Consider the following 112,826-nt stretch of genomic DNA (forward strand, 5'->3'; position numbering starts at 1 on the left):
CGGGGTGTCAGGCCGACGGGTGGCGGCGGGTGCTTCGACCGCTCCGGGCCCGGTAGGGCAGGATGGCGGCGACAGCAGGGATTCCCCTTCCGGGATCCGCCACCGCGAACCGCCAGGAGCAGCGCCCATGGCCGCCCACCCCGACCGGCCGGTCCACCCGTACCGCATCGGCGAGGCCGCCGCGATGCTCGGCGTCAGCGCGGACACCATGCGCCGCTGGGTCGACGCCGGCCGGCTCGCCGCCGAGCGCGACGAGCACGGCCACCGGATCATCGCCGGCGCCGAACTGGCGGCGTTCGCCCGGGAACTGGCCCGTCCGGAGAACGCCGCGGCGGAGGGGCGCTCGTCGGCGCGCAACCGCTTCCCGGGGATCGTGACCGACGTGGTGCTCGGCGACGTGGCGGCCCAGGTGGAGATCCAGGCGGGGCCGTTCCGGGTGGTGTCGCTGATCAGCCGGGACTCGGCGGAGGAGCTGGGGCTGGTCCCGGGCGCGCCCGCCACGGCCGTGATCAAGTCGACCAATGTCGTCGTCGAACGACGCTGAACCGGGGGAGACCGACCGCACCATGACCACCGTCCTCGCCGTCGCCCACCGCGGCGACCCGTACCGCCACCGCGAGAACACCCTGCCCTCGATCGCCGCCGCGCTGGCGGCCGGGGCGGACGCGGTGGAGGTGGACGTCCGGCTCACCCGGGACGGGGTGCCGGTGCTGCTGCACGACCCCACCCTGAAGCGGCTGTGGGAGGACCCCCGGCCGGTCGACCGGCTCACCGCCGCGGAGCTCGCCGAGGTGGGCCGCCCCGGCCTGCGGGTGCCCACGCTGGCGGAGGCGCTGAAGAGCGTCGCCGAGGTGCCCGCGGCGCGGCTGCTGATCGACCTGGACGATCCCGCGCCGGTCGCCGCGACCTTGGCCGCCGTCACCGACCTGGGCGCCCGTGAGCAGGTGGCGTTCTGCGGGCCGGTCGCCGCGATGGCCGCCGTCCGGGAGCTGGCGCCGGACGCCGAGATCTTGCTGACCTGGAAGCAGCCGCGGCTGCCCGGCCGTCCCCTGCTGGACGAGGTGCGCCCGCGCTACCTCAACCCGCCGTTCGGGATGGTCGACGCGCGCCTGGTCGACGCCGCGCACGACGCCGGCCTGTCCGTCGCCACCTGGACCGTCGACCTGCGGCGCACCATGCGGCGGATGCTCGACGCCGGGGTCGACTCGCTGACCAGCAACCGGATCGCGCTGCTGCGCTCGACCATCGACCGGACCGCGGCGGGGCGGCCGGTGTGACCGAGGTCCTCGGTCCGCGGGCGCTCGGCCGGGCCCTGCTGGCACGTCAGCACCTGATCGAGCGGTCCGCGCTGTCGCCCGCGGCGATGGTCGAGCACCTGATCGGCCTGCAGGCGCAGGCGGTGCCCGATCCGCCGTACCTCGGGCTGCTGGCGCGGATCGAGGGCTTCCGGGCGCAGGCGCTGACCGGGCTGCTGGAGACGCGGGCCGTGGTCCGGGTCGCCCTGCAGCGCGGCACCATCCACCTGGTGACCGCCGAGGACTGCCGGGAGCTGCGGCCGCTGCTGCAACCGGTGCTGGACCGCGGCTACCGCGCCAACTGGGGCAAGCTGCTGCCCGGGATCGACCGCGCCGCGGTGGCGGCCCGGGCCCGGGAACTGGTCGAGGCCGAACCGCTCACCTTCCAGCGCCTCGGCGAGCTGCTGGCCGAGGACTTCCCGGGCCGGGACGCGGCCGCGCTGGCGCAGACCGCGCGGTGCGACCTCACCCTCGTCCAGGTGCCGCCGCGCGGGCTCTGGGGGCGCAGCGGGCCGGCCGCGCACACCACCGCCGAGCACTGGCTGGGCACCGCGGCCGACCGGGAGGGGGACGGGCCCGGGCCGGAGCGGCTGGTGCTGCGCTACCTGGCCGCGTTCGGGCCGGCCACCGCGGCGGACGCGCAGAAGTGGTCCGGGCTGACCGGACTCGGGCCGGTGCTGAAGCGCCTCGCGCCCGAGTTGGCGGTCTTCCGCGACGAGCAAGGCCGGGTGCTGTACGACCTGCCGCAGGCGCCGCGGCCCGACCCGGAGCTGCCGGTGCCCGTGCGACTGGTCGCGCCGTTCGACAACCTGGTCCTCGCGCACGCCGACCGCAGCCGGGTGCTGCCGGAGGAGTACCGGCCGCGGGTGATGACGCAGAACGGCCTGGTGGCCGGCACCCTGCTGCGGGACGGACTGGTGGCGGGCCTGTGGCGGCTGGAGGCGGACGCGGTCCGGATCGAGCCGTTCGCCCCGCTGAGCGCGGCGGAGACCGGGCAGGCGGAGGCGGAGGGCGCCCGGGTGCTGGAGTTCGCCGGGCGGCCCGCGCGGGTGGTGATCGCACCGGCCGGATGACCACGCCGAACGGCGGGTGGAACCGGATGATTCATCACCTCGTGTGCTGATATGGACGCGGGGTGGTGGCTCGACGGTGCGTCCGGAGGTGCGATGGCGGCAGAGCCGAGCGGCGACGAACGGCCCAGGCTGCCGCCCGGCGTCCACACCGCCGCGCTCTGGTCCGGCGCGGTCATCCTGTTCATCGCGGTCGCCGCGTTCGTCGTCTACGCGCTCGTCGCGCTGCGCGCCGCCACCGTCCCACTGATCATCGCGCTGCTCGGCACCTCACTGCTCTACCCGGTCATGCCCTGGCTGGTCCGCCGCGGCCTCGGCCGCGGGGCGGCCGCCGGACTCACCTGCGCCGTGCTCGTGCTCGGCGTCAGCGGGGTGCTCGCCCTGCTGGTCAACTCCCTGGTGCACAGCGCCCCGCAGATCGCCTCCGCGCTCACCGAGGCCGGCAACCGGATCGCCGACTGGCTCGGACCGGTCGGCAACCGGATCCAGTACGCCCTGCAGCAGAGCTCGGGATCGGGCAGCTCGCTGGTGAACGAACTGGCGGGCGGTGTGCTCTCCGGGCTGGGCTTCGCCACCCAGCTGATCACCGGGACGGTGCTCGCCCTCGCCCTGGTCTTCTTCTTCCTGCGCGACGGCCACCGCACCGGCGACGTGGTCCGCGAGGTGCTGCCCGAGCGCAGCGCCGGGACGGTGATCGCCTGCGGCCGGCAGGCCTTCGACGCGATGGCCGGGTTCATGCGCGGCACCACGCTGATCGCGCTGATCGACGCCACCTTCATCACCATCGGCCTGGTGGTGCTGGGCGTTCCGGGGGCGGCCGGGCTGGGCGCGCTGGTCTTCATGGGCGCCTACATCCCGTTCGTCGGCGCCTTCCTGTCCGGGACGGTGGCGGTGCTGGTCGCGCTGGCCGACGGCGGCCTGGGGACGGCGCTGTGGGCGCTCGGGGTGGTGCTGGCCGTCCAGGTGGTGGAGGGGAACGTCCTGCAGCCGCTGATCCAGAGCCGGACGGTCGAACTGCACCCCGCCACCATCATGATCGCCGTGGTGGCGGGCGCCGGGGTCGCCGGGATCATCGGGGCGCTGCTGGCCGTCCCGCTCAGCGCCGCCGGACTCGGCGTGGTCTCCGTACTGCGCGGCGCGCAGACCCCCCGGCGGCGCGGGCGCCGGAGCGGGCAGTGAGCCCGCGCAGACCAAGCTAGGCAGTCGCGCCGGTCTGGTCGCGCCAGTGCGCGAACTGCTCGATCGGATCGCCGTCCAGCAGCCACGGCCAGGCGGTCACCACCGGGCCCAGCAGCTCGAACACCGCGGCGGCCTCGGCCGACCGGGACGCCTGCACCAGGGCGTACGCGAGCAGGTTGAGGTCGGCCAGCGCCTCGGCGTGGCGGAGCGTGCCCGGGCGGATCCAGGTCAGGGCCCGCTCCAGCGCCGACTCGGCGTCCGCCCGGGCCCAGCGGCGGCGGGCGCCGAGCGCGCTCACCCCGCCGGCGTCGACGGTCGCCCGGTAGCGGTCCAGCAGCAGGGCCAGCTCCAGGCCGGTCACCGCGGAGCCGGCCGGGGCGTTGGCCCGGACCGCGTCCACGAAGTCCAGCGCCTGGGCGTGCGAGCCGCACTCGGCGGGCGAGAGGTAGCCGAGCATCTCCAGGTGCGCGGTCCGGTTCCACGGGTCGCGGGCGCCGATCTCCCGGCACACCGGGAACACCTCCGCCGCCGGACGCCGCAGCAGCCGCAGCGTGCCCAGCAGGGCGATCCACGGGGTCGGGTCCTCGGGGCGCAGGTCGGCCGCGCGGTGGCAGCGGTCCACCAGGCCGCGAGCGTCGGCGGTGCCGCCCTCGGCCCGGGCCTGGGACAGCTCCACCCAGACGCCCAGCACCAGCGGGTCGGCGTCCCGGGGCCGCTGGCGCCGCCACACCTGGGCCAGCGCCGGGGTGGCCGCGTCGGCGAGCACCGCGAGGCGGTGGGTGCGCCGGTCCCAGTCCGACCCGGCGCCGCGCAGCACCTGCTCCACCAGGCCGGCCGAGAGGTCGAGCTGACCCTGCAGCTGCGGGGCCGTCAGCTGCTTGCGGACGCGTCCCAGCTCGGCGTCGTCGAGCTCGGGCACGAGGCGAGGTGCGGTGCTGCGGCGACGTCCAAAGAGCGGCATGCCTGCGGAGCCTAGGGCCAGTCCACCGCCCTGACCAAGCGTCGGCCGCCAGCGGACGCGGAGTGACGGTTATCGAACAATCGAGGGCGCAATTCGATTGCTTTCCGGGCGGTCCGGACGGTACCAAGTCGACTGTGCTGCGAGGAGAGAAGGTCGGGCTGCGGGCCCGCCACGAAGAAGACGTACCGGTCCTGATCGAGGAGCTCCACGGCGACGTGGTGACCCGGAGCCGGGGCGACAGCCGCCCCTGGCGGCCGATCGCCCCCGGCGCCGCGAACCACCCCTTCCGGGTGGACGACCTGCCGGAGGACGTCGTGGTGTTCTCGGTGGTGGAGTCGGCCTCCGGCGAGCTCGCCGGGGAGGCCATGCTGTGGGGCATCGACCTGCACAACCGCACCGCCCACCTCGGACTGTCGCTGCGCCCCGCCTTCCGCGGACGCGGGCTCGGCTCGGACGTGGTGCGGGTGCTCTGCGCGTACGGCTTCGCGGTGCGCGGGCTGCAGCGGCTCCAGGTGGACACGCTGTCCGACAACACCGCGATGATCACCGCCGCCACCCGGGCCGGGTTCACCCTGGAGGGCACGCTGCGCCGGGCCGCCTGGGTCTACGGCGGCTTCGCCGACGAGGTGGTGCTCGGGCTGCTGGCCGAGGAGTGGAAGCCCTGATCGGGTCCGGGGCCGCTACGGTGCGGTGACGGCCGGGTCCGGGGCCGGCTCGTCGAGCGAGTCGAGGGAGCGGAGACCGGGGATCGGGGACGGCAGCAGCCACAGCACGGCGAGGCAGCCGCCGAGCGCCGCGGCGAGCAGCGTGGCGCGGGTGCCGATCGCCGCGGCGAGCAGGCCGCCGGCCAGTGCGCCGAGCGGGCGGGCGCCGTAGTTCACGGTGCCGAAGGCGCCGGAGACGCGGCTGCGCAGGGCGTCCGGGATGACGCGGGCCTGCAGCGAGTTGAGGTTGATGTCGAAGAGCATCACCCCGGCGCCGGCGAGGAACTCGGCGGCGGTCAGCGCCCCCGCGCGGGCCCACAGCGGGCCGCCGGCCACCGCGACCAGAGCGGTCGGGGCCGGGAAGAGCACCGCGCCGGCCGCGATGGCCCGGCCCACCCCGATCGCCCGGGAGATCCGCGGAGCGAGCACCGCGCCGAGCAGGCTGCCGGTCGCGCCGGCGCCGAGCGCGAGGCCGATGGCGGAGGCGGACAGGCCGAGGGTGCGGCTGGCGAAGAACAGGGTCAGACCGGCGGCCATGAAGGTGAAGAAGTTGACCGTGGTGCAGCAGCCGAGGCTCGCCCGCAGCACCGGGTGGCGCAGGGTGAACGCCAGGCCGGCACGGGCCCGGGCGAGCATCGGGGGCCCCGCGTCGCCGGCGGGCGCGGGCTCCTCCGTCACCGGGAGCCGGCCGAGCAGTGCGGCGGAGGCCAGGAAGGACACCGCGTCGGTGAGGACCGCGACGGGCGCGGTCAGGGCCTGGACGAGCGCGCCGCCGATCGCCGGCCCGACCAGGTAGGAGGCGGAGCGGCTGGTGCTCAGCCGGCTGTTGGCCTCGACGTACTGGGAGCGCGGCACCAGGCGGACGAAGAACGGCGAGTACGCGGAGTTGAACAGGACGCCCGCGGAGCCGGTCACCACGGCGACGGCGTACAGCTGACCGAGGCTCACCGCGTCGAGCAGGTGGGCCAGCGGGAGCGTGGCGAGGGCGGCGGCGCGGACCAGGTCGGCGGTGATCATCAGGCGGCGCTTGCCGGGCCGCTGGTCGACCCAGGCGCCGAAGAGGAGTCCGAGCAGGTTGGGGGCCCAGGCCAGGGCGGTCAGCAGGGACACCTGGACGGCGGTGGCGTGCAGCGCGGTGACCGCGATCAGGGGGAGGGCGAGCTCGGATATTCGGTCGCCCAGTTGGGAGACCGACTGGGCGGTCCATAACCGCAGGAAGCGCCGGTCGCGCAGGAGCGGGGGCGGCGCCGGGCGGTCGGCGCGGTCGGCCCGGTCGGTGGTGGCGGTGGTGGTCATGCGGTTGGTCCTTCCCGGTGGGCGGGGGTCTCAGGGTCGGGCGCGGCCGCCTCCGGCAGGACGTAGCGCATCAGGCGCACGCGCCGGCTGTCGGCGGGCCGGTCGGCGGCGTCGCGGGTGAGGTACGGGGCGAGCAGGCGCTCGATGCCGTCGAGGATCGCGGCGAGTTCGTCGGCGGAGACGGTGACCCCGGTGTTGGCGAGGCCGCCGAGCCGCCGCCACGCCGGGTCGAGGCCGGGCTCGACCTCGGTGATCCAGCGTGCGGGCAGGTCCGCGTAGCGCAGGAACATCTGCTGGGCCAGGGCGTGGGCGGCGTCGCCGCTCTCGGGGTCGGCGGACGGCTCGAAGCGCATGCCGGTGCCGACCGCCTCCCAGCGGCGCCGGCGCCGGTCGGGCCCCGGTTCGGCGTCGCGGACCAGGCCGAAGCCGGCGAGGTGGCGCAGGTGCCAGCTGGTCACGGTGGGCGTCGCGCCCACGTCCGGGGCGAGCTCGGTGGCGGTGGCGGGGCCGTGGCGCTGGAGGCGTTCGAGGATCGCGAGGCGGACGGGGTGGGCGAGTGCGCGCATCGTCCGCGGGTCGGTGATCTCGACGTCGCCGAGCTCGTTGATCGACGGTTCCATGATGTGAGAGTGTCCTCTCAGGAAATGTGAGAGTCAAGCTTTACAACGACCCGTCAGCTCTCGGCCCGGTGTCCGCCCCGGGCTACCGGGCGGTATGGTCGGCACAGGGCAGTGCTGATCACGGAAGACGGTGCGGAGAGCGGCATGGAGTTTCGGACGGACATCCTGGGCGAGCCGTATGAGGCCGTCGACCTGCCGCTGCGGCCGGACGAGGAGGGCGCCGTCTCGGCGACCCTGGTGCGCCGTCTGGTCCCCGGGGCCGAGCGGGCCGTGCTGTACGTCCACGGCTACGTCGACTACTTCTTCCAGACCCACCTGGCCGACCACTTCACCGCGGCCGGCTGGTCCTTCTACGCGCTCGACCTGCGCAAGTACGGCCGCTCCCTGAAGGCCCACCAGTCGCCCAACTTCGTCCGCGACCTGTCGGAGTACGACGAGGAGCTCGACGAGGCGGTCCGGATCATCCGCGAGCTGGACGGCCACCGGCACCTGCTGGTCAACGGCCACTCCACCGGCGGCCTGGTCACCGCCCTGTGGGCGGACCGGCGGACCGGCCGCGGCCTGGTCGACGGCCTGTTCCTGAACAGCCCGTTCCTGTCGATGCCGGCCGCCCCCGCCGTCCGCACCCTCGGCGCACCCGCCGTCGGCGCGCTCGGCCGCCTCGCCGCCACCCGCAAGCTGCCCGCCCCGATCAACCCGCACTACGTGCACAGCCTGCACCGCGACCACCGCGGCAGCTGGGACTTCGACCTCCAGCTCAAGCCCGCCGAGGGCTTCCCGCTGTACGCGGGCTGGCTGGCCGCCATCCAGCGCGGCCACCGGCAGGTCCGGCAGGGCCTGACGGTCGACTGCCCGATCCTGCTGATGGCCTCCACCGCCTCGATCTCCACCAGCAAGTGGCACCCGGCGCTGCACAAGTCGGACGCGGTGCTGCGCGCCGACGACATCGCCGCGCTCGGCCCCCGGCTGGGCGGCAACGTCACCGTGATCCGGATCGAGGGCGGCGTGCACGACCTGGTGCTCTCCGGCGACCAGGCCCGGACCCAGGTGTTCACCGAGCTCGACCGCTGGCTGACCGCCTACCTGCCCGGCGCATGACCGACCCCCGGCACCAGGACCCGGAGGACCGGCTGCCGGTCGAGCGGGCCGTCGCGCTGGGCACCGCCAAGCTGATGCCCGACATCGACCGCGACGCCGGCTGGCTGCTCACCCTCGACGGGACCCCGCAGTCGTACGTCGACCTGGCCGACCCCGGGCACCTGGAGTTCGAGTACGTCCAGCGGATCGCCCACCTCGTCGACCTGGCGGCGCCGGCCGGCCGGCCGCTGGAGGCGCTGCACCTGGGCGGCGGGGCACTCACCCTGCCGCGCTACCTGGCGGCGACCCGGCCGGGTTCGCGCCAGCGGGTGGTGGAGGTGGACGGGCCGCTGACCGAGCTGGTCCGCGAGGCGCTGCCCTGGCCGGACGGGATCGACGTGACGGTCGGTGACGCCCGCGAGGCGCTGGCCGCCGAACCGGACGCCTCCGCCGACCTGGTGGTCGCCGACGTCTTCCGCGGCTCGCGCACCCCCGCCCACCTGACCAGTGCGGAGTTCCTGCGCGAGGTGGCGCGGGTGCTGCGGCCGGGCGGCTGCTACGCCGCCAACCTGGCCGACGGGCCGCCGCTGGCCTTCGCCCGGGCGCAGGCTGCCACCCTGCGTTCGGTGTTCCCGCAGACCTGCCTGGCCGCCGAGCCGGGCGTGCTGCGCGGCCGGCGGTACGGCAACATCCTGCTGGCCGGCTCGACCGAGCCGCTGCCGGTCCGGGACCTCGGCCGGCGGCTGGCCGCCGACCCCTTCCCGGCCCGGCTGGTCGAGCACGAGGAGCTGGCCGGCTTCGTCCGCCGGGTCCGGCCGGTCACGGACGCGGACGCCGAGGACTCGCCGCCCCCGCCGGCCGGCGCCTTCAGCATCGGCTGAGCCGCCGCCACCCCGGGTGGTGCTCAGAGCCGGTGGCGGACCCAGACGTTCGGCTCCACGTACACCGCCTGGTCGTGCGCGACATCGACCCGGACGGGGGTGAGGGCGCCCGGCACCAGGACCTCGCCGGAGGCGTCGAAGGGCAGGCCGGTCCAGGCGCGCCACTCGGCGAGCGAGCCGGCGATGGCCATCGAGGCCGGGGCGACCCGCTCGACCACGGCGCCCGCGCGGACGTGCACCCGCAGCCAGGGGTCGACCGGCAGGCCGTCCTCGGGCCGGGTCCGGAAGGCGTACTCGGACATCGGGGTGGCCGGCTCGCGGTGCTTGCCGCTCGGCCGGACCGGGGCGACCAGCTCGGCGAAGCCGTGCGCCCGGGCGTTGTCGCGCATCGCGGCCACCAACCGGGCGGACAGGCCGTTGCCCTGCAGGTCCGGGCGGACCGCTATCTCCAGGGCGGTGACGGTGTCCGGCACGTCGCCGCGGCGGTGGTCGGCGAACGCCCAGAGCAGCACCTCGTCCCAGCCGCGGTCGGGCAGGCCGGCGGTGCGCTTGGGCTGGTCCATCCGGAACGGGATGCTGTGCCCGCGGCCGACCAGCGCCCCGGTGGCGTCCGTGGCCACCAGGACGAACTCGGGGAACGCCTCGGCGACCTCGCCCATGAAGCCGTTGGCCACCAGGTCGTGGTGCATGAAGACCGGCCAGCTGTCGGGCATCTCCCACAGGCCGTCGGCGAATTCCGGCCGCTCGGCGAGCGTGGTCAGGGTCACATCGTCCATGCGGGCACCCTAGGACACGGCAACGTCGCAGGTCATCCCGTTTATCGCGGTCCGGGCGGCAGTGGAACGGAACCTTCCGTGACCGGATGGTCACCCCACCGTCACTCCGCTAGTGAAATATCACATTGCATCCCACGAGGGGATGCCTGACAACGGAAGGAGTCCGTGATGGCACGGATCTTCGTGGCGGCGGCGGCCGCCGCCGGACTGGCCCTACTGGGTGCGGCACCGGCGACGGCGGCGGAGGCGCCGGCGCCGCAGGTGTTCTGCGGGGCGTCCGGTCTGCAGGCCGGACTGCTCACCCGGCTGTGCGCCGAGGTCGACGGCGACCAGGTGCAGCTGGTCGGCCGGATCTCGCTGGCCGGTCCGCCCAGCCCCGGCTCGCCCGGGCCCCGGCCGCAGGACCTCCAGACGGTGCTGACCGGCGAGAACCCGGCCGGGACGGCCTACCGGGACGTGCGCTTCACCGGTGCGACCGTCGAGGTGCGCGGCGTCGGCGGCCCGGTGCCGTGCGCCGTCGCCGTCCACGGCTCGTTCGCGGTGGCCTCCTACCCGTGGGCGCCCCGCCCGGTGACCGTGGACCTGCCCGCCTCCTGCTGACCCGCCCCCGCGGCCGGCCCGTCCGTCGTGGGGGCGGGGCGGGCCGGCCCGCGGGGATCCGGCGGTCGGGGCGGGGTGAGCCCCGGCCGCCGGTGACCGGGTGTCAGAATTGCGGACATGGTGGAGAACGAGCAGGCGAACGGCCGGGAACCCGGGCAGAAGGAGGCGGTGCGGCTCACGGCGGTGCCCGAGACGGCGCTGTGGACGCTGCACCAGCGGGCCACCGAGGCCCGTCGGCCCGGCGGGGTGCTGGACGACCCCGAGGCGGTCGACCTGGCCGACCGGATCGACTTCCCGTTCGCCGAGCGCTTCGGCACCAGCACCCTGCAGAGCCTGGTCCAGGGCATCCGGGTGCGCTGCTTCGACCGCGAGGTGGAGGACTTCCTCACCCGCCACCCCCGCGGCACCGTGGTCAACCTCGGCGACGGCCTGGAGACCCAGTACTGGCGGGTCGACAACGGCCGGGCCCGCTGGATCTCGGTCGACCTGCCCGAGGCGAGCGAGCTGCGCGCCCGGCTGCTCCCGGCCGGGCCGCGCCAGGAACTGGTCGCCTGTTCGGTCACCGACCCGGCCTGGACCGAGCGGGTGGACGACTCGCGCGGCCTGCTGATCACCGCCGAGGGCCTGCTGATGTACCTGCGCCCGCCCGAGGTGCGCGCCCTGCTCGCCCTCCTCGCCGAGCGCTTCCCCGGCGCCACCCTGGTCTTCGACGCCGTCCCGCGCTGGTTCAGCCGGCTCGCCGTCGAGGGCAGGCTGCGCACGCACGGCTACCAGGCGCCGCCGATGCCCTGGGGCATGGACGCCCGCGAGCGCGGCAAGCTCGCCACCGCCCACCCCGGCGTGGCCGAGATCCGCGACGTCCGACCCGAGCGCACCCCAGGGCCGCTCGGCGCCGCGCTCGCGCTCGCCGTACGGCTGCCGGTGCTCGGGGGGCTGCGGCCCACCGTCACCGCGGTGAGATTCGGCTCACCCGGGAACCACGGCCTTCGAACGGCCGTTTCGACCGGTTAGGCTGGCCTGAGCGGGGAGGCGCCGACCCACCCGACGTACGACCGCCGGCCGAGCCGTTGCACCCTGCCCCACGGAGGTACTCCGCCTTGCACATCGACCAGTGGATCGAGAGCGTCCCGCCGAGCTCGGTGTACGCGCTCATCGGACTGATCATCGGCCTGGAGAGCCTCGGCATCCCGCTGCCCGGAGAGATCGCCCTGATCACCTCCGCGCTGCTCGCCGCGCAGGGCGTCGTCAACCCGTGGGGGGTGGCGCTGTGCGCCATCGCCGGCGCGATCATCGGCGACTCCATCGGGTACGCGATCGGCCGCCGCGGCGGCCGCCCGCTCTTCGAGAAGCTCGGCCGCAAGTTCCCCAAGCACTTCGGGCCCGACCACCTGGAAACCGCCGAGCGGTCCTTCCAGAAGTGGGGCATGTGGGCGGTCTTCTTCGGCCGCTTCGTCGCCCTGCTGCGGATCTTCGCCGGACCGCTGGCCGGCACGCTGCGGATGCCGTACTGGAAGTTCCTGATCGCCAACGTGCTCGGCGGCGTGGTCTGGGCCGGCGGCACCACGCTGCTGGTCTACCAGGTCGGCAAGGTCGCCGAGCAGTACCTGAAGGGCGCCTCCTACATCGGCCTGGGCGCCGCCGTCCTGTTCGGCGCCGGATCCGCGCTGGTCCTCAAGCGCCGCGCCGGCAAGTCGCGGGCCCGCCACCCCGAGCAGTCCGGACTGCCGAGCGGCGAGCCGATCCGGCCGATGGAGCAGCCGGTCGACTGAGCAGGCGGTCGACCGAGCAGGCGGTCGACCGGGAGCCGCCGCTGCCACCGTCCCTGTCGGATAGGGTCATGATCGACACCCAGCAGCGGAGGCAGTGATGAGCCAGCAGCAGTGGACGGCGGTCGACGAGTACTTCAGCGAGGTGCTGATCGGGCCCGACGAGGCGCTCGAATCCGCCCTGGCCGCGGCCGACGCCGCCGGCCTGCCGCACATCAACGTCGCCCCCAACCAGGGCAAACTGCTCCAGCTGCTGGCCCGCACCCAGGGCGCCCGCCGGATCCTGGAGGTCGGCACCCTCGGCGGGTACAGCGCGATCTGGCTGGCCCGCGCCCTGCCGGCCGGCGGCCGCCTGATCACCCTGGAGATCGACCCCGCGCACGCCGCCGTCGCCACCGCCAACCTCGCGCACGCCGGACTCGCCGATTCCGTCGAGGTCCGGGTCGGCCCCGCCGCCGACAGCCTGCGACAGCTGGCCGAGGACGGCGCCGAACCCTTCGACCTGGTCTTCATCGACGCGGACAAGCCCAGCAACCCGCTCTACTTCGAGTGGGCCGTCAAGCTCACCCGCCCCGGCTCGCTGATCGTGGTCGACAACGTGGTCCGCGGCGGCGCGGTCGGTGACGCCGACAGCACCGACCCGTCGGTCGTCGCCGTCCGCCGGATGCACGACCTGATCGCCGCCGAGCCCCGGGTCACCGCCACCTCCGTGCAGACCGTCGGCACCAAGGGGTACGACGGCTTCACCCTGATCCGGGTGGAGGGCTGACCGGCATGCGGATAGGTCTGCTCGGCACCGGCCCCTGGGCCGGCTGGGTCCACGCACCCGCCCTCGCCGCCCACCCCGGCGTCGACTTCGCCGGCGTCTGGGGCCGCCGCCCCGAGGCCGCCGCCACCCTCGCCGAGGAGCACGGCGTCACCGCCTACGGCACCGTCGAGGAGCTGCTCGCCGACGTCGACGCCGTCTCCATCGCGCTGCCCCCGGAGGTCCAGGCCGGCTACGCCGTCCGGGCCGCCGAGGCCGGCCGCCACCTGCTGCTCGACAAGCCCGTCGCGGCCACCGTCGCCGACGCGGCCGCGGTCGCGGACGCCGCCCGCCGCGCGGAGGTGGCGTCGGTGGTCTTCTTCACCCTGCGCTTCGGCGACCCGCACGCCGACTGGCTCGCCGAGCAGGCCGCGACCGACGGCTGGTTCACCGCCCGCGCCGACTGGCTCGGCTCGGTGTTCACCACCGACAGCCCGTACGCCGCCTCCGTCTGGCGCCGCGACAAGGGCGCGCTGTGGGACGTCGGCCCGCACGCCCTGTCGATCCTGCTCCCGATCCTCGGCGACGTCGAGCAGCTCACCGCCGCCCGCGGCCCCGGGGACACCGTCCACCTGGTGCTGCGGCACGCCGCCGGCGCCTCCAGCACCGTCACCCTCAGCCTCACCGCGCCGCCGGAGGCCGCCGTCGACGGCGTCGCCGTCGAACTGCGCGGCAGCGCGGGCCCCGCCCGGATGCCGGGGCGCAGCGAGCACCCGACCGCCGCGTTCGGGCGGGCGATCGATGCGCTGCTCGGTGCGGCGGGCGGGGCGGGCGCGCATCCGTGCGACGTGGAGTTCGGGCTGCGGGTGGTGGAGGTGCTGGCCGCGGCCGAGGCCGCGCTCGACGGGCGGTAGGCCCACTCGTCGGCGGGGCGGTGGTCAGGCCTTGGGGCGGCGGTCGGCCGGGCGGCGCGGGGGCATCGGGACGGACGGGAAGTCGCGCGGGCCGGTCCACAGCGCCGGCACCGCGTCGCTGCGGCGCGCCAGCTCGTACGCGATGGCCTCGTAGTTGACCCGCCAGCCCTGGAAGTGCCGCCAGGCCTCCGACACCGGGCGCTCCCGGCGGAAGCCGGTGGCCGTCACCATCGCCACCGCCGCGTCGAACTCGGCATAGCTGAGCCGGATCGGGCTGTCCGGCTCCGGGTCGGCGTCGAACGGGATGCGCAGCGTCCCGGCGATGTCCCGCAGCGCGGTGAACCCGGCCCGCAGCACCAGCCGCGCCTCCGGCGGCGCCTGGCGCGGCGCGAGCGACAGCTGCATCGCGGCGGCGTCCATCACCGAGACCAGGCCCACCACCCAGCTGCGGTACGGCTGCGGCGAGCGGAAGGACAGCAGCACCGGGTAGTTGGAGTGGCTCTCGCCGATGTCCGCCGCCAGCCGCTCCCAGTCGCGGTACAGCTCCGGCAGCGCCTTCTCGGTGGACACCAGCGACTGCCGGGCCAGCAGCTCCGGTCCCCAGGCCGGCTCGCCCGCCCGGGCCTGCAGCAGCGTCACCTCCACCTCGCGGCGGTTGTACGCGGCGTACAGCGTCGGCAGGTAGGCGATCAGCAGCGCGGTGATCAGCGGGCCGGTGGCCGCCGCCATGAAGTCGATCACCGACAGGTGCAGCCGCTCGCCGCTGGCGAAGCCGAGCGTGAACAGGCTCGACCCGGCCTCGCGGAAGGCGACCGACCACGACAGGTCCGAGGTGCCGCGCAGCAGCAGCGTGTACGCCGTCAGCGTGCCGACCAGCCAGGTGGTGAGCATGCCGAGCAGGATCAGCGGGGCGAGCCAGGTCTGCAGCCGGTCGAGCGCGTGGTACGTGCTGCCGAACGGCACCGCCAGCATCCGCAGCGTCCGGCGCAGCAGCGCCCAGATCCGGCCGACCAGCGCCGAGTACAGGCCCCGCGGCACCACCAGGGTGCGCAGGATGCCGGCGACGGTGACGGCGAGCAGGGCCAGCCCGGCCATGGTGTAGATCACGCTCATGGCGCCATTCTGGCGTGCCTGGCGGGTGGTGCCGGTACGGCGGGGTCTCCTGGGCGCGGTGCGGTGCCCCGGAGCACGGGCCGTCAGTCGTGGGTGTAGCGGCAGGCTATGCCGAGGTCGGGGTCGCCGACTTGGTCGGACAGGATGAGGGAGCCGTGCGGGCCCTGGGCGAAGTCGACCTCGTTGCCCTTGGAGTCGAAGGTGAGGTCGAGCTTCTCCGGCGTGCCGTCCTTCTCGCGCGGGACGATCCGCCAGGTGCCGGCGCCGGAGACCCGGGTGGTGAACGTGCTGCTGTCGGCGGCGACCGGGAAGTCGGTGGCGCTCGCGGTCAGGTCCGCGTTGATGGTGAGGGTCGAGTTGCAGTCGCCCGTCCACGACCCGGTCAGCTGGTCCGCGGTGACGTCCTTGCCGTACGGCGAGAGGCCACCGGTGAGGTACGCGCAGCCGGTCAGGAGCAGGAGGGCGCAGCTGAGGGCGGCGGCGGACGCCGGGCGGGAACGCATGTGGGGGGCCTTTCTCGGGGAGCCGAGCCGATCTTGGTGGCTCGGACCCGTCCTGCGCAAGATCCACGAGGTGCCCGGTGTGCGCTCAGGCCGGCCAGCGGACCGTGCCGCCGCGCACCAGCAGGGGTTCGGCGAGGGTGCTGTCCGGTGAGCGGAGCTGGCCGATCACCACCGGGCCGGTGATGCCGGTGCGTTCGGCGAGGGCGACCAGGAGCCGGCCGAGCGGCTCGAACTCGGCCGGGTGGACGGTGCGGTGGGCGGTCAGCGTCCAGCCGTCGCCGGGCAGTGCGGCGAGGTCGCCGGTGGAGTCCAGCAGCGGGCGGGGGCGGTTCTCCGCGATCAGCCCGCCGTCGTCGTCCTCCTCCACCTCCGGGAACGCGGTCACCAGGACCAGGTGTTCGGGCTGCTCGCCCAGCCCCAGGTGCCAGCGCAGTTCGGCGAGTTCGCCGTCCGGCAGCCCCTCGGCCAGCCGGACGGACAGGGTCAGTTCGAGGGCGTCGCTCACGGGGCCAGGGTAGTGGCCGATCCGGTGTCGGGGCCCCGCGTTCCGCGAGGTGTGTGTCGAGGGTGGGCGGGCCCCGGCGGGTGGCGCCGGGGCCCGCGTGGGTTGGCGGACCAGCGCGGTCAGCGGACCATCGCGGCCAGCACGCTGCGCCAGTCCTCGCCGGGCTCCGGCCGCAGCACCGCGGCGAGCGCGTCGGCGCGGTAGTGCCAGGGGCGCAGCAGCTCCGGGTCGGCGTCCTCGCGCAGCTCGACGGTGGCGGCCGAGCCGAGCAGGCGGACCAGTTCGGCGGTGAACTCCGTCCAGGCGACATGGCCGGTGACGGCGTTGACGACCCGTCCGGCGGCGCGTCCGCTGCCGTCGGCGCAGGCGGTGACGGCGCGGGCCAGGGCGGCGGAGTGGACCCAGGAGGCGCCGTGCCAGGCGTGGCCGCCGGCGCCGGGGGCGGGCAGGACGATCGTCCGGTCCGCCCGGGCGGCCTGGAAGAGGTCGCCGGTGGCGCCCCAGCGGAGCTGGTCGCGCAGGCGCCGGTGCGGCCCCCACACGATGGGCGGGCGGACCACGGTCGCCGCGCCGCGCCCGTCGCCGCCGGCCCGCTCGAACAGCAGGCGCTCGCAGGCGAGCTTGGCCTGCCCGTACGCGCTGACCGGGTCGGTGGCCGGCGCGCCCTCGGGGACCTCCTCGACGGCCGGACGGCCGTACGCGTCGATGCTGCTGACGAAGACGAAGCTGTGCCCGTGCCAGCCGTCGACGAGGACGCGCATGGCGGCGATGTCGGTGTCGTGGTCGGTGAAGGTGCAGGCGGCGTGGATGACGGCGTCGACGCCCTCGACGGCGCGGCGCAGGCTGTCGGGGTCGCTGAGGTCGCCCTCGGCGATCTCGACGCCGTCCAGCGCGACCAGGTGGGCCGACTCGGGCCGGGTGAGGGCCCGGACCGGCAGCCCCTGCGCCATCAGCTCCTGGAGGACGGCTGCGCCGACGCCACCGGTGCCGCCGGTGAGCAGCACGGTGCCCTCGCGGGCGGTGCGGACGGTGCGGCCCGTACGGCGGGTGGTGGCGCGGCGTTCGCGGTCCCGGTCGGCGAGCAGCGCGGCGAGCGCGCGCGGGGTGCGCTGTTCGAGGACGTCGAGGCCGGTCAGCGGCAGGCCGGTGCGGGTGCGGAGCCGTTCGGCGAGCTGGACGGCGACCAGCGAGTGCCCGCCGAGAACGAAGAAGTCCCCGTCCGGCTCGGGCCGCGCGCCGAGGAGTTCGCCGAAGGCGGTGAGGACGACATTCAGGTGGCCGGCGTCCGGCTCGGGTGCGGCGGAGGCGACCGGCGCGCCCGGCAGGCGGGCCGGGTCCGGTGCGCCGTCCGCGGTACGCGGCATGGCGTCGAGCACGGTGACGGCGGCGGGCACCAGGTCGGCCGGCAGCCGGCGGCGCAGGGCCGCGCGCAGCTCGGCGCCGCCGGGCGCCCCCGGGCCGCGGACCACGGCGTACGCGAGGGCCGGGCGGCCGTCCGGGGTGAGGACGGCGGCGTCGGTGACCCGCGGGTCGGCGAGCAGGACCGCCACCGCCGGGTGTTCGGCTGCGGCCGCGGTGGGTGCGGCGTCGAGGTGCTCGCCGGGCAGGTCGCCAAGCCGGCGCGAGCCGTCCTCGGCCACCGCGGCCAGCACGGCGGCGAACGCGGTCAGCAGGCGCCCGGCGGTGGCCCGGTCGAGGAGGTCGGTGTCGTGCTGGACCAGGCAGCGCGGCGCGGGACCGTCCTCGACCAGCAGCCCGAGACCGAACTTGGCCAGGCCCAGGTCGACGTCGACGGCCTCGGCGTCCAGGCCGGGCAGGTCGAGCGGGGCGACCGGCTGGACCAGGTCGCAGGTGACGGCGAGCAGCGCACTGCCGTCCTCGCCGCGCGCCTCGGCGCCGAGCCGCTCGACCACCAGGTCGAACGGAACCTCGTGGTGCTGCTGGGCGTCGAGCAGGGCGTCGCGGACCCGGGTGACGGCCTCGGAGAACGCCGGGTCGCCGCCGAGATCGGCGCGGACGGCCAGGGTGTTGACCCCGAGACCGACCAGGCGGCGCAGCTCCGGGCGGGCCCGGTGGCCGCTGGCGCAGCCGACCGTGAGGTCGTCCGCGCCGGTGGCCCGGTGCAGGGTCGCCAGGGCGGCGGCCAGCACCACGGTGTAGAGGGTGGCGCCGTGGCCGGTGGCCAGCCGGCGCAGCCCGTCCACGGTCTCCGGCGTGAGCGGAGCGCTGTGCAGGGCGGCGGTGCGGGTGCGCGGGCCGGCGGGTGCCGGCCGCAGCAGCGGGACGGGCCGGGCACCGGTGAGGCGGGCGGCCCGGGCGTCCGCGGCGGCCGCGAGCTCGGGGTCGCGGGCGCGCTCCCAGCGGGCGAAGTCGGCGTACTGGAGCTCGGGTTCGGGCAGATCGGCGGCGGAGCCGGTACGGGCCGCCGCGTAGAGCGCGGCGAGGTCCGCAGTGAGGACCGGCAGGCTGCCGCCGTCGACCGCGATGTGGTGCACGGTCAGCAGGAGGGTGTGGTCGTCCGCGGCGTGCCGCAGGACGAGGGCGCGCAGCACCGGGCCGGTGGCGAGGTCGAACGGCCGCAGCGCCTCCTCGCGCAGTAGGGCGGCCGCCGCCTCGACGCCGGCCGGGCGGACCTCGACCGGCACCGGGGCGGCCGGCCCGACGTCCTGGTGGGGTCGGCCGTCCTGCTGCCCGTAGCGGGTGCGCAGGACGGTGTGGCGCTCGGTCAGCGCGGTCAGGGCCACGCCGAGGGCGTCGGTGTCGAGCGCGCCGCGCAGGCGGGCGGCGACCGGCACGTTGTAGAGCGCGCCGCCCTGGCCGAGCCGGTCCATCAGCCACATGCGGTGCTGGGCGTGGGAGAGCGGGGCGGGGCCGGTCGCGTCGGTGCGGCGGACGGGGCCGCTGCGGCCGGCGGTGGCCGGGTCGGTGGAGCGGTCGGTGCGTGTCCCGGTGCGGGTCGCGGTGCGGGTTCCGGCTCGGGTTCCGGCGCGGGCGAGGCGGAGCAGGTCGGCCTGGGAGGTCGGGTCGGTGCCGGTCATCGCTGCTCCTCGCGGGTGTCGGCGGTGCCAGCGGCGTCGGCGGTGTCGGTCGACAGGTCGGCGCCGTGGGCGGCCAGCAGGGCCCGCTCGACGAGCGCGGCCTGGCCGGCGACGGTCGGGTGGCCGAAGAAGTCGGCGAGCGGGAGGTCGACGCCCAGGTCCTCGCGCAGGTCGTCGACGATCCACATCGCGAGCAGGGAGTGCCCGCCCTCGGCGATGAAGTCGGCCGCCGGGTCGGTGACGGCGTGCTCCAGGGCCCGGGACCAGGCGTCGGCGACGGCCTGCTGGATGGGCGTCAGCGCGGCGGCGGGCCGCGGCTCGGCGGGTACGGCGTCCGTGGCGTCCGGCGCGGGGCCGTCGGCGAGCGCGCGGCGGTCGATCTTGCCGGTCGGGGTGAGCGGCAGACGGTCGAGGACGGTCCAGGCGGTGGGGACGAGGTGCGCCGGGAGGTGCTCGGCGAGGTGGCGGCGGAGCGTCTCGGCGACGGGCCGCCGGCCCTCGGCGGGGACCACGTACGCGGTGAGCGCGGCGTCCTCCTGACCGGCCCGGCGGACCACCACGGCTGTCTCGGCGACGTCGGGGTGCAGTTGGAGAGCGTGCTCGGTCTCGCCGGGCTCGATCCGGAAGCCGCGGACCTTGACCTGGTGGTCGGCGCGGCCGTGGAAGTCCAGGGCGCCGTCCGGCCGTTCGGTGACCAGGTCGCCGCTGCGGTACATCCGGCCGGTCTCAGGAAGGTCGCGGAAGCGGTCGGCGGTCAGCTCGGGCTGCCCGAGGTAGCCGAGGGCGAGCCGGGCGCCGCCGATCCACAGCTCGCCGCGGGTGCCGGCCGGGACGGGCTGCTGCCGCTCGTCCAGGACGGCGACCCGGGCGCCGCCGAAGGGCCGTCCGATCGGGATCGGCGCGGCGCAGTCGGCCGGGGCGACCCGGTGCAGGGTGGTGAAGGTGGTGGCCTCGGTCGGCCCGTACGCGTTGACCAGGTCGAGCCAGGGGAAGGCCCGCAGGACGGCGGCGGCGTGCTCGGGGGAGAGCGTCTCGCCGCCGACAACCAGGGTGCGCAGCAGGCCGAAGATCCGGGACCGGCGGGCGGCGAGGTGGTGGAAGAGCGCGGTGGTGAGGAAGGCGTGGGTGACGCCGAACCGCTCGATGTCGCGGGCGAGTTCCTCGCCGGAGGGCCGGTCGGCCGGGGAGAGTGCGACGGCGGCGCCGGCGACCAGCGGTGCCCACAGCTCGAAGGTGGAGGCGTCGAAGGTGAGCGGCGAGTGGAACAGCACCCGGTCGCCGGGGACGAGGCGGATCGCGTCGGGCGCGGTGACCAGGTCGGTGACGGCGCCATGCGGCACCTGGACGCCCTTGGGGCGGCCGGTGGAACCGGAGGTGTAGAGCAGCAGGGCGACCGCGTCCGGACCGGTGACGGCGGGCGGCAGCGGCGCGGACGCGTCGTCGTCCGGTCCGGCGGCGCCGTCCTCGGTGAGTTCCAGGACCTGCCCGGCGGTGAGCCCGGCGTCGGCGAGCAGTGCCTTGTCGCCGAGGACCAGGGCGACACCGGCGTCGGCGATCATCTCGGCGGTGCGCGGGCGCGGGTACGCCGGGTCGAGCGGCACGCTGTGGGCGCCGGCCCACCAGACGGCGAGCTGGGCGACCACCAGGCGGGCGGAGCGGGCGGCCAGCAGGCCGACGGCGCTGCCGGGGCCGATGCCGCGGCGGGTGAGCTCGCCGGCCAGACGGCGGGCGGCGGCGAGGAGTTCGCCGTAGGTGAGGGTGGTGGTCCCGTCGGTGACGGCCAGTGCGTGCGGCGCCTGCTCGGCCCGGCGGGCGACGAGGTCCGGGACGGCGACGATTTGCGGGACGGCGGTGGGCGCCGGGCCGGCGGTGACGGCAGGTGCGGCGGGTGCGGCGGACGGCTGCTCGGGTGCGACGCCGTCCGGGGTGGGTGCGGACATGGTGTTCCCTTCCGGGCGCCCCGGCCGGTGGGCCGGGGCGTCCTGGGTGCGGCGTGCGGTCAGGGGCGGGCGGCGACCGGGCGGCGGTCGTCGACGAGCCGGGCGATGTCGCGCAGGTCGGGGCTGCGCAGCAGCTGCGGGGCGCGCAGCCGTACGCCGCACTCGGCCTCCAGAGCGGCGAGCAGGCGGGCGGCGGCCAGCGAATTGCCGCCCACGTCCCGGAAGTTGTCCTGCGGGCCGAGGTCGCCGCGGCCGAGCAGCTCGCGGCAGAGCCGCACCACCAGCTGCTCGGTCGGGGTGGCGCCGTCGTCGACGGGGTCGGTGCCGGCGGGCCGGGCGGCCTCCTCGGCGGCGAGCAGCGCGGCCCGGTCGACCTTGCCGTTGGCGTCCAGCGGGAAGGCGTCGACGAGGCGGACGACCGACGGCACGGCCTGCTCGGGCAGCCAGGCGCGGGCCTCGGCGAGCAGGTCGGGTCCGGTCGGCGGCGCGGTCTCCGGGGAGGGCTGGACGAACGCCAGCAGCTGGACGCCGCCGGCCGGTCCCGGCCGGGCGGCGACCGCGGCCCGGCGGACGCGGGGGTCGCGTTCGAAGGCGGCCTCGACCTCGGCCGGTTCGATCCGCACGCCGCTGACCTTCACCTGGTCGTCGAGCCGGCCGTGGAACTCCAGCACCCCGTCGGCGCGCATCAGCACCCGGTCGCCGGTGCGGTAGACCCGGTCGGCGCCGTCGGCGCCGTCGACGCCGTCCACGCCGTCCGGAGCCGGGACGAAGCGGCGGGCGGTGAGGTCGGGGTCGAGGTAGCCGAGGGCCAGGCAGCGGCCGCCGATCCGCAGTTCGCCGGTGGTGCCGCGGGGCACGGGCCGGCCGTCCGGGTCGGTGACCAGGACGACGGCGCCGGGCACCGGCAGGCCGATCGGCGGGGCGTCGGGGCCGTGGTCGCCGCCGGGCGCCATGGTGTGCACGGTGGTCACCACGGTGGCCTCGGCGGGCCCGTACGCGTTGTGGACGGTCGCGGTGACGTCCGGCCCGGGGGTGCGGCGCAGCCGGTCGCCGCCGATGGTGAGGTGGCGCAGCGCCAGGTCGGCGGGCCAGGGGCGGTCGAGCAGCGGCTCGGCGAGCGGGGTGGGCAGCACGGCGACGGTGATGCCGGCCTCCCGCCACCAGTCGGTGAGGGCGTTGCCGTCCCAACGGACCGCCTCCGGGGCGACGGCGAGCGCGGCGCCGGAGGTGAGGGTGGCCCACAGCTCCATCAGGTGCGGGTCGAAGGCGACGCCGATCAGCAGGCTGTGCCGGTCGCCCGGGCCGAGGCCGGTGAGTTCGCGGTACCAGTGCAGCAGCGCGCCGAGCGAGGGCTCGCCGACGGCGACCGCCTTGGGGGTGCCGGTGGAGCCGGAGGTGAGCACCGCGTAGAGGGTGCCCTCGGGGGCGCCGACGGCGCCGTCCGGGGCGGGGGCGAAGGCGGCCACCACGGTTCCGGCGGCGCCCGCGCTGCCGGCGGGGACGGGCAGGGGCAGGTGCTCGCCGGCGCGGTGGGCGGGCGGCAGCAGCTCGGCGTCGCCGATCAGGCAGGCGAGCCGCAGGTTCTCGGCGACCGCCTGGAGCCGGCGCTCGCCGGGGCGGGGGCCGAGCGGCAGGGCCGCGGCGCCGAGTCTGGCGAGCGCGACGGCCGCGGCGGCGAGCGCCGCGGAGTGGTCGAGGCACAGGCCCACCAGGTCGCCGGGGCGGACCCGGTCGCGCAGGCGGTCGGCCAGGGCGTCGGCGAGCCGGTCGAGTTCGGCGTAGTCGAAGGTGTTGTCGCCGTCGATCAGGGCGGGCGCGTCGGGGGTGCGGCGGGCCCAGTCGTCGAACAGGCCGAGCACGGGGGCGTCCTGGTGGGGCCGGCCGTGCCCGACGCTGCGGACGGTCTGAGCGGTCGTCCGGGCGGTGGTCGAGGGGTGGTCGTCGATGGTGGTCATCGTTGGGTCTCCGGGTGGTCGGTGGCGGTCGGTCAGCCCAGGCCCATGGCCTTGGCGATGATCACCTTCTGGACCTCGGAGGTCCCCTCGATGATCGTCATCATCCGGACGTACCGGTACAGGAACTCCAGCGGGTGACCGCGCACCCAGCCGGTGGCGCCGTGCACCTGGAGCGAGCGGTCGACCGCGCGGACGGCCGTCTCGGAGGCGGTCAGCTTGGCGAGGGCGGCGTTCTCCGGCGCCTCGGTGCCCGCGTCCACCAGCCGGGCGCAGGCCAGGGTGAGCAGCTTGGCGGCCTCCACCTCGGCCCGGGTGGCGACCAGGTGCTCCTGGACGTGCTGGTAGGTGCCGATCCGGGCGCCGAACGCCTCCCGCTCGCGGGCGTACTCCACGCCCAGGCGCAGCGCGTACTCGGCGACGCCGTTGCACATCGCGGCGACCACCAGGCGGCCGCGGGAGAGGCTGTCGATGGCGAGCGCGGTGGCGGCGCCGACGCCCTCCTCGCCGCCGATGACGGCGTCGGCGGGCACGGTCACGCCGTCCAGCATCAGCTCGAACAGCGGCTCGCCGGACATCCCCTCGTAGCGCTGGCCGATCCGCAGGCCCGGCTGGTCCATCGGGATCACGAAGGCGGTCGCGCCGCCGGTCGGCCCGGCGCCCTCGCCGAGGTCGGTGGCGGCGACGACCAGCGCGATGTCGGCCCGGTCGGCGTTGCTGACGAAGGTCTTGCGGCCGGAGATCCGCCAGCCGTCGCCGGTGCGGACGGCGGTGGTGGTCAGCCGGAACGCGTCCGAGCCGGCGTGCGGCTCGGTGAGGGCCAGGCAGCGGGCCGACTCGCCGCGCACCAGGGGCACCAGGTAGCGCTCGATCTGCTCGGGGGTGCCGTGGCGCAGCAGCGGGCTCGGGCCGTCGGAACCGGCCAGCGCGTACGGGGCGAGCGCGCAGCCGCTGCGTCCGGCGGCGTGGTGGAGCAGCACCACGGCGGTGAACGGCATGCCGGAGCCGCCGAGTTCCTCCGGGTAGTCGCCCGCGTAGAAGCCGAGCGCGGCGGAGCGCTTGCGGACGTAGGCGCGCAGGTCGGCGGGCGGCTGGTCGGCGGTCTCGGGCAGTTCGGCGGCGAGCGGGACGAGCTCGCGGCGGACGAAGCTCTCGAAGGCGTCGACGAGTTCGCGGTGGCCGTCCTCGAGGACGGCGGAGGGAGCGGAGTTCACCGGGCGCCTCCGGTCAGGACACGGGCCTGGTCGGCCAGGACAGGGTGCTGGAACAGGGTGCGCAGGGCCGGCCGGCTGCCCAGGCGCGGCTCCAGCCAGGCGGCGAGCTGGGCGGCGAGCAGCGAGTGGCCGCCGACCTCGAAGAAGTGCGAGTCGGCGGTGAAGCCGTCGTGGCCGAGGACCTCGCGCCACGCCTCGGCGACCAGGGCCTGCCCGGGGTCGTCGAAGCCCCCGGCGCCGGACGGGACGGGCTGCGTGCCGGGGGCGGGCAGCTCGGCGGCGGTGCGGGCGAGCGCGGTGCGGTCCGGCTTGCCGCCGGGCAGCAGCGGCATGGCCGGCAGCGCCGTCCAGTGGGCGGGGACGAGCGCGGCGGGCAGCCGCTCCGCCAGCGCGGTGTGCAGGGCGGCCTGGTCGGGCTGGTCGGCGCCCTCCAGGAAGCCGACCAGGCGCGGGGCGCCGGCCTCGTCCCGGTGAAGGATCACCGCGCAGGAGCGGCCGCCGAGTTCGGCGGAGGCCGCGGCCTCGATCTCCTCCAGTTCGATGCGGAAACCGCGCAGCTTGACCTGGTTGTCCTGGCGGCCGAGGAACCAGAGCCGGCCGTCCAGGTCGCGGTAGCCGCGGTCACCGGTGCGGTAGACCCGCTCGCCGCCGAGGGCGGGTACGGTGACGAAGCGTCCGGAGGTGACCTCGGGCAGGCCGAGGTAGCCGTCGGCGAGCACCTCGCCGGCCACCGCGAGTTCGCCGACCGCGCCGGCCGGCAGCGGCTGCAGGCCCTCGTCCAGGACGTGCATCCGCACCCCAGGCAGCTCGGTGCCGAGCGGGATCTCGGCGGCGTCCAGATCGGCCGCGGTCACCTCGTGGACGGTGGAGGTGACGGTCGCCTCGGTCACGCCGTACGCGTTGACCACCGTCGCCGTGGTGTCGTCCGTCAGGCCGCGCAGCGCACCGGCGGGCAGCCGCTCGCCGCCGAGGACCAGCAGGCGCGGGGCCCAGCGGCCGTCCCGCAGCGCCTCGCGCAGCTCCTCGCGGACGGCGAGGAAGTAGCTGGTGGGCAGGTTGGCGACGGTCACGCCGCGGGCCGCCAGCACGGCGACCAGCTCGGGCCCGGTCGGCACCTCGCGCTGCGGCAGCACCAGGGCGGCGCCGGCCGCGAGCGAGGGCAGCACCTCCTCCAGGGCGACGTCGAAGGACGGCCGGGCGAACAGCAGCACCCGGTCGGCCGGGCTCAGCCGGTAGCGCTCCGCGAGACCGGTGACGTAGCGGGCCAGGGCCTTCCGGCCGACCAGCACCGGCTTCGGCACACCGGTGGAACCGGAGGTGTGGATCACGTACGCGGCGCCGTCCAGCACGGCGGCGGGCGCGGCCGCGGGGAACTGCGGGCCGTCCAGCAGCGCCGGGGTGACGCCGGTGGCGGGCAGCGCGAGCGCGCTCTGCCGGGTGGCCAGCACCAGCGCGGGCGCGAGCCGCTCCAGCAGCAGGCCGAGGCGGGCGGCCGGGTCCTCGGTGGACAGCGGCGCGTACACCGCGCCGAGGCGCAGGCAGGCCAGCAGGGCGACGACGCTGTCGGTTCCGCGCGGCAGCACGGCTGCCACCGGCTGACCGGACGTCACACCGGCGGCGCGCAGCCGGTCGACCAGCTCGCCGACCCGGCGGTCGAGGTCGCCGAAGGTGAACCGCTCGGCGCCGGCGATCAGCGCGAGCGCGCCCGGGTCCTGGGTGGCGGCGGGGTCGAGGACGGTGTCGTCGGTGGGGTCGCTGCTGTTCTCGTCCTCGGTGGTGGACGGCGCGGTGGCCAGGTCGGCGAGCGGTGCCCCGGGGTGGTCCAGGTAGGCGCGCAGCAGGTCGAGCAGGCGGCCGGCGAGCAGTTCGGCGATCTCCTCGCCGAACAGGTCGACGTCGTAGTCCCAGATCAGCGTCATGCCGGCGGCGCCGTGCTTCTCGCCGACCACCCGGCGGTCGTCCGGGAGCAGCACCACGTCCAGGTCGAAGCGGGTGGTGCCGGTGTTGAAGCCCTCGTAGAGCGAGACCTCCAGGTCGGGCGCCTGGATGTCGGGCAGCGCGGCGTCGTGCGCGCTGAACATCACGTCGAACAGCGGGTTGTCGGCGCCGGTGGTGTGCAGGCCGAGGGTGCGGGTCAGCTCCTGGACCGGGACGTCCTGGTGCGGCAGGGCGCGCAGCAGGACCTCGGTCACCTCGTCGACCGCGTCGGTCCCGGGCGCGGCCGGGTCCAGGCGCAGCCGCAGCGGCACGGTGTTGACGAACATGCCGACGGTGCTCTCGAAGCCGAGCGGCCGGTTGCCGACCGCGGTGCCGACCACGGTCTCGCGGTGCCCGCTGTGCCGGCGCAGCAGCTCGGCGAAGAGCGCGAGCAGGGTGCTGAACGGCGTGTGGCCGTCGGCCCGGCTGCGCTCGCGCAGGCGCTCGGCCAGGTCGGCGCCGACCGGCTGGCGCAGCTGGCCGCCGTGGTGGCGGCGGACCGCGCCGGGACGGGCCAGCCCGGGCAGGGTGAGGTCGAGCGGAGCGTCCCGCAGCTCCTGCTGCCAGAACTCCAGGCTGCGCGCACGGGCGTCGGCGCGCGAGCCGTCGGTGTCGATCCGGACGTGCTCCTCGTACGAGCGGGTCGCCGGCAGCTCGGCGCTCTCGCCGAGGACGTGCGCCCGGTAGGCGGTGAACAGGTCGCGCAGCAGGATCGCGAACGAGTGCCCGTCGTGGATCAGGTGGTGCTCGACGTGGATCAGCCGGTGGTGGGTGTCGCCGAGCCTGACCAGGTGCCAGCGCAGCAGCGGGGCCTGCTCGGTGTCGAGCGGCTCCTCCGCCTCGGCGGCCAGCAGCCGGCGGAAGGCGGCCTCCGGGTCGCTCTCGCCGGAGAGGTCGCTGGTACGCAGGCGGGGTTCGGTACGGGTGCCGACGCGCTGCCCCGGCACGCCCTCGGGGCGCGGGACGAGTTCCAGGCGCAGCCCCGGGTGGTGGGCGAGGACGGCGGTCAGACCGGCGTTCAGCGCGTCGGTGTCGAGGGTGCCCCAGAGATCGAGCGCCGCGGTGAAGTTGTAGGCGCGGCTGCCCGGCTGCATCTGCTCGTGCAGCCAGACGATCTCCTGCGAGGAGGAGAGATCGAACATGGACGTGTCCCTTGCTGTGGCGGGTTCGTGTTCGGTCGGTGGTGCGTGGGGCGGGCCCGGATGGGGCGCTCCCATGGGGCTGCCGGGCGCCTTCGGGTGGTGGCGCTCGGCGGCCGTCGATCGGATGTTCGGGGATCGGACGTCCGGAGGGTTGGGCTCAGGTGGTCGCGGGTGTCGGACCGAGGTGGTGGCGCAGGGTGGCCAGCAGGGCGTCGAACGCGGCTTCGGCGTCCTCGTCCCGGCAGCGGTCGCGGTCCCAGGCGAGGCGGACCAGCAGGTCGTCGCCGTGCGAGGCGGCGACCGCGAGCGGTGCGCCGATCGGACGGCCGGCCAGGTGCGTCTCCCGGCCGGCCGCACCGTCGAGCACCAGCGGCGGGCGGCGCTGGAGGTCCTCGAAGGTGAGCAGCCCGTCCAGGGCGCCCGACCAGCGGGCACCCGCCGACCGTGCGGCGTGCACGACCTCGTCGAACGGGGTGCCGGCGTGCTCCAGGTCGTCCCACCAGTCGCCGCAGAGCGCGTCGAGGTCGGCGGGCCCGGGCGCGCCGGGGTGGACGAGTGTGTTGAGGAAGCAGCCGAGCGCCTGCGGAGCCCCCGGCGGCCGGCCGCCCCACGGATAGCCGAGGGCGAGCGTCCGGTCGGTGCCCAGCAGCCGGTGGCCGGCGGCCGCGACCGCGTCCAGCAGGGCCGGGAAGACCGCGCCGCGGGCCGCGCCGGTGACGGCGGGCAGGCGCTCGGCGGCCATGCCGGTGGCGTTTTCGGTGGGCGGGACGATGTTGCTGGGGTCGGCGTCGCCCAGGGTGCCGAGGCGGGCGGCCCAGTGGGCGTGGGCGGCAGGGCCGGCGGCGGCCTCCTCGGCGGCCAGCTGGAGGCCGACCGCCTCCCGGTACGCGGCGAGACCGTCGTCCTCCGGGGCCGCGGCAGTCGCTCCGGACCCGGCGCGGGCGTACGCCTCGGTCAGGCCGGCCGTGACGATGCCCAGCGACTGCTCGTCGCAGGCCGCGTGGTCGAGCGCGACGGCCAGCAGTTCCTCGTCGGCGGCGGGCCCGGCCGCGCGCAGCAGGCGCAGCACCGGGCCGTCGGCCGGCCAGTCGAGCAGCGCCTGCCGCAGCGCGTCCTCGGCCGTACGGCCCGGCTCGACGGCGATGTCGGCAACCTCCACCGACGGCGCGCCGAGGCGCAGCACCGGCGTGCCGCGCACGGCGGCGAAGCCGGCGCGCAGGGCCGGGTGACGGGCGGCCAGGTCGAGCGCGGCACGGTGCAGTCGGGCCGGGTCGACGGTGCCGCGCGGGAAGGCGAAGAACAGCGGCACGGTGTCGGGACGTCCCTGCGGGCGCATCCGGCGGGAGAGCAGGAAGCGGCGCTGGGCGCCGGTCAGCGGTAGCAGCTCCGCCGGGCCGCCGGAGGCGGCGACGGACCGGTACCGGGCGAGGTACGCGGCGGTGATGCTGGCGGGCACGGTTGTCTGCTTTCGGGTTCGTGGCGTGTCGGTGGTCCGCCCGGCGCGGCGCCCGGGCGCATCGGACGTGTCGGGCGGGTCGGGGGTGTCGGGCGGGTCGGGGGTGGGCCGCCGGTGGGCGGCGCGGTGGTCAGTGGGTGGCTCTGGTCGCCTCGGCCGGTGCCGTGGCGGCGTCGTCGCCACCGACCGGGTCGGAATCGGCGCCGGGGCTCGGGGCGGTGTCGTCGTCGGTGCCGCTCGGCAGGTCCCGCAGGCGGCGCAGCGGCGACAGGAGCAGCGGGAGGGGTACCGCGAGGAACCCGACGGCGCAGACCCACAGGGCGGCCCGCGGCCCGGCCGTACTGGCGACGGTGCCGCCGAGCAGGGCGCCCAGCGGCAGCGTCCCCCAGACCAGGAAACGGATGGTGGCGTTCATCCGGCCGAGCAGTTCGGGCGGGCAGACCGTCTGGCGGAAGCTCACCTGGGCGACGTTGTAGACGACCGCGCCGAACAGCACCACGGCCGAGCCGACACCGAACAGGACGGCTCCCGCCGGGCCCGACGACAGCGGCCACAGCAGGGCGAACGGGGCACTCGCCAGCGCCGACAGCCAGATCAGCCGCGCCTGGCCGACGCGGGCGGCCAGTCGGCCGGCGCAGAGCGCGCCGGCGAGTCCGCCGACCGCCGACACCGACAGCAGCACGCCGATCGCGGCGGGGGAGAGCTCCAGCACGCGGACCCAGAAGACGGTCTGAACGGCCATCAGCACCGCCGCGAACAGGTTCGAGACCGCGGTCGCGGCGGCGATCATGCGCAGCAGCGGGTGGCCCAGGACGAACCGGACGCCCTCGGCGATGTCGGCCCGCAGCGATCCCGCGGCCGCCGGCTGCGGTTCGTCCTCGACGGCGTGGATGCGGCGCAGCAGGACCGCCGAGGTGAGGTAGCCGACCGCGTCGGCGACGATGGCCAGCGGCGCGCCGAGCAACTGGACCAGACCTCCGCCGAGCCCGGGGCCGACGATCTGCGCCGAGGACCGGACAGTCTCCAGGGCGCCGTTTCCGGCCACCAGGTGCTCGCGGGGGAGCAGGTTCGGCAGGTACGACTGGTGGGCGACGTCGAAGAAGACCGTCGCGATGCCGGTGACCAGGGCGACCACGTACAGCTGGGCCATGGTCAGCACGCCCGCGGCCGCGGCCGGCGGGATCGAGCCGACCGCGAGGAACCGCACCACGTCGGCCCGGACCAGGACCGGCAGCTTGCGCATCCGGTCCAGCCACGCCCCGGCGGGCAGGCCCACCAGCAGGAACGCCGCGGTCTCGGCGGCGGTCAGCAGGCCGACCTGGAATGCGCTGGCGTGCAGGACCAGGACCGCGACCAGCGGCAGCGCGACCAGGGTCACCTGACTGCCCGCCTGGCTCGCGGCGGCCCCCAGCAGCAGCTGCCGGAAGTCGCGGTGGCCGAGGAGGCGGTCACGGGTCGGACGAGGCATGTCGTTCATCTGCACGACTGTCCGTCACATGTTCGACGGCGAGCAACCGACAGGACCAATTCCGGCCTTCCCTCGTGACGGCTGGATCACGCCACCCCGCGCCACCTCGTCGGGCGTGTCCGCACCACCCCCCGGGACCTCGGAAACCCTGCCGGATCACGCGGGACCAGCGACGTTCCGGTCCGGCGTCCAGGTGGACCACCTGTCCATCCCACTGTCCGATATACGGATCGTCACTTCGTCGTCATCGGACGGCCCGTCACAACATGGCTGGATCGCGCAGACGTGTGTCGGTTCGTCACCTTCTCGTGGTGACGCCGTGATATGCGCGCACAGATCCGGAAAATACCCGCCTCGACGGGTGCGCACGCCGGACTGCGTGCCGCACAGCCGTAGGCCGTGTCCTGGGGTACAGCGTCGACGCGCCGCACTCCGGCGGCCACGTCAAGGTCGCTGCGCTCTCCTCGCACGGCGACTACTGCGGCGCGATCAGGCTGTACGGCCCGGGCGGCGGTTCCGGCGGCACGCCGCCGCCCGGGCTCGCGTATTCCAGGGGTGGACACCTTCGCCAACGCCCCCGCTGGTGGTTGAAGACGGACCCGGACGTGGGTCCGGGGCGTCACCATCCCCGACTGCCAGTCAGGGTCCTGACGGACAAGCCTGCGAGGCTTCGCGCCGGATGCGCCCGAGTTGGGCGGTGCGGGGTTCCGGCCCCGTCCCGCTCAGCGGGCCGGCGCCTCGCAGAACCGCTTCAGCCCGGCCGCCTCGATGTCGACGTACCGGCGGATCAGCTTGCCGTACGGCAGTGCGAGCAGCGGCGCCATGAACCCCTTCAGCCGCACACCGAGCACCACCCGGCAGCGGTCCGCACCGAGCGGCTCGATCCGGTGCGTGCTGATCGTGGTGAACGCCGGATTCAGGGACCGCCACGCGAAGCTGCGCCCGGCCTCCATCTCGGTGACCTGCCACACCTCGGCGGCCAGCTTGGGCTGCCGGACCTCCGCCTCGCTGCCCACCGCCACCGCGCCGTCGGACAGCAGCCGTACGCCCGCCTTCGACACCGCCCACCGGGGCCAGCCCTCGATGTCGGCCAGCACCGTCCAGACCCGCTCCGGCGCCGCCGCGACGTTCACCGTTACCTCGTACCGCACTCGTGTTCCTTTCTCTGTCGCCGGATCCCCCACCGTACGGCCGCGCCGTCCCCGGCCCCGGGTTGGGGTCCGCCGCGCCTGTCGGGCCGGGCCGCCGTGGCAGCGCGCGCGGATGCGGCGGCCGTCCGGGTGAGGCCCGGTGCAGGCTGGGCCTCGCCTGACAGTGCCTCGACTTGTCTGTGTGCGAGAGTTCGGCCACGACCCGTTTCGCCGGGGTGGACCGTACACGTGGATGCGGAGACGATCGTGGCCTGTGGACGCAGTGTTACCCGTGCGGGAAGGACGGCCGCGGTCGCCGCGCTGTTGGCCCTGACCACGGGCTGTGGTGGGGGGTCGTCCGGGTCCACGACCGCGCCGCAGTCGACGGTCGGAGCGACCCCCGAGTCGCTGACGACGCTCTTTCCGGGCAGTGGGGGCGGCGGATCGACGCCCACCTCCCGGAAGGTGCCCGCTACGCCGATCAACACGCAGAGCACCGATTCGTTGTACTTCGCAGCGGGCCAGGCGTCCGGGGTGACGATGGGAGACGTCCACCTGCCGCCGGGAAGCTTCAGCGTGGTCCGCAACGGTTGCACGGGCAAGACCCTTACCCCCGGGCAGTCCTGCGTCGTTGTGATCGAGTTCGCTCCGAAGTCTGTCGGCAGTTACACGGTGGAGCTGACCGTCGACACGTCAGCAGCCGACGCGGACTACCGCGTCCGGCTGACCGGTGTGGGAGTCGGATCGACGCCCTCCTCGCCGCCGACGACAAAGCCCTCGCCCTCCGTCAGGACGACGCACCCGACGGACGTGCCGTCGGTCGAGGTGACGACCTAGGGACGGGTCTCAGCTCCCCGGGGTCCAGCCGAGTGTCTCGATCCGGATGCTGCCGTCGTCCGGAAGCACCACGGTGAGGTCGTTGGGCCGGCGGCGGACGTGCGAGACGAGGTAGTAGCGGGACTCGGACCGGGCGAGCAGGACGAAGCCGCTGTACCGGTAGGGGTACGCCTCGCTGCCGTCGGACAGGTCCTTGAGCGTGATGCCGAGCGCATCCTGGGTGATGCGTGAACGCGAGTAGATGAGGACGCTGACGTGGCCGGCGAAGCCGGATTCGGAGTCGCGGGCCGCCTGGTCGTCGCCGGCCTCGTCCGCGTAGCGGGCCAGGGCGAAGAACAGCGCCATCGTCAGCAGTCCGATCAGCACCGCGCCAGTGAGGGTTCGGACTCGTTCGCCGGTCGCCGCCCCCTGCCCAAGGCGGCGTGCGTGCTGGTGCAGGTGCAGCGAGAACAGGGCCAGGGCCGCGCCAGCCACCACCAGCAGGGGCGGAACGAGGGTCCGCGGCCAGCCCGGCTCCAGGATCGAGAGGACCCGCCGGAACCACCGGGGAGCCTCGGTGAAGACGAGGAACCCCAGCAGGAGCAGCGCGCCGGCCGCGACCCCGCAGACGATGGAGGCCCGGTGCCACAGCGGATTCTCCCGCGGTCGTGCCAGCCACTGTTCGGTCAGCGCGAAGAGCCCGAGGGCGAGCAGCGCGCAGCACAGCAGCACCCAGAGCGGGAAGAACAGCGTATTGGGACTGACGGCCAGAATGCTCTCGCGTGACAGCTGAAGGTCGCTCGTCGGGATACCGAAGTGGACGTAGTAGGACGTCGTGTAGGTCCGACCCACGTAGTACAGCAGGCCCACGATGACCGAGCTGGGCGCCACGACGTAGGCGGCCTTTTCGAGGAACGCCCTGGTTCGGTCCGAACTCCGGTCCGCGCCGGACCCGGTGGCGGCCGTGCTGCCGTACCGTCGGCGGTCCGGCCTGGCTCGCGACGCCGGCCGGCGGAGGCGACGTGCGGCCGCCCTGGTACGTGGTGGTTGCTCGGTCACAGCTTGTCCAGTCTCGTGTTTTGACGATGAGATGCCGCGGAACGCATGCGCACGAGCGGCGTCTCCGACGAGGAGGGCAACGAGGAAGGCCGTCGAAGGTGGTGCGGACGCGCTCCCGGTCGTTCGTCCGGATGACTGCGGGGCCCGTCGGTGCACGCACCCGCCGGCCGGTTCGGGTGACGCAAGCGGAGGGCGGCGTGAGATCATCGGCGGTCCTCGGCGGGTGCGCGACAGGGTGGCCCGCGGGAGACACGTGAGGTGGGTGGCGGTGACGGTGTCGGCGGACGGTGGTGTGCGGGTGCTGGTGGTGCAGCACGAGGACAACACGGGGCCCGGCCTGGTCGGCGAACACGTGGAGCGGACCGGTGTACGGCTGGAGCTGGTCCACCCGTGGGCGGGTGACCCGATGCCGACCGCCCTCGACGGTTACGCCGGGCTGTTGGTCCTCGGTGGCTCGCCCAACTGCGAGGACGACGAGCGGGCGCCGTGGTTGCCGCGGACCCGTGAGCTGATCCGGCAGGCCGTCGCGGAACGGCTCCCGCTGCTCGGGATCTGTCTCGGCGGCCAGTTGATGACCGTCGCGCTCGGCGGCAGCGTCGCGCCGCGCGGACGGGTCCCCGAGGTCGGTGCGGTGCCGCTGCGCCGACTCGCCGGGGCGGTGGAGGACCCGGTCCTCGGCGCGGTCCCGGACGGCGCGCCCGCCGCGCAGTGGCACTGGGACGAGATCACCGCGCTGCCGCCCGGCGCCGTCCCGCTGCTCGGCGGGGACGACAGTGTGCACCAGGCGTTCCGGGTCGGCCCGGTCGCCTGGGGTGTGCAGTTCCACCCTGAGGTGCTGGGCGACGTGATGGCCGAGTGGGCCGAGTCCGACGGGCCGAACGTGAAGGCGGCCGGCGGTGACCCCGACGCGGGGGTGGCCGCCGTCCGGGCGGCGGAGCCGCAGCTGCGGGCGGTGTGGGGGGCGAGCGCCGAGGCGTGGGGACGGGTGGTGCTCGATCAGGCGGCGGCCCGGCAGCCGGGCCGGTAGGCGGCGGCGCCCGGGGTGGGTCACCCCAGGGCCGCCGCCTTGCGCAGCAGGACCGACCGTTCGCGCTCGTTGCGGCAGAGCCGGGCGGCCAGTTCCAGTTCGGACCGGGCCTCCGCCGGGCGGCCGAGGCGGACCAGCAGTTCGCCCCGCACGCTCGGCAGCAGGTGCGAGCCGGCCAGCCGACCGGCCACCAGCAACTCGTCCACCTGGGCCAGGGCCTGCTCCGGTTCGCCGGCCATGGCGACCGCGACCGCCCGGTTGAGCTCGACGACCGGCGACGGCGCCACCCGGCCGAGCGCCTCGTACAGCAGCACGATGCGCTCCCAGTCGGTCTCCGCCACCGACGGCGCCGAGGCGTGACACGCCGCGATCGACGCCTGCAGCCCGTACGGGCCGAGGCCCCGCCCGAGCGTGGCGGTGCGGCCGAGGGCGGCCAGGCCGCGGCGGATCGCGGATCGGTCCCAGCGGCGGCGGTCCTGGTCCTCCAGGAGGACCGGCTCGCCGTCGGGCCCGGTCCGGGCCGGGAAACGGGCCGCCGTCAGCTCGCACAGGGCGAGCAGGCCGAACACCTCCGGCTCGTCCGGCAGCAGCGCGGCGAGGGTCCGGGCCAGCCGGATCGCCTCGTACGCCAGGTCGGGCCGCAGCAGCGCATCGCCGGAGGTCGCGGTCGACCCCTCGGTGAAGACCACGTACAGCACGCTGAGCACCCCGCCGAGCCGCTCCCGCCGCTCGTCGGCGGGCGGCAGCTCGAACGGGACGCCCGCCGCGGCGATGGTCTTCTTCGCCCGGGTGATCCGCGCCTGCACGGTCGGCACCGGCACCAGGAAAGCCCGGGCGATCTCCTCGCTGGACAGGCCGCCCACCACGCGCAGGGTCAACGCCACCCGGGCCTCCGGCGAGAGCACCGGGTGGCAGGCGACGAACATCAGCGCGAGGACGTCGTCGTCCACCCGGTCGGGGTCCCACGGCAGCTCGTCGGGCCCGTCCGGCGGGGCCGAACCGCCGGTCACCGCCTCGCCCTCGCCGAGGCGGCCCGCCAGCAGCGCGTACCGCTCGTCCCGCGCCGCGCGGCGGCGGAACGCGTCGATGGCGCGCCGACGGGCGGTCGCCAGCAGCCAGCCCACCGGGCTGGCGGGCGCGCCGTCCCGCGACCAGGTGACCAGTGCCTCGGCGAGCGCCTCCTGAGCGACGTCCTCGGCGAGGGCGAAGTCACCGGTGAAACGGGCCAGCGCGCCGACGATCCGGGCAGACTCGATCCGCCACACCGCCTCGACGGCCCGCCGCGCCGACTCCGCGACCGGCGGGCCGTCGTCGGCCGGGGTGCTCAGAGCTGACCCGTCTGCTCGCGCCACGCGCGCTCCTTGATGACCCACTCGTTGTCCTGCGGGAACTCGTCGATCGCCGGCACCCGGCGGACCTCGCACTTCGAGCCGACCATCGCCGGGAGGCGCTTGGCCCACTCGACGGCCTCCTCCTTCGACGCCACGTCGATGATGTAGTAGCCGCCGAACAGCTCCTTGGTCTCACCGTACGGGCCGTCGGTGACCACCGGGGTGTCGCCGCTGAAGTCGACCACGACGCCCTGGGACGGGTCGTCCAGGCCCTCGGCGGCGACCAGCACGCCGGCCTTGATCAGCTCGTCGTTGAAGCGGCCCACGGTTTCGAGCATCTGCTCGAAGGGGGTCTCCATCATCTTGGCCATGGTCTCGTCGGTGCCGCGCATGATCAGCATGTACTTCGCCATCGTGGATCTCCTTGTTCGGTGGGGCCGTCCTCCGCCCCTCTCTATCGCAGGTCGAACGGGGGGACGGCGGATCGACACGGGGACGGAAACTTTTTTGGACAGCGGAGCGGGGGGCGGCGCGGGGCTACGAGGGGCGGCCGGGGCGGGTGTGGGTGGGCCAGGGCCAGCGGGTGGTGAGCCAGTGGTGGAGGGTGGTGGCGAGGTGGCGGTCGAGGGGGGTGTCGCGGCCGCCGCGGGTCCAGTGGGTGAGTTCGACGGGGTGGCCGGGGTCGGTCGCCGGGTCGAGGTAGACGCAGCCGAGGAGGCGGCCGTCCGCCGGGGTCTCGACGGCGTAGGCGAAGGAGGTGCGGCGGGTGAACTCCTGCTGGTGCCAGGCGAGCTGGATCAGGTCCTGTTCGAGGGTGAGGTCCTTCGGCGGCCAGGCCCAGCTGTCGCCGAACTGGGCCCAGAGCTCCTCGCGGGTGTCGGTGACCAGGGCGTGGTCCTGGGCCAGGTCGTGGATGGTGATCGGGCGCAGCGTGTAGCCGTCGCAGTCGAGGCGTTCGGGCACCTGGAAGTCGAGCGGGACGAAGGGCGCGCGGGGCGCCGGGAAGGTGATCCGGGCGGGTCGCGGCGGGTCGGGCCGCAGGACGGCGCGGTGGGCGGCGGCGAGGTCGGGGCCGGGCTCGACGCCGAGTTCCTCGACGAGGCGGGTGCGGGTGCGGCGGTAGAGGTCGAGGGCGTCGGCGCGCCGTCCGCTGCGGTCGAGGGCCAGCATCAGCAGGGCGTGCGGGCCTTCGCGCAGGGGGTGGTCGGCGGTGAGCGGGTGCAGCAGGTCGGCGGCGTCGGCGGGGCGCCCGGCGGCGAGGTCGGCGCGGGCGGCGGTCTCGACGGCGGTGAGGCGCAGGTCGTCGAGGCGTTCGGCTTCGGCGCCGAGGTGGGGGAGGTGGCGCAGGTCGCCGAGGGCGGGGCCGCGCCAGAGTGCGAGGGCGTCGCCGAGCAGGGTGCGGGCGGTGTCGGCGGCGCCGGCGGCGAGCAGGGCGCGGCCCTCGGCGAGGAGGTGTTCGAAGCGGTGGATGTCGAGGTGTCCGCAGTCGAGGTCCAGACGGTAGCCGGCCGGGTCGCCGACCAGTGCGGCCGCGCCGTCGGGGCCGCCGAGCAGGGCGCGCAGGCGGGAGACGTAGCTCTGCAGGGTGTTGCGGGCGCTGGCGGGCTCCCGGCCGTCCCAGACGCCTTCGATCAGCCGCTCGACGGGGACGGTCCGGCCGTCGGCGAGCAGCAGCAGGGCGAGGACGGCGCGCTGGCGGGGCCCGCCGAGCGGCAGCGACCGTCCTTCGGACCGGACCTCCAGCGGCCCGAGGGCGTTGAACTGCCATCCCGTACCGGTCATCCGGCGACCTCCCCGTCCGCGTGGGCGGCTCAGTGTGGCACGGGGTGCGCGGCGCTTGCACGCGAGTTGCACGCGTCGCCGGGCAGGCTGCTCCGGTACGGCGGCGCGCCCGGACGCAGCGGGTGCGCGCCGCGAGAGCGCAGTGCAAGAGCGCAGTGCATGAACGAGGAGAGACGAAGACCGTGAGCACCACCGTGACCCCGCCGCCCGGCCTGACCGTGCGGGCCGCGACGCCCGAGGACGCCGCCGAGGTGTGCGCCCTGCTGAACCGGGTCGACCTGCTGGAGATCGGGCGGGCGGAGACCGAGGTGGCGGAGGTGGCGGCCGAGCTGGGCCATCCGGAGGTGGACCTGGCCCGCGACTCCTGGCTGCTGTGGGAGGGCCGGCGGCTGGTCGGGTACGGCCTGCTGCGGGACGCGTCGGGCGGCGAGCGGATCGACATCGACCAGTACGTCCTGCCGGACCGCCAGGACGGCGCTCTGCACCTGTTCGACCTGATGGAGGCGCGCGCGGCGGAGCGGGCGGCGGCCAACGGCGCCCGGCGGGCCGTCGTCCACCTGCACCTGAACAGCGCTCCGACGGTGGACACGGCGGCGATGCGGGCGCGGGGCTGGCGGGCGGTGCGGCGGTACAACGTGCTGACCCGGCCGGTCTCGCCGGCGGCCGACCCGGTGCCGGCGCCGCCGGCCGGGGTCGTGCTGCGCGACTGCACGGCGGAGGCGGACCGGCGGATCGCCCACCGGCTGCTGCAGCAGAGCTTCGCCGGGCACTACGACTTCCGGCCCCGCAGTTACGAGGAGTGGCTGGAGGACATCGACGGGGCGAACGCCGACTGGTCGCTGGTGTGGGTCGCCGCGGTGGCGGGGGTCGGTGACGCGGCAGTGCTGCGCTGCCGCAACGACCGGGGCGGGACGGGCTGGGCGTCGAACATCGGGGTGCTGCCGCAGGCCCGGGGGCGCGGGGTGGGTGGCCACCTGCTGCGGCACTTCTTCGGGGCCTTCGCCGCGCTGGGCCGAGGCCGGGTGGGGCTGGGTGTGGACACCGAGAACGGGACCGGCGCGCCGGAGCTCTATCTGCGGCACGGGATGGCGCTGGACTTCGCGGTGGACACCTGGGAGCTGGTGGTGGCGCTCGGTTGAGCCGGCGTCGGGAGGGTGAACCCTCCGGGTCACGAGGGTGTCGGTGGACCCGCTAGGCTGGTAACCGATTGTCAGACCATAATACGGGGAGTGGTCGTGATGGCCGGAAACAGCTTCGGCATACGCTTCGACGAACTCGAGCGGATCCAGCAGGAGTGGAAGTCCCTCAACGAGCGGATGGCCGACATGAGTCGGCAGACCGCCGGGATCAAGGGCACCGTCGCCAAGGCTGCGGCGACCGACCTGATGGCCGGTGAACTGGCCGGCGTGGTCGGCTTCGTCGCCGTCACCGAGCAGGTCGCCGCCAGCGTCAAGGACATCCTGTCCAAGCTGGAGAAGCTGCAGGAGACCAAGGAGAAGCTCACCAAGGAGCTCGCCGAGGACGCCACCAAGATCAAGGCCGTGATCAAGGCGTACGAGGACGCCGAGCGCAAGACCCACGAGGAGATGCGCAAGCACGACAAGGACCACGGCAAGCCGAAGTCCCCGAAGAGCCCGCCCACCCGCACCGACGGTGGCGGCGGCAAGCACGAGGGCGGCGGCGGTGGCCACCACCCGATGCCCGAGCACCCCAAGCAGACCGGTGACCACGGCGACGGCGGCGGGCACGGCGGCAACGACCCGACGCCGCACCCCTCCTCCGAGGGCGTGATCAAGAAGGGCGACGTCACCTTCGGCGGCAAGGGCTCGTACAAGAGCGGCCCCGACGCCTGCCGCGACTACATCGCCAAGGCGCTGGACGCGATGGGCATCACCGACCCCAAGGCCCGCGAGGCGTGGACCCGCGGCATGCTCACCATCGCCGAGCGCGAGTCCTCGTACAACTCGCCCAACTGGCAGGTCAACAAGGGCCCCGGCGACGTCAACGTGAACGGTCCGATCCAGTCCGACGGCGCGCCGCTCAACTGCTCGCGCGGCGGCTGGCAGACCACGCCGGAGACCTTCGCGGCCAACCACGTCAAGGGCACGTCGACCGACATCTACGACCCGGTGGCCAACTGCGCGGCCTCCATGGAGTACGTGATGAAGCGGTACCACGTCTCGCCCGACGGGCACGACCTGGCCGCCAAGGTCCAGCAGGCCGACCCGGGCCGCAAGGCGCACTGGTACTGATCAGGCCCCCGCTCCCCGCTCCCGTCCGGACCCACCCACAAGGAATCCCGTGCTTCGCCTCCGTACCCTCGCCGCGGCGGCCGCCGCGCTGTGCTGCGCCGCTGCCCTGACCGCCTGCGACCCCGACGGCTCCGGCTCCGACGGTGCCACCGCCACCGCCGCGAGCTCGACCTCCCCGTCCGCCGCCTCGGCCCCGGCGTCCGCGCCCGCCTCCGCCGCCGCGTCGGCGTCCGCCTCGGCCGGCAAGCCCGGCGGCGCGCCCTCCACGCTGCCGGCCGGCATCTGGATCGCCACGACGGACGTCCCGCTCGACTCGGTCTACCACTGGCAGACCCCGTCGGCGGTGGCCAAGGCCGCCAAGGCGCCCGCCTTCCAGTTCGAGACGCTCTGCCACAGCAAGCGCTCGGCCGACCTCGACACCACCGCCAAGGGCGCGCAGAACGGCGCCGTGGCCCAGCTCGGCAAGGGCGGCGCCGCCGAGTGGCAGGCCCAGGAGACCATCCTCAGCTGGGGCCCGGCCAAGTCCAGCGGGCCCGCCCAGACCGCCTACGCCTTCACCGGGTCCCTCGCGGCCGAGGTCAAGGCCTGCGCGTCCACCGCCCCCGGCGCCACCGTGAAGGTGGACACCGAGGACGGCGGAAACCTGTTCGTCGCGACCCTGACCGTGCCGCAGTCCGGCGGCGGCAGCGTCACCCTGCACGAGTACCTGACCACCTCCGGCGCGACCGTCGCCGAACTCTCGGTCTGGGCCTCCGTGCCGGCCGGCGGCAAGCCGCGAACCGCCTGGTCGGCTCCGTCCGAGATCGAGGTGGGCAAGGCGCTCGGCGTCCCGATCTGCACCGCCCTCAAGGACTGCTGACCGGAGATCCGCTCCCTCCGCCCGGGTCCGGCGGCGCTCAGTACACGTTCACGCCGTACGCGGCGAGCGCCGCCGGGACGGGCTGGAAGAACGTCGTGCCGCCGGACTTGCAGTCGCCGCTGCCGCCGGAGGTCAGCCCCAACGCCTTGGCGCCGTCGAACAGCGGGCCGCCCGAGTCGCCCGGCTCGGCGCAGACGTTGGTCTGGATCATCCCGCGGACCGTCCCGCTGCCCGCGTAGCGCACCGTCACATTCAGTGCGGTGACGCTGCCGCCGTGCGTGCCCGTGGTCGAGCCGGTCCGCTGGACCGCCTCGCCGACGAACGCCGCCGGGGCCGAGGTGAACCCGCCCGGGTGGGGCAGAGCGCTGTTGTCGTAGCGGACCAGCGCGTAGTCGTGGCTCGGGAAGGTGGACGAGACCGTCGGGCCGATCAGGGTCGTGTGCGCCGAATCGGTGTACCAGGTGCTCGCCACGTTGCCGCAGTGCCCGGCGGTCAGGAAGTACGTGGTGCTGTCGCTGCCGACCACGTTGAAGCCCAGCGAGCAGCGGTAGCCGCCGCCGTAGATCGCATCGCCCGCCGCGGTCAGCGGACGGAACACGCCGGCGGTCCGCTCGACCTTCAGCGCCGCGGCGTCCACGCCCGCCGAACGGGCGATCCGGGCCAGCCCGCCCGCGGTCACCGTACTGTCCATCAGGACGTGCACCCGGCCGTCGGTGGTGTCCACGTACCAGGCCGTCCCGGCGACGTCGGCGCGCAGCACCGCTTCGTCGACCCGGGCCAGGGTGGCCGGGTCCCGCATCGGCGTGGGTGCGGCCGCTGCGGGCAGGGCGACGCCGGTCGCCACCGCTGTCGTGGCGACCGCGACCGCCAGAACGGTCATCAGCCGGGTCCGGCGGCGGCCGCGGGTGGTGTGCTCGGTTCTCACTGGTCTCCTCCTAGGAGTGGAGAGTCCCCCCGGTTCGGTGGCCGCCTGATCTGCACTGATCTGCTCTGATCTGCTCCTGACAGGCGGTCACCTGGAGTATTCGTCTGCTGACGGAGCGCCACAAGTCGACGCGCGGCCGCCTTGATCGGATCATCTGAAAAGCGCAGTGGCTTGCCCGGCGTGCCGCGATCAGGCGTCGGCGATGCCGTCGAGGGCGGACAGCACCGGGCCCACGCCGTCCTCGGCCCGCAGCCCGGCGGCCAGGGCGGCGGCCCGCCGCCGGTAGCCCGGATCGTCCACCACCCGGCGCAGCGCCGCGGCCAGCGACGGCGAGGCGAGGCGGCGCAGCGGGATCGCCGTCGGTGCCACCCCGAGCCCCACCAGCCGGTCGGCCCAGAACCCGGCGTCGAACTGCACCGGCAGCGGCACCGCCGGCACCCCCGCGCGCAACGCCGCCGCGGTGGTGCCCGCCCCGGCGTGGTGCACCACCGCCGCCATCCGCGGGAAGAGCAGGCCGTGCGGCAACTCGTCGACGGTGAGCATGTCCTCTCCGTCGGCCGCCAGGTCGCTCCAGCCGCGCTGCATCACCCCCCGAAGGCCCGCCGCCCGCAGCGCCGCCACCAGCTCACGGCTCAGCCGGTCCGGATCCGGCACGGTGGCGCTGCCCAGCCCCACGAACACCGGCGCCGGCCCGGCCGCGAGGAACTCCTCGACCCGGCACGGCAGTCGACCCGCCGGCGGGCAGTACGGCCACCAGTACCCGGCCACCCGCAGCCCCGGACGCCAGTCCCGGGGCCGCGGCACCACCAGTTCGCTGAAACCGTGGAGGACCGGCCAGTCCTGCCGCTCCCGGGCGCGCCGGGCCGCCCGCGTCCGACTCGGCGGCAGGCCGAGGCGGGTCCGCAGCCGGCGCACGGTGTCCGCGAAGATCGCGTCCACGGCGGCGCCCACCACCCGGCCCGCCAGCAGGTTCCCCGCCGCGCCGTAGCCGCGCGCGCCCAGCACCGGCGGGCCGAACTCCGCGGTCGCCGCCAGCGGCTGCAGATACACGCCGACGGTCGGCCGGCCCAGGCCCGCGCCGATGGTGTGCCCCAGCGGACCGAGCGAGCCCGACACCAGCAGCACGTCCTGGTCCTGCGCCGCGTCGAGCAGCCCGTCCGCCATCTCGCCGACCAGCCCGCGCGCCATCGCGACCACCCGGGCGAACTTGGCCGCCCCGCCCCGGCTGCGGTGCAGGCCCTGGCCGCGCGCCGACGCCAGCTCCGCCCGTGGATCGACCGGCAGCGGACGGAACCCGATCCCCGCGTCCGCGGCGAGCGGGGCGAACCGGGCATGGGTCACCAGGGTGACCCGGTGGCCCGCCGCCGCCAGCCCGTGGCCGAGACCCGTGTACGGCGCGACATCGCCGCGCGAACCCGCCGTCATCAACGCGACCCGCATGGCAGCAGTATGGCGGGCGCGGTCGCTCACGCCCGACGGAGCGTCACCTGACACTCCGGAGGTCGTACGGCCGGCGCACCGAGGGTGCGGGTCGTACGGTGCCCGGGGCGGGACGGGCTCCGGGTGAGGACGACCGCCGCGACCACCGCCGCCCCGCCGACCAGCGCGTTCCAGCCGACCGGCTCGCCGAGGAGCAGCGCACCGAGCGCCGTCGACCACAGCGGCGTCGCGTACGTCACCGCGGTGGCCACCACCGCCCCCGCCTCCCGCACCATCGCCAGATTGAGGACGTACGCGAAACCGGTGCCCACCGCCCCGAGCAGCACCAGCGCGGCCACCGCCCGCACGCCCGGCCAGTGCGGCGCACCCGACACCAGCGGCGCCACCACCGCGGTCTCCACCGCGGCGCAGCCGATCTGCACCGCCGACAGGGCCGCCGCCGACCCCGGACGGTCCGACAGGATCCGCCGCAGATAGGTGAACCCGGCCCCGTAGCAGCACGTCGCCGCCAGACACGCCAGCCCGCCCGTCCCCAGTCCGGCCCCCGCGCCCCGCCAGACGCCGAGCACCGTCAGGACCCCCGCGAAGCCCAGCACCAGCCCCGCCAGCCGGCGCGGCCCCGGGCGGCGCTCCGCCGCGACCGTCGCCACCGTGAACAGCAGCGTGAACAGCGGCGTCGTCGCGTTCACCACCCCCGCCAGCACCGAGCTGACCCTCGTCTCGCCGTACGAGAACAGCATGAACGGCACCGTGTTGAGCAGTACCGCGGCCACCGCCGAATGCCCCCACGTCGCCGCGTCGCGCGGCACCGGGACCCGGCGCAACCCCACCAGCGACCACAGCGCCACCGCACCGAACACGCACCGCCAGCACGCCACCCACGCCGGCGACACCCCCGCGTCCACCGCCGTCTTGATCAGGACGAAACTCGCGCCCCAGATCGCCGACAGCAGTACGAACCCCGGCCACCAGCGCCGCACCCCGACCACCTGCCCTCTTCCGGCCGCGGCCCGTCCGCGGCGATGGACAGAGCGTGCCGCGCGGCCCGATCATGAGTCCAACAAGTGGCCCGACCCGGGAGATGAGGAAGTCTCATGACGGCAGAGCTGAACCTGGCCCAGCTCCGGGCACTCGTCGCGGTCGCCGACCACGGCGGATTCGGCGCCGCCGCAGCCGAACTCGGCATCAGCCAGTCCGCCGTCTCGCACGCCGTCGCCGCCCTCGAACGGGCCCTCGGCGCGCCCGTCCTCCACCGCACCACCCCCGCCCGCACCACCCCGCTCGGGACCCGCATCCTCCCCCACGCCCGCACCGCCGTCACCGCCACGGCCGCCGTCCGCACCATCGCCACCAGCCACTCCGGCGGCCTCACCGGCACCGTCCGCCTCGCCGCCCCCGCCACCGTCTGCCAGGGCCTGCTCCCCGGACTGCTCCGCGAATGGCGCACCGCCCACCCGCGACTCACCGTCCAGATCTTCGAAGGCGAGGACGACGAACTCGGCGTCTGGCTCGAAGCCGGCACCGTCGACGCCGCCGTCCTCGTCGACGCCGACCCCGCCCCGGCCGGCGCCGTACCGCTCGGCAGCGACGCGATGCACGCCGTCCTGCGCCGCGACCACCCGCTCGCCGACCAGCCCGCCATCGACGTCGCCGACCTCGAGGACGACGACTTCCTGCTCTCCGAAGGCGGCTGCGAACGGCACATCCGCGACGTCTACCGGCGGGCCGGCGTCCGCTTCACCGCCCGCCACCGCATCCGCGACCTCAACACCCTGATCGGCATGGTCCACGCGGGCCTCGGCGTCTCCGTCATGCCGGCCCTCGCCCAGACCATGCTGCCGCCCGACTGCGTCCTCGTCCCGGTCCGCCCCGCCGTCCACCGCACCCTCACCCTGACCGGCCCCACCACCCGGCCCTGGGCACCCGCGGTCGGCGGACTGCTCGCCGCGACCCGCCCCGCGACTCAGCCGCCGCCCAGCAGCCCCACCACCTCGTAGCCCAGCCCGCCCAGCGTCGGCAGCGCCCCGAGATCGGTGATCGCCCCGACCGGAATGCTGTACCCCTGGTTCACCTGCGGCTGCGCCGGACCCTCCGCCACCGGCGCGATCGCCCCCGCACTCCCCGCCCCGCCCCCGACCACCCCGGCCAGCACCACCGCACCGACCGCCGCCACCCGCACCACACACCGCATCATTCGCATACCCGGACAACGACCGGCCCCGCTGAAGGCAACGCCGACCTGGAGACCGGTCTGCCCCGCCCGGCCGGAGCGTCGTCACCACCTCGCCGTACGACCGAGCCGTCGGCCACAGGCGCTCTCTCCGGTGACCTGCAGGGCTGCTGCGAGCCGGGACCGGGCGGACAACGCTGTCGCGGAAACCCCGGTGCGCCGGCCCTCGGAGGACTACCCTGATGGCCATTCTCCATCGAGGTCGTACGGGGGGCAGGCAGAGTGACGGCCACGCAGAGATCCGGTTCAGCGCGGTCCGGGGCCGCCGGGCCGAGGGGCGGCGTCCAGCTCCTCAGGGTCAAGAGTGCGCTCATGACAGTCGCACCGTTCACCGCTGCGCTCATCACCTTCAAGACCGTGCTCGACTATGCGCCCAAGTCCTGGTTCCCGGCCGAGTTCCTGCAGTACCTGTTCGCGGGCCTGTGCGCCCTCTGCGTGGGACTGTCCATCAGACTGCTCGGCGCTGCGCCGGGCGCCCCACGGGCACGCGCGGCCGGTGCCAGGGGCTCCCACGGAACCGCCGGCCCGTCAGCTCACACGATCCTGACGGACACGGCCCGCGGAGTGGCCGGACAGCACCGGACGGTCACCCACCAGGGGACTGTCCTGCACGGCTGGCCTCAGTACCTCAACGATCCCGTCCCGCCCACTGCGGTGGGAACCTCCTACGGCGTCCGCATCCTGGCACTGCTGGACCTGTACGACGCGAGCATCAACAGGCACGACCTGTCCGCCACCCTGCTTGCCCTGCAGCGACCCGGCGGCGGGTGGGCCGCAAGTACCCAGCGGCAGCGCGGACGACCCGAGGTGACCAGCTGGGTCATCGCCTCACTGTGTCGACTCGGAATGGAGAGGGGAGCGAAGCAGCAGCTCGTGGCGGCACTTGAAGACATGCTGGAGCCGCGACTCGATCCGGTGGGGATGGCGAGCATCACCGTGGTCTCCACCGCCGTCTCCGCGCTGTCCGAGGTGGCCCCGACATCCTCGAAGCTTCCCGAGCTCGCAAGGCGCTTGCTCGACGGCGGTCACCATGACCAGCAGGACTCGACACCCCTGTTGTACTGGGGCGAGACCCAGTACAGCTCCTCCAGGTCCGTTGCCCACACCGCACGGGCGGCGATCGCCCTCAACGATGCCGCCAGAGCGCTGCCCGGAAATGCCGGACTGGCGAGCGGGGCGCGCGCCGCCGTGGACTGGCTGTGCCGATCGGGGACGGACTTCCACCTGGTCGACGAGCAGTTGCGCCGCCCGGTGGCCGACGGCACGGTCGATGCCCTCTTCATCGGTCACTTCACAGCGGCATGGGTCGCCCAGGCGATCCTCGATGTCGGAGTGTCCGGGGGGATCTACGACGACTGCCTCGCCAAGGCCATGCGTGACGTGGTCGGCCGGCAGGAGAACGGGCTTTGGCGGTGGCACGACGGATCCATACCCATCTGGATGACGCAGCAGGGGGCTCAGGTAATAAAGGACCACGCATTGAGGAATCCGCAATGGCTGTTGTGAACCCGCCTCGCACCGCTCTCTCCGTCGCCAGCTGGAACCTGCACGAGGGACTGGACGCAGAGGCCGACCCACATCCCGGAGCTGCGGACAGCAACTCCATGCATTCCGTCGCCCACCTCGTCCGCGAGCACGGAATCGACGTCATCGGGCTGCAGGAAGTCGGATTCGACGCCGACGGGACGTCCGAACTCCTCGACTTCCTCCAGGCCGCGACACCGCTCCGTCACATCGCTCGGCATCCGCTTCACGAGTCCTCCTTCTTCCCGGGAAGGCTCAGCGGGGTAGCCATTGCCAGCCGGTTCCCGCTGTACGCCCTGAAGCGGCACTCCCTGCCGAATCCTCGGCTCTCCGTCCAGCTGGGGGACGCCGAGATCAGGAGCCACGACAAGGGCTTCATGTCCGCTCAGTTCGACATCGGGGAGATCAGGATCGGAGTGACCGTCGTGCACGCCCTCCCTTTTCATCTCTTCCGGCGCGAGGCAGCGGACGCGGAATTCAAGCCCATCTGGGAGTACCTCTCCACCCGAATCGGGGAGGAGGACGCGAAGCATGCGATCATCTGCGGAGACTTCAACACGCCGGACCGCGGCCTGCTGCTTCGTGACGGTTTCCTGAAGCTGTCGAGTGCCATGGGGAAGCAACCGACCTACAAGGATGTCGCGTTGGACGACATTCTCTACGGCTTCGGACTCAGGGTCGGGAGTGCGACGACGGTCGACAACTTCTCGGACCACAAGCTGTGTATCGCGGAAGTGCTGGTTCCGTCGGATTCCTGAGAGGCAGTGGATGTCCATGGAGTGGGATGGGCGGGGCCCGTTCGTTCTGCGTGAGCTGGTAGGGAGTCTGGAGACGATCCTGGCCGGACCCGGGACCGACTACGCGGCCGACCTCCTGGCCCGCACCGCTGAACTGGGTGGGTCCGGGCAGATCGCCGAGGTGATCGAGGCGGTCTCGGCCGACCGGGAGCTCTTGGGCCGCTGCGCCTCGAGATCCTTTGCCCATCCTCTGGGATTCCAGAAATTCGTCCTGCTCGCCGGGCGGAGGTTCGAGGTCCGTCTGCACCTGTGGGTGCCAGGAGCCCAGGTGGCCACCGAGCACGTCCACAACCACCGTTTCGCCTTTGCCTCGTACGTGCTCCTCGGGCGCCTCAGCTCCAACCTCTACGACCACGCGGCCGATGGGGTGCTGGCGGCCGGCTACCGGGAGAGCCGCTCGGCGGATGCGAGGACCTACCTGTTCAGTCCCACCGGCCTGGTCAGGGTGGTGAGACGGGAGACGACCGAGCTGTCGACCGGGATGTCCTACTTCATGAACCCCGAGACCCTTCACCAGGTCTCCCCGGTGGACACCCCCTCGGCAAGTCTCGTCATCAAGATTCCGACGCCGCGAACGACGACGACCGTCCTCATGCCTCCGCTGCAGAAACCCCCGAGGTTCGCGGCGCGTACCGCTCTCACCCTGGACACGGCCAGGAGCATGCTCCGCGACGCCCTGGAGCTCATCCGCAGATGAGCTCCGGCTCCTCCCGGGGCCGGAGGTGCTCGACTGCCTGGACCGGCTCCGCCGGGGCTGTCCATCCCGGCCTGCGGTCTGGGGGTGGCTGCGAAGATACGGGGATGTACTGGTACCTGACTGTTCGTTCGGACGGTCACTACAGCAAGAGCGTTCCGAATCACGTCCTGGTGGAGCACCTCGACGCGGTGCCCGGCCTCCGGAGGACCGACCTGGCCTTCTACCGGGCCGAGGACGGGCTCGAGTGGCTCGATGTGACCATCGCCGCTTGCGACAGTGCCGGCAACTACGCCGCCCACGCAGGCTGGGTGCCGCCGCAGGTCAACATGGTGGAGCTGATCTGCTCCGCGGCCGGTGGTCGGCCGGCCTACGAGGCCGCCCGGGTGGTGGCGGCGGGGATCGCCGACCTGCTCGGCTGGGAGGTCGTCGACTCCGAGAGCGGCGAGGTCCTGTAGTCCGGTGCCCGCGTTTGCGGTCAGAGGCCGAGACCGCCCGCGACGTGCGTCTCCTGGCGGGTGAACTCGCCCGTCAGCAGGGGCATGACCCTGCCGATGGAGGCCTTCACCTCGGGCAGTTGCAGCGATGCGTCGTGGTGCTCCCGGCTCTCCCACACCTCGCTGACCCACACGGTGTCCTCGTCGGTGGCCGATTCGGAGACGACGTAGAGGTCGCATCCCGCTCGGCGCAGACCGTCGGCTCCGGCCACCAGTGCGGCGACCACCTCCGCACGGTGACCGGGCTTGACCTTCATCGAACCGATGTAGCCGTAGCGCATGCCACTCCTCCTGACCGTGATGAGACGCACGCACAAGCCTAGCGGACATGTGTTCGATTGCGCGGGGGCCTCCGGCCGGAAGGGCGGACCGGGTGCCGACTCGCATCCTTCCCGCTCAGAGCGCGATCGGGCGGTAGGCGAGGGCCGCGTCGGCGAGGGCGTGCGGGGGTGCGTCGCGGAGGTGGGCCGGCGGGTGGAAGATCAGGTCGGCGAGGTGGGGGTGGGGGATGCTCGCGTGGAGCAGGCGGAGGTAGTGGTCGGTCTCGCGGTCGCCGGTGGCGATGCGGTGGATGATCTCGGCGAGTTCGTCGCGGGTGATGTCGGGGACGCGGGGGTGGGCCGGTCGGGCGGCTTCGGTGGCGAAGTCGGTGAGGCTGCGGGCGGCGCAGGGGTCGGCGAAGTCCCGGACGGTGTAGGCGTGTCCGGTGTCCGCGTTGAAGGCGGTGATGGCGGCCTCGGCGTCGGTGGAGCCGGTGGCGAGCAGGTCGGTGATGCGGCCGATCTCGGTGTGGAGGGCGTCCAGGCGGCGCGGGTCGACGGCGGGCGGGAGCAGTTCGGGGCGGAGGTCCACGGGGGGATTGTGGCAGCCGGGCGTACAGGCGCCGCCCGCGGCGGCCCGGTGAGGGGCGGCCGCGGGCGGCGGGGTCGGGGTGCGGGGGTGGGTCAGGCGAGGTCGAAGCGGTCGAGGTCCATGACCTTGGCCCAGGCGGCGACGAAGTCGGTGACGAACTTGTCCTTGGCGTCGTCGCTGGCGTAGACCTCGGCGAGGGCGCGGAGTTCGGAGTTGGAGCCGAAGACGAGGTCGGCGCGGGTTCCGGTCCACTTGAGGGCGCCGGTGGCGGCGTCGCGGGCCTCGAAGGAGGTGCCGTCCTGGGAGACGGCGCTCCAGGTGGTGCCGAGGTCGAGGAGGTTGACGAAGAAGTCGTTGGTCAGGGTGCCGGGGTTGGCGGTGAGTACGCCGGCCGACGACTGCTGGTGGTTGGCGCCGAGCACGCGCAGGCCGCCGACGAGGACGGTCATCTCGGGCGCGCTCAGGGTGAGCAGGTTGGCCCGGTCGAGCAGCAGGTACTCGGCGGGGAGGCGGTTGCTCTTGCCGTAGTAGTTGCGGAAGCCGTCCGCGGTGGGTTCGAGGGCGGCGAAGGACTCGACGTCGGTCTGGTCGGCGGTGGCGTCGGCGCGTCCGGGGTGGAAGGGCACGGTGACGTCGCGGCCGGCGTCCTTCGCGGCCTTCTCGACGGCGGCGCCGCCGGCGAGGACGATCAGGTCGGCGAGGGAGACCCGCTTGCCGCCGCTCTGGGCGGCGTTGAAGTCGTGCTGGATGCCGGTGAGGGTGCGCAGCACGCCGGCGAGCCGGTCGGGCTCGTTGGCCTCCCAGCCGACCTGGGGCTGCAGGCGGATGCGGCTGCCGTTGGCGCCGCCTCGCATGTCGCTGCCGCGGAAGGAGGAGGCGGAGGCCCAGGCGGTGGCGACGAGGTCGCCGACGGAGAGGCCGGAGGCGAGGATCTGCTGCTTGAGGGCGGCGGTGTCGGCGTCGTCGACGAGCGCGTGGGTGACCTCGGGGAGCGGGTCCTGCCAGAGCAGGGGCTCGCTGGGGACCTCGGGGCCGAGGTAGCGGACGACGGGGCCCATGTCGCGGTGGGTGAGCTTGTACCAGGCGCGGGCGAAGGCGTCGGCGAACTGGTCGGGGTGCTCCAGGAAGCGGCGCGAGATCGGCTCGTAGACCGGGTCGAACCGCAGCGACAGGTCGGTGGTGAGCATGGTCGGCGCATGCCGCTTCGAGGCGTCGTGGGCGTCGGGGACGGTGTCCGCACCGGCGCCGTCCTTGGGCCGCCACTGGTTCGCGCCGGCGGGGCTCTTGGTCAGCTCCCACTCGTACCCGAAGAGGATCTCGAAGAAGCTGTTGTTCCAGGTGGTGGGCGTGTCGGTCCAGATGCCCTCGAGGCCGCTGGTGATGGCGTCGCCGCCCTTGCCGCTGCCGAAGCTGCTCTTCCAGCCGAGGCCCTGCTGCTCGAGCGGGGCGTCCTCGGGGTCGGCGCCGACGCTGTCGGCGGGGCCGGCGCCGTGGGTCTTGCCGAAGGTGTGGCCGCCGGCGATGAGGGCGACGGTCTCCTCGTCGTTCATGGCCATCCGGCGGAACGTCTCGCGGATGTCGCGGGCGGCGGCGATCGGGTCCGGGTTGCCGTTGGGGCCTTCGGGGTTGACGTAGATGAGGCCCATCTGGACGGCGCCGAGGGGGTTCTCCAGCTGGCGGTCGCCGGTGTAGCGCTCGTCGCCGAGCCAGGTGGTCTCGGGGCCCCAGTACACGTCCTCCTCGGACTCCCAGACGTCCTCGCGGCCGCCGCCGAAGCCGAAGGTCTGGAAGCCCATCGACTCGAGGGCGACGTTGCCGGCGAGGATCATCAGGTCGGCCCAGGAGAGGCTCTTGCCGTACTTCTTCTTGATCGGCCAGAGCAGGCGGCGGGCCTTGTCGAGGTTGGCGTTGTCGGGCCAGCTGTTGAGCGGGGCGAAGCGCTGCTGGCCGGCGCCGGCGCCGCCGCGACCGTCGCTGATCCGGTAGGTGCCGGCGCTGTGCCAGGCCATCCGGATGATGAACGGGCCGTAGTGGCCGAAGTCGGCGGGCCACCAGTCCTGCGAGGTGGTGAGGACCTGCTCGATGTCCTGCTTCACGGTCGGCAGGTCGAGGGCCGAGAACGCGGCCGCGTAGTCGAAATTCTCGCCGAGGGGGTTTGCGACGGCGGGGTTCTTGGCAAGAATCCTCAGATTGAGCCGTTCGGGCCACCACTGGCGGTTTCCGCCGCCCTGGGTCGGATGCAGCGCCCGCCCGTGCGGAACCGGGCAGCCGCCCCCGTCCTCCGCCTTCGCGTCGGTGACGATTGCGTCGTGGTTGTCAGACATGGGAATCCTTCCGAACTGGGCGGATCACTGTGTCGAACTGCGAGCCGTGGAACGTGGTACTTGGGGGCACCGAGCCCCGGGGGCGGCGTCTCACCTGCCGTGACCGGAGTCTTCCTGTCCCTTGGACATCTCCAGAATCGATCCTACGATGGACATGGTCCAAGTCAAGAAGTGCATAAACCCATATCTCATCGGAACCCGGGATTCCGCTGGTGCAATTCCGGGCGCCGACCGAGCCTGAAAAGGTGGACCGATATGAGTGACCTGCTGGAGCGGCTGCGCGGACGCGGCTGGCGAATGACTTCCCAACGGCGTGTCGTGGCCGAGGTCCTCGACGGCGAGCACGTGCACCTCACGGCCGACGAGGTGCACGCCCGGGCGGCGCGGCGGCTCCCGGAGATCTCCCGGGCCACCGTCTACAACACCCTCGGCGAGCTGGTCTCGCTCGGCGAGGTGGTCGAGGTCTCCACGGACGGCCGGGCCAAGCGGTACGACCCGAACGCGCACCGTCCGCACCAGCATCTGGTCTGCTCCGGCTGCGGCACCATCCGGGACGTCCACGCGACCGGTGACCCGCTGGCCGACCTGCCGGCCGAGGAGCGGTTCGGCTTCACCGTCTCGGGGGTGGAGGTCACCTACCGCGGGCTCTGCCCGGCCTGCGCGTAGCTGCAACGGCAGTAGACAGCAATCAGAAGGAGTGCGCGAAGGCGCGGGGCGCACCGGGTGCGCCCCGCGGGGTTGCTCGCGGTGTGGTCGACTGTTCGGTCCTGGGCCCCGGGTCAGCCGTTGGCGAGGGCCTGGACGCGGTCGTACGCGCCGTTGAACCAGTTCTGGTCGCCGGGGAAGGTGCCGGAGTCGGCGTACTGCCAGATGGTCTGGTACGACCAGCCGGCCGGCAGGGTGCCGACGGTGGCGGCGTAGCGGGCGATCCACAGCGGGTTGGTGGCGCCGAACGAGGAGTTGTTGCCGGTGCACTGCGTCCACCAGTTGGTGGTGGTGTAGATGACCGGGTACCGGCCGGTGCGGGTGTGGACGGTGTCCGAGAAGGACCGGATCCAGCTGACCATGGCGCTCTGGCCGAGGCCGTAGCAGGTGGCGCCGTACGGGTTGTACTCGATGTCGAGCGCGGGCGGCATGGTCTTGCCGTCGGCGGACCAGCCGCCGCCGTGGTCGACCAACCAGTTGGCCTGGACGGTGCCGCTGGAGCGGTCGGGCAGCGCGAAGTGGTAGGCGCCGCGGATCATGCCGACGTTGTACGAGCCGTTGTACTGCTGGGCGAAGTACGGGTTGGTGTAGCTGGTGCCCTCGGTCGCCTTGATGTAGGCGAACTTCGCCCCATTGGCCCAGGCCGTGCTCCAGGTGACGTTGCCCTGCCAGCTGGAGACGTCCATGCCCGGGGTCTGGGCAACGGCCAGTGGAGCGAGGTGGCCGTAGGGCGATCTGCCCTCGTGGGCGACGACGGTGGAGCCGGCGAAGTCGCGCTCGGGGTGGAACGCGGGCCTCGGGGTGGTCCTCGCGGTGGCGGGCGCGGCGGCCGCCCCGAGCAGGAGCGCGGTCGCCGCGGCGGCCGTGGCTGCGCGGCGGAGCAGGTGCGAGGGGGTGGTGCCGGGTGCGGGCATGACGTCTCCTCGGTTCCCTTGCGCGGCGCGGGTTCGCCACGTGCGGTGAAGGATAGTCATGACCTCTTCATTCAACACGGTGTTGACGCCACATCATCTTGTTGGTGTCGATGTGGCGAACAGACACGCAGGAGTCGCCCGCCTACGATGGAACCACCGGTTCCGGTCCGCCGAGGAGAGGGTGAGCCCCATGGGAAGCGACGCCACGTCCCGCCCCGACCCCGACCCGGAGTCGATCGCCCGCCGGATCGCCGAACGCCGGACCCAGCTCGGCCTCACCCTCGAACAGCTCGCCCGGGACGCGGGGATGTCACCCCACTACCTGGAGGTCCTCACCGGGGCCGGTCCCGCCTTCGACCAGGGCGCCTTCCTGCGCCTCGCCGCGGTGCTCGGCCTGACCCACCGCGAACTGCTCGAGGGCCGCACCGACCGGCCGCCCGGGCAGAGCGGCCCGCCCTCGCGGCCCGCCCTCCTGCGCCTCACCGAAGCGGAGTGCTGGGACCGGGTCGGCGTCCGCGGCGTCGGCCGCCTCGCCATCCCCGCCGAGCCCACCCCGCTGGTGTTCCCGGTCAACTACGCGGTCGACGCCGGCACCCTGGTCTACCGGACCGACCCGAACGGCGCCGGCGCCCTGCCCACCGGCGCCCCGCTGTCCTTCCAGGTCGACCGGATCGACGACCACCTCAGCACCGGCTGGAGCGTCCTGATCACCGGCACCGCCGAGCCGATCACCGAGGAGGAGGAACAGCAGCGCCTGCGGCGCGAACTCGGCGTCGAGCCGTGGGCCGGCGGCCACCGGGTGCTGTGGATCCGCATCCGGCCCGACACGGTCAGCGGGCGGCGGATCACCAGCCTGCCGACGCTCGGCGACTGACCGCACCGGTACCCCGCCGGCGACGGGGAGCCCGGCGCGGCGGTGGCGGGAACCTTCCGGCCGGCCCGGGCGTCACTCGGGCACACGGGGACACCGCGGCTACGGGGGAGCACCACCATGTTCGTCACGCTGGGCGAAGAGATCATGCTGATGTCGCTCGACGACGGATCCGGCAAGGCGCGGGAGCGGATGACCGCCGGCTGGGTCGTCGCCGGAGCCTTCCTGCTCGACCTCGCCCTCGCCGGCCGGATCACCGCCGAGGACGGCCGCCTGCGCGTCGTCGACGCCGCACCGACCGGTGTCCGGCTGCTGGACGGACGCCTGGCGGCCGTCGCCGCCTGGACGGAGGGCCGGCGCACCGCCAAGGTGGCCGCCTGGGTGACCAAGGACCAGTCCACGGCCGTCCGGGCCGCGATCGACAGCCTCCGCGAGCGCGGACTGGTCACCGAGGAGCGCCACCGGCTGCTCGGCCTCTTCCCGGTCCGCCGCTACCCGGAGGCGGACGGCTCGGTCGAGCGCGAGCTGCGTGCCCGCCTCACCGCCGCCGTCCTGGACGGCGCCGAACCCGACGAGCGCACCACCGGCCTGATCGCCCTGCTGCACGGCGCCCGCCTGCACCGGTTGGCCTTCCCCGACCTCCCGCGCAGGCAGGTCGAGCCGCGGATGGCCGCCATCGCCGAGGGCCAGTGGGCGGGCGAGGCCGTCCGGCAGGCGATCCGCACCATGCAGGCCGCCATGGTGGCGGTCGCGACGACAACGGCCATCGCGGCCTCCTCGGGCTGACCGGGGCGGGGGGTCCGCGGCGGTCGGTCGAGTCGGTCAAGTCGGCTGGGCCGATTGGGTCGGTCGGCTGGGCCCGTCGCGCGGCGGGGCGGCTGTGGCACGATGGCGGTTCCCGCGCGGTCCCGCCGATCGCCGCGGCACCCGACCACCTCGACCTCCCCGCGACTGGAGCACCCGTGGCAGCCGAGCTGACCTTCCGCACCGCCGAGCCGGCCGACGTCCCGGCCCTGGTGGCCCTCGTCGAGTCCGCCTACCGGGGCGAGGCCAGCCGGGTCGGCTGGACCACCGAGGCCGACCTGCTGGACGGCCAGCGGACCGACGCGGACGGGGTCGCCGCCGTCATCGGCCGGGCGGACTCGGTCGTGCTCGTCGCGGAGGACGAGGGCGAGCTGCTGGCCTGCTGCCACCTGGAGCGGCGCGGCTCCAGCGCGTACTTCGGCATGTTCTCGGTGAGCCCCGGCCGGCAGGGCGGCGGGCTCGGCCGGGCGGTCCTGGAACGGGCCGAGCGCCTGGCCCGCGAGGAGTGGGGCGCGGCCGAGCTGGAGATGACGGTGATCGAGCAGCGAGCCGACCTGATCGCCTGGTACGAGCGCCGCGGCTTCAGCCGCACCGGCGAGTACTCGCCCTTCCCGTACGGCGACGAGCGCTTCGGCATCCCGCTCCGGGACGACCTGCGGTTCGAGCGGCTGGCGAAGAGCCTCGGGTAGCCTCCGGCTCAGTCGCGGGGCTTCTCCCAGACGGAGACGTGCTGCCGGCTGTCCTCGGTGAACGGTGCGCGGGTCCAGCCGTCCCAGCGGTGGCGCAGGCGCAGGCCGGCGAGCCGGGCCATCAGGTCGAGTTCGGACGGCCAGACGTAGCGGAACGGGATGCTGCGGGCCTCGCCGCGGCCGTCCGGGGTGATGCTGATGTAGTGGCAGGTGGCGTCCTGGGTGACGGTGTCGTAGACGGTGTACGCCCAGCCGTCGGGGCCGGTCTCGAACGGCACGACGTTCTGCCCGGCCGGGATCCGGCGCAGCTCCGGGACCAGCACCTCGACGACGAAGCACCCTCCGGGGGCGAGGTGCGCGGCGGCGTTGGCGAAGCAGGCGACCTGGGCGTCCTGGTCGGCCAGGTTCATGACGGTGTTGAACACCAGGTAGGCGAGCGAGAACGGCCCGTCGGCGGTCATGTCGACCGTGGTGGTGGCGAAGTCGCCGATCGAGACGCCGACGGCGTCGCCGCCGGGCTTGGACCGCATCCGGGCCACCATGGCGCGGGAGAGGTCGATCCCGTGCACCGGCACGCCCCGGGCGGCGAGCGGCAGCGCGATCCGGCCGGTGCCGATGCCGAACTCCAGCGCCCTTCCGCCGCCCGCGAGTTCGGCCAGCACGTCGACGGTCCGCTCGACCACGTCCGGGCGGAACTCGCCGTCCGGGGAGCGGTCGTACCGCTCCGCCACCTGTTCTCCGAAGTACCCGTCCGCATCGCTCACCGGCGGACCGTACCGCCGACCGGCCCGCCGGCGCAGCGAATTTCCGCGCCCGTGCCGCGCGTACGCCACCGCCGGGACGGCGGCCGAACGCGCGTCCCGGCGGTGGTGATGACGGTGGGTCAGGCGTTGCAGAGGCCCTGGGTGTAGTCGACGGTGGCGGTGGCGCGGGAGTACTGCCACTCGGGTGCGAGCAGGTGCTCGTCGAGCTGGGCGGCGGCGGTGCGGTCCTCGACCAGGTAGCCGAAGTCCTGGAGCCAGGCGGGGTAGAGGTTCTTGGAGCCGAGGTAGAAGGCGGAGCCGTCGACCGCGACCAGCTTGTGGTGCAGGGCGTACGGGTGGCCGTCGGCCCAGGTGGGTGTGGTGGCGGCGCGGAAGGAGGCGAGCTGGAGGTTGCCGCAGAGGGCTCCGCGGGCGGCGGCCGGGTCGCCGAGGCGGGCGGTGAGGCGCTCCTTCAGCAGGTCGCTGATCTCGGCGAGCGACTTGATCTGGGAGTAGCCGCCGCTGCCGACGGTGCCGCGGTTGGCCGGGTCGCTGACCACGATCCGCACCTTGACGCCGTCGGCGAGCTTGCCGGCCAGGATGTCGTACAGGCGGGCGTCGTAGCGGGGGAGCGGCGGGCAGGTGCCGTTGAGGTCCTGCTGGGAGATCTCGATGTGGGCGCCGGCGGAGGCGAGCAGGGCGCGCAGCGCGTTCTCCTCCGGGTTCACGGTCTCGTAGTCGCGGTCGGCGTTGGTGTGGTCGGGCAGCGGGACCGGTCCGCAGGCGGTGCCGGTGCCGGACGGGGCGGGGGCAGGGCCGGGCCGGTAGGTGGACGTCGGGTCGCTGGTGCGGATGCCGACGCCGAGGCCGCCGACGGCGATCACCGGGACGCCGCCGCCCGGGCGGGGGGTGTCGGCCGGGGCAGTGCGGTGCTCCAGGTCGGGCGTGCAGGCGGCGCCGTTGGAGGAGGCGAACCAGGCGGCCGAAAACAGGCCGACGTTGGCGCAGGTCCAGCCCCACAGGGTGTCCAGGTACGCGCCCGCCGAGGCGGCGGCCGGCCCGGCGAGGGCGAGGTCGGCGTCGGTGACCGGGTGGCCGGTGGCGAGGTAGTCCTTGCTCCAGTCGTTGATGCCGCCGGTGAGGACGCGGTCGCCGTCGACCACCAGGAGCTTGGAGTGGTTCCAGGAGAAGGCGGTTTTGGCGGTGGTCATCGAGGCGACCTGGAGGTCGATCGAGCGGGCGGCGTCGCCGAGCCGGCCGACCAGGTCGTCGCGGTACCTGGCCGGGACCGAGCCGATGTTGTAGAGCGGGGCAGCGCCGACCAGGATCCGCACCTGGAGGCGGTGGCCGGAGGCGACGGCGGACTTGAGTCCGGCGACCAGGGCGTCCTGGAAGCCGCCGTCGGGGAAGGGCGCGAGGGTGGATATGTCCACGGTGCGGGTGGCGGAGGCGATGGTGGCGGTGGTGCGGTCGAGCAGGGCCCGGGTGCCGGCGCGGTCGGTGCAGGCGGGGTCGCCCCAGCAGCCGGGTGTCTGCACCAGCCAGCCAGCCGGCCGGGTCGGTGGCCGGGGTGTCGATGCGGTTGCCGTCGGTGCGCTGCCAGACCGTCCCGTCGAGGCCGGGGGAGACCTGGCGGAGGGTCTGCTCGACGGCGTCCAGGTGCGGGGTGGCGGAGGTGGGGGCCGGGGTCGGGCCGGTGGGGGCGGCGGCGGCCGGGGCCGCGGGAAGGGCGCCGAGCGCGGTGAGGGCGGCCAGCAGGGTGAGGGCGGCGGAACGGGGGCGGGGGTGACGGCGCACAGGTTTCCTCGGGGGTTGCGCGGGCAAACGCTTTGATGGTTTGTCAGGTTCAGGTCGTCAAAGTATCGGAGCTTCCGGATGGCCTGGCCAAATCGCGTCATCCGCGCGGAGTGAGCCCGGACACAGGATTTCCGCGGCGCGGGAGGAATTGCGGTCCGAGGGCGGCCGGATGTGGAGATCATTCGGGCTGATGCCCTGATCAGGCGGGTTGTGCCGGACGATTTCAGATGGTTCAGCGCGCAACAATCCCGGCGGGTTGGCCGGATTTCCGGTCCGCCGATCGACCCCCGCCGATCGGCCGTTCCGGAGCGGTGATCCGGCTTGCGAGCATGAGGGCCGCGCGGCGATCGAGGATCGCCGAAATGCGCCCGCGGTCGGCCCCACCGTTCGCCGACCGACCATCAGAACCTTCGCGACCCGGGGGGATTCCGCCATGCCCGAAAACACCACCGAACTGACCCGACGCCGGATGCTCCAGGGCGCCGGCGTCGCCCTCAGCGCCGCCGCCGGCCTCACCGTCATCGGCCTCACCGGCCCCGCCGCCGCGGCCGACCCCGCCCACACCGAGGCGGACGCCGCCCACGACGGCCACGACGGGCACGACACGGGCGGGGGCTTCGACGAGGTCTACCGTGGCCGCCGCATCCAGGGCCGGCCCGCCGCCGAGCACCAGCACCACGGCGGCTGGACCGTCCTGATCGACGGCCAGGAACTCCACGCGATGCAGAACGCCGACGGCACCTGGATCAGCGTGGTCAACCACTACCAGCCGTACCGCACGCCGCGCGCGCTCGCCCGCGCCGCGGTCACCGACCTCCAGGGCGCCACCCTGCTGCCGATCGGCTGAACCGGGACCCCGCGACCCGCGGGCCCCTTCACCGGCGGGCCCACCACCGCCCGCCCGGACCCGCTCGCACCGCGCGCCACGCCACGTGCCGCGCCGCGAGCCGGTTCACCAGCCATTCCACTCCACGAGCCGCAGCGCGAGCCGCTCAGCGACCCTGACGCCGGCCCGCCGACAAGGAGCACCGAACCACCATGGCAGTCCGCAAGAACCAGGCGACCCTCACTCCCAAGGAGAAGCGCGACTTCGTCGCCGCCGTCCTCGAGCTCAAGCGCCTCGGCCGCTACGACGCGTACGTCTCCACCCACAACCGCTTCATCACCGGCGACACCGACAACGGCGAGCGGACCGGACACCGCTCGCCGTCCTTCCTGCCCTGGCACCGCAAGTTCCTGCTGCAGTTCGAGCAGGACCTGCAGAGCGTCAACCGCGACGTGACGCTCCCGTACTGGGACTGGACCGCCGACCGCACCACCGACGCCTCGCTGTGGGCGGCCGACCTGCTCGGCGGCAACGGCCGCTCCCGCGACGGCCAGGTGACCACCGGCCCGTTCGCCGGCCCCGGCGGCAAGTGGCCGCTGGCGGTGCGGCCCGACAGCCGCGACTTCCTGCGCCGCCAGCTCGGCGCCGGCGTCTCCGACCTGCCCACCCGGGCCGATGTCGAGTCGGTGCTCGCGGTGACCACGTACGACGCCGCGCCGTGGAACAGCGCCTCGGACGGCTTCCGCAACCTGATGGAGGGCTGGCGCGGGGTCAACCTGCACAACCGCGTCCATGTGTGGGTCGGCGGCCTGATGTCGACCGGCATGTCACCCAACGACCCGGTGTTCTGGCTGCACCACTGCTTCATCGACAAGCTGTGGGCCGAGTGGCAGCGCCGCCACCCCGAGCAGGGCTACCTGCCGACCGCCGCCACCCGCAACGTGGTCGCGCTGAACTACACCATGAAGCCGTGGAACGACACCACCCCGGCCGACATGCTCGACCACACCAAGTTCTACACCTACGACAACCCGTTCTAGCCCGTTCTAGGACGTGCGGGCGTCCTCGGCGGCTGCCCGGGCCCACTCCACGTACCGCCCGGACTCGCGGGTCAGCCCGGTGAGGAACCAGAGCAGGACGGCGGTGTCGTCGGTCCAGCCCAGCACCGGGATGAAGTCCGGGATCGCGTCGATCGGGCTCAGCAGGTACAGGGCCACTGCCGCGGCCAGCAGGCCGAGCTTCCCCGGTCCGATTCCGGGGTAGCGGCGGGCCAGCACGTCGCGCAGCAGGCGCGGCACCGCGAACAGCCGGGCGCCGAGACCGGGCGCACCCGGCTGCCGGATCTCCCGGTACAGGCGCCAGGCCGACCTGGTCACGGTCTCGCTGTCCAGCCCGCGTCCCGGGCGGGCGGCGGGGCCGGACGAGGCCGGCCCCGAGGGGCGGTGCGGCGGCTGCGACGGTACGGACTTGCCCACGGAAGCCTCCTGCTCGGGACGGGCCGGCCTCCACGGTACGCGACCGCGATCAGCCGCCGTAGAGGCTACGGCAGATCCGTGCCTGCTCCGAGCCGGGCGGCCACTGGCCCAGCCGCTCCGCCTCCGCGCACACCTTCAGACCAGCCAGCGGCGTCCCGATCCCGGTGCCCGGCGTCTGGTTCGTCGCCGGGCCGGCCGGCCGGTGCGCGGACGGTGAGGGGCGCGGGCGGTTGGTCCGGTGGGCGCTCGGCGCGGGGTCGGCGTCGGCCTGGTCGGCCTCGGCGCCCTCCGGTGATGCCGCGTCGGTCGGGGAGACAGCCGGTGAGCCGCTCGGCGGGCCCGTCGGGGACGCGGTCGGCAGCGGCGGCAGCGCGCCCGCCGAGGGCGAGCCGGCCGCGCCGGGCAGGCCGTCGGAGGGGGACGGGCTCGGGGAGCCGTCGACCGTGCTCAGCGAGGTCCGGTCCCGGTCCGGGGACGGGCCGCAGGTGGCGAGCAGCCCGCCGAGCAGCAGTGCGCCGCCGAGCGCACCCGACCAGATCGCCACCTGCCGCCGCCGGCGGCGCGGCGGGACCACCCGGGGCTCCCACGGGCTGGGCGGCGGGGGCAGCGGTGGTGGCGCGGGAGGCGTCGTCTGCTCCCAGCCGTACTGCCACGGCGGCTGCCACTGCTCGTCCACGTCCGGTCCTCCCGGGCCTCGCGCTCCCGTCCTCCACGCGGGACGGGCACGTTCGCCCTGCTCAACGAGCCGGTCCGCGATCCGGAACGCCCCGTCGGAGGGAACGGCCGGGCGCGTCGGCGACACGCCGGTGCGGCCACCTGGGGGACGCAGGCGGGCATCGGCCCCGCCGCGGTCGATGCTGTCGGCATGAACGACAACAGCACCGAGGAACCCCTGGTCAAGGTCGCGGAGTTCCGTACGGACAGCCGCTACCGCCTGGTCCACTTCAAGGGCGCGGGTTGGAAGCCCCTCGCGCCCGAGGAATTCGAGCCGGAGGTGAAACACCACTTCCCGGATCTCGACCCGCACGATCCGGTCCGGGTGCACTGGGACGACCGCCCCTGGGAGTGGCCCGCCTGGCACCCCGGCGAGGCCTGACGCCGCCGCCGTCCGACCGCCCGCCGTCGTACCGGCACCGAGGACAGCGCGGCCGCCGCAGGACCCGCCACCGGGCCCGCGGCGGCCGCGCCCGCATGATCGGATCGCCCTGCTCGCAAGGGTGTTGACCGGTCATCAACCGTTCGACACAGCAAATTCACGTGCCGGGTCTACCCGTGTAGCGCATGCGAGGAGTGTCATGGACCGCGGTCTCGGCGAAAGCCGCCGAGCCTCAAGTCCCGGGAGGCACCCATGCGTTCGCCCGCCCGAATACCGTCCGCCGCCGGCACCGCCCTGGCCCTGACCTTCAGCGGCCTCGTCCTCGGCCTCGGGGCCGGCACGGCCCACGCCGCCACCTGCTCGCAGTCCTACCTGCCGCTGCCCGACCCGACCTGCACGCCGGGCGTGTACAACCCCGACGTCACGCAGTCGACCATCCACTCCACGATCTGCGTGTCCGGTTGGACGGCGACCGTCCGCCCGCCCACCTCCTACACCAACCCGCTCAAGGTGAAGGGCATCGCGGACTACGGGTACGCGAACACCTCCACCTCGGCCTACGAGGAGGACCACTTCATCCCGCTGGAGCTCGGCGGCTCGCCCCGCGACCCCAGAAACCTGTGGCCGGAGCCGTACGCGGGCACGAAGACGGCCACCACCAAGGACGGCGTCGAGACCAAGCTCAAGAACGCGGTCTGCGACGGCAGAATCACCCTGTCCGCCGCCCGTACCGCGATCAAGAACAACTGGACCACGGCGCTGAGCGTCACCGGCATCGGCTAGCTTCCCCGGATCGCACCGCACCGCATCGCACCGAATCGCACCGCATCTGCGCGCGGCGCCGGCAGCCCCTGGCCGCCGACGCCGCCCCGCACACGTCCGCGTCAGGCCTGGAGCTGCGCCTCGATCGCCGCGATCAGCTCGTCCGCCTCCGGCTCGGTGCGCGGACGGAAACGGCCCGCCACGGTGCCGTCCGCCGCGATCAGGAACTTCTCGAAGTTCCACTGCACGTCGCCCGCCTCGCCCGCGGCGTCCGCCGTCTCGGTCAGCCGGGCGAACAGCGGGTGCCGCTCGTCGCCGTTCACGTCGAGCTTCTCGAACAGCGGGAAGGACACGCCGTACGTGGTCGAGCAGAAGGTCTGGATCTCCTCCGCCGTGCCCGGCTCCTGGCCCATGAACTGGTTGCAGGGGAAGCCCAGCACCGTGAAGCCGCGCTCGGCATAGCGCTGCTGCAGCCGCTCCAGGCCGGCGTACTGCGGGGTCAGACCGCACTTCGACGCCACGTTGACCAGCAGCAGGACCTTGCCCTTGTGGTCGGCCAGCGAGGCGGCCTCGCCGGTCAGGGTGCGCAGCGGGATGTCGTACAGGCTCATGAGGGTTCCCTTCGGAATCAAACCGGTCCGGAGCCTTGAACCTACCCCCGACCGCGGATGTTCCCGCCCCCCGACGTGCTGCGGACCACATCCGCCGACCGTGCGCGCGCAGCGGCCGCAGGGCCGCCAGCCAGGGCATCCTCCGCAGCGGGCGAGGCCCCCTCCCGCGCACGGCGCCGGGATGCCAGACTTGCCCGCCGTGAGTACTCGGGGGAACACGGAAACCGACCTGCGGCCCTTCGCGCTGCACCCGGTGATGACCATCGCGACCGTCGTCGCGACCGGCCTGGTGGTGCTGTCCGGACGGTACGGCTTCCACCGCGACGAGCTGTACTTCCTCCTCGCCGGCCGGCACGCCGCCTGGGGATACGTCGACCAGCCCCCGCTCACCCCGCTGATCGCCCGGCTCTCCGCCGACGCCCTCGGCGAGAACCCCACCGCCCTGCGGACCGTCCCCGCCCTGCTCACCGCCGCCACCGTCGCGCTCACCGCACTCATCGCCCGCGAATGCGGCGCCGGACGCGGCGGACAGATCCTCGCCGCCGCCTGTTGCGCCTGCTCCGGCTACGTCCTCGCGGTCGGCCACCTGCTCTCCACCAGCACCTTCGACCTGACCGTCGAGCTCGCCGTCGTCCTGGTCGTCCTGCGCCTGCTGCGCACCCGCGACAGCCGCTGGTGGCCCGCGCTCGGCGCCGCCGTCGGCATTGCCCTGCTCAACAAGCAGCTCGTCCTCGCCCTGCTGCTCGCCCTGCTCGTCGTCCTGCTCGCCGCCGGCCCCCGCGACCTCGCCCGCCGCCTCCCGCCCGACCCGCGGCTCCCGCTCGTCGCGGTCGCCCTCGCCCTGCTGATCGCCGCCCCCACCCTGTGGTGGCAGGCCGCCCACGGCTGGCCCGAACTCCGGGTCGCCCACCTCATCAGCGCCGGCAGCGGCCTCACCGGACGGCTCCTCTTCCTCCCCCAGCAGGCCCTCCAGTTCTCGCCCTTCCTGATCCCCGTCGCCGTCCTCGGCGCCCGCCGCATCCTGCGCGACGACACCCTCGGCTGGGCCCGCCCGGTCCTCTTCGCCCACCCCGTGCTGTGCCTGCTCGTCCTCGTCGGCGGCGGCAAGCCCTACTACCCGCTGCCGCTGCTCCTCGCCATCACCGCCGCCGGCTGCGAAGACCTCGCCCGCCGCGCCCGCCACCGGAGCGGCCGCACCCTCGTCCTCGCCGCCGCCCTCTCCACCCTCGCCGCCCTTCCCCTCCTCCCCGCCTCGGCCGCCTCCGTCACCCGCAACCTCGACCCCGACCAGGGCGAACAGGTCGGCTGGCCCGAACTCGCCCGGGCCACCGCCAGCGGCTGGGACGCCGTCCCCGCCGACCAGCGATCCCGCGCCGTCCTGCTCACCGCCAACTACGGCGAAGCCGGCGCCCTCGCCCACTACGGCCCCGCCCTCGGCCTGCCCACCCCCTACTCCGGCCACATGAGCCTCGCCGACTGGGGCCCGCCCCCACCCGGCACCGACGGCCCCGTCCTGCTGGTCCACCCCGCCGGCCGCTCCCACCTCGAGAAGTCCTTCACCGGCTGCCGCACCCTCGCCCGCGTCGACAATGGCCAAGGCGTCGACAACCACGAACAGGGCGCGGAAGTCGTCCTCTGCGACGGCCCGCACCAGCCCTGGCCCGAGCTCTGGCCCCAGCTGCGCCGCTACTGACCCCGCCCTGCGGATGTGAGCCGACGCGCCGGGCTCACCCGGCCGGCCGACGGTGCTCGACCGGCGCCGGCCGGCGTGCTGCCATGGCGGGCATGCAGACGCCCACGGACCCCGCCGGCACCACCAGCCACTCCGACCTCAGCGCCCTGGTGATCAACTGCACCCTCAAACGCTCACCCGAGCGCAGTCACACCCAGGGCCTGATCGACCTCAGCACCGGCATCATGGAACGCCAGGGCGTGCGGGTCGAGGTGGTGCGGGCGGTGGATCTCGACATCGCGACGGGCGTCTGGCCGGACATGACGGAGCACGGGTGGGAGACCGACGAGTGGCCGGTCATCTACTCGAAGGTGATGGCCGCGGACATCCTCACCCTGGCCGGACCCGTGTGGCTGGGAGACAACTCCTCCGTCATGAAGCAGGTGATCGAGCGCCTGTACGCCTGCTCGTCGATCCTCAACGAGCACGGCCAGTACGCCTACTACGGGCGCGTCGGTGGCTGCCTGATCACCGGCAACGAGGACGGCGCCAAGCACTGCGCGATGAACGTGCTCTACAGCCTCCAGCACCTGGGATACGTCATCCCGCCCCAGGCCGACGCCGGATGGGTGGGCGAGGCCGGACCCGGCCCGTCCTACCTCGACCCGGGCTCCGGCGGACCGGAGAACGACTTCACCAACCGCAACACCACCTTCATGACCTGGAACCAACTGCACCTGGCCCGCATGCTCAAGGACGCCGGCGGCATCCCGGCCCACGGCAACCAGCGCTCCGAGTGGGACGCGGGCTGCCGCTTCGACTTCGAGAACCCCGAGCACCGCTGAACGACCGGCCCGCTCACGGAGGATCGGTACGCGCTACGGGCTCTCGGAGGGCTTCCTCCGGTGGCGGGGGGCCTGCCACGTCACCACCAGGCCGGTCAGCGCGGCGGCTGCGGCGACCCCCTCCGCGACGGTTGCGGTCGTCTTCTGCGAGTACCAGAGCGGCTCGTACATGTTCGGCAGCGGACCGATCCTGCCGACATCGACGTAGAAGTACAGCAGGATCGCGCCCAGGGCACTGGCCGCGACGAGGAAGGCGATCGCCCAGGTGACCCGGTTCGCGATCAGCAGGATCAGCAGGGCGGCGAAGGACGCGACCGCCGCCTCGAGCCGGAACAGTGTGCCTTGGCTGATGTCGCCGCCGACAAGGTCGTACCGGCCGGCGAGATCGGCGTGCACATAGGCATCGACGGCCAGCCCGGCTGCCGTCAACAGCCGAAGCAGCCACAGGCCGACGCCCGACACCGCGAGGGGCATGTCTCCACGGTAGCCCTTTGTCCGGAAGTTGGTGAGCGCGCTGGTTCCGGTCGGCCCGGAGGCCGTCGGTGGCGGTCGTTACGGTGGCAGCCGTGACCGACACCAACTTCTGGCGGTTTCCGCCCGGGCGGACACTCGAGGGATACGGCGAGTGCGCCATCACGGTGGTCCTGCCACCGTTCCGCCCGCACCGTCCTTCCTCTCCCGACGTCACGGCGAGGTTCGCCGCACACGACCCGGCGCGCGCTCGGGCCTTTGCCGGATCCTTCCCCACCATCGAGGCCGTCCTCGAAGAACTTCCCCTCACCGACGCCGGGCCCGAGTCGCCGCGGACGGTGGCCGACCTCGACCTGGTCCGGGTCGGCTGCTGGGGCAACGTCGTCGCGATCGCGGACTGCGCCCTCGCGGGCCGCGGCCACCACGACTCACTGCTGGAGCAGACCGACGCCCTGGCCGAACGGTTTCCCGAGGCCCGGATCGTCGGGTCGGCAAGCGTGGACTGCGGGGAGAACCACACGGAAACCAGTGTCCACCTGCCCGGCGGGCTCAGGCTGCACTCCGAGGGGTGGACCTCCGCGGACCAGTGCCACGTCGACGGCGACCCGCACGCGATCGTGCGCGCGCTCGGGATCGGTTCCGACGTCCTCGCGGCGGAGTGGATCGACCTGGACGGGGACCTCGCGTCCGTGCCCTGGGAGCACTTCGGCCACGTCCTGCTGGCCCCGTACAGCCCGTGGGGCCATGAGGCCCTCGCGATGTCCCGCTTCCGCGTACGCCACACCGAGGACGCCACGATCCGGATGGAAGAGGTCTGGCTGCCGGAGTAGCTGCCGAGGTCCGGGCCCGCGGTTCACGGGGTTGCGCGCAGGGCGTGTTGGAGGCTTGCCACCAACCGGTCGAGGACGGCGGGGTATCCGGCCGCGCGGGACGGGTTGAGCTCGCAGACCGAGAGCGCCCGCAAGCGCGGGTCCCGGCAGGCGGTGTCCAGCGCCTCGGACACGGCGTCGAGCGTGGGGCCGCTGTTGCGGCCGTCCGTGCTCTCGGCGAGTGGCGCGTCGGTGAAGTCCAGGACGTCGACGTCGAGGTGCACGGCCAGGGGACCGGACGGGAGCGTACCGAGGGCCCGGGTCACCTCGGCTGCCGGCGTGGCGGCGAGATCGGTGTGCGATCCCCATCGCAGGCCCAGGACTTCGGCCTGCTCGCGTTCCCAGGAGGTGGCGGCTTCGGGGTCGATGCCGAGGAGGTGGAGCCGGTCCGGGGTGAGCAGCGGGCGGTGGGTGAAGGCGGCCGCCAGCGGCTCCGCGGCCCCGGGCAGGTCCAGTCCGTGGGCGAGCCCCATCCAGTCGAGGGCGCCGTCGCGGGTGCTCGCGGGTGTGTTGAGATCGAAGTGCCGGTCGATGTAGAGCAGGCCGGCGTCCGGGGCGACTGCCGTGAGCGCTGCCATCACCCCCAGTGCGACGGTGCAGTTGCCGCCGATGACCAGGACGTCCGCGTCCTCCTCCAGCGCTCCGGCGACGTGGTCGGCGACCGCCTTGACGGCTTGGACCACGGCCGTGAGGTTCTGGGCCCGCGGGTGCCGCGGGTCCGGGGCCCACACGTGCAGCGGCCCGTCCCCCGCATCCCGTACCCGGCGGCCCGCCGCCCTCAGGTGATCGATCAGGCCCAGCTCGCGCAGCACGCTCGGTGCGGCTTCCTGGCCGGGTGCGTAGCTGCCCGCGCTGGTGGGCGCGCCCACCACAACGAGATCCCGTCGCATCCACCCATCATCGCCGTCCGCCCGGACGGGCGCGAGCGGGCTGCGCCCGCTCCCCGCCAAGCTCGTCTGCTGCGGTCAGGGGCAGCGGTCGAGGGTGGGGCGGTCCTTGGTGCGGATGGCGGGGAGCCAGGCGGTGGTGGGGCCGGGGAGGCGGACGCGGTACCAGAGGGTGGAGGAGAGGTCGTCCTCGTTGATGACCGGGAGGCCGGTGGGGAGTTGGCAGTCGGCGTCGAGGGTGTCGTTGTGCCAGACCCGCGTGGGGACGACGTTCCCGGCGGTGTAGGGGCGCATCGGGTCGACGGCAAGGCCGAGGCTGCACTGCGGGTCGCGGTCGGTGCGGTCCTGGCAGTCGCGTTCGGCGTTGAAGACCCGGATCCGGGCGTGCGGTGCCGGTGGGCCGGGGCGCGGCCAGAGGGCGGCCGCGGTGACGGCCGCCGCGGCGCAGGCGGCGAGAGCGGCGAGAGCGAGCAGGGTGGTGCGCGGCCGCGGGCGGCGGGGACGGCGGCCGGACCGGTGGCCGTGGATGCGGGCGAGCAGGCGTTCGGCGGTGTGCGGGGCACGGGCCGCGTGGGTGGGGGCGAGGCAGTCGGCGGCGAGGGCGCGCCAGAACGGGGGGACGGAAGGGTCCAGGCGCAGCGCGGCGCGGCCTTCGGCGTACTGCCGGACGGCGGCGGCGCGGGCCGTCGGGGTGGCACCGGGGAAGGCGGGGAGGCCGCCGGTGAACACCTCGTGGATCACGATGCCGAGCGCCCAGATGTCGGCGGTGGTACGGGTCCTGACGCCGTGCTCGCCCAGGGGTTCCTGCCAGCGTTCCGGCGGGAGGTAGTCGGGGGTGCCCAGGGGAGCGGAGTGGCCGTGGGTGCCGGTGAGTTCGATGGCGAGGCCGAAGTCGGAGAGGCGGACCTCGCCGTCCTGCCCGATGAGGACGTTCTCTGGTTTGAGGTCGATGTGGACCCAGCCGGAGCGGTGCAGGTGGGCCAGGCCCTCGCAGATGCCGGCGACGATCCGGCCGCCCTGGGCCTCGTCGACGCCGGTGGTGAGCAGATCGCGCAGCGTGCACCGGGCGCGTTCCATGACCAGGACGATCGCACCGTCCAGCGTCGGGTGGTCGGGGGCGGCCAGGACGAGGGTGTCGAGCAGCCGGACCAGCCGGGGGTGCGGTGCGGTGCGGGCCAACTCGGCTTCCCGGCGGGCGCTTTCGGCGACCTGGCGGGCCTGTCGGGGGGCGAGTCCGGCGGTCGGCAGCACCTTGAGGGCGACGGTGTCGTCCGGGCCGGCGGAGCCCTCGGCCCGGTGGGCGGCGTAGACGGTCGCCCAGCCGCCCTCGCCGATGGGCTCGGTGACGATCCAGTCGCCGACCCGGTGGCCGGGTGGCAGCATGTCCTCGCGGTCGCCGCAGTGTGCCAGGTCGTACAGCATCGGAGCCCTCCCTAGCGCCCGGACCCGGTGGGGTCGGAGGGCGGCAGGAGCGCGAGGTGCTCCTCGCGGACGATGCCGAACTTCAGGGCGAGCCCGACGACGGCTTCGCGCTTGCCGCTGCGGCGGTCGGCCCGGCCCGCGTCGTCGGGCAGGTCGATGCGGAGCTTCTCGTCGGCGAGGTAGTCGAGGTGCGAGCTGACCGCGCGGGCGGTGAGCCGGGAACAGGCGGGGTGGCCGCGCAGCCGCTCGACCACCTGGGGGGTGGTGGGTACGGCGGCGGGCGAGCGGTCACGCAGCCAGGGTTCGCAGAGCGCGACCAGGACCAGGAAGTAGGTGGCGGTCTCGTCCAGCGAGTACGCCGTCATGGTGCGGCTCCGCGCGGAACCGCCGCGGGCGTGCGGGTCCAGGTAGACGTGGTCGGGCGCGAACACCTGGAAGGAGAGCGGGGTTTCCCGCCGCGAGGGCAGCACCACCCGGGAGAACTCGAACGGGATCGGCGCGCCGACCCGCCGTGGCGGCACCCGCAGGTACTCGCCGGCGCCCTCGGGGTTCTCGACCAGGTAGGCGTGGGTGTTGCTGAGGTTGCTCAACTGCCAGTGGTCGTCGGTCGCGTGGATCTCGCCCGCCAGACGGGAGACCGTCTCGTCACCGAGCCGGAGCTCCACCGGCGTGCCGACGGAGCCGCGGCCGAAGCGCGCCCGCTCGCCCGGGCCGAGCCGCAGGGTCACCGCGTCGGTGCCGTTCCCCTCCGGCAGGTGGACGACGATCCCGCTCACCGTTCCCCCGTCCCGCGCACCGCTCCCCGTTTCGTGTGCCGACCATGACCAGACGGGCGAAACGCTACCCCTTTTGAGCATGACAATAAACCGGGTGGTGGTGCGAGTCACCCGACGGTGATGCAGGTGGGCGGCCCGGGGGTCGGAGCAGCGGTCAGAGCATCGGCGCCCCCGACCGCAGCGGCGCCACCGGACGGTCGCCGAAGGCCGTCCACGGCCGCCAGCCGCCGCTCGGCCGGTCCTGGACGCGGGTGCGCAGCCGACCGTCCTCGGCGACCGCGAAGACGTGCAGCCGCCCGGTGGGGGCGACCGCGGCCGAGGGCGGCGCGGCGAGCACCAGGCCCGGTTCGCCGAAGTCCTCGCCGAGCACGCCGTCCGGTGCCCAGGCTCCGCCGGGCGCCGACTGCCAGCGGTGGGCGAGCCGTTCGCCGCCGGGGGCGAGGGTGAACGCCTCCAGTCGACCGTCCGCGCCGGGTATCGCCAGCGGCGCGGCGGTGGACCAGGCAAGGAGCGGCTGCCAGTCGTCCCAGCCCCCGCTGGGCACCGACTGGCGGCGCTGGAAGGCGGCCGTACCGGACGGGGCGGTCGCGGTGACGGTCAGCCGCCCGGTGCCGTCGCGGGCCACCCGCGGCGCGGCCCCGGCGGGCGTGCCGAAGCGCTCCCAGCCGGACCAGGCGCCGCCGGGCGAGGTCTGCCAGCGGTGCAGCAGCGCCGCGCCACCGGGCGCGAGCGCGAACACCTCCAAGCGGCCGTCGGCGTTGGCGGCGACGACCGGCGGTGCGGCCACCGGGCCGCCGAAGCCCGCGTCCCAGGCGTCCCAGGCGAGTGAGCCGGGGGAGGTCTGGCGGCGGTGCGCGATCAGGGCGCCGCCCGGGCCGGGCGCGAAGACCTCCAGGCGGCCGTCGGCGCCCAGGGCGACGGCGGGGGCGGCGCCGGCCGAGCCGCCGAACACCTCCCAGTCCGACCAGGCGCCGTCCGGGCGCTGGACGCGGTGGTCCAGGCCGGCGCCGCCGGGGGCGAGCGAGAACACCTCCAGCCGGCCGTCGGCGTCGCGGCCGAGCACGGGCACCGCGCCCGCCGGGCCGCCGAACACCTCCCAGTCCGACCATGTGTCGGTGTCCGGATCGAGTTGGACCCGGCGCAGCACCGACCGGTCGGCCGCGTCGAGGGCGAACACCGTCAGCCGGCCCTGCACGTCCAGGGCGGCGACCGGGTTGTCCGGGCTCTGCCACGGCGGTGGGGCGGACCGCCAGCTCAGCGGTGCCAGGTACAGGCCGTGCCGGAACCAGCCGGCGGCGCTCGCCCACCACTGCTGCCCGTCCGTGACGACCTCCACCGCGTGGCCCGGCACATGGCCGGCGTAGCCCTCGACGGTGAAGCGGAGCGGATCCCGGGAGGCGAGGACGTCGGTGCCCTCGTAGCCGTTCCGCGGCCCGACGAACAGGTAGTACCAGCCGTCCCGGGCCACCACGAAGGGCGACTCGGTGACCGACACGCCGTCGGCGGAGGTGGCCGCGTCGGCGAACGCGACCCCGGGAGCGCCCCAGGTCAGCAGGTCGGCGGAGCGCCGGTAACAGACCTGGTGCCGACCGTCGGCCGCGGACAGCTCGGTGTAGTACATCACCCACTCGGCGCCGATCCGCAGCACCATCGGGTCGCGGGCGGCGTTCCCGCGGAACAGCGGCCCGGACGGCAGCCTGGTCCAGGTGAACAGGTCGGTGGAGGTCGCGGCGTTGATCGCCGCCCCGGTGCGCCCGCCTGCGGCGTAGAACATCCAGTGCACGCCGTCCGACTCCACGACGTGCGGGGCCCACAGGTGTTCCTCCCCGAAGTAGGAGGGGTCGACGGTCAGCGCGTCCGGATGGCTGGTCCAGGGCCCGGACGGGTCGGGCGCCGAGGCGTGCGCCAGCGACACCTCGGCCGAACTGTCGGGGGCCTGCCCGGGCGGCGCGCTGTCGCCGACGATGCTGAACAGGTGCCAGCGCCCGCCGGCCCGGATCAGCGTGTGGTCGTTGAGGTAACGGCGCCGCACCGTGGACGGGTCGTAGACCTGGGCGAACGGGCCGGTACCGACCCACAGGCGTGGCCCGGTGGCACCGGCGGTCGCGGTGGCGGCACGGCCCGCGAGCGGGAGCACGAGTGCTCCCGCTCCGGCCGCCCGCAGCAGGCTGCGCCTGCTGATCGGATGCATGGCTGTGCTCCAGGGTGACCGCTGGGCGGTCAGTTGACGGCGGGTCCGGCGGTGGTGTTGAGCCAGGCCCAGTCGGACCAGGTGGCGAAACCGGTCTGCCACTTGTGGTAGACGCCGGCGCTGCTGGTGCCGAACACCTCGATGCGGCCGTCGGCGTTGGCGGTGGCGACGATTTCCGTGCCGGGGCCGCCGAAGGTGTCCCACTGGCCGTACGGGGCATTGACGCCGTTCTGCCAGATGTGCTGCGCGGTCGCACCGTTGATCGCGAACACCTCGACGCGTCCGTCCGGCGAATGCTCGCTGGTGAGCTGGGAGTTGGCGGGGCCGCCGGCGGCTTCCCAGCCGGACCAGGTGGTCGGGTTGGTCTGGTACTTGTGGAAGACGCCGACGGGGCCGGAGGCGAAGACTTCGAGTCGGCCGTCCTGGTTGTGGTCGACGGTGAGGTCGTGGCCGCCGCTGCCGAAGGTCTCCCAGGTGGACCAGGTGCCGTTCACGGCGGTCTGCCACTGGTGTTGGAAGGTGTCGCCGTTGAGGGCGAAGACCTCGAGTCGGCCGTCGGGGGCCTTGCCGAGTGCGATCTCGCTGTTGGCGGGTCCGCCGCCGGCGGATTCCCAGTCGGACCAGCCGCTGTTGGGTGCGGTCTGGTACTTGTGGAAGACGCCGACGGGTCCGGAGGCGAAGACTTCGAGGCGGCCGTCCTGGTTGGCGCCGACGGCGAGGTTGTGGCCGCCGCTGCCGAAGGTCTCCCAGTCGGACCAGAGGCCCGACGGGTGGAGCTGGTAGCGGTGCTGGAGGGTGCTGCCGTTGAGGGCGAACATCTCCAGGCGGCCGTCCTGGTCGGCGCCGATGGCGAGTTGGGCCCCGCCGGGTCCGCCGAGCGATTCCCAGTCCGACCAGGCGCCGCTGGCGGTGGTCTGCCAGGCATGGGAGACACCGTTCGGACCGGCCGCGAACACCTCCAGACGACCGTCCGCCGAACGCGCCGACACCACCCGACCCGACTGCGCCGGATACACCACCGGCGCCGGGCCCGGGTCGTGGTGGCCGAGCCGGTCGGCGGCGGCCCGCGCCGCGTCCAGGTACCTCACATGCGCGCCCTCGACATAGGTCGACCAGGGCTGCCAGTTGGTACCGCCGTTGGAAATCCGGTACGCCGCATCGGCGTTGCACTGCGCGTCGTAGGCGCAGGCGTCGCTGACCTCGGAGTGCCAGTAGTCGTTGATCTCCCACAGGCCGCGGTCGGTGGACGGTGGTGTGTTGTGCTGGACGTTGGACGCCAACGGGTTGCAACTGGACTCGGCCATGCCGACGGCGATCGCCGTCACCAGGGCGTCGCCCCGGAAGCCCGCGTTGTAGCCGACCTCGGCGCACAGATCGATCCCGGTGGCGGCAGGCGCGGGTGTGGCGCCGACCGTCAGGCTCGTCGTTGCGCCCACCAGGACAAGGGCGGACAGCAGGGCCCGCCGGGCACGTTGCGTGCTCCTCACGTGTGTCTCCTCAACTGATTGCGGGGCCGGCGGTGGTGTTGAGCCAGGTCCAGTCGGACCAGGTGGCGAAGCCGGTCTGCCACTTGTGGTAGACGCCGGCGCTGCTGGTGCCGAACACCTCGATGCGGCCGTCGGCGTTGGCGGTGGCGACGATCTCCGTGCCGGGGCCGCCGAAGGTGTCCCACTGGCCGTACGGGGCGTTCAGATTGCCCTGCCAGGTGTGCTGCGCCGTGCTGCCGTTGATGGCGAACACCTCGACGCGGCCGTCCGCCGTCGGCTGGCTGGTGAGTTGGGAGTTGGCGGGGCCGCCGGCGGCTTCCCAGCCGGACCAGGTGGTGGGGTTGGTCTGGTATTTGTGGAAGACGCCGACGGGGCCGGAGGCGAAGACTTCGAGTCGGCCGTCCTGGTTGTGGTCGACGGTGAGGTCGTGGCCGCCGCTGCCGAAGGTCTCCCAGGTGGACCAGGTGCCGTTGACGGCGGTCTGCCATTGGTGTTGGAACGTGTCTCCGTTGAGGGCGAAGACTTCGAGGCGGCCGTCGGGGGCCTTGCCGAGTGCGATCTCGCTGTTGGCGGGGCCGCCGCCGGCGGATTCCCAGTCGGACCAGCCGCTGTTGGGTGCGGTCTGGTACTTGTGGAAGACGCCGACGGGGCCGGAGGCGAAGACTTCGAGTCGGCCGTCCTGGTTGGCGCCGACGGCCAGGTTGTGGCCGCCGCTGCCGAAGGTCTCCCAGTCGGACCAGAGGCCGGAGGGGTGGAGCTGGTAGCGGTGCTGGAGGGTGCTGCCGTTGAGGGCGAACATCTCCAGGCGGCCGTCCTGGTCGGCGCCGATGGCGAGTTGGGCCCCGCCCGGGCCGCCGAGTGACTCCCAGTCCGACCAGGCGCCGCTGGCGGTGGTCTGCCAGGCGTGGGAGGCACCGTTCGGACCGGCCGCGAACACCTCCAGACGGCCGTCCGCCGAACGCGCGGACACCACCCGACCGGACTGCGCCGGATACACCACCGGCGCCGGGCGGGGGCCGGTACCCGGGGTGCAGGGCATGGTGATCCCGCGGTCCGCCAGGTAGGGGATCGGGTTGGTGCGCACGCTCGCGTCCGGGTCGGCCCAGACCCGCAGGTGCAGGTGCGGGCCGCTGGACTCGCCCTCGCTGCCCATCAGGGCGATCTGCTGCCCGGCGGTGACGTGGTCACCGACGGCCACGTCCCGCTCCGACATGTGCCCGTACTCGGTGATGGTGCCGTCCGGGTGCAGGATGCGGATCCACTGGCCGTAGCCCTGGGCCGGGCCGGAGGCCGTCACCTGGCCGTCGCCGACCGCGTAGATCGGGGTGCCGTAGGCGTTGGCGATGTCGATGCCGTTGTGTTCCGGGGTGTAGCCCTGGGAGATGTACCCGGCGGCCGGGCAGGACGCCTGGAACCCGGCGGCCGCAGCGGGGGTGGCCGGTACGGCGGTCGGCAGCAGCAGGGCGGCCGCGGCCAGGGCCAGCCGCGCGGCGCGCCGCGCGGTCATCGGGAGGGAGGGGAGCACCTGGGCCGCCCTCACGCCTTGCGCAGGCGGTCGATGATGCCGTCCAGGTCGAGCCGGAACATGTCCGGCCGGATGATGTGGCCGCCGGGCACCTCGTGCGCCTCGTACGGGATGCCGGCCCGGTCGAGCAGGGGGCGGAACTCCCGGTGCCCGGCCAGGACCTGGGTCTCGTTGACGGTGCTGAACCAGTCGACCGGGTCGGGGCTGGTGCCGGCGACCAGGAAGATCCGCTTGTTGCGGTAGCTCTCGATCCGCTCCACCGGGTTGTCGGCGCTCACCCGCGCCTGGTCCCAGAACGGCACCCCGTAGATGGTGCCGCCGGCCAGGTCCAGCGCGGCGGAGGAGGCGTTGGCCCAGTGCGCCACCAGACCGTTGTCCCGGCGAAGGCTGGCCGGGCCGGAGTGGGCGCTGACCGAGGCGAAGTGGCCGTAGTACTTGGCGGCGTACTTCAGCGCGCCGAACCCGCCCATCGAGAAGCCGGCCACCGCGCGGCCGTCGTACTCGGCGTAGGTACGGAAGTTGGCCTCGACCCACGGCAGCAGCTGGTTGATGTGGAACTCCTCCCAGTTGCGCGGGCCCACGTTGGAGCTGACCGGGTTGGAGTACCAGCCGGCGTGGCCGCCGTCCGGCATCACCACGATGATCGGCTTGCCGGCGGTCCAGTCGCGGATGCCCGCCCGGTCGAAGGTGATGAAGTCCTGGTCGGTGCCGCCCCCGTGGAACAGGTAGAGCACCGGGTAGGTGCGGCCGCTCCACTGGTAGTCGTCCGGCAGCAGCACGTTCACGGCGGGGTTCCAGCCGATCGCGGAGGTCTGGAAGCGGTAGTACCACATCCGCGGGTCGCTCTCGTTGCGGTCCACGATGGTCAGGCCGAAGCCGTTGTCGGCGGCCGCCGCCGGCCTCGCCGACGCCAACGAACCCACGGCGCCGAGCGCCAGCGTGGCGCCGAGCCCGCCGGCGGACTTGAGAAGGCTCCTGCGGGTGGGGTGGTGCGCGGTCACTGTGACCTCCTGAAGGCGGGTGCAAACGGTCCGTCCGGACCACCGGGTGTCGAGCGGTCAGAACGGTAGCCACGCACCGTGCGGCGCAGAATCCGGAACCATCCGGACTGACAGGGGCGGGCCGCTTGCCGAGACTGTCCCGTCGCCCCGGGCCGAGGTCCGCACCTCCTGTGACGAGGACCCGTCACCGTGCCGCGAGTTGGCTAGGATGTCGTGACGCGATGTCAGGAACGAGGGGGAGAGCTGATGCAGGACGAGCTGGAGCCCGGTGGGCCGGCCGCGACCCTGACCAGGGAGTGGCAGCCTCCGGCGGAGCTGAACACCGGAATCCCCCACCCCGCGCGGATGTACGACTACTACCTGGGCGGCAAGGACAACTTCCCGGCCGACCGGGAGGCTGCCGAGAAGATCATCGCGCTCATGCCCGATGCCCGGCTCGGGGCCCGGCTCAACCGCGCGTTCCTCGGCCGTGCGGTGGAGTTCGCGGCGGGCTGCGGTGTGCGGCAGTTCCTCGACATCGGCACCGGGATCCCGGCGGTGGGCAGCACCAGCGAGGTCGCCCACCGGGTCGCTCCGGACGCCCGCGTGGTCTATGTCGACAACGACCCGATCGTCCTCACCCACGCCCGTGCCCTGCTGGCCCACCACCCGGCCGGGTACACCACGGTGCTCCACGCCGATCTGCGTGACCCGGCCGCGATCCTCGCCGATCCGGGGCTGAAGCAGGCGCTCGACCTCTCCCGGCCGGTGGCCCTGATGCTGGTGGCGGTGCTGCACTTCGTCCGGGACGAGGAGGGGGCCGCCGAGACGGTGGCCCGGCTGCGGGACGCCCTGGCACCCGGGAGCATGCTGATCCTCTCGCACGGTACGCAGGATCTGATGACGCCGCAGATGGCCGAGGAGACCACCCGGATCTACCGCGGCGCCAGCTCACCCCTGGTCCTGCGGGCGCGGGCCGAAGTGGAGGCGTTCTTCGGGGACTTCGAACTCGTCGATCCAGGACTGGTGCAGCTGCCCCTGTGGCGGCCGCAGGGGCAGCTGCACGAAGGCTGGCAGCAGGCGGCTCCGGCCTACGCGGGAGTGGCCGTCAAGCGGTGACGTCCCCCGGGCCGGTCCCCGGTTTCGGCGCCTCCCCCTGATGGCGGGGGAGGCGCCTGTGACGTCCGATCAGCCGTGGGTGACGCACTTGTTGGCCGAGTTCGACCACAGCCCCTGGAGGTCGAAGGTGCCGGTGCTGAGCGCGACGTACGCGTCGAGGTCGACGCAGGCGTCACCGATCTCGCCGCCCCCGCCGTTCCAGCCGATGCTGGGCCAGAAGTCGGTGACGGTCTCGGCGTACTCGTGGGTCTCGGTCGACTCGATGCCGGACAGCAGTCGGCCGTCGGTGAAGGTGGTGCAGGCCCCGGCACCGCTGTCGGGGATGTACGGCAGGTTGGTGTAGGCGATCGTGCCGTACGAGGTGGTGGCGGTCTTGTCGTGCCAGGCGCAGAAGCCGGAGTTGGGGAACCCGTCCGGGTGGGTGCCGGTCGGGGAGACGACCACGTACTGGGCGTTGAGGTTGGGCGCCTGGGTGGTGTTGCCGAAGTGCCCGGCGGCCTTGCCGGCCTCGGCGGCGATCTGGTTGGCGGTGGCGCTGCTCGGGGCGGCCGCCGCGTTGTCGAACCAGACGCCGGCGAGCGGGCTGCTGGTCGGGTGGTTGATGTGGATGCCCTTGGTGCCGCAGGTGGTGGTGCCCTTCGCCACGCCCTCGCAGTACTGATTGAGGATGGTGCCCCAGGTGTCCTTGCTGCCGTAGAGGCCCTGGAACATCTTCTGCATGTCGGGGGCGACACCTGCCGGGTCCGAGGACCACTGGGAGCCCCAGAAGACCAGGTACACCTTCGGGGTGGGCGAGACCACGCCCTGGCTGGCGCTGGAGCCGACCTTGAGGGTGTTGGTCGACCGGGCGGCGGGCTGGAGGCTGTGGCCCTTGGCCAGCGGCTTGACCCCGTAGTGCGCCGGAGTCGAGGTCGGGCCGGCGGTGGCGTCGACTGCCAGCGAGGTGGTGCCGACGACGGCCAGCGCCAGTGCGGCGGCCACGCGGGCGGCGGTCCGGAACGTGCCTGTGCGCATGCGGTACTCCCGGGTGAGGGTGTGGGGGAGGGGTGAACTGCGTGCGTTCGTACGCGAGTTACCCAAGCAGGCGGGGCGTCGTCGCGTCCAGGGGCGGACCGGTCCAGCGGTGAAGATTTTGCCGTGCCTATGCCAATCGGAAGGAGAATCGGGCGCGAACGGGCTGTTCGGCCGGAGAGGTTCAACGGCCGGCGAACCGTCGCCGCGGTGTCAGCCGTCGAAGTTCGACCAGAAGATGCCGACGCCCGTACCGGTCTCGTCCCGTCCGATCAGGATGCTGCCCGCGGTGAAGTCGCAGGTCGGGAAGACCAGGGCGTTCGCGCCGCCGGCCGGGTCCACGACGATGTCGAGTACCGGGAGGAGGGAGCCGGCCTCCTGCTGTGCCTCGAGTTCGGCCACGGCGTGGGCCACCGGGTCTTCGGCCTGGGCGAAGCCGGGGGTTCGGTGGAGGGCGTGGCCGATGGCCAGGTTGTCCGGGGTGTGGGAGTAGATCACCGAGGCGTCCTCGCTCAGCATGTTGACGTCGTCGGACGCCTCCTCCCAGCTCGCCTCCGTCAGCGCCTGCGGGGTGGTGCCGCTCGCGATCAGGGCGACCGCGGAGACGGTGGCGCCCCGCCCGTCGTGCCGGTCGTACGCCAGATACACCTCGTGCAGCCCGTCGCCGACGGTGTCGAAGGTGTAGAACTCGGCGCCGTCGAGCCCGGACACCGCGATCTGACCGCGGCTCAACAGCCGCCCGGCCAGGGTGAATTCGCCGCTGTATCCGGGGTCGCCCGCCGGGTCGCTCGCCTGCAGAACCGCTGCTATCGCTTCGATCATCGTCATGGCGGTGAGTGTGCCATGCGGGTGCGACAGGCCCGGCCGGCCGCCCCGGACACGTCAGTGCTCGGCCGTCAGTGCGTCCAGCAGGATGTCGAGGCCGGCCGCCAGCTCCGTCGGGGCGTCGTGCTCGGCCAGCAGGGGGGCCAGTGCGCGAAGCCGCGGGTACTCGGCGGCCGGGAGGCGGTGCAGGCCGAGCCGTAGCAGTGGTTCGGGCTCGTCGGGGTTGTCGACGATCTGCCGTTTGTCGACGAGCAGGTAGCCGAGGATCCAGCCCGCCAGGGCGCGGTAGATCCACAGTGCCTGCGCCCCGTCGAAGCCGCCCCGGCCGATCAGGTCGAGGAGCCGCTCGTTCAGCCGGAGCATCGAGGTCGGCCGACGGGCCAGCGGGACGGAGAGCGGTCGGGCGACCACCAGCGGCAGCAGGGCCGGATGCGTGTCGGCCACGGCGCAGAACACCGCGGCGATCCGGTGCACCTCGGCCCGCCAGTCGACCTCGGACGGCACCGGGCCGAGTCGCTCGTTCACCTCGGCGTAGAAGGCCTCGATCATGCCGTTGAGCAGTTCGTCCTTGCCGGCGGCGTAGTGGTAGAGCGCCATCGGTTCCACGCCCAGGTCGGTGGCCAGTCGGCGCATGGTGAGCGCGGGCATGCCCTCGCGGTCCGCCAGGGCGACCGCCGCGGCCAGGACCCGTGCCCGGGTGAGCCGGCTGCGTACGGGCGAAGGGGCATCGCGCCCGGACGGAGCCATGCCACGTCGGGGGGAGGACGCACCACGTCCGTTCCGCTCGCCGCTCACGATCGCCTCCTCGCCGGCGCCGTGGCCCGCGTTTCTCCGGACCCCGGAGCACTTGACTCCTCCGTTCACCGGGGGAGAAGCTAAGTATACAAAGTACATTTCGGCATGACGTGGACCGGAGAAGCGTGTGTCGTACACGAGGACGACCGGCGACGCGTGACGGCGCCCCGGCGTCCGGCGCACCCGGCGCACCCGGCGGGGGTGGCCCGACGAGGGCGGGCCTCCGCACCACGGCCGTCGGCCGGGCGGAGCCCGACTCTTCCGCCCCGGCCTCGTTGCTGGAGACACCATGTCGCACAGCCAGTACACGACCCTCCCGGACAGCCACCGGGTTCCGCGCCGCGGCGCGACCGTGGCCGGTCCGGTCAACCCCAACGAAGAGATCACCGTCACCGTCTACCTGCGGCGCGACCCGAGCGCCCCGCCGATGCCCGACGTCCTCGACCTGGCGATGACCCCGCCGACCGAGCGCGAGACGCCGACCGGGGACCAGCTGGCGGACATCAACCGCGCCGCCCCCGCCGACGTGACCGCCGTCCGCGAGTTCGCCGCCGAGCAGAACCTGGCCGTCGGCCGGGTGGACCAACTGGCCCGCAGCGTGGACCTGGAGGGCACGGTCGGCGACTTCGCGGACGCCTTCCAGGTGCCGCTGGCCCGCTACCAGTACCAGGACCGCAACGAACGCTGGCGCACCTACCGCGGCCGGATCGGCTCGATCCACGTGCCGGCCGATCTCGGCGACGTGGTCACCGGCGTGTTCGGCCTCGACGACCGGCCGATCGGCAACAGTCTGAGGACCCGGCGCCCGCCGGCGCCCACCGCGGTGGCGCTCGACGAGGCGGACACCGGCCTGCCGATCGGCACCTTCCTGCCGAACGCTCTGGACCGGCTCTACGACTACCCGACCGGGACCGACGGCAGCGGGCAGACCATCGCGGTGCTGGCGTTCAACGGCGAGACCCGGAGCGGACCGTCCGGCGGCTACTCGCAGACCGCCCTGAACACCTACTTCCACAACGTGCTGCACATCGACCCGCCGCCGCAGATCACCAACGTGGTCGTCCTCGGCCCCGGCAACCAGCCCGGAGGCGACATCGCCGCCGGGACCGACCGGGGCGACGCCACCATCGAGATCATGCTCGACCTCCAGGTGATCGGGGCACTGGCCCCCAAGGCGAAGATCGTCGTCTACTTCAGCAGGTTCACCGAGCAGGGCTGGGTCAACGTGATCAACCGGATCGTCAGTGACCGCCGGGCGTCCGTGGTCTCCTGCAGTTACGGCAATCCCGAGGACGTCCAGGGCCTCGCCTGGACCGCGTCCGGGGTCACGCACACCGACCAGGCGTTCAAGCTGGCCGCCGCGGGCAACGTCAGCATCTGCTGCGCCAGCGGCGACAACGGCTCCGGCGACATCCCGGCGGACCTCGCCCGGCAGCTGAACCTGGACCTGCGCTCGCACGCCGACTTCCCGGCCTCCAGCCCGCACGTGCTGGGCGTCGGCGGCACCCGGCTGTTCGCGCAGGACGAGCACACCGTCGCCGCGGAGATCGTCTGGGACGACGGCCCCGACAGCTCCACCGGTGGTGGGATCAGCCGGGTCTTCCCGGTGCCTCCCTGGCAGCGGACCACCCATCTGCCGTCGACGCCCGAGCTGCCGCACATCGCCGGCCGAGGCGTGCCGGACGTGTCCGGGCTCGCCGACCCGGTGACCGGCGTGACGATCATCAGCGTGGACGGCCGGACCCTGTTCACCATCGGCGGTACCAGCGCGGCCGCCCCGCAGTGGTCCGCGCTGCTGGCCCGGGTCAACCAGGGGCTCGGCGCGCAGGTGGGCTTCCTCAACCCGCTGCTCTACACCAAGCTGTCGTCCGGCGTGCTGCGGGACATCACCCTCGGCGCCAACGGCGCGTTCGGCTCCGGACCCGGCTGGGACGCCTGCACCGGCTTCGGAAGCCCCGGTGGCCAGGCCCTGCTGGACGGGCTGCGCAAGCTCGGCTGAAGCCCGAGGTTCCCGGTGCGCGCCCGGGCGCCACCCGGACTGCTGCGGGCAGCTGTGCACCGATCGAGAAAGGAGCCGGACATGGCTGTGGTGATGTCGATGGTCTGGGCCGAGGTGACGCCGGCGCAGTACGACACGGTGCGCCATGCGGTGGGCTGGGAGGAACTCGCCCCTGCCGGGGCCCAGCTCCACGCGGCCTGGTTCGACGCCGGGGGCCTGCACGTGACCGACGTGTGGGACTCCCAGCAGGCGTTCGAGACCTTCATGGCCGATCGCTTGGCACCCGAGATCGAGAAGGCGGGAATCACCGGGACCCCGGAGGTGTCCTTCGCCCCGCTCCACCGGCGGTTCGTCGCCCCCGGCATCACCGGCGCCGCGTAGCCCGCGACGTGCGGTGTGCCGCCCCGGGCGGGCACGCCGTCCAGGGCGCCGCGACCAACCGTGCGCCGCGTCCTGGAGGGGCCCGCCCGGTTCCCCCGCGAGGGCGGACCTGTGCCCGCGTCCACGTTCGGGTTCGGGTGAGGTCCGGCCGACGAAAGGAAGCAGCCATGAACGTGATCATCGGGACGTGGAACCTGGAGAACTTCTGCCGGCCGTCGGCGGCCGGCACCGCCCCCGATCCGAACCGGTGCGCGGCGAAGGACCAGGAGACCTTCGACGCGAAGGTGGAGGCCCTGGCCGGCGTCATCGCGGAGCTCGCCCCGGACGTGCTCGGTGTCCAGGAGGTCGGCAGCAAGCAGGCGTTGGACGACCTGGTGGCCAAGCTGCCGGGCACCTGGCACTCCGCCGTCTCCACCCATCCCGACGGGCGGGGCATCCGGGTCGGGGTGATCAGCCGCTTCCCGCTCCAGGACGTGCGGCAGCACACCGCGTTCCCGGACCACCTGGGTGCGGTGCAGGTCGACGACGGCGGCGGCACGATCCGGGCCATGGGTCGCGGGGCCGTCACGGTCCGGGTCGAGCCGAGTGCCGGCCGGAGCGTCCGGGTGGCGGTGTGTCACCTCAAGTCGAAGCTGCTGACGTTCCCCGGGAACCAGCACAGCACCCACGACGAGGGCCTGCGCGCCCGCTTCGCCGCGTACGCCCTGTTCCGCCGCGGCGCCGAGGCCGTCACCATGCGCGGTGTGGCCGACGGTCTGCTGGAGGGCGACGGCAGGAGCCGGGACGTGGTCGTGCTCGGGGACTTCAACGACGACTGGCAGGCCGCCACCACCCAGATCCTGTACGGGCCGCCCGGCTCCCAGATCGGCACCGGCGGCTTCACCCACCCCGATCAGGGCGACGCGACGCGGCTGTGGAACCTGGCGCCGCGGATCCTGGAGCAGGGCGGCTTCTCCCGGGTCTTCGAGGGCCAGCACGAGCTGATCGACCACATCATGGTCAGCCACTCCCTCCTCGCCGGGCTCCGGTCCGTCACGACCGGCATCGACAAGCTCCCCAGCGTGACCGAGGCCCGGCCGACCGCCGCACACGACAAGCCCTCCGACCACTCGCCCGTCACCGCGACGTTCGACCTGTAGCCACCCGGACTCAGGGCAGCCGAGCGGGTGGGCCGGGAGGCCAGTGGTCGGGGCCGTGGACCAACTCCCGTTGGAGGTCGTCCTGGAGAAAGGTGTACGGGTAGGGGACGGGTTCGGCGCTTGCCTGGTCGAGTGCGGCCAGCGCTTCGAGCGGTGGGGTGAGGTCGATCGCCTTGAGGTTCTCGACGAGCTGGTCGGGCGAGGAGAGCCCGAGGGCGACGCTGGAGATCTCCGGCTTGCTCAGCAGCCAGGCGAGGGCGAGCTGCGCCGGGGTGCAGTGGAGTTCGCCGGAGAGCTTGCCGAGGAGGGCGAGGACCTCGGGGACGCCGGCGCGGAAGGGGTCGACGTCGCCGGTGCCGAAGGTCTCGGTGACCCGTCCCGGACCGGTGATGCGGCGCTCCGCCCGGTCGATCCGGTAGCGGCCGGTGAGCAGGCCGTTGGCGAGCGGTCCCCAGGCGACGATCCCGGTGCCGGTCAGGCGGGCGAACGGGAAGAACTCGTGCTCGGCCGAGCGGACCAGCAGGTTGTGGTTGAGCTGGAGTGCCGCCGGCGGCTGCCAGCCCCGCCAGCGGCAGAGGACCTCCGCCTGTCCCGCGTACCAGCCGGGTACGTTGCTCAGTGCGAAGTACCGGATCTTCCCGCCGGCGACCAGGTCGGCGGCGGCCGACAGGGTCTCCTCGACGGGGGTGACCCGGTCCCACAGGTGCATGTAGAGGACGTCGATGCGGTCGGTCTGCAGCCGGCGGAGCGACTTCTCCACCGAGGCGAACATCGACGTCCGGCCGCAGCCGCCGGAGTTGACGTTCCGCGGGTCCGTCCGGTAGCCGAACTTCGTCGACACGACGACCCGGTCGCGGGCCGACAGGCGCCGAAGCGCCGCCCCGAGCCAGACCTCGCTCTCGCCGCCGTTGTAGACGTTGGCCGTGTCGAAGAAGTTGACACCGTGGGCGAGGGCGGTGTCGACCACCTCGTCGGCCTCGGCGCGCGACATGGTCCAGCGGGGGCCCCAGCGCGTCCCGAAGGTGGCGACGCCCAGGCACAGGCCGGACACCTTCAGGCCGGTCCGGCCCAGCTGTCGGTACTTCATCCCGTCCTCCCGGTTCGGGGCCCGCGGTCAGACGAGCGAGCCGGAGGAGCCCCCGTCGAGCTTGCACATCATGCCGTTGGCGGTGGTGCCGAGGTCGGCGATGTACCGGACGCTGCGGACGCACGCGTCGAAGTCGATGAGCTGCTCGATCACCAGGTCGGGGTTGGACTTGCGCAGGAACAGGCGGGTGATCTCGGCCTCGGTGACGCCGCGCCGCTCGGCGACCGCGCGCAGGTCGGCGACCTTGCCCGGATCGGCGAGCGGGCCGAGCAGCAGCGTCGCCACGGCGGCGTTGCGGGACCGGCAGTGGTCGGCCAGGGACGTGGTCAGCACCCGCAGGGCCGCCTTGCTCGCGGCGTACACGCCGGAGGCGAAGTCGGCGTGGTAGATGGACTCCGAGTTCACCACGACGACCGAGCAGAAACGCTCGGGCGGCTTGGCGGCGAGCAGGTCGAGGGTCAGCCGGTACGGGACGAGGGAGTTCACCCGGAAGATGCCCTCCAGCTCGTCCAGCGTGAGGGCGGAGACGTCGCGCGGCGGGTAGCTGACCGCGTTGTGGACGATGAGGTCGGGTGTCTCCCCGATCAGGGCCGGCAGCTCGTCGAGCGCCTTCGGATCGGACAGGTCCGCCTGGAGGTAGCGGACCTCCGGCGGCAGTGCGGTCTCGGAGCGCGGCCGCCGGCCGAGCCCGGTGACCTGCCAGCCGTCCTCGGCGAGCCGGGTGGCCAGCCGGGCGCCGAGCCCGTGGCTGGTGCCGGTCACGAATGCGCGTTTCGCTGCCACGGTCTCCTGCTCCTCACCCGGTCCGTACCGGTTCCCCGCCTGGTTCACCACTGCTCCTTGACGCTCACCAGCAGGCCGTGTTCCGTCCCGACGAAGGCCGAGAACAGGTTCGGGCTCCGGCCGACCGCCCGTGCGTACGTGCGGATCGCGTGCGCCTCGCGGTCGGGGTCGGCGCCGTCCGCCTGCTCGGGGCTGAAGTCGCCGTGCGCGAAGGCGTCGTCGGCGATCAGCAGCCCGCCGGGTTCGAGCAGCGGGTAGCAGTGTTTGAGGTACTGCGGGTAGGACTTCTTGTCACCGTCGATGAAGACCAGGCCGACGCTGGCGGGTGCCAGCGTGGCGAGGTGGTCGGCCGCGTCGCCGACCACGAGGTCGACCCGGTCCGACACGCCCGCCTCCTCGAGGTTGCGGCGGGCCACCTCGGCGGCGGCCGGGTCGATCTCCAGGGTGGTGATCCGGCCACCCTCGGGGAGGCCGCGGGCCAGGTGGATCGTGGAGTAGCCGAAGAGCGTGCCGATCTCGACCACGTGCCGCGGCCGGCGCAGCAGGGTGAGGATCTGGAGGACCCGTCCGGCGTTGTCGTCGACCTGGATGGTGGGCATCCGGTCGTCCAGCAGCGAACGGCGCAGCACGGTGTCGAGCACCGGGTCGCGAGGGCCGAGGACCGACCGGACGTATCCGGCGGGCGAGGGCGCGGTGGTCACGGGCGGCCTCCGGCTCGAACAGCTGCGGTGGCGGTCGGGTCCGGCAGGGCGCCGGCGTCCGCCCGGGCCAGCGTGGCCCGGTCGTAGAAGGCGAACAGCGCCTCGCTGTCCGGGATCTCGGTCGGCAGGTCGTAGTCGAAGCAGTTGGCGAACAGCTCCCCGCTCGGTGGCCGCTCCGCGATCCGGTCGAGGTCCAGGGGTCGGAACGCGGTGAACTTCCGGGCGCTGTCGGAGGCGCCCATCAGGTAGGAGAAGTTCGCGCCGGGGTTGGCGGTGAACATCGGCCAGGTGAAGTACGCCAGGAAGTCGCCCAGTCGGCAGTGGCGCGTGAGGCCGTACCGGTCGTCCAGGTCCCGGAAGACGGTGGCCAGGTCGCCGCCGGTGCGTCGGTGGACCTCGAAGTCGAGGACGGCGGTGACGGCCCGCTCGGCGTAGGTCCTGCGGTACTCCAGCATCTTGATGCGGCGGGACAGGGCGAGGCCGTCCCGGTCCTGGTCGCCGAGGCTCAGGAGGGTGGCGAACTCGGGGTGGTAGACCCACTTCTCGAACCACATGGAGAGGTACTCCAGCCGCTCCAGCGGCAGGTACTCCAGTCCGGACCGGTTGCTGATGCGCTTGCGGATGAGCAGGTGGTTGACGGCGTGGCCGAACTCGTGGAACAGGCTGTGCGCGTTCTGGAAGGTGATCCGGCCCGCGCCCCGCGGGTCCGGCCGGAAGCGGCACGAGACGTAGGCGACGGGGTGCTGGAGCAGGCCGGTCCAGTCGGTGCGGTTGCGGATGCCCCGGGTGTGGTTGGCGCCGGCGGTCCGGCCGTCGGTGTTCCAGAGGTCGAAGTTGATCTCGCCGACCTCGGTGGCCCCGGAGCCGACCCGGACGGTGATGACCTGGTTGTCGCTGCGTCCGACCTCGGTGACGGTCAGGCCGAAGACGCTCCGGGCCACCGTGAAGATGTAGGCCAGGCAGGCGTCGAGGTCGAACAGCGGCGGCTCGACCGGGCCGAAGGCCGTGCGGATGGCGAAGCCGAAGTGGTCCAGCGGTGCGTCGGTGGGGCCGACGACGGCCCGGATCTCGTCCTCCAGCGCCTGCTGGCCGGCCAGGGCACGGTCGAGGTAGCGCCCCAGGAAGGCCTCGACCTCGGCCTCGCCGACCCCGCACTTGTCGAGGGTGCGGGCGAGGACGGTCGGCCGGCCGGCCGCGGCGCTCAGCCGCCGCCTGGCCGCGATCATGCGGTCGAGCCGGTCCAGCAACTCCTGCTCGTGGCCGTCGCGCTGGACCGTCCAGGCGCGGGCCAGTTTGGAGCGGGTGGCGGCCGACCCGGTCCGGCTGGCGAGCCGGTAGAAGACCGCCCCCGGGTTGGTCGCCCCGACGGCGGCCCCCAGGCGTTCCAGCAGCCGTACCTGGTCCTTGCGGATGTCGCCGAGCACCTCCTTCGCCGAGTCGAGCAGCCGCTCGTGCTCCTCCTCCAGGGCCGGATCGGGCGCCTGCAGCTTCTCCTCCAGCTGCGTCAGGTAGGCGAGGCGCGACTCCTCGGCCTCCGGATCCGTGCACCGCAGGCGCAGCAGCAGGTCGTGGATGCGGCGGTCGAGGTCCGGATTCTTGTGGAAGGCGTCCCGCCAGGGGATCAGGCGCTGGTAGTTGACGAACTCGTCGTTGGCCTCGAGGTAGAGGAAGATGTAGCCGACGTTGTTGTACATCGAGGTGATCTCGACCAGGCCGTCCTCGGTGAGCGCGTCCTGTGCCACCAGGTCCCGCAGCCGGGACATCATCCCCTCCAGCGATTCCTCCATGGCGGTGAGGCTTTCGCGGTCCGGGGCGACGATCGGGTCTACCGGCATGTGGGGCCTCCTTCAGGGGCGGGCCGGAAGCGGAAGTGGTAGGCGACGCCGGTGTACGAGGCGCAGTACATGCTTCCGTCGGGCCCGACGACGGGGGTGATGTCCATCGCGGGCTCGTGGTCGGGCAGGCCGAGGACCTGGCTGGTCTCCCACCGGAAGCGGCCGTCCTCGCGGCGCAGGCACATCACGTTGCCAGTGCCGGTGGTGGCGGCGAAGTCCCCGCTCGGCAGCACGGTGAACGAGGTGTACGAGCGGGGGCCGCCCTGCCGGGAGGTCCAGCGGACGCCGTGGGTCGCGGTGTCCAGCGCGGTCACCGCCGAGTCCTGGGTGCCCACGGCCAGGACGTCGCCGGAGACGGCCGGGCTGCCGGTGGTCTTGGTGCCGAGGAACAGCTCCGCCGCCAGGGAGCCGGTGCGGCTGTCGAGGAACAGGCAGCGCCCGTCGACCGGGCAGACGGCGACCTCGGAGGTGCGGTGGAGCGCGACCGGGGACGCCTTGATGCCGGTGCCGACCTCCTGGCGCCACAGCTCGGTGCCGTCCGGGGCGAGGCAGAGCACGTGCTCGGCGCAGCAGACCACGACGTTGCCGTCCTCGGTGGTGGCCGGGCTCGCGTACGGGTCCCGGTAGGAGGCGGTCCCGCCGTGGGCCGCGTGCCAGGGGTCGGGCAGTCGGCGCTCGAAGACCTGCTCGCCGGTCGCCAGTCGGAGGCCGACGCAGCGGCCGTGGAAGGTGGCCAGCACCAGGACATCGGTGTCCGGCAGGATCGTGGGGGTGGCGCAGACCGGGGCCCCGGCCCGGGCCGACCACACGAGGGTGCCGCGCAGGTCGAAGCAGGCGACCAGGCCGCTGGTGGCCACCACCACGACGTGGCGCCGCCCGGGGTCCACGACGAGCGAGGCGTACACCGAACTGTCCATCCGGCGTTCCCAGTAGACCTTGCCGAGGGTGCGGTCGAAGAGTCGCACCCGCCCGTCGTCGGTGGCCAGTACGACCCCGATGCCCGGGACGACGGCGGGGGAGGCGCTCACCGGCACCGGGATCATGCCCCCGAGCCGGGGGTTCTCGTGCTCCAGCCGCCGGTACCCGCAGACGATCGGCTCGTCCGTCCACCGCACGGACGCGGGGTCGGCGGCGCCGCCGGGCACGACGGACTTCACCGGGTCGTGGCGGAACGCCGGGCCCGACACCGTGGTGGTGGCGCCCCTCGCGCTAAGCAATCTGCACCTCGCTGACGGATTCGGACCTGACGGTCTGCCCGGTCCGCCGACGCAGGCCGTGCCAGAAGACCAGGGCGAGCGCGGCGGTCGAGAGGCCCTTGCTCGCGATGGCCAGGAACGCGGAATGGGCGACGAAGACCGAGAACCACGCGGTCGGGATGGCCAACGCGTAGGTCAGCACGGTCGACGCGGCGAACAGGAGCCGGCCGCTCTGGTGGACGGTGAGCAGCTCCCCGTGGAGCTGTTCGAAGAAGTACGCGGGCAGGTAGACGAGGTAGGCGAGGGACAGCGTCACCGCCAGGCCGCGGTCGAGTCCCGGCCCGGCGAACGCCGAGACCAGCCAGGGCAGGGCGGCGACCGTCACCACCGCGGCCACGGCCGTCGGCACGGCGGCGTACCGCCGGACCTTGCGGGCCAGGGCCGCGAGGTCGGTGCCGTCCTGCCCGAGCGCGTAGCCGTAGAAGACGAAGACGCCGGCGAAGCAGGCCTGCGGGACGCGGCAGAACAGGGTGTAGATCTTGGTGGCGACCATGGCGGCCGCCGTGACCCGGACCCCCATCGTCCCGATGAACAGCAGCGGGACGATGGTGCCGGCGTAGTCGTTGAGGTGGCGCGCGCCGATGCCGGGCGCGGTCCGCGCCATGGACCTGAACTCGGCCGCCACCTCAGCCCGTTCGGGCTTGCGGAACGGGGTGCGGCGGGCCCTGAGCTGCCGGCCGAGCAGGACGGCTCCGGCGAGCGCCATCAGTGTCTGCGTGACGACGGTGGACCAGGCGACGGCGCCGGCCGGGGAGGAGAACCAGCCCGACAGCCCGGTGTAGAGGAAGAGCCAGTTCAGGGCGGCGTTGACGACGAATCCGCAGCACAGGGTGGCAACCGAGAGGTTCTTCAGACCGCAGATCTTCAGCGACTCGCTGATCACGATGTAGAGGATCACCGGGATCACCGCGGAGGTCCGCACCCCGACGTAGTCGCCCACCTGAGGGACCAGCGAGGGGTCCTGTCCGAAGAAGGACAGCACCGGCTCGACCCCGGCGGCCAGCAGGCTTCCGATCACCTGGCAGGGGACGAGCAGGCCCAGCAGGGCCAGCGCGACGACGGGCAGCCGGCGCGCGGTCGACCCCTCGCCCTCGGCGATGGCGACCCGGCTGGCGAAGACGTCCACCGCGCCGATGAAGAACGCGTAGATGCCCGACACCAGCACGTCGGCCTGGCCGACCGCGGCCACGCTGTCGAGGCCCTTCGGCGCCACCATGGCGAGGTCGAGCGCGCCGAACCCGACGGTGACCATGCTCAGGCCGAGGATGACCGAGCTGAGCCCGGCGAAGTTCCTGACGGTGAATCGCGTGTGTTCCATCGCCGCCTACCCGTTGCCCAGCCTCGCGAGCGCGCGCTCGAAGTGGGTACGGCTGGTGGCCGGGCCGTCCTGGGCGAGGTCCAGCCCGGCCCGCAGGACGCTCTCGTCGTCGCGGGCCAGCTCGGACAGCGCCAGGTAGTGCTCCAGGGCCCGGTCCCGGTTCCCCAGCTTCTCGTGGCAGCGGGCCGCGTGCAGCAGGTGGTGCCCGACGTAGGGCGGCCCGGCCGCGACCGCCCGCTCGTAGCTCTCGGCCGCCTCCCGGATCCGCCCGAAGCGGACGTACGCCTCGGCGAGTTCGCCGTGGCTCACCGACCAGACCGGGTCGAGCGCGATGAGCGCGTGCCCGGCCTCCTCGGCTCCGTCCCGGTCGCCGGTGAGGTACATGTGCTCCTTCATCGTGGACTCGTGGTATGTCTTCATGAAGTGCAGCTCGTACGCGCGCGGGCGGCGGCTGTACGTCTCGTCGGCCGCCTCCTGCGCGTACCGCATGTAGCGGCGGGTCTCGGCGACCGAGCCCTCGGCCGCCGGGACCATGGCCAGCCCGCGGTACCAGGACGACAGGGACGCCGGGTCGAGCGCGGCGGGCGCCGCGGCGAGCGCCTTCCCGGTCTCCAGGTACCAGGCGAACTCGGCCTCGGGCAGCTCGCGCCGCTTCATGAACCACACCACCGCCTGGGTGCAGGCGTCGATCGCCCGGTCGGCGGGGACCGCCCCGGTCTCGATCGCCCGGCGCATCCCCAGGAACGCGCGCGGCGACCCGGTCCCGTCGTCCCGGCGGTTGGCCACGATGAACTCGAGCATCGCGATCTCGAACCGCTCGCGCGGTTCGCCGGCGCGCCGCTCGGCCTGCCCCAGCAGGTCCACCGCCAGGTCGAACCGGGAGACGCTGATCAGCGCGGCGGCCACGTTGACCAGCCCGACCACCGGCAGGTCGGCCGCGTTCCCGGCCGATTCCGCCAGCCGTGCCATGGCCGGGGTGGGCCGGTGGCCCAGCTCACGGAGCGAGCTGTACGGGACGCCCTCGAGCAGCGCGACCTCGTGCAGCACGTTCGGTTCGAAGACCTGCGCGAAGAGGTAGCCGAAGAACCGCGGGTCGGCCTGCTCGTACTGCTCGACACACGCCTGGGAGAACAGATCGGCCGGACGGTCCGGGGTGGTGGCGTACTGGAGACCGAGCATGGTCTCGGAGAAGGTGTTGCTGCGGAAGCCGCTGCGGTCAGTCAAGTGTCGCTCCTTGTCGGCACGCCCAGCTCAGGAGGTGGAGGAAGACCAGCGATGCCCGTCCCGCGTCCGCCAGGGTCCGCGCGTCGCGCGCCTCGGCGTCGGCGGCGAACTCCGCCACGTCGAAGCCGACGAGGCGGCCCTGGGACAGCACCACGTCGATCAGGCGCAGGAGTTCCCGTACCCCGAGCCCGATCTCGGCGGGGTAGCCGGTCGACGCCATGACGGACCGGTCGAGCACGTCGATGTCCACGGTGATGTAGACGTCCCCGCTGCCGACGGCCTCCCGGAAGGCGTCCGGGTCGTCGAGTTCGGGGGACAGCACGCTCAACTGCCGCCCGATCGACCGGAACCAGCCCGGTGCGGCGTCGGCGGCGGCCTCCTCGACGGTCGCATAGGGCGCGACGCCGACCTGGACCAGGCGGCCCGCGCCGATCCGGTCGGCGACATGGGACATCACGTTGGTGTGGAAGATCCGCTCCCGGGCGGCAGCCGGGTCGCCGGGCGCGCCGTCCCAGATCTGCAGGTCCAGGTGGTGGTCGAACTGCACCACCGAGAACGGGCGTTCGCGCCGCGCGGCGAGCGCGCCGACGACCGGGAGGGTCACGGTGTGGTCGCCGCCGATGACGGCCGGGACGACGGAGTCGGGCAACGCGCCCACCGTGCGCTCGATCGCGTCGAGCGCCTCCTCCAACGAACCGTCACCGAGGACGAGATCGCCCAGGTCGACCGCGCCGGCCAGGGCGGGGCCCGCCCCGTCCCGCAGGTCGAGGACGCTCGGCCGCCGGGCCGACCAGGTGTGGGCCCGCGACAGCGCCCGCAGGAAGTACGGGCCGTTCTCGGCGCCCGGATTGGGCGTACCGAGCGAATGGCCGGCCCCGAGAACGGCGGCGGCAGTGCCCGGCGGAATGTCGCGCGGGTGCGCGAACGGCAACCCGCAGAACGGTGTCTTTCTTCTCAGAATGGGCACGCAGAAAGCCTCTGTCGCTCAGGTGATCGAGTGCCGACGCGGCAGCGGAACGGAAAAGGGGGAGGGGGAGGCGGATTTCGTGCCGCCCCCTCCCGCCGTCGCGCTTAGCGCTCGTTCAGGATCGCGTCGAGCTCGGCGTCCACCTCGACGTCCGAGGCGAGGGCGCCCACGACGGCCTCGGTCTCCATGGCCTCGGCCTCGAAGAAGACCTCCGCGTTGGCGACACGGAAGAAGGCCGGCTTCTTGTCCAGCGTGTAGTTCGACATGACGAGCTCCCTCTGTAGGCGGAACGACAGCTGAATCACACCCGGTCCGGGCCCTGGAACGGGTCGCACTGCATTCACCGCACGGCGGATTTCGTTGCTCGTCGCTGACGTGCTGTTTGCGACCCGCCGAGTCTCACCCTCCTGTCCGTGGCCTGTCAAGGCTGCTCCGGCGCGTCGCGACCACCAACTCGGCTGCCGACCGCAGGAGGTGACGTGATCTCAGCCGGCGTCCCGGCGCGGCCCCGCATCGGCCTGCTCCGGAGGTGGCACCTCAGCTCCGGAAGGCGGCCGCGTGTTCGGCGGCCCAGGTGGCGAAGGTCAGGGCGGGGCGACCCAGGAGCTGTTCAACGGTGTCCGTCGTCGGTCCGGGCTCCGCCAGGCATGCGGCCGCGTAGCCGATCAACCGGTCGGGCACGTCCTGCGGCAGCCCCTGGGCGAGCATCGCCCGGCGCAGCGCCTCGGGGGGAATCTCCTCGAACGCCACCTCCCGGCCGATGGCCTCGCCGATGAGGCGGGCCCGGTCGCGCTGGGTGAGCGACTCCGGCCCGGTGATCGCGTACGCCCGGCCTCCGTGGGCCGGGTCCAGCAGCGCCCGTACGGCGATCTCGGCGATGTCCCGCTGGTGGATCGGGGAGGTGGCCGCATCGGCGTACACGCCCCGGGCGAGGCCGGTCGCGCGGATCTGCGGCGCCCAGGCAAGGGAGTTGGCGTCGAAGTCGGCGCAGCGCAGGAACGTCCACGGCAGCCCGGAGGCCCGCGCGGCGTCCTCGACCCGCTCGAACTCCTCGGCGAAGCGCCGGTACCCGCCGCCGTACTCGACGGTGACCGCCGACAGGACGACGACGCGTCGCACGCCGTACCGGGCGGCCAGCGCCAGCAGCTCGGCACTCGCGCCGCCGACGGCGCGCGGGCTGAGCAGGAGAGCCTGTACGCCGTCCAACGCCGGCGCCAGTGACTGCGGACTGGACGGATCGCCGACGACCGGTCGACCACCCCCGGCGAGCGCGCCGGCGGCCGGATCGCGGGTGACCGCCGCCGTCTCCACTCCCTTCGCCGCCAGCAGTCGCACGACCTCGCGGCCGACGGTCCCGGTCGCGCCAGTGACCATGATCATGTGCACACTCCTCCGGATACGGTGGGTCCTGTTGCGGCTGCGGCTCATCCCGCGTCGCGGGGAGCCAGATGCTTCTGCAGGAACGAGATCTCCGCCTCGACGGCCGGTTCGTGCGATGCGAGGAACGGTGCGTAGTGGCTGCCGGACAGCTGGACCACCTCGGAACGGGGCGCGTCCCGGGCCGCCCGGACAGCCGGGCCGGGCAGCGCACTGCGGTCCTGGTCGCAGACGACCACCAGGAGCGGGCACCGGATCCGGGCGGCATGGCGGCCCGGCCGGTACCCGCCGATCTGCAGGGCGATCCGGGCGGCGACCGTCCGCTCCCAGTCCGTATGGCGGCCGTCGGGATCGAGGGCCAGGTCGCCGTCCATGGCGTCGGGTGTGGTGAGCGAGGCGACCGCGCCGCGCGGTCCTGCCGTCGGGACCAGGAGCGGCGGACGCCCGACCAGGCCCCCGAGCAGGTCCGCGACGCCCAGGCCGAGGAGCCGCACCAGGGCGAGGGGCGTCATGGAACGCATCGCGTGGGGCGCGACTGCGCGGGCGTCGACCAGCGGGGTCTGCGCGATCGCGCCGGCGAGCCGTGGGTGGTCGGCCGCGACCCGGAAGACGTGGCCGCCCGCGAGCGAGAACCCCCAGATCGAGATCCGGTCCGGGTCGACGTCGGGCAGGCCGGCGGCGTACTCGATCGCGGCGTGCCAGTCGGCGATCTGCTCGTCGAAGCGGACGATCTGGCGCGGGGCGCCCCCGCTCTGCCCGAAACGCCGGTGGTCGAAGGCGAGGACCGCGAACCCGGCATCGTTGAACCGTGCGGCGAACAGGTCCGAGGCCGGCTCCTTCGTCACCGAGGTTCCGCCGGCCATGATGACGCAGCCGCCGTTGGACCCCGGATAGTGCCAGGCGGCGCACGAGGTGTCGCCGCTGGCGAAGCGGACTGCTTTCCGTTGCATGGATCCGGATTTCCGTTGCGTGGACGTGGACACCTGGACCTCCGTGGTGGATTCGTCGCTGTCGAGCGCTGTGAAGGCCGGGGGCCTGCGGCGTCGTCGTCGCGCAGGCCCCCTCCTCCGGGCCGCCGGTTGCGGCGCCGGACGTCGGACGTACTGGCGGTCAGCCGATCAGGCCGGGGAACCAGATGCGCGGGTCGAGAATCACCGGGTGCTCCTTCCGTGGCTCGGGTCCGCCGACGGAGGTCGGGGACGGGCGGGGTGGATGAGTTCCATCCTTGGGCCGTCGTCCCTGGAACAGGCATCGCAGCGTGACGGGATGGGCGAAACTTGACTTCATGGCGCGCGAATCGACGAATTCCGTACTCGGCCTCACGGATCAGCGGCTGGTGGCCGCGCTGCAGTGCGACGGCCGCCTCACCGCCGAGCGGGCCGCCGAGGTGCTGGGGCTCAGTCCCGCCACTGTCCGCCGCCGCCTGCACGCGCTGGGCGCGGACGGCACCGTGCGCGTGGTGATCTCACCGGTCGCGCGACCGCGCAACGGCGGCTCGGCCGGGGCCCTGTTCCTGCGCATCCGGGTCCTGCCGGCGAAGCTCGACACCATCGTGGCCGCGCTCGCGGCACGTGAGGACATCCCCTTCATCGACGTCACCACGTCGGGCGACGAGATCTTCGCCGTCGCCCGTACCGAGCCGGGCTCACGCGACCAGTTGGTCTTCCGTCAGCTGCCCGCCACACAGGCGGTGAAGTCCCTGGAGAGCGCCACGATCCTGCACGTCTTCCGGCTCACCTCCGAGTGGCGCCACCACGTGCTGACCGCGCCCGAGCGCGCGGCCCTGGGCCCCGCCGAGCCGGCCCCCGCCGCACCGACCCCCGGGGCGCGCACCGCATCCGGATCGCCGGGCCCGTACGGCATCGACACCGACGCCCTGGAGCAGTCCCTCATCGACGCCCTCGCCCCCGACGCCCGCCTGACCGCGGCCGCCCTGGCCGCACGCACCGGCCACCCGGAGAGCACGGTGCGCCGGCGGCTCGCCCAGATGGCGGCCCAGGGCCGCCTCGTCACCCAGGTGCTCGTCGATCCCCGCCGTCTCGGCCTGCCCATCGAGGCTAAACTCCTCCTTCACGTGCCCCCCGACCACCTCGCCGCCGCCGGGCAGGCGCTGGCCGACCACCCCGCGGTCCACGGCGCGTTCGCGACCTCCGGGCCCTCGAACCTGCACGCGGCCGCGTACTTCGCGGACCTGACGACCCTTTACGGATTCCTCTCCCACGACCTGGCCGGCCTGGGCATCACCCACGTCGAGACCGCCATCGTCAGCCACGCCGCCAAGCGAACTCCCGCGCCGGGGCCTGGCTTCTGAGTGCGTCATGCTGTCGCGGTCGGTGGTCAAGGCCGTCCGGGTCACGGATCTGTCCCGGCGGGCGGCGCCGGCGCCGGCGGTGCGGGATGGCGATCTGAATCGGCGTCAGGGCTGGTCGGCGGCGGGGTGGGGCGTGAGACGCGGGCGGATTCCGGGCGTCCATGTCACAGCACTGTCCTGGGGACGGCCCGGGTGGAACGGTTCGTCAGGGAGGGTGGTCCTGATCTTCGGAAACCCGCTCGCACCGAGCACCAGGCACTACTGCCCCACCCGGAGGAAACCACCGTGCGCGTCCGCAAGCTCGCCTTCGCCGCCCTGGCCGTCGCCGCCGCCCTCTCGCTCACCGCCTGCCAGGACGACGGGACGGGCGCCGCACAGGGCGCCCCGACCGCGTCCACCGGCTCCTCCCCCTTCGGCGGTCCGGCCTCCGGTGCTCCGGCCTCCGGTGCTCAGGCATCGGGCGGCCCGGCGTCGGGCGGTCCGGGGAAGGGCAGCACGCCGCCCACCGCCGCACCGGCCGGCTCCGCCGGGGCCGGGAAGACCGCCAAGTGCCGGACCGCGGACCTCACCATCACCGCCGCGGACCGCACCATCAGCGGCGACGCCGACCACACCGTCGTGGTCGAGCTGAAGAACCACAGCGGCAAGGACTGCACGCTCTCCGGCTACGCGGGCGTCGACCTGAAGACCTCCGCGGGCACGGTGTCCGCGAAGCGATCCGGCGAACCGGTCGTCACGGGCGTCGTGGCGAACGGAAAGTCGACGTACTTCGGCATCGTTTACCCGGCCAACACCTCGGGCGGCTCCGGCGTCCGGATCACCGGCCTGGTGGTGACCCCGCCGGACGAGACCCAGTCGGTCACCCTGTCCTGGCCGGGCGCCGGCTCACTGCCCGTCACGGACGGCAGCGGCTCCCCGGTGAAGATCGGCCCGATGGGAAGCGCCGGCCAGGGCGGTCAGTGACCGAGAGCGCCCGGCGTGATCAGAACCGAGAGGCCTCGACGCCTTCACCGGCACCGTGACACGGGCCGTCCCGGTCGACACCCGGTACGGGCCCCGCAGCTCCACGGCCGGCCGTCCCGTGCGCTTCCACGCCATCCGTACGGCGCCGCCGTCCGCCGTCGAGTGCTCGGCAGCGATGCCGAGCCGCGTCGCCCAGGTCTCCTCGCGGCGGATCGGTAGCGCGCGTGACAGCGCCCGGCGACACTTCACCGTCCGCTGTCACGCGCGCCGGTGTCGCCCTACTGCACGACCTGTACCTTGTCGGCCTGCATTCCCTTCTGCCCTTGCACGGCCTCGAAGGTGACCTTCTGGCCTTCCACGAGCGACTTGAAGCCAGTGCCCTCGATCGCCCGGAAGTGGACGAACAGGTCGGGTCCGGACTCGGGTGTGATGAAGCCGTAGCCCTTCTCGTCGTTGAACCACTTCACGGTGCCGTTCTGGCGGTCGGCCACGGTTGCCTCCCTGGGAGTAGTCGGTGCCGGTGTCGGCACAAGCCGAGCCGATCATGACATGAGCGGTGGGTGATGGCGCAATAGCACAGAGTCAGACGAGCCCCCGGAAGACGGCGAACGGTCGATGATGGGGTACGTCGGCGATGGGCCGGGCGGGCAGGGCTGCGGAGGGGAGAGAGCATGATGGAGGATCAGGACAAGGCCGAGGACGCACCGGAGGTTGCGCCGGTGAGTCCCACCGACGGCCTCGGGGACTCGGAATATCCACCTGTCGGAGCGGTGGCGGCCGGTGATGTCGGCGGCTTCGTGGGCGCCGCGCTCGGTTCGGGAGCCGCGCTGGGGGCGGCGCTGAAGTACGGGGCCGATCTGGCGAAGACGGCCCTGACCGAGCGCGGCGAGACGCGCCGGGAGAAGCTCCGCCAGGACGGCGAGACCGAACGCGCACGGATCGCGAAGGGAACCGCGGCGCCCACGACCGAGGCGGTCGGCGATCGAGGCAGCGCGTCGGGGGGCGACCTGAGCACACCCCGGGACGGCTCCTGACACCGTGCCGGCGCTGCGCCTCACGGGGGACGATGTCCGACAGGTTGCGCGGGCCGCGGTGCCCGCAGCGGCGATCGTGCGTTGTGCACCACATGACGGAGCGAGCCGATGACGGCAGGGGCAGGCCGGAGCCTATGGTGTGGGCGATGGTGGTGCACGACGAGACCGAGGAGGAGCCGCTCTTTGCGGAGGCGATCGTGGAGTTCGACTCCGAGCGGTATCCGGAGTTCGTGGCGGACGCGATGGACAGCGGCCTCGTCCTGGCGCTCGGTGACCCTCCGGCGACCACCGCGGTGGTGCACGTCCGTGGCCACCGGCTCACCCGGCTGGTGCTGATCGGCGGCCGTCAGGTGTGGGAGCCCACGTCCCCGGTCGAGCTGACGGACCGCTGGCTGGAGGCCGCCGTGGCCGACGGCGAGATCCTCCTGACGGTCGTCCCGCCCGGCACCTGGCCGGCGGGCATGCTGGAACTGCCGCCCGACGCCCGCGACAGGCTCTTCGCGGCCGCCCTCCAGGACGCCCACGAGTCCGGGCTGACGCTGCACGGTACGGTCCGGCTCGTCGAGGAGTCGCCGGAAGGCGGCGGCCCGAACGCCTGATGGGCCGACAGTGGGCCGGTCGTTGCGCCAGGGGATGGAAGAGGGCGCGGCGCATGCGTGCCGTCCGAGAGGTCATGCCCGGGTCCGCCGCATGCTGGCCGTCATCCACGGACGGAAGGACATCGGGTGAAACTCGGCAGAAGGGTCGCGGCCGTCGCAGCTGCGGCCGCGTCAACAATCGTCATCAGTGCGGGTGGGGCTCACGCCCAGACCGGGACCGGATCCTTGCTCGGGCTGATCAACCTGCCCGTTGTCGTCGGCTGTTTCCCGACCGGCCAGGCGGGTTGCGGGAACAGTTCGGGGGGCGGTGTGACGGGCGCTCACACCGTCCTGGGCGACTTCACGAGCGTTGCGGCGGGGCAGAGCGGTGTCGCGACCGTCTTCTGCCCTGCCGGGCAGGTCGCCACGGGCGGAGGGTTCGACACGTTCGTCCCCGGCGGTGGATCGCCCGACGGCTTCCTGGTCGTGGCCTCCGAGCCGGTCACGGTCGTCGGTTCGCAGACGCCCACGGCCTGGGAGGTCAATGCCGTCAACAACAGCCCGTCAACCGTCCAGTTCAGGGCGTCGGCGACCTGCGTCGACGCTGCTCGGTAGGGGCCGGCGGGTCGTCCCTCCCAGCGGTGGTGGGAGGGGCCGTCCCGCCGTTGGCGGGTGGGTGGTTCAGCGGTGGGTGCGGCGGCGCCGCGCGACGATCAGGATGCCGGTGCCGAGGGCGGCGAGGGCGGCGGCGGGGGCGGCGAGGAGGCCGGTGGGGGTGCCGGGGCCGGTCCGGGCGAGTTCGGCCGTGCCGACCGGCGCGGGGGTGGTGGGCGCGCTGCTGGGGGTGGCGGGGGCGGCGGTCCGGTCAGTGGCCGGAGTGACGGCTACGGGCTCGGTGTCCGGGTGGGTGACCTCGACGGTCGTGGAGTGGGCCGTGCCGGTGCCGGTGACCTCGGCGAACGCCGAGGTGGTGACCGACAGCGCGGTCAGGTCCGTCGGGGCGCCGGCGGCCAGGCCGACCCGGAACAGGGCGCGCGCGGCGCGGCCGTCGGGGAGGTGCTGCATCAGGGGTGAGGTGTCGACGCGGATGGCCTCGCCGCCGCAGCCGTCGTCGATGCCGAGCTTCTGCCAGGCGCCGTCGCGCATGACCTCGACGGTGACGTCCTTGAGGCGGAGGCGCTGCTTGCCGCCGGCGTCCTTCAGGGTGAGGGTCGGGGCGGCGGCGTCGAACTCCGCTCCGGAGGTGTTGGCGAACTCCACGCCGATCTCGGTCGGCGAACCGGCGGCCAGGGTGAGCGGGGCCGGCTGGACGAAGTCGGCGGCCGGGGCGGCACTGTGGTGCCGCTGCTGGGCCTCGTTCGAGATGATCGGGTTGTTCGCCCTGTAGGGGCCCTCGCACGCCCAGGCGGAGTCGGTGCCGAGGAACTGGACGCCGCCGGCGAGGACGGCGACGGCGGCGACCGTGGCGAGTCGGCGGCGGGCGGAGAACGCGTGGACATTCCTCGCTGAAGCACTGATAGCGGACGTGCGCATGGCGTGAACCCCCGAGGCCCTGGTGCTGATGGTGGTGTGGTCGAAGGCCGCCCGACCCCTCGGCCGTTCGCGTCTGTCGAGCGGTAGCGCCCCCGGTCCTGCCGGCCTCGCTCTCCGTCGCCCTTCACCCATACAGACGTCCATCCAGGCCGGAGGTTGCGGGTCGGTTCGGACGTTCTTCGGGAATTTCCGGCGACACCGCGCCCGCGTACCGGAAACGGCTGGTGTGCCGGCGGGCGCCGGGTGGTGAACGCGTCCGGAAGTGCGCCGTGTTCGCGGCGGCGGGCACCGGCGCGCGCGTGCTCGCGCCCGGCATTCAGGTGAGTTCGCCGCGCTCGGGGTTGTGGTGGGCGCGGTGCCGACCGACTACTTCGAATGCGACCTAATTCGGAGCGTACGACCGCACCTGACCGACCGCCAGGCCCTGCCCGAGTCCGCCTGCCGTCGCGTGCGGTCCCTCCCACCCGCTCAGAGAGGAACAGCAGAGCCCGATGACCGACGACATCGCCTACGCGAAGATCCACCCCGCGATCGGGGTGGCCCGCGTGGGCAACAGCACGCTGGACGACGGATGGTTCCTCGGCCCCGAGACGCCCGAGCCCGAGCCGGCCCCGGTCGGCTTCTACAAGGACGACAGTGGAGCGATCAAGCGCCAGGCCGCCCGCTTCCGGATCTACGGCTACGACAGCTCCGGCCGGGTGGTGCGAGAGCTGAAGCCCGCCGAGGCCGGGGTGGAGGTCGAGTGGGCCGTGCACGTGGCCAACCGCAAGTCGGCCTGGTACAACTTCGACCTCGCCCTCGACATCCCCGACATGGTGGGCAAGGCGTCCGCCCGCCGCAACAGCAAGATCGACGGCGAGGCCGACCGCAAGCGGCTGGTCGTCGACCCCGGCCGCAAGACCTTGGTCCCCGGCAGCGCGACGCAGGTGGAGTTCAGCGGCGGCACCTTCCTCGGCGTCGACGTGCCACTGGGCCGCATGCACACCGACGAGGACGGGCGGCTGGTCGTCCTCGGCGGCCGCGGCACCTCCGGTGCGCCCGGCGGGGAGGAACTGCACTCGTTCGGCAACAACGACGGCTGGTACGACGACACCTCCGACGGACCGGTCACCGCCACCCTCGTGCTGAACGGCAGGCCCGTCGAGGTCGCGGGCGCCTGGGTGGTGGTCGGCCCGCCCAACTACGCCCCCGACGTGAAGACCCCGCGCACCCTGTGGGACCTGCTCCACGACGTCTTCCGGCCGCAGCACCCGGTCCCGGGGCCGGAGGAGGTGTCGTTCGAGCGGGACATCAAGCCGATCCTGCACCGCTTCTGCGAGCTCCAGTGGGTCAACAAGGGGTACGCCACCCACCACGGCTTCGGCGGCCCCGAGGACTTCATGGCCCCCGCCCTGCTCGACCGGCTGTCCAGCCGGGCCGAGCGCAACCGCGAGCTGCGCCGCCAGGTGTACACCGCGATCCGCGACTTCGAGCGGGACGGCCTGTCGCCGCAGCCCTGGCCGTGGTTCTACGGCGACGGCATGGCCAGCAAGCCCAAGTCGCAGCTGCAGTACATGACGCTGTCCGACACCCAGATCGAGCAGCTGGGGAAGTGGGCGGCCGGGGACTTCAGCACCGCCCCGGTACCCGGCTTCCCGCGCCGCCTCGAGGACGCCCCGGTCGCCGACCAGCCCGGCCTGCTCGACCGCGCCGCCCTGGACTTCTGCCTCGCCGACGCCTTCCACCCCGGCTGCGAGGTCACCTGGCCGATCCGCCACACCACCATGTACCAGGAGCCGTTCCGCATCCTGCACCGCGCGGACGACGACCCGGAGCCCGACTACGGCCCGCAGCTGAGCGCCGAACGGGCGCTGGGCGCGGACGGCCCGCTGCACGCCCAGCCGCCCGGCGGGCTGACCCGCTGGATGGCGATCCCGTGGCAGGCCGACACCGCGAGCTGCCGCTCCGGGTACGAGTCCAACGCGCTCCCCAAGGCCCGCTACGACCCGCACCTGCCGACCTTCTGGCCGGCCCGGGTGCCCAACCACGTGCTCACCGAGGACGACTTCCGGATCGTCGACCAGAAGGCCGACGGCGCGGGTTCGGAGGAGGAGCGGCAGGACGCGTTCGCCCGCCGGGCGTCCTGGCTGCGCGGCCTGCGCGGCGAGTACAAGGAGCAGCTCGCCCAGGCGGTGAAGGAGTGGCACCACTTCGGCATCGTCGAGACCCGCCGCTACACGGTCGGCGACGGCAGGTTCCCCGAGGTGGTCCAGGTCGAGTCCGTCCCCGGCTTCCCGTTGGAGGGCGTCTCGCCGGACCGGAACCTGGTGACCGTCCATGTCCCGGAGGCCACCTCGCTGGACATCACCGCCTACACCGGCGTGCTCGGGGACGTCGCCGCGCGGACCGGGTACAGCGCCGAGGAGATCACGATCGGCTACATCGACAAGCTCGACCCGTTCGGCGAGGAGTCGGCCAACGGCGGTGGTGCCCGGTCCGCGGACGGCACCGCGTGAGGCCCGCCGCACCCGCCGGGCCCGACCCGCTCGCCGGGCCCGCCCCGGCCGACGGCGCCCGCTACGACGTGGTCGTGGCCGGTGCGGGCCCGGCGGGTGCGGCCGCCGCCATCGCCCTGGTCCGGGCCGGCCGGACGGTGCTGCTCGCCGATGCCGGGCGCGGTCCGGCGCCCGTCGGCGAGGCCCTGCCCGCCGCCGCCCGGGTGCTGCTGCGCGACCTCGGCGCGGACCGCGCCCTGACCGGCGGTCACCTGCCCTGCCTGGCCAACCGCTCCGCGTGGGGGAGCCCGGCCCTCGGCTCCACCGACAGCATCCTCGACCCGTACGGCCACGGCTGGCACCTCGACCGGCAACTGTTCGACCGGCAACTGCGCGAGCACGCCCGGGACCAGGGCGCCCGGGTGCTCACCGGGACGGTGGTCCGGCCGTCGGCCCGGGCGGCGGACGGCGGGTGGACGGTGGAACTGAGCGGCCGGCGTACGGTCAGGTGCCGGTGGATCGTGGACGCCACCGGCCGCCGGGCCGCCGTCGCCACCGCCTGCGGGGCGCGCCGGGTGGTCCGCGACCGGCAGGTCGCCGTCCACCTCACCCTCGGCCCCGCCCCGGACTGCGCCGACACCACCACCACCGTCGAGGCGGCGCCGGACGGCTGGTGGTACACCGCGCCACTGCCCGGCGGCCGGCGCCTGCTGACCTGGTACACCGACGCCGACCTGCCCGCCGCCCGGACCGATCTGCCGACCGGCCTCGCGGCCACCCGGCACATCAACTCCCTCTCCGCCCGGCACCCCTGGCCCTCCGGCGCGGCGCCCCGCAAGGCGCCCGCCCACACCGCCCACCTCGACACCGTCCACGGCGACGGCTGGACCGCCGCCGGCGACGCCGCCGTCGCCTTCGACCCGCTGTCCTCGCAGGGCATCCTCACCGCCCTGTTCACCGGCCTGAGCGCCGGCCAAGCCGTCCACGCCCGCCTCGGCGGCGACCCGGACGCCCTCGCCGACTACGCGCGCTCGGTCGCCGCCGTCCGTACCACCTACCTGCGCAACCAGCGCGCCCACTACGCCGCCGAACAGCGCTGGCCCGAACGGCCGTTCTGGCAGCGCCGGCACGCACCGACACCGGAGGAGACACCATGAACGACCAACCCCTGCCCGAGACCGTCAGCGCCGCCGCCGACCGACACGGACACCGCTTCCTGCTGATCGGCAAGAAGACGATCTTCAGCTACCACCTGGGCCTGTACTACGTCCCGATCCACGCCTTCCAGATGATCACCAGGTTCGGGCTGCCCGACCGCCTGCGCGACACCTACCTGGCCGACCTGGCCGCCCACGAGCACCAGCAGGTCTACTACTCGCTGTTCACCGAAGGGCACTGGCCGCTGAGCGAGATCGTCGACGGCACGCGGACCTCGCTGCCGGTCGAACTCGAACGCGTCACCGTCGACGCCCAGGGCAACCGGACCTTCACCCCGCTGCTCCCCGCCGTCGACGCGACCTGCCGCAAGGAGGACGTGGTCCACTACCGGCCGCTCGACCCCGACGCCGGCTACCCGGACTACGTGACCGAGCTGTCCTTCGGCCAGGGCGACGAGGTGCACCTCACCCACCGCCTGGACGGTGCCCCGAACTGGGACGAGGTCATCACCACCGTCAACCCCCAGGGCTTCCAGCCCGGCGACCTCGCCCCCGCCGGCACCGTCCCCCTGTCCACCGTCAAGGACCCCCACGGCGCCGCACCGACGAGCCCCCTGACCACCGGAACCCGCTTCGAGGCGAAGATCGGCGACCGCACGGTCGCCTTCACCGCCGGACGCCAGGGCTGGTGGAACAACACCTCCCTCAACAAGAAGTAGCCCCACCGCGCCGCCCGCCGGGGCATGTCCGCTCCTGCGGGCGGCGCTGTGCCCGCCCCCTGATCCCCTGTGAGGGTTCGGCCGACCGCGCCGGTTCCTCCTCCGCGTGCGACGCTGGTGCACGACACTGCGCTCACCGATTCCGTCAGAGAGGGGAAGCCCGTGCCGTACGACCCCGGGAAGATGCTGCGGGACACCGCCGGGACAGTGAACGGAGCGGTCGAGGACCTGGCTCTCGGAAAGGCCGAGTGGGGCCGGACCTGGGACACGGCGAACTCCCTGGAGCACTTGCAGGAGCTGGCGGCCGGACTGGCCGGGTTCCTGGAGCAGGCCGACACCCGGGTACGGCTGGCCTCCGGCTCGGACGTGGCGGAGGCGTCCCGGCTGGTCCGCGAGGCCGCGGCCACGGCGGCCCGGCTCAAGGAACAGATCGGCCGGGCCCGCAGCGCGTTCGACGGCGTGCGCTGACCGCGCCGGAGCTGCGTGACCGGCGTCGAGGGGGGCGGTTACGGTCTGTCGGTCCAGCCTCCGGCATCGTCCTCGGGGAAGAATCGAGGCGGTCACCGCACGCCGGTGCGGTCCTGTGTGGGGAAGGACTCCCGTGGACACCTCTGCCCTGCTCGCCGATGCCTTCGGCCGGATCCGCGACGCCGTCCACGCCGTGGTCGACGGCCTCGATTCCGACGAGCTGGCGACGCGCCTCGACGAGGGAGCCAACTCGATCGCCTGGCTGGTGTGGCACCTGACGCGTATCCAGGACGACCACGTGGCCGGTGTCGCGGGGACCGAGCAGGTCTGGACGGCGGACGGCTGGGCCGACCGCTTCGGACTGCCGTTCCCCGCGCGGGCGACCGGCTACGGCCACACCGCCCGGGACGTGGCGTCGGTGCGGGTGGACTCGCCCGACCTGCTCACCGGCTACCTCGATGCCGTGCACGAGCGCACCCTGGCCTTCGTCCGGGGCCTCGGCGAAGCCGACCTGGACCGGGTCGTGGACACCAGCTGGACCCCGGCCGTGACGTTGGGCGTGCGGTTGATCAGCGTCGTCTCCGACGACCTGCAGCACGTCGGCCAGGCGGCCTTGGTGCGAGGCGTGGTGCGGCGGTGAAGGTCCGTGGACGTCCCCGCTACGCTCGGGGCTCCTCGACCGACCGAGCGATCAGGAGTCCCGCCGATGAGGATGGCCCGCCTTCGTGGGCATGGTGCCGCAGGAACGTTCCGCCGGGGCGCGGGGCTCCTCGTGCTGGCGGCTGTCGTCGCCGGGGGCGCGGCGGGCTGCGGGCCGAACACGGACGCCTACGTCGATCTGCAGAACGCGATGAAGTCCCACCTGACCGACGTCGACCACCGGCCGGTCACCTCGGTGTCCTGCACCCCGCACGTCCACGGCACCATGCGCGGCGACACCGCCCACCTGCACTGCTCGGTGGTCTTCACCGACGGGACGTCGTACACGGCCGACGCGCAGATCCGGAACCAGAACGACGGCGGACGGCACAACATGCCCGACCTCTACAGCTGGGACAGCCCGCCGTCGAAGTGAGCGGCGGGCCCGGCGCCGCCCTGCCGAGCGGACGGGGGCGCACGGGCTCGCTCGCGGGGCGGTCGTAGCTCGGCGGGCGGCGGGCCCAGGGCGTCGCGCGCTGCGCCGGGGGAGTGGTGTGCGGGGGGCCCTCCGGCGGTCCGTATCCGAACGAACCTGCACGTGGGAACCATTCTGCAGACCCCTCACCCGGCCGTCGGCAGGCGTGTCGCGGTGCGAGGTCGGGCCGGGACGGGCCCCATGGTGGGGCGCATGGCTATCGACCTGAAGCAGACCGGGATCGATCCGGACCTGCCGACCATCCCCCCGACCCGCAACACCCAGGAGGCCGTCCGGGCCGCCCTGGGCGACCTGCAGGGCAACATCCTCCAGAGCCACGGCCGCGACCACAGCCGCCACCTGTTCATCACCTTCGCCACCGCGAGCGCCGACGACCGGCAGCAGGCGCGGCAGTGGCTGGCGTCGCTGGCCCAGCCCGCGTACGTCACCTCGGCCCTGACGCAGTACGAGGAGGCGAACCGGTACCGGGAGACGCTGCGGACGATCGACCGCAACGGCGCGATCACCGCCGCCGACCGGATGGCCATGGTCCTCTCCGCCAGCTCCGTGTTCGTCGGCGCGCTGGTCTCCGCCGACGGGTACCGCGACCTGCGGCTGGGCGCGGACCTCACGCCGGACGACCCGTCGTTCGCTGCCGGCGCCAAGGAGCGGGTGGCGGTCCTCAACGACCCGCCGGTGACCGCGTGGGAGCCCACCTTCCAGGCCACCCTGCACGCCCTGGTGATCGTCGCCGACGACGACCCGGTGCTGCGCATCGACCCGCTGGTGGCGGAGCTGAAGCAGCAGCTCGCCGCGGTCGGCGCCACGGTCGCCGAGGAGACCGGCACCGCGATGCGCTTCGACGCGCAGGGCAACCCGAGCCCGACCGGGAACGTCCACGAGCACTTCGGTTTCGCGGACGGGGTGAGCCAGCCGCTCTTCTTCGCCCGGGACATCGAGCGGGCCAGGACGCTGAACGGCGGCATCGACGTCTACGACCCGAGCGCGCCGCTGGACCAGGTGCTGGTCAAGGACCCGGCGGGCGGGAGCGACGGCTACGGCTCCTACTTCGTGTACCGCAAGCTGGAGCAGGACGTGGCGGGCTTTCGCGGCGACGAGAAGGCCCTCGGACTGGAGATCGCCCAGCAGTCCGACCCCAAGGCGCAGGACCCGACCGACGCCGACATCGCCCTGGCCGGCGCGTACATGGTCGGCCGGTTCAAGGACGGCACCCCCGTGGTGGAGCAGCAGGTGCCGGGGCTGGTCTCGCTGCCGAACAACTTCAGCTACGACCGTGACGTCGACGCGGTGCGCTGCCCGCTCGCCTCGCACGTCCGCAAGGTCAACCCGCGCGGCGACAAGCAGCGCCAGTTCGGGGTGCCGCTCACCCAGGAGCGGACCCAGCGGATCGCCCGGCGGGGCATCAGCTTCGGTCCCGTGACGCTGGACCCCGCCCCCGGCGACTCGGTGGGCCTGCTGTTCCTGTGCGCGCAGAGCAGCATCCCGGACCAGTTCGAGTTCATCCAGGCGCTCTGGTCGAACTTCGAGCAGTTCCTGCAGCCCGGCACCGGCCTGGACGCGGTGATCGGCCAGCTGCCCCCGTCCGAGTCCCGCGACCAGGCGCTCGAGCAGCCCTGGCCCAAGGTCTACGGCTCGCACAACCAGCTGGACTTCTCCCAGCAGCCGCCGGCGCCCACGAGCCCCTTCTTCCCGAAGCGGGTCGGCCAGTGGGTGACGATGCGCGGCGGCGAGTACTTCTTCGTGCCGAGCCTCAGCGCCCTGCAGCGGTTCGGCGCCGTGGTGGAGCCGGCCGGGGACGGGACGCGGCCGTGAGCGGTCACCACCGGGCCGTCGACGCCCTCGCCCGGCGCCTGAGCGGGTACGTCTGCGAGCCGGGCAGCCCCGACTACGTCCGGGTGATGGAGATCGACAACGGCCGGACCCGGACGCCCCCGGCCTACGTGGTGCGCGCCAACTCGGTCGCCGACGTCGCCCTGACCCTCGCGTTCGCCCGCGAGCTCGAGCTGCCGATGACCGTCCGCGGCGGCGGCCACAGCGCCGCCGGGTACTGCCTCAACCGGGGCGGCGTCGTGCTGGACCTCGGACTGATGAAGGCCGTCGCGCTGGACCGGGACACCCAGCGGCTGCGGGTCCAGATGGGCGCGATCTGGAGCGACGTGTACGGCTACGTCGCCCGCCACGCCACCCCGCTGATCCCGATCGGCGGCGGCTGCCTCACCGTCGGACTTCCCGGCTTCCTCCAGGGCGGCGGCTACAGCTTCGTCTCCCGCTCCTACGGGCTCGGCAGCGACAACGTCACGGAGATCAAGCTGGTCGACGCCGCGGGCCGGCTGCGCACCCTGACCGCCGACGCCCCCGACCAGGCCGACCGGGACCTCTTCTGGGCCTGCCGCGGCGGAGGCGGCGGCAACTTCGGCGTCGCCGTCGAGATGACCCTCCAACTGCACACGCCCGCCGCCGCGACCGTGATGGGCGGTGAGCTGTCCTACCCGCTGGAGCGGGCCCAGGAGGTGATCGCCGCCTACGACGCGTGGGCGAAGGACGTCCCGCAGGCGATGGCCGCCTACGGCTACGTCGGCCGCGACCCCGACCCGGCGGACCCGACCCGCAAGCTCCCCACCTTCCGGATCACCCCGGTCTTCAACGGCGAGTACGCCGACGGCGTGGACCTGCTCCAGCCGATGCTGCGCCTCCAGCCCTTCAACGTGAGCATCTACTCGATGCCGCTGCCCACCTGGGAGGCCACCATCGGCAAGTCCACCCTGGTCGGCGACCGCCAGGCGTACATCCGCTCCGGGGTGATCGGCGAGGACGGCTGGCGCAGCGACATGATCGAGGCCGTCCAGGACGCGATGGGGAACGCGCCTTCGCCCGACAGCTTCGTGGTGTGGACCCACGGCCGGGGCAAGGTCCTCCACCCCGACGGCGACAACCACGGGCCCTACCCGCACCGCGACAAGCGCTACGTCTTCGAACTCAAGGCGATCTGGACCGACCCGGCGGACACCCGCACCAACGTGGAGTGGGCCGTCGACTTCGGTGAGGCGCTCAGCGCCGACTTCCAGGGCGCCTACGTCAACTACATCGACCCCCTGCAGAAGGACTGGGCGGTGGCCTACTACGGCGACAACCTGGCCCGGCTGAGGGCGATCAAGGCGGCGGCCGACCCCACCGGCTTCTTCCGCTTCCAGCAGTCGGTCGACTCGACCTTCGAGCCGGACCTCAGCCGTCCGCTCGACCTGAGCCCGATCAACCGCACCCTCGTCTGACCCGCACCCCTCGGGAGCACGCCATGACGGACCACGGCACACCCACCCCAAGCCCCCAACAGATCTTCACCGAGCTCTCCGTCGCCCTCACCGGCTTCGACCGGGCCGAGCTGGCCGGCACCGGCCTGATCGAGACGTACTACACCACCCTGCTGCGGATCATCGGCGAACGCGAGGCCGGACACCTGTTCCTGGCCGCCGCCGAGGCCCTCGCCGCCGACCGCAGGAACCACGACGGCGAAGCCCTGCGCAGGCAGGTCGTCGAGAACCCGCGCTACGCGCCGGTGATCGTCAGCCTGATCAAGCTCTGGTACCTCGGCAGCTGGTACCCGCTCTCCGGCGGCTACCGCGACATCAACGGATCGACCGCCGAGGACGTCGAGCACGTCGTCTCCCCGCAGGCCTACCGGGAGGGCCTGGTCTGGATCGCGGCCGGAGCCCACCCGATGGGTGCCAAGCCGCCCGGCTTCGGCTCCTGGGCGGAGCCGCCCTCCCTGCCCGTCTTCTGAGCCGAGGAACAGCCATGAGCACGAGCAACGACTACGACATCGTCATCGTCGGCGGCGGCATCTCCGCGGCCACGATCGCCAAGACGGTCATCGAGAAGGCCGCCGCCCAGACCCCGCCCCGGCACCCCCGGATCCTCATCCTGGAGGCCGGCCGGGCCACCGCGATGAGCGCCGACAAGTACGACACCTACGTGGGCGCCTTTCAGGAGGCGCTCGCCAAGGTCCCGAACTCGCCCTATCCCGCCAGCAGTTCCGCCCCGCAGCCGGACGTCCTCGACATCGGCCGGCCGATCATGGGCCCGGACGGCACCACCAAGGTGCCCAGCGACAACGGGTACTTCGTCCAGATGGGCCCGCTGCCCTTCGGCAGCGACTACGCCCGCTCCCTCGGCGGCACCACCCTGCACTGGCTGGGCACCTGCCTGCGGATGCTCCCCAACGACTTCCGGATGCGCGACGCGTACCGGCACAGCGTCAACTGGCCGCTGTCGTACGAGGATCTCAAGCCCTACTACGAGCGCGCCGAGTGGGACATCATCGGCGTCTCGGCCAACGTCGAGGACCAGGTCTACCCCGGCATCGGCGGCGACCCGGCGAAGTTCTTCAAGAGCGCGAACACCGCGAAGTTCCCCGACGGGGTCTACCACTTCCCGATGGAGCGGATCCCCAGCAGCTACCTCGACCAGTACCTGGCCAAGAAGTCGGCCGGCCTGGTGGTCGAGCTGACCGACCGGGAGGGCCGCCCGCACACCTTCCCGGTCGAGCTCAGCAACACCCCGGTCGGCCGCAACTCCCAACCCGCCGAGGGCTACCAGGTGATCGGTGCGGTCGGCAACTTCGACCAGGGGCAGCGCTGCGAGGGCAACTCCAGCTGCATCCCGATCTGCCCCGCCCAGGCGAAGTACAACGCGCTGAAGACGCTCTACGAACTGATCGTCAAGTACCCCGACCGGGACCCGGCGGACGGCGCCCGCAAGGCCAGGGTGGCCATCCGCAGCCAGTGCGTGGTCTCCCGGGTCCGGCACACCCAGCAGAAGGACGGCACGGGGACCGTCACCGGGCTCACCTACCGGACCTGGTTCGACGACGGCAGCGCGCCGGTCGACCACACCGTCACCGCCGACACCTACGTGCTCGCCGCCAACGCCATCGAGAACGCCACCCTGCTGCTGGCCTCCGGCGCCGCCAACACCAGCGACCAGGTCGGCCGCAACCTGATGGACCACCCGCTGCTGCTCACCTGGGGCCTGCTGGAGGACGGCGTCGGCGCCTACCGCGGCCCCGGCTCCACCTCCGGCATCCCCGCCTTCCGCGACGGCAGCTTCCGCTCGGAGCGCACCGCCTTCCGCGTCGAGATCGGCAACTGGGGCTGGAACTTCCCCGAGAACGCGCCCTACGACACCGTCCACGACCTGGTCGGCGGCGGCGAGAGCGGCGCGGTCGGGCTCTACGGCAGGGCGCTGCGCGAGCGGCTCGGCGAGATCCTGCCGGCCCAGTTCCGGATCGCCTGGGAGCTGGAGCAGGACCCCGAACCCACCAACCGGGTCACCATCGACGACCGCTACAAGGACGCGCTCGGCAACCACCGGCCCGTCATCCACTACGACCTCTCGCCGTACGTGCGGGACTCGCTGCCCTGGGCCGCCGAGGCGAGCCGGCAGCTCTTCACCCAGCTCGGCATCGGCGACCAGGTCCGCCGGCCCGAGTACCGGCCCGGCGACTACACCCACTACGACCCGAACGACCCGTCCGCCGTCACCCACGACGGCGTCACCTACTGGGTCCGCGGCGCGGGACACGTCGTCGGCACCCACCGGATGGGCGACGACCCGACCACCTCCGTGGTCGACAGCCACCAGCGCAGCCACGACCTGCCCAACCTCTACATCGTCGGCTGCGGCAGCATGCCGACCCTGGGCACCTCCAACCCCACGCTCACCATGACCGCGCTGGCCCTCCGAACCGGCGACCGGATCGCCGAGCAGCTGAAGGGGAACGACGCATGACCGAGCCCACCAGGATCAGCACCCTCGAGGACCTCAAGGCCGCCCTGCAGCTGGCCGTCGGACTGGAGCTCAGCACCATCCCGGTCTACCTGACCGGGCTCTACTCCATCGAAGCGGGTCGCAACACCGACGCGGCGCAGACGATCCGCAGCGTGGTCATGGAGGAGATGCTCCACATGACGCTCGCCGCCAACGTCCTCAACGCCCTCGGCGAGATCCCCGGCACCGAACCGGTCGAGTTCCAGGGCCGGCCCAACCTCAGCCCGATCCCCGCCTACCCGCTGGACAGTCCGCTGATCTCCGGCATCGGTACGCTCGAACTCCTCCCGCTCACGCCCCGCGCGGTGGACAGCTTCGTCCGGATCGAGCACCCGCTGCACGGCGCCGCCACCCTCGCCGCGATTCCCGTGCAGCCGGGCGGCTTCCGTACCATCGGCGAGTTCTACGACGCCGTCGACGCGGCCCTGGCCGACCCGGCGATCTGCCCCGACAGCGCGTTCTCGGCGGTCCGTCAGATCCCGGACGGCGACTACTACGGCGGCGCCGGCCACGTCATCGAGGTCAAGGACCGGGCCACCGCGCGCGAAGCCGTCCTGAAGATCATCGACCAGGGCGAGGGCCTGCCCGAGGAGTACCTGCACCGGCCCGCCAAGACGGTCACCGACGCGGACCGGCTCGGCTCCGGCTGGCAGATGTACTCCCAC

Annotated in this window: 109 protein-coding genes (1 of these 109 only partly in view); 53 read left to right on the forward strand and 56 right to left on the reverse strand. The window is 73.6% G+C overall.

Annotated features, from left to right (window positions below; translation table 11 throughout):
- Positions 1-127: 127 nt before the first annotated feature.
- The 4 genes from FHR36_RS33520 (at position 128) to FHR36_RS33535 (ending at position 3,544) form a co-directional block, all read left to right on the forward strand.
- A complete protein-coding gene (locus tag FHR36_RS33520; protein ID WP_253803514.1) occupies positions 128-544 on the forward strand; it encodes a TOBE domain-containing protein in 417 nt (138 codons plus the stop codon).
- Positions 545-566: 22 nt separating this feature from the next.
- Positions 567-1,277 carry a glycerophosphodiester phosphodiesterase gene (locus tag FHR36_RS33525; RefSeq protein WP_253803516.1) on the forward strand — a complete coding sequence of 237 codons (711 nt, stop codon included), beginning with the start codon at positions 567-569 and terminating at the stop codon, positions 1,275-1,277.
- Positions 1,274-2,368: a winged helix DNA-binding domain-containing protein gene (locus FHR36_RS33530; protein WP_253803517.1), complete on the forward strand. Its 1,095-nt coding sequence runs from the start codon at positions 1,274-1,276 to the stop codon at positions 2,366-2,368. The genes FHR36_RS33525 and FHR36_RS33530 overlap by 4 nt, the downstream gene beginning before the upstream one ends.
- 93 nt (positions 2,369-2,461) lie before the next feature.
- Positions 2,462-3,544: an AI-2E family transporter gene (locus tag FHR36_RS33535; protein ID WP_253803519.1), complete on the forward strand. Its 1,083-nt coding sequence runs from the start codon at positions 2,462-2,464 to the stop codon at positions 3,542-3,544.
- A gap of 16 nt (positions 3,545-3,560) precedes the next feature.
- On the opposite strand, the gene FHR36_RS33540 is transcribed toward FHR36_RS33535, so the two are convergent.
- On the reverse strand, positions 3,561-4,463 hold the full coding sequence (locus tag FHR36_RS33540; protein WP_253803521.1) for a hypothetical protein: 903 nt from the start codon (positions 4,461-4,463) through the stop codon (positions 3,561-3,563).
- Between the two features lie 176 nt (positions 4,464-4,639).
- Between FHR36_RS33540 and FHR36_RS33545 the strand changes: the two genes are divergently transcribed.
- The gene (locus FHR36_RS33545; RefSeq protein WP_253803523.1) at positions 4,640-5,170 is read left to right on the forward strand and encodes a GNAT family N-acetyltransferase; all 531 of its coding nucleotides are present in this window, start codon (positions 4,640-4,642) and stop codon (positions 5,168-5,170) included.
- A 15-nt stretch (positions 5,171-5,185) separates the two neighbouring features.
- On the opposite strand, the gene FHR36_RS33550 is transcribed toward FHR36_RS33545, so the two are convergent.
- Both FHR36_RS33550 and FHR36_RS33555 read right to left on the reverse strand, forming a co-directional pair.
- A complete protein-coding gene (locus FHR36_RS33550) occupies positions 5,186-6,505 on the reverse strand; it encodes an MFS transporter (protein ID WP_253803524.1) in 1,320 nt (439 codons plus the stop codon).
- Positions 6,502-7,125, reverse strand: a complete 624-nt coding sequence (locus FHR36_RS33555; protein ID WP_253803526.1) for an ArsR/SmtB family transcription factor — start codon at positions 7,123-7,125, stop codon at positions 6,502-6,504. Before FHR36_RS33555 ends, FHR36_RS33550 begins: the two co-directional genes overlap by 4 nt.
- A gap of 144 nt (positions 7,126-7,269) precedes the next feature.
- Between FHR36_RS33555 and FHR36_RS33560 the strand changes: the two genes are divergently transcribed.
- Positions 7,270-8,223, forward strand: coding sequence for an alpha/beta hydrolase (locus FHR36_RS33560; protein ID WP_253803528.1), 954 nt, complete (start codon positions 7,270-7,272; stop codon positions 8,221-8,223).
- On the forward strand, positions 8,220-9,083 hold the full coding sequence (locus FHR36_RS33565; RefSeq protein ID WP_253803530.1) for a spermidine synthase: 864 nt from the start codon (positions 8,220-8,222) through the stop codon (positions 9,081-9,083). Before FHR36_RS33560 ends, FHR36_RS33565 begins: the two co-directional genes overlap by 4 nt.
- A 23-nt stretch (positions 9,084-9,106) precedes the next feature.
- On the opposite strand, the gene FHR36_RS33570 is transcribed toward FHR36_RS33565, so the two are convergent.
- Positions 9,107-9,859 carry a GNAT family N-acetyltransferase gene (locus FHR36_RS33570; RefSeq protein WP_253803532.1) on the reverse strand — a complete coding sequence of 251 codons (753 nt, stop codon included), beginning with the start codon at positions 9,857-9,859 and terminating at the stop codon, positions 9,107-9,109.
- 168 nt (positions 9,860-10,027) lie between these two features.
- Between FHR36_RS33570 and FHR36_RS33575 the strand changes: the two genes are divergently transcribed.
- The 5 genes from FHR36_RS33575 (at position 10,028) to FHR36_RS33595 (ending at position 13,884) form a co-directional block, all read left to right on the forward strand.
- A complete protein-coding gene (locus tag FHR36_RS33575) occupies positions 10,028-10,459 on the forward strand; it encodes a hypothetical protein (protein ID WP_253803534.1) in 432 nt (143 codons plus the stop codon).
- A 117-nt stretch (positions 10,460-10,576) separates the two neighbouring features.
- Complete coding sequence (locus FHR36_RS33580) at positions 10,577-11,470, forward strand: class I SAM-dependent methyltransferase (protein WP_253803535.1); 894 nt, start codon at positions 10,577-10,579, stop codon at positions 11,468-11,470.
- A gap of 86 nt (positions 11,471-11,556) precedes the next feature.
- Positions 11,557-12,228 carry a DedA family protein gene (locus FHR36_RS33585; RefSeq protein WP_253803537.1) on the forward strand — a complete coding sequence of 224 codons (672 nt, stop codon included), beginning with the start codon at positions 11,557-11,559 and terminating at the stop codon, positions 12,226-12,228.
- A 97-nt stretch (positions 12,229-12,325) separates the two neighbouring features.
- Positions 12,326-12,994 (forward strand): O-methyltransferase, encoded by a 669-nt coding sequence (locus FHR36_RS33590; protein ID WP_253803539.1) that lies wholly within the window; start codon positions 12,326-12,328, stop codon positions 12,992-12,994.
- A 5-nt stretch (positions 12,995-12,999) separates the two neighbouring features.
- Positions 13,000-13,884 (forward strand): Gfo/Idh/MocA family protein, encoded by an 885-nt coding sequence (locus FHR36_RS33595; RefSeq protein ID WP_253803541.1) that lies wholly within the window; start codon positions 13,000-13,002, stop codon positions 13,882-13,884.
- A 24-nt stretch (positions 13,885-13,908) separates the two neighbouring features.
- On the opposite strand, the gene FHR36_RS33600 is transcribed toward FHR36_RS33595, so the two are convergent.
- From FHR36_RS33600 to FHR36_RS40140, 11 genes are all read right to left on the reverse strand, one after another.
- Positions 13,909-14,997 (reverse strand): hypothetical protein, encoded by a 1,089-nt coding sequence (locus FHR36_RS33600; RefSeq protein WP_253803543.1) that lies wholly within the window; start codon positions 14,995-14,997, stop codon positions 13,909-13,911.
- Positions 14,998-15,080: 83 nt separating this feature from the next.
- Positions 15,081-15,500, reverse strand: coding sequence for a hypothetical protein (locus FHR36_RS33605; RefSeq protein ID WP_253803545.1), 420 nt, complete (start codon positions 15,498-15,500; stop codon positions 15,081-15,083).
- 85 nt (positions 15,501-15,585) lie between these two features.
- Positions 15,586-16,005: a hypothetical protein gene (locus tag FHR36_RS33610; RefSeq protein ID WP_253803547.1), complete on the reverse strand. Its 420-nt coding sequence runs from the start codon at positions 16,003-16,005 to the stop codon at positions 15,586-15,588.
- Between the two features lie 119 nt (positions 16,006-16,124).
- Positions 16,125-19,043 carry a condensation domain-containing protein gene (locus tag FHR36_RS33615; RefSeq protein WP_253803549.1) on the reverse strand — a complete coding sequence of 973 codons (2,919 nt, stop codon included), beginning with the start codon at positions 19,041-19,043 and terminating at the stop codon, positions 16,125-16,127.
- On the reverse strand, positions 19,040-20,983 hold the full coding sequence (locus FHR36_RS33620; protein WP_253803551.1) for a non-ribosomal peptide synthetase: 1,944 nt from the start codon (positions 20,981-20,983) through the stop codon (positions 19,040-19,042). The genes FHR36_RS33615 and FHR36_RS33620 overlap by 4 nt, the downstream gene beginning before the upstream one ends.
- Before the next feature lie 59 nt (positions 20,984-21,042).
- Positions 21,043-22,938, reverse strand: coding sequence for an AMP-binding protein (locus FHR36_RS33625; protein WP_253803553.1), 1,896 nt, complete (start codon positions 22,936-22,938; stop codon positions 21,043-21,045).
- A gap of 32 nt (positions 22,939-22,970) precedes the next feature.
- The gene (locus tag FHR36_RS33630; protein WP_253803555.1) at positions 22,971-24,149 is read right to left on the reverse strand and encodes an acyl-CoA dehydrogenase family protein; all 1,179 of its coding nucleotides are present in this window, start codon (positions 24,147-24,149) and stop codon (positions 22,971-22,973) included.
- Complete coding sequence (locus tag FHR36_RS33635) at positions 24,146-27,268, reverse strand: non-ribosomal peptide synthetase (RefSeq protein ID WP_253803557.1); 3,123 nt, start codon at positions 27,266-27,268, stop codon at positions 24,146-24,148. The genes FHR36_RS33630 and FHR36_RS33635 overlap by 4 nt, the downstream gene beginning before the upstream one ends.
- A gap of 157 nt (positions 27,269-27,425) precedes the next feature.
- Positions 27,426-28,724 carry a non-ribosomal peptide synthetase gene (locus FHR36_RS33640; protein WP_253803559.1) on the reverse strand — a complete coding sequence of 433 codons (1,299 nt, stop codon included), beginning with the start codon at positions 28,722-28,724 and terminating at the stop codon, positions 27,426-27,428.
- Positions 28,725-28,854: 130 nt separating this feature from the next.
- Positions 28,855-30,201, reverse strand: a complete 1,347-nt coding sequence (locus FHR36_RS33645) for an MFS transporter (protein ID WP_253803561.1) — start codon at positions 30,199-30,201, stop codon at positions 28,855-28,857.
- A 713-nt stretch (positions 30,202-30,914) separates the two neighbouring features.
- Positions 30,915-31,343: an SRPBCC family protein gene (locus tag FHR36_RS40140; RefSeq protein ID WP_253803563.1), complete on the reverse strand. Its 429-nt coding sequence runs from the start codon at positions 31,341-31,343 to the stop codon at positions 30,915-30,917.
- 228 nt (positions 31,344-31,571) lie between these two features.
- Here FHR36_RS40140 and FHR36_RS40145 point away from each other — a divergent pair, with 228 nt between their 5' ends.
- Positions 31,572-32,159: a hypothetical protein gene (locus FHR36_RS40145; protein WP_253803566.1), complete on the forward strand. Its 588-nt coding sequence runs from the start codon at positions 31,572-31,574 to the stop codon at positions 32,157-32,159.
- A 9-nt stretch (positions 32,160-32,168) separates the two neighbouring features.
- Here FHR36_RS40145 and FHR36_RS33660 read toward each other — a convergent pair whose 3' ends face one another.
- Positions 32,169-33,029, reverse strand: coding sequence for a hypothetical protein (locus FHR36_RS33660; RefSeq protein ID WP_253803567.1), 861 nt, complete (start codon positions 33,027-33,029; stop codon positions 32,169-32,171).
- Positions 33,030-33,465: 436 nt separating this feature from the next.
- Between FHR36_RS33660 and FHR36_RS33665 the strand changes: the two genes are divergently transcribed.
- Entirely contained in the window at positions 33,466-34,224 is a 759-nt protein-coding gene (locus tag FHR36_RS33665; protein WP_253803569.1) for a type 1 glutamine amidotransferase, read from the forward strand.
- A 20-nt stretch (positions 34,225-34,244) separates the two neighbouring features.
- Here the strand turns inward: FHR36_RS33665 and FHR36_RS33670 are convergent, their stop codons facing one another.
- From FHR36_RS33670 to FHR36_RS33680, 3 genes are all read right to left on the reverse strand, one after another.
- Positions 34,245-35,576, reverse strand: coding sequence for an RNA polymerase sigma factor (locus FHR36_RS33670; RefSeq protein WP_253803571.1), 1,332 nt, complete (start codon positions 35,574-35,576; stop codon positions 34,245-34,247).
- Positions 35,549-35,968, reverse strand: coding sequence for a YciI family protein (locus FHR36_RS33675; RefSeq protein WP_253803573.1), 420 nt, complete (start codon positions 35,966-35,968; stop codon positions 35,549-35,551). The genes FHR36_RS33670 and FHR36_RS33675 overlap by 28 nt, the downstream gene beginning before the upstream one ends.
- A 124-nt stretch (positions 35,969-36,092) precedes the next feature.
- Complete coding sequence (locus FHR36_RS33680; RefSeq protein WP_253803575.1) at positions 36,093-37,337, reverse strand: AfsR/SARP family transcriptional regulator; 1,245 nt, start codon at positions 37,335-37,337, stop codon at positions 36,093-36,095.
- A 182-nt stretch (positions 37,338-37,519) separates the two neighbouring features.
- Here FHR36_RS33680 and FHR36_RS33685 point away from each other — a divergent pair, with 182 nt between their 5' ends.
- From FHR36_RS33685 to FHR36_RS33695, 3 genes are all read left to right on the forward strand, one after another.
- Positions 37,520-38,476 carry a GNAT family N-acetyltransferase gene (locus FHR36_RS33685; RefSeq protein WP_253803576.1) on the forward strand — a complete coding sequence of 319 codons (957 nt, stop codon included), beginning with the start codon at positions 37,520-37,522 and terminating at the stop codon, positions 38,474-38,476.
- Between the two features lie 99 nt (positions 38,477-38,575).
- Entirely contained in the window at positions 38,576-39,589 is a 1,014-nt protein-coding gene (locus FHR36_RS33690; protein WP_253803578.1) for a hypothetical protein, read from the forward strand.
- Between the two features lie 49 nt (positions 39,590-39,638).
- On the forward strand, positions 39,639-40,448 hold the full coding sequence (locus FHR36_RS33695) for a hypothetical protein (RefSeq protein WP_253803579.1): 810 nt from the start codon (positions 39,639-39,641) through the stop codon (positions 40,446-40,448).
- A 37-nt stretch (positions 40,449-40,485) separates the two neighbouring features.
- Here the strand turns inward: FHR36_RS33695 and FHR36_RS33700 are convergent, their stop codons facing one another.
- The 3 genes from FHR36_RS33700 to FHR36_RS33710 form a co-directional block, all read right to left on the reverse strand.
- Positions 40,486-41,373 carry a S1 family peptidase gene (locus tag FHR36_RS33700; RefSeq protein ID WP_380231543.1) on the reverse strand — a complete coding sequence of 296 codons (888 nt, stop codon included), beginning with the start codon at positions 41,371-41,373 and terminating at the stop codon, positions 40,486-40,488.
- 189 nt (positions 41,374-41,562) lie between these two features.
- Entirely contained in the window at positions 41,563-42,813 is a 1,251-nt protein-coding gene (locus FHR36_RS33705; protein WP_253803580.1) for a glycosyltransferase, read from the reverse strand.
- Between the two features lie 26 nt (positions 42,814-42,839).
- Positions 42,840-43,793 (reverse strand): DMT family transporter, encoded by a 954-nt coding sequence (locus FHR36_RS33710; protein ID WP_253803582.1) that lies wholly within the window; start codon positions 43,791-43,793, stop codon positions 42,840-42,842.
- Positions 43,794-43,907: 114 nt separating this feature from the next.
- Between FHR36_RS33710 and FHR36_RS33715 the strand changes: the two genes are divergently transcribed.
- Positions 43,908-44,810: a LysR family transcriptional regulator gene (locus FHR36_RS33715; protein ID WP_253803584.1), complete on the forward strand. Its 903-nt coding sequence runs from the start codon at positions 43,908-43,910 to the stop codon at positions 44,808-44,810.
- Here FHR36_RS33715 and FHR36_RS33720 read toward each other — a convergent pair.
- Positions 44,777-44,995 (reverse strand): hypothetical protein, encoded by a 219-nt coding sequence (locus FHR36_RS33720; RefSeq protein ID WP_253803586.1) that lies wholly within the window; start codon positions 44,993-44,995, stop codon positions 44,777-44,779. The genes FHR36_RS33715 and FHR36_RS33720 overlap by 34 nt on opposite strands.
- Before the next feature lie 360 nt (positions 44,996-45,355).
- Between FHR36_RS33720 and FHR36_RS33725 the strand changes: the two genes are divergently transcribed.
- The 4 genes from FHR36_RS33725 to FHR36_RS33740 all read left to right on the forward strand — a co-directional run bounded on the left by FHR36_RS33725 (position 45,356) and on the right by FHR36_RS33740 (position 48,516).
- Positions 45,356-46,549 carry a hypothetical protein gene (locus FHR36_RS33725; RefSeq protein WP_253803588.1) on the forward strand — a complete coding sequence of 398 codons (1,194 nt, stop codon included), beginning with the start codon at positions 45,356-45,358 and terminating at the stop codon, positions 46,547-46,549.
- Positions 46,537-47,325: an endonuclease/exonuclease/phosphatase family protein gene (locus tag FHR36_RS33730; protein WP_253803589.1), complete on the forward strand. Its 789-nt coding sequence runs from the start codon at positions 46,537-46,539 to the stop codon at positions 47,323-47,325. Before FHR36_RS33725 ends, FHR36_RS33730 begins: the two co-directional genes overlap by 13 nt.
- Positions 47,326-47,335: 10 nt before the next feature.
- On the forward strand, positions 47,336-48,061 hold the full coding sequence (locus tag FHR36_RS33735; protein ID WP_253803591.1) for a hypothetical protein: 726 nt from the start codon (positions 47,336-47,338) through the stop codon (positions 48,059-48,061).
- Between the two features lie 104 nt (positions 48,062-48,165).
- Positions 48,166-48,516, forward strand: a complete 351-nt coding sequence (locus FHR36_RS33740) for a hypothetical protein (RefSeq protein WP_253803593.1) — start codon at positions 48,166-48,168, stop codon at positions 48,514-48,516.
- Between the two features lie 20 nt (positions 48,517-48,536).
- On the opposite strand, the gene FHR36_RS33745 is transcribed toward FHR36_RS33740, so the two are convergent.
- The 3 genes from FHR36_RS33745 to katG all read right to left on the reverse strand — a co-directional run bounded on the left by FHR36_RS33745 (position 48,537) and on the right by katG (position 51,731).
- Positions 48,537-48,836 carry a putative quinol monooxygenase gene (locus tag FHR36_RS33745; RefSeq protein WP_253803595.1) on the reverse strand — a complete coding sequence of 100 codons (300 nt, stop codon included), beginning with the start codon at positions 48,834-48,836 and terminating at the stop codon, positions 48,537-48,539.
- A 115-nt stretch (positions 48,837-48,951) separates the two neighbouring features.
- Positions 48,952-49,407, reverse strand: coding sequence for a bacteriocin immunity protein (locus FHR36_RS33750; protein WP_253803596.1), 456 nt, complete (start codon positions 49,405-49,407; stop codon positions 48,952-48,954).
- Between the two features lie 92 nt (positions 49,408-49,499).
- Complete coding sequence (gene katG / locus FHR36_RS33755; protein ID WP_253803598.1) at positions 49,500-51,731, reverse strand: catalase/peroxidase HPI; 2,232 nt, start codon at positions 51,729-51,731, stop codon at positions 49,500-49,502.
- 255 nt (positions 51,732-51,986) lie between these two features.
- Between katG and FHR36_RS33760 the strand changes: the two genes are divergently transcribed.
- Positions 51,987-52,397: a Fur family transcriptional regulator gene (locus FHR36_RS33760; protein ID WP_253803600.1), complete on the forward strand. Its 411-nt coding sequence runs from the start codon at positions 51,987-51,989 to the stop codon at positions 52,395-52,397.
- 113 nt (positions 52,398-52,510) lie between these two features.
- Here the strand turns inward: FHR36_RS33760 and FHR36_RS33765 are convergent, their stop codons facing one another.
- Entirely contained in the window at positions 52,511-53,350 is an 840-nt protein-coding gene (locus FHR36_RS33765; protein WP_253803602.1) for a lysozyme, read from the reverse strand.
- A gap of 190 nt (positions 53,351-53,540) precedes the next feature.
- On the opposite strand from FHR36_RS33765, the gene FHR36_RS33770 reads away from it, so the two are divergent.
- The 3 genes from FHR36_RS33770 (at position 53,541) to FHR36_RS33780 (ending at position 55,714) form a co-directional block, all read left to right on the forward strand.
- On the forward strand, positions 53,541-54,224 hold the full coding sequence (locus FHR36_RS33770) for a helix-turn-helix domain-containing protein (protein ID WP_253803603.1): 684 nt from the start codon (positions 53,541-53,543) through the stop codon (positions 54,222-54,224).
- A 117-nt stretch (positions 54,225-54,341) separates the two neighbouring features.
- On the forward strand, positions 54,342-55,007 hold the full coding sequence (locus tag FHR36_RS33775; RefSeq protein WP_253803605.1) for a GOLPH3/VPS74 family protein: 666 nt from the start codon (positions 54,342-54,344) through the stop codon (positions 55,005-55,007).
- 176 nt (positions 55,008-55,183) lie between these two features.
- Positions 55,184-55,714: a GNAT family N-acetyltransferase gene (locus FHR36_RS33780; protein ID WP_253803607.1), complete on the forward strand. Its 531-nt coding sequence runs from the start codon at positions 55,184-55,186 to the stop codon at positions 55,712-55,714.
- 8 nt (positions 55,715-55,722) lie between these two features.
- Here the strand turns inward: FHR36_RS33780 and FHR36_RS33785 are convergent, their stop codons facing one another.
- Positions 55,723-56,478 carry a class I SAM-dependent DNA methyltransferase gene (locus FHR36_RS33785; RefSeq protein ID WP_253803609.1) on the reverse strand — a complete coding sequence of 252 codons (756 nt, stop codon included), beginning with the start codon at positions 56,476-56,478 and terminating at the stop codon, positions 55,723-55,725.
- Positions 56,479-56,597: 119 nt separating this feature from the next.
- Positions 56,598-57,995 (reverse strand): phospholipase D-like domain-containing protein, encoded by a 1,398-nt coding sequence (locus FHR36_RS33790; protein ID WP_253803611.1) that lies wholly within the window; start codon positions 57,993-57,995, stop codon positions 56,598-56,600.
- A gap of 692 nt (positions 57,996-58,687) precedes the next feature.
- Between FHR36_RS33790 and melC1 the strand changes: the two genes are divergently transcribed.
- Both melC1 and melC2 read left to right on the forward strand, forming a co-directional pair.
- Positions 58,688-59,101, forward strand: coding sequence for an apotyrosinase chaperone MelC1 (melC1, locus tag FHR36_RS33795; RefSeq protein ID WP_253803612.1), 414 nt, complete (start codon positions 58,688-58,690; stop codon positions 59,099-59,101).
- Between the two features lie 191 nt (positions 59,102-59,292).
- A complete protein-coding gene (melC2, locus tag FHR36_RS33800; RefSeq protein ID WP_253803614.1) occupies positions 59,293-60,120 on the forward strand; it encodes a tyrosinase MelC2 in 828 nt (275 codons plus the stop codon).
- A gap of 6 nt (positions 60,121-60,126) precedes the next feature.
- Here melC2 and FHR36_RS40400 read toward each other — a convergent pair whose 3' ends face one another.
- A complete protein-coding gene (locus FHR36_RS40400; RefSeq protein ID WP_380231173.1) occupies positions 60,127-60,555 on the reverse strand; it encodes a YkvA family protein in 429 nt (142 codons plus the stop codon).
- A 49-nt stretch (positions 60,556-60,604) separates the two neighbouring features.
- Positions 60,605-61,231, reverse strand: a complete 627-nt coding sequence (locus FHR36_RS33810) for a hypothetical protein (protein WP_253803616.1) — start codon at positions 61,229-61,231, stop codon at positions 60,605-60,607.
- Between the two features lie 189 nt (positions 61,232-61,420).
- Here FHR36_RS33810 and FHR36_RS33815 point away from each other — a divergent pair, with 189 nt between their 5' ends.
- Together FHR36_RS33815 and FHR36_RS33820 are read left to right on the forward strand one after the other, a co-directional pair.
- The gene (locus FHR36_RS33815) at positions 61,421-61,651 is read left to right on the forward strand and encodes a hypothetical protein (RefSeq protein WP_253803617.1); all 231 of its coding nucleotides are present in this window, start codon (positions 61,421-61,423) and stop codon (positions 61,649-61,651) included.
- A 252-nt stretch (positions 61,652-61,903) separates the two neighbouring features.
- The gene (locus tag FHR36_RS33820; RefSeq protein ID WP_253803619.1) at positions 61,904-62,434 is read left to right on the forward strand and encodes a hypothetical protein; all 531 of its coding nucleotides are present in this window, start codon (positions 61,904-61,906) and stop codon (positions 62,432-62,434) included.
- Positions 62,435-62,535: 101 nt separating this feature from the next.
- On the opposite strand, the gene FHR36_RS33825 is transcribed toward FHR36_RS33820, so the two are convergent.
- Complete coding sequence (locus FHR36_RS33825; protein ID WP_253803622.1) at positions 62,536-63,024, reverse strand: glutathione peroxidase; 489 nt, start codon at positions 63,022-63,024, stop codon at positions 62,536-62,538.
- Positions 63,025-63,223: 199 nt separating this feature from the next.
- On the opposite strand from FHR36_RS33825, the gene FHR36_RS39675 reads away from it, so the two are divergent.
- Both FHR36_RS39675 and FHR36_RS33835 read left to right on the forward strand, forming a co-directional pair.
- Entirely contained in the window at positions 63,224-64,717 is a 1,494-nt protein-coding gene (locus tag FHR36_RS39675; protein WP_308199712.1) for an ArnT family glycosyltransferase, read from the forward strand.
- A gap of 92 nt (positions 64,718-64,809) precedes the next feature.
- Positions 64,810-65,541 carry a flavodoxin family protein gene (locus tag FHR36_RS33835; protein WP_253803624.1) on the forward strand — a complete coding sequence of 244 codons (732 nt, stop codon included), beginning with the start codon at positions 64,810-64,812 and terminating at the stop codon, positions 65,539-65,541.
- Positions 65,542-65,574: 33 nt separating this feature from the next.
- On the opposite strand, the gene FHR36_RS33840 is transcribed toward FHR36_RS33835, so the two are convergent.
- Entirely contained in the window at positions 65,575-66,015 is a 441-nt protein-coding gene (locus FHR36_RS33840) for a hypothetical protein (protein ID WP_253803626.1), read from the reverse strand.
- A 92-nt stretch (positions 66,016-66,107) separates the two neighbouring features.
- Between FHR36_RS33840 and FHR36_RS33845 the strand changes: the two genes are divergently transcribed.
- A complete protein-coding gene (locus FHR36_RS33845; RefSeq protein ID WP_253803628.1) occupies positions 66,108-66,842 on the forward strand; it encodes a DUF6333 family protein in 735 nt (244 codons plus the stop codon).
- Between the two features lie 23 nt (positions 66,843-66,865).
- Here the strand turns inward: FHR36_RS33845 and FHR36_RS33850 are convergent, their stop codons facing one another.
- The 7 genes from FHR36_RS33850 to FHR36_RS33880 all read right to left on the reverse strand — a co-directional run bounded on the left by FHR36_RS33850 (position 66,866) and on the right by FHR36_RS33880 (position 76,170).
- Positions 66,866-67,771, reverse strand: a complete 906-nt coding sequence (locus FHR36_RS33850) for an arginase family protein (protein ID WP_253803630.1) — start codon at positions 67,769-67,771, stop codon at positions 66,866-66,868.
- 75 nt (positions 67,772-67,846) lie between these two features.
- Complete coding sequence (locus FHR36_RS33855; protein ID WP_253803632.1) at positions 67,847-69,190, reverse strand: serine/threonine-protein kinase; 1,344 nt, start codon at positions 69,188-69,190, stop codon at positions 67,847-67,849.
- Between the two features lie 11 nt (positions 69,191-69,201).
- The gene (locus FHR36_RS33860; RefSeq protein ID WP_253803634.1) at positions 69,202-69,966 is read right to left on the reverse strand and encodes a serine/threonine protein kinase; all 765 of its coding nucleotides are present in this window, start codon (positions 69,964-69,966) and stop codon (positions 69,202-69,204) included.
- A gap of 154 nt (positions 69,967-70,120) precedes the next feature.
- Positions 70,121-72,157 (reverse strand): DUF8189 domain-containing protein, encoded by a 2,037-nt coding sequence (locus FHR36_RS33865; protein ID WP_253803636.1) that lies wholly within the window; start codon positions 72,155-72,157, stop codon positions 70,121-70,123.
- A 29-nt stretch (positions 72,158-72,186) separates the two neighbouring features.
- A complete protein-coding gene (locus tag FHR36_RS33870) occupies positions 72,187-73,644 on the reverse strand; it encodes a DUF8189 domain-containing protein (protein ID WP_253803638.1) in 1,458 nt (485 codons plus the stop codon).
- 10 nt (positions 73,645-73,654) lie between these two features.
- Complete coding sequence (locus tag FHR36_RS33875; protein ID WP_253803639.1) at positions 73,655-75,151, reverse strand: DUF8189 domain-containing protein; 1,497 nt, start codon at positions 75,149-75,151, stop codon at positions 73,655-73,657.
- A gap of 29 nt (positions 75,152-75,180) precedes the next feature.
- Positions 75,181-76,170 carry an alpha/beta hydrolase gene (locus tag FHR36_RS33880; RefSeq protein WP_253803641.1) on the reverse strand — a complete coding sequence of 330 codons (990 nt, stop codon included), beginning with the start codon at positions 76,168-76,170 and terminating at the stop codon, positions 75,181-75,183.
- A 246-nt stretch (positions 76,171-76,416) separates the two neighbouring features.
- Here FHR36_RS33880 and FHR36_RS33885 point away from each other — a divergent pair, with 246 nt between their 5' ends.
- On the forward strand, positions 76,417-77,268 hold the full coding sequence (locus FHR36_RS33885) for an SAM-dependent methyltransferase (RefSeq protein ID WP_253803643.1): 852 nt from the start codon (positions 76,417-76,419) through the stop codon (positions 77,266-77,268).
- 69 nt (positions 77,269-77,337) lie between these two features.
- On the opposite strand, the gene FHR36_RS33890 is transcribed toward FHR36_RS33885, so the two are convergent.
- The 3 genes from FHR36_RS33890 to FHR36_RS33900 form a co-directional block, all read right to left on the reverse strand.
- A complete protein-coding gene (locus FHR36_RS33890; RefSeq protein ID WP_253803644.1) occupies positions 77,338-78,282 on the reverse strand; it encodes a hypothetical protein in 945 nt (314 codons plus the stop codon).
- Between the two features lie 210 nt (positions 78,283-78,492).
- Positions 78,493-79,107: a hypothetical protein gene (locus tag FHR36_RS33895; protein ID WP_253803646.1), complete on the reverse strand. Its 615-nt coding sequence runs from the start codon at positions 79,105-79,107 to the stop codon at positions 78,493-78,495.
- 54 nt (positions 79,108-79,161) lie between these two features.
- Complete coding sequence (locus FHR36_RS33900; RefSeq protein WP_253803648.1) at positions 79,162-79,851, reverse strand: TetR/AcrR family transcriptional regulator; 690 nt, start codon at positions 79,849-79,851, stop codon at positions 79,162-79,164.
- A gap of 337 nt (positions 79,852-80,188) precedes the next feature.
- On the opposite strand from FHR36_RS33900, the gene FHR36_RS33905 reads away from it, so the two are divergent.
- From FHR36_RS33905 to FHR36_RS33915, 3 genes are all read left to right on the forward strand, one after another.
- Positions 80,189-81,898 carry a S53 family peptidase gene (locus tag FHR36_RS33905; protein WP_253803650.1) on the forward strand — a complete coding sequence of 570 codons (1,710 nt, stop codon included), beginning with the start codon at positions 80,189-80,191 and terminating at the stop codon, positions 81,896-81,898.
- A gap of 81 nt (positions 81,899-81,979) precedes the next feature.
- Positions 81,980-82,279, forward strand: coding sequence for a hypothetical protein (locus tag FHR36_RS33910; protein ID WP_253803652.1), 300 nt, complete (start codon positions 81,980-81,982; stop codon positions 82,277-82,279).
- 167 nt (positions 82,280-82,446) lie between these two features.
- The gene (locus FHR36_RS33915; RefSeq protein ID WP_253803653.1) at positions 82,447-83,418 is read left to right on the forward strand and encodes an endonuclease/exonuclease/phosphatase family protein; all 972 of its coding nucleotides are present in this window, start codon (positions 82,447-82,449) and stop codon (positions 83,416-83,418) included.
- A 10-nt stretch (positions 83,419-83,428) separates the two neighbouring features.
- Here FHR36_RS33915 and FHR36_RS33920 read toward each other — a convergent pair whose 3' ends face one another.
- From FHR36_RS33920 to FHR36_RS33970, 11 genes are all read right to left on the reverse strand, one after another.
- A complete protein-coding gene (locus FHR36_RS33920; RefSeq protein WP_253803655.1) occupies positions 83,429-84,505 on the reverse strand; it encodes an aldo/keto reductase in 1,077 nt (358 codons plus the stop codon).
- A gap of 27 nt (positions 84,506-84,532) precedes the next feature.
- Complete coding sequence (locus tag FHR36_RS33925; RefSeq protein ID WP_253803657.1) at positions 84,533-85,288, reverse strand: SDR family NAD(P)-dependent oxidoreductase; 756 nt, start codon at positions 85,286-85,288, stop codon at positions 84,533-84,535.
- A gap of 44 nt (positions 85,289-85,332) precedes the next feature.
- Positions 85,333-85,989, reverse strand: coding sequence for an O-methyltransferase (locus FHR36_RS40150; RefSeq protein WP_253803659.1), 657 nt, complete (start codon positions 85,987-85,989; stop codon positions 85,333-85,335).
- Positions 85,986-87,824, reverse strand: coding sequence for a M3 family metallopeptidase (locus FHR36_RS33935; protein ID WP_253803660.1), 1,839 nt, complete (start codon positions 87,822-87,824; stop codon positions 85,986-85,988). The genes FHR36_RS40150 and FHR36_RS33935 overlap by 4 nt, the downstream gene beginning before the upstream one ends.
- Entirely contained in the window at positions 87,815-89,041 is a 1,227-nt protein-coding gene (locus tag FHR36_RS33940) for an outer membrane protein assembly factor BamB family protein (RefSeq protein WP_253803662.1), read from the reverse strand. The genes FHR36_RS33935 and FHR36_RS33940 overlap by 10 nt, the downstream gene beginning before the upstream one ends.
- Positions 89,034-90,398 carry an MATE family efflux transporter gene (locus FHR36_RS33945; protein WP_253803664.1) on the reverse strand — a complete coding sequence of 455 codons (1,365 nt, stop codon included), beginning with the start codon at positions 90,396-90,398 and terminating at the stop codon, positions 89,034-89,036. Before FHR36_RS33945 ends, FHR36_RS33940 begins: the two co-directional genes overlap by 8 nt.
- A 6-nt stretch (positions 90,399-90,404) precedes the next feature.
- Positions 90,405-91,622, reverse strand: coding sequence for a tetratricopeptide repeat protein (locus FHR36_RS33950; RefSeq protein ID WP_253803665.1), 1,218 nt, complete (start codon positions 91,620-91,622; stop codon positions 90,405-90,407).
- The gene (locus tag FHR36_RS33955; protein ID WP_253803666.1) at positions 91,615-92,553 is read right to left on the reverse strand and encodes an arginase family protein; all 939 of its coding nucleotides are present in this window, start codon (positions 92,551-92,553) and stop codon (positions 91,615-91,617) included. The genes FHR36_RS33950 and FHR36_RS33955 overlap by 8 nt, the downstream gene beginning before the upstream one ends.
- Positions 92,554-92,693: 140 nt before the next feature.
- On the reverse strand, positions 92,694-92,855 hold the full coding sequence (locus FHR36_RS33960) for a hypothetical protein (protein WP_253803667.1): 162 nt from the start codon (positions 92,853-92,855) through the stop codon (positions 92,694-92,696).
- Between the two features lie 271 nt (positions 92,856-93,126).
- Positions 93,127-93,969: an NAD(P)H-binding protein gene (locus FHR36_RS33965; RefSeq protein WP_253803668.1), complete on the reverse strand. Its 843-nt coding sequence runs from the start codon at positions 93,967-93,969 to the stop codon at positions 93,127-93,129.
- Positions 93,970-94,013: 44 nt separating this feature from the next.
- Positions 94,014-94,916, reverse strand: a complete 903-nt coding sequence (locus tag FHR36_RS33970; RefSeq protein WP_253803669.1) for an alpha/beta hydrolase — start codon at positions 94,914-94,916, stop codon at positions 94,014-94,016.
- A gap of 335 nt (positions 94,917-95,251) precedes the next feature.
- On the opposite strand from FHR36_RS33970, the gene FHR36_RS33975 reads away from it, so the two are divergent.
- Both FHR36_RS33975 and FHR36_RS33980 read left to right on the forward strand, forming a co-directional pair.
- Positions 95,252-96,277, forward strand: coding sequence for an Lrp/AsnC family transcriptional regulator (locus tag FHR36_RS33975; RefSeq protein ID WP_253803670.1), 1,026 nt, complete (start codon positions 95,252-95,254; stop codon positions 96,275-96,277).
- A 285-nt stretch (positions 96,278-96,562) separates the two neighbouring features.
- A complete protein-coding gene (locus FHR36_RS33980) occupies positions 96,563-97,240 on the forward strand; it encodes a DUF4232 domain-containing protein (RefSeq protein WP_253803671.1) in 678 nt (225 codons plus the stop codon).
- 278 nt (positions 97,241-97,518) lie between these two features.
- Here the strand turns inward: FHR36_RS33980 and FHR36_RS33985 are convergent, their stop codons facing one another.
- Entirely contained in the window at positions 97,519-97,731 is a 213-nt protein-coding gene (locus tag FHR36_RS33985; RefSeq protein ID WP_253803673.1) for a cold-shock protein, read from the reverse strand.
- Between the two features lie 180 nt (positions 97,732-97,911).
- On the opposite strand from FHR36_RS33985, the gene FHR36_RS33990 reads away from it, so the two are divergent.
- From FHR36_RS33990 to FHR36_RS34000, 3 genes are all read left to right on the forward strand, one after another.
- On the forward strand, positions 97,912-98,274 hold the full coding sequence (locus FHR36_RS33990; protein WP_253803675.1) for a hypothetical protein: 363 nt from the start codon (positions 97,912-97,914) through the stop codon (positions 98,272-98,274).
- A gap of 146 nt (positions 98,275-98,420) precedes the next feature.
- Positions 98,421-98,873 (forward strand): hypothetical protein, encoded by a 453-nt coding sequence (locus FHR36_RS33995; protein ID WP_253803676.1) that lies wholly within the window; start codon positions 98,421-98,423, stop codon positions 98,871-98,873.
- Between the two features lie 225 nt (positions 98,874-99,098).
- Entirely contained in the window at positions 99,099-99,467 is a 369-nt protein-coding gene (locus FHR36_RS34000) for a hypothetical protein (RefSeq protein ID WP_253803678.1), read from the forward strand.
- Between the two features lie 66 nt (positions 99,468-99,533).
- On the opposite strand, the gene FHR36_RS34005 is transcribed toward FHR36_RS34000, so the two are convergent.
- On the reverse strand, positions 99,534-100,385 hold the full coding sequence (locus FHR36_RS34005) for a hypothetical protein (RefSeq protein ID WP_253803679.1): 852 nt from the start codon (positions 100,383-100,385) through the stop codon (positions 99,534-99,536).
- 491 nt (positions 100,386-100,876) lie between these two features.
- On the opposite strand from FHR36_RS34005, the gene FHR36_RS34010 reads away from it, so the two are divergent.
- From FHR36_RS34010 to FHR36_RS34060, 11 genes are all read left to right on the forward strand, one after another.
- Positions 100,877-102,880 (forward strand): LodA/GoxA family CTQ-dependent oxidase, encoded by a 2,004-nt coding sequence (locus FHR36_RS34010; protein WP_253803680.1) that lies wholly within the window; start codon positions 100,877-100,879, stop codon positions 102,878-102,880.
- Complete coding sequence (locus FHR36_RS34015) at positions 102,877-104,016, forward strand: tryptophan 7-halogenase (protein WP_253803681.1); 1,140 nt, start codon at positions 102,877-102,879, stop codon at positions 104,014-104,016. Before FHR36_RS34010 ends, FHR36_RS34015 begins: the two co-directional genes overlap by 4 nt.
- Complete coding sequence (locus FHR36_RS34020; protein WP_253803682.1) at positions 104,013-104,735, forward strand: hypothetical protein; 723 nt, start codon at positions 104,013-104,015, stop codon at positions 104,733-104,735. Before FHR36_RS34015 ends, FHR36_RS34020 begins: the two co-directional genes overlap by 4 nt.
- A gap of 162 nt (positions 104,736-104,897) precedes the next feature.
- The gene (locus FHR36_RS34025) at positions 104,898-105,203 is read left to right on the forward strand and encodes a hypothetical protein (protein WP_253803683.1); all 306 of its coding nucleotides are present in this window, start codon (positions 104,898-104,900) and stop codon (positions 105,201-105,203) included.
- Between the two features lie 133 nt (positions 105,204-105,336).
- Complete coding sequence (locus FHR36_RS34030; RefSeq protein WP_253803684.1) at positions 105,337-105,843, forward strand: mycothiol transferase; 507 nt, start codon at positions 105,337-105,339, stop codon at positions 105,841-105,843.
- 132 nt (positions 105,844-105,975) lie between these two features.
- Positions 105,976-106,278 carry a hypothetical protein gene (locus FHR36_RS34035; protein ID WP_253803686.1) on the forward strand — a complete coding sequence of 101 codons (303 nt, stop codon included), beginning with the start codon at positions 105,976-105,978 and terminating at the stop codon, positions 106,276-106,278.
- A 252-nt stretch (positions 106,279-106,530) separates the two neighbouring features.
- Positions 106,531-108,150 carry a Dyp-type peroxidase gene (locus FHR36_RS34040; RefSeq protein ID WP_253803688.1) on the forward strand — a complete coding sequence of 540 codons (1,620 nt, stop codon included), beginning with the start codon at positions 106,531-106,533 and terminating at the stop codon, positions 108,148-108,150.
- Positions 108,147-109,607, forward strand: coding sequence for an FAD-binding oxidoreductase (locus tag FHR36_RS34045; protein ID WP_253803690.1), 1,461 nt, complete (start codon positions 108,147-108,149; stop codon positions 109,605-109,607). The genes FHR36_RS34040 and FHR36_RS34045 overlap by 4 nt, the downstream gene beginning before the upstream one ends.
- 23 nt (positions 109,608-109,630) lie before the next feature.
- Complete coding sequence (locus FHR36_RS34050; RefSeq protein ID WP_253803692.1) at positions 109,631-110,116, forward strand: hypothetical protein; 486 nt, start codon at positions 109,631-109,633, stop codon at positions 110,114-110,116.
- A 14-nt stretch (positions 110,117-110,130) separates the two neighbouring features.
- The gene (locus tag FHR36_RS34055) at positions 110,131-112,122 is read left to right on the forward strand and encodes a GMC family oxidoreductase (RefSeq protein ID WP_253803694.1); all 1,992 of its coding nucleotides are present in this window, start codon (positions 110,131-110,133) and stop codon (positions 112,120-112,122) included.
- On the forward strand, positions 112,119-112,826 hold the 5' portion of the coding sequence (locus tag FHR36_RS34060) for a ferritin-like domain-containing protein (protein ID WP_253803696.1). Its footprint extends 477 nt past the window's final position; 708 of the gene's 1,185 nt are visible here — the first part of the coding sequence; the start codon lies at positions 112,119-112,121; the stop codon falls past the right edge of the window. Before FHR36_RS34055 ends, FHR36_RS34060 begins: the two co-directional genes overlap by 4 nt.

Source organism: Kitasatospora cinereorecta (genome assembly GCF_024172095.1).
Taxonomy (GTDB): Bacteria; Actinomycetota; Actinomycetes; order Streptomycetales; family Streptomycetaceae; genus Kitasatospora; species Kitasatospora cinereorecta.

Coding starts and splice junctions, on each gene's coding strand:
- FHR36_RS33760 (WP_253803600.1), top strand. CDS start 51,987: ATGAGTGACCTGCTGGAGCGGCTGCGCGGACGCGGCTGGCGAATGACT.
- FHR36_RS33705 (WP_253803580.1), bottom strand. CDS start 42,813: ATGCGGGTCGCGTTGATGACGGCGGGTTCGCGCGGCGATGTCGCGCCG.
- FHR36_RS33595 (WP_253803541.1), top strand. CDS start 13,000: ATGCGGATAGGTCTGCTCGGCACCGGCCCCTGGGCCGGCTGGGTCCAC.
- FHR36_RS33550 (WP_253803524.1), bottom strand. CDS start 6,505: ATGACCACCACCGCCACCACCGACCGGGCCGACCGCGCCGACCGCCCG.
- FHR36_RS33900 (WP_253803648.1), bottom strand. CDS start 79,851: ATGGCTCCGTCCGGGCGCGATGCCCCTTCGCCCGTACGCAGCCGGCTC.
- FHR36_RS33765 (WP_253803602.1), bottom strand. CDS start 53,350: ATGCCCGCACCCGGCACCACCCCCTCGCACCTGCTCCGCCGCGCAGCC.
- FHR36_RS33615 (WP_253803549.1), bottom strand. CDS start 19,043: ATGACCGGCACCGACCCGACCTCCCAGGCCGACCTGCTCCGCCTCGCC.
- FHR36_RS33995 (WP_253803676.1), top strand. CDS start 98,421: ATGGTGGTGCACGACGAGACCGAGGAGGAGCCGCTCTTTGCGGAGGCG.
- FHR36_RS33715 (WP_253803584.1), top strand. CDS start 43,908: ATGACGGCAGAGCTGAACCTGGCCCAGCTCCGGGCACTCGTCGCGGTC.
- FHR36_RS33915 (WP_253803653.1), top strand. CDS start 82,447: ATGAACGTGATCATCGGGACGTGGAACCTGGAGAACTTCTGCCGGCCG.
- melC1 (WP_253803612.1), top strand. CDS start 58,688: ATGCCCGAAAACACCACCGAACTGACCCGACGCCGGATGCTCCAGGGC.
- FHR36_RS33725 (WP_253803588.1), top strand. CDS start 45,356: ATGACAGTCGCACCGTTCACCGCTGCGCTCATCACCTTCAAGACCGTG.
- FHR36_RS33990 (WP_253803675.1), top strand. CDS start 97,912: ATGATGGAGGATCAGGACAAGGCCGAGGACGCACCGGAGGTTGCGCCG.
- FHR36_RS33575 (WP_253803534.1), top strand. CDS start 10,028: ATGGCACGGATCTTCGTGGCGGCGGCGGCCGCCGCCGGACTGGCCCTA.
- FHR36_RS33730 (WP_253803589.1), top strand. CDS start 46,537: ATGGCTGTTGTGAACCCGCCTCGCACCGCTCTCTCCGTCGCCAGCTGG.
- FHR36_RS33835 (WP_253803624.1), top strand. CDS start 64,810: ATGCAGACGCCCACGGACCCCGCCGGCACCACCAGCCACTCCGACCTC.
- FHR36_RS34050 (WP_253803692.1), top strand. CDS start 109,631: ATGACGGACCACGGCACACCCACCCCAAGCCCCCAACAGATCTTCACC.
- FHR36_RS33740 (WP_253803593.1), top strand. CDS start 48,166: ATGTACTGGTACCTGACTGTTCGTTCGGACGGTCACTACAGCAAGAGC.
- FHR36_RS33570 (WP_253803532.1), bottom strand. CDS start 9,859: ATGGACGATGTGACCCTGACCACGCTCGCCGAGCGGCCGGAATTCGCC.
- FHR36_RS33920 (WP_253803655.1), bottom strand. CDS start 84,505: ATGAAGTACCGACAGCTGGGCCGGACCGGCCTGAAGGTGTCCGGCCTG.
- FHR36_RS33815 (WP_253803617.1), top strand. CDS start 61,421: ATGAACGACAACAGCACCGAGGAACCCCTGGTCAAGGTCGCGGAGTTC.
- katG (WP_253803598.1), bottom strand. CDS start 51,731: ATGTCTGACAACCACGACGCAATCGTCACCGACGCGAAGGCGGAGGAC.
- FHR36_RS33645 (WP_253803561.1), bottom strand. CDS start 30,201: ATGAACGACATGCCTCGTCCGACCCGTGACCGCCTCCTCGGCCACCGC.
- FHR36_RS33875 (WP_253803639.1), bottom strand. CDS start 75,151: ATGACCGCGCGGCGCGCCGCGCGGCTGGCCCTGGCCGCGGCCGCCCTG.
- FHR36_RS33910 (WP_253803652.1), top strand. CDS start 81,980: ATGGCTGTGGTGATGTCGATGGTCTGGGCCGAGGTGACGCCGGCGCAG.
- FHR36_RS33885 (WP_253803643.1), top strand. CDS start 76,417: ATGCAGGACGAGCTGGAGCCCGGTGGGCCGGCCGCGACCCTGACCAGG.
- FHR36_RS33945 (WP_253803664.1), bottom strand. CDS start 90,398: ATGGAACACACGCGATTCACCGTCAGGAACTTCGCCGGGCTCAGCTCG.
- FHR36_RS33825 (WP_253803622.1), bottom strand. CDS start 63,024: ATGAGCCTGTACGACATCCCGCTGCGCACCCTGACCGGCGAGGCCGCC.
- FHR36_RS34055 (WP_253803694.1), top strand. CDS start 110,131: ATGAGCACGAGCAACGACTACGACATCGTCATCGTCGGCGGCGGCATC.
- FHR36_RS33965 (WP_253803668.1), bottom strand. CDS start 93,969: ATGATCATGGTCACTGGCGCGACCGGGACCGTCGGCCGCGAGGTCGTG.
- FHR36_RS33775 (WP_253803605.1), top strand. CDS start 54,342: ATGTTCGTCACGCTGGGCGAAGAGATCATGCTGATGTCGCTCGACGAC.
- FHR36_RS33675 (WP_253803573.1), bottom strand. CDS start 35,968: ATGGCGAAGTACATGCTGATCATGCGCGGCACCGACGAGACCATGGCC.
- FHR36_RS33520 (WP_253803514.1), top strand. CDS start 128: ATGGCCGCCCACCCCGACCGGCCGGTCCACCCGTACCGCATCGGCGAG.
- FHR36_RS33840 (WP_253803626.1), bottom strand. CDS start 66,015: ATGCCCCTCGCGGTGTCGGGCGTCGGCCTGTGGCTGCTTCGGCTGTTG.
- FHR36_RS34040 (WP_253803688.1), top strand. CDS start 106,531: ATGGCTATCGACCTGAAGCAGACCGGGATCGATCCGGACCTGCCGACC.
- FHR36_RS33620 (WP_253803551.1), bottom strand. CDS start 20,983: ATGTCCGCACCCACCCCGGACGGCGTCGCACCCGAGCAGCCGTCCGCC.
- FHR36_RS33625 (WP_253803553.1), bottom strand. CDS start 22,938: ATGACCACCATCGACGACCACCCCTCGACCACCGCCCGGACGACCGCT.
- FHR36_RS33535 (WP_253803519.1), top strand. CDS start 2,462: ATGGCGGCAGAGCCGAGCGGCGACGAACGGCCCAGGCTGCCGCCCGGC.
- FHR36_RS33525 (WP_253803516.1), top strand. CDS start 567: ATGACCACCGTCCTCGCCGTCGCCCACCGCGGCGACCCGTACCGCCAC.
- FHR36_RS33890 (WP_253803644.1), bottom strand. CDS start 78,282: ATGCGCACAGGCACGTTCCGGACCGCCGCCCGCGTGGCCGCCGCACTG.
- FHR36_RS33735 (WP_253803591.1), top strand. CDS start 47,336: ATGTCCATGGAGTGGGATGGGCGGGGCCCGTTCGTTCTGCGTGAGCTG.
- FHR36_RS33905 (WP_253803650.1), top strand. CDS start 80,189: ATGTCGCACAGCCAGTACACGACCCTCCCGGACAGCCACCGGGTTCCG.
- FHR36_RS34010 (WP_253803680.1), top strand. CDS start 100,877: ATGACCGACGACATCGCCTACGCGAAGATCCACCCCGCGATCGGGGTG.
- FHR36_RS34005 (WP_253803679.1), bottom strand. CDS start 100,385: ATGCGCACGTCCGCTATCAGTGCTTCAGCGAGGAATGTCCACGCGTTC.
- FHR36_RS34020 (WP_253803682.1), top strand. CDS start 104,013: ATGAACGACCAACCCCTGCCCGAGACCGTCAGCGCCGCCGCCGACCGA.
- FHR36_RS33850 (WP_253803630.1), bottom strand. CDS start 67,771: ATGCGACGGGATCTCGTTGTGGTGGGCGCGCCCACCAGCGCGGGCAGC.
- melC2 (WP_253803614.1), top strand. CDS start 59,293: ATGGCAGTCCGCAAGAACCAGGCGACCCTCACTCCCAAGGAGAAGCGC.
- FHR36_RS33935 (WP_253803660.1), bottom strand. CDS start 87,824: ATGCCGGTAGACCCGATCGTCGCCCCGGACCGCGAAAGCCTCACCGCC.
- FHR36_RS33635 (WP_253803557.1), bottom strand. CDS start 27,268: ATGTTCGATCTCTCCTCCTCGCAGGAGATCGTCTGGCTGCACGAGCAG.
- FHR36_RS33865 (WP_253803636.1), bottom strand. CDS start 72,157: ATGCATCCGATCAGCAGGCGCAGCCTGCTGCGGGCGGCCGGAGCGGGA.
- FHR36_RS33605 (WP_253803545.1), bottom strand. CDS start 15,500: ATGCGTTCCCGCCCGGCGTCCGCCGCCGCCCTCAGCTGCGCCCTCCTG.
- FHR36_RS33970 (WP_253803669.1), bottom strand. CDS start 94,916: ATGCAACGGAAAGCAGTCCGCTTCGCCAGCGGCGACACCTCGTGCGCC.
- FHR36_RS33565 (WP_253803530.1), top strand. CDS start 8,220: ATGACCGACCCCCGGCACCAGGACCCGGAGGACCGGCTGCCGGTCGAG.
- FHR36_RS33855 (WP_253803632.1), bottom strand. CDS start 69,190: ATGCTGTACGACCTGGCACACTGCGGCGACCGCGAGGACATGCTGCCA.
- FHR36_RS33580 (WP_253803535.1), top strand. CDS start 10,577: ATGGTGGAGAACGAGCAGGCGAACGGCCGGGAACCCGGGCAGAAGGAG.
- FHR36_RS33820 (WP_253803619.1), top strand. CDS start 61,904: ATGCGTTCGCCCGCCCGAATACCGTCCGCCGCCGGCACCGCCCTGGCC.
- FHR36_RS33745 (WP_253803595.1), bottom strand. CDS start 48,836: ATGCGCTACGGCTACATCGGTTCGATGAAGGTCAAGCCCGGTCACCGT.
- FHR36_RS33770 (WP_253803603.1), top strand. CDS start 53,541: ATGGGAAGCGACGCCACGTCCCGCCCCGACCCCGACCCGGAGTCGATC.
- FHR36_RS33600 (WP_253803543.1), bottom strand. CDS start 14,997: ATGAGCGTGATCTACACCATGGCCGGGCTGGCCCTGCTCGCCGTCACC.
- FHR36_RS33975 (WP_253803670.1), top strand. CDS start 95,252: ATGGCGCGCGAATCGACGAATTCCGTACTCGGCCTCACGGATCAGCGG.
- FHR36_RS33555 (WP_253803526.1), bottom strand. CDS start 7,125: ATGGAACCGTCGATCAACGAGCTCGGCGACGTCGAGATCACCGACCCG.
- FHR36_RS33960 (WP_253803667.1), bottom strand. CDS start 92,855: ATGTCGAACTACACGCTGGACAAGAAGCCGGCCTTCTTCCGTGTCGCC.
- FHR36_RS33560 (WP_253803528.1), top strand. CDS start 7,270: ATGGAGTTTCGGACGGACATCCTGGGCGAGCCGTATGAGGCCGTCGAC.
- FHR36_RS33895 (WP_253803646.1), bottom strand. CDS start 79,107: ATGACGATGATCGAAGCGATAGCAGCGGTTCTGCAGGCGAGCGACCCG.
- FHR36_RS33680 (WP_253803575.1), bottom strand. CDS start 37,337: ATGACCGGTACGGGATGGCAGTTCAACGCCCTCGGGCCGCTGGAGGTC.
- FHR36_RS33690 (WP_253803578.1), top strand. CDS start 38,576: ATGGCCGGAAACAGCTTCGGCATACGCTTCGACGAACTCGAGCGGATC.
- FHR36_RS33590 (WP_253803539.1), top strand. CDS start 12,326: ATGAGCCAGCAGCAGTGGACGGCGGTCGACGAGTACTTCAGCGAGGTG.